Source organism: Haladaptatus caseinilyticus (assembly GCF_026248685.1).
GTDB lineage: Archaea > Halobacteriota > Halobacteria > Halobacteriales > Haladaptataceae > Haladaptatus > Haladaptatus caseinilyticus.
This window is the reverse complement of sequence record NZ_CP111038.1, coordinates 57,672-142,345: the sequence shown is the minus strand read 5'-3', so window position 1 is coordinate 142,345 and position 84,674 is coordinate 57,672. Positions and strand designations below refer to the sequence as shown.

Genomic DNA, 84,674 nt, shown 5'->3' with positions numbered 1-84,674 from the left:
GTAAGAATGGTCTACAGTCGTACCGACGAACTCGATGCACTTCAAACGGAATACGAGCGAGATTAATCCAGTCTTGATACCATCTAGCTGCCCGAATTGACTTGACCTTTGTATTTTGATCGAATCTTGCCACTGTCTCGCCACTGCCAGTAATAGTAGCGATTGTCGTTAATTTGCTTCACTGTGATGGTAGCTTTCAAAGGAACATCGTCGGGGAAATCCGCAGGTTGTTCCTCATTCTGATCGCCCTGTTTCTCCTCTTGTTCAGCTAGTCGTTTTTCGCGTTCACGATATTCGCCTAATCTCTCGGCATACTCGGCGACGTGACGGAGAAGTTCCGGTGAGGAATCATCGAGTGTATCAATAATATTAGCTGGAAGTTCTTCTGGTGGAGTGGGTGACGTATGGGATCACGAGTACGTACTGGTGTCTCGCCTTTCGCCGCATGGCTCGCAAGTGAGATAAGAACGGCGTGCCCTTGCGTAGTGAGTTTCTGCATTCCTTCGATGACCTTTGATTGGTCGAGTTCCTCCTTCGCTCCCCGAACATGATTTTCGGTGACTTCTTTTTCACTATTATCGGCAGTACGTTTGCCGGCGAGGTAGAGAAGACGGAGTGCTTGCCGAGTACTGCCAGTATCCTGAGCAGCAAACGCCGAACAAAGAGGGACGACAGATGCCAGTTTTCCAACGTTGAGTTAGAGAGCTGTATGCCCAAAAAGTGACTGAAGATTTGCAAGTTGTCTCCGCCCGTTCTGGATTCAAACAAATTGCTACATCGCAGTGAATTCCTCACCGGAATCAGGGAGATACTCGATGATACTCCGATGAGCGCCGAACTCGCTGATGACCGTTTGCAATGCGTCTACGACAGTCGCAATGTCACGATTGACCTCGTGTTCGCGATACGTGCCGCCATCTTGGCCACGGTGTTCCATCTGGGAAAGAGTAAGATTGAGAATCTCGAAATCAGAGAGGAAGCTCCGCATTCGACGGGCTGTGCGGGGATCACGCCCTTGAAATTCACAGAGTTCCTTGTAACGCTGGTACACAATACGTGAGCGGGCCGGGGTTGCGTTCTCGGCGGCGAGTGTTATCAGGGCGTATAAGGTGAGTTGCTCATGTTCGGTAAGATCGCGCATGATGTCCATGCTCTGCTGGGCCTCGAGTTTCTCCTGTGCACGTTCGACGTGGTTGGTCGTGACTGCTTCTGCATTCTCCGTTCGAGCGAGATCGCCGGCTTTTCGAAGGAGCATAATTGCCCGTCGAGCATCACCACCGTCCTGTCGACCGAGCGCTGCACAGAGTGGAATCACCCCATCCTCAAGCGCGTTTTGATGGAATGCAATTTCGGCTCGCTGCTCGAGCACTTTTTGAAGTTCTTCCGTTCCGTATGGTGGGAATGATATCTCTGTTTCACAGAGCGATGACTGCACCTTTGCATCGAGATGCTCTCGGAACGTCGAGTCGTTACTGATGCCGATAAGACCGAGCTGAATGTTGTCGATGTAGCCGTTGTTATCGGCACGGGTAATCTGATAAAGAAACGTATCGTCTGAGATATGGTCGATCTCGTCAAGGATAATAAGGACGGTTCCTGAGTGTTTGTTAAGTTCGTTCCAGAGAAGGCGATAGACCTTAGATTGTGGATGGCCTGTTTCGGCGATATGATGTTCGGGTTCTCGGAATTTATTAACAAGGCTGATTGCGGCTTGATAACTCGTGCTGAGACCGTCACAGTTGACAGTGACGACCGAGATATCGACATCAAAGTGATCCGCGGAGTCTTCCAATTCATTGAGCAGAAAGTTCGTCACCGCAGTCTTTCCGACCCCTGTCTTCCCGTAAATGAAGATATTGTCGGGATACTCACCGTTGATGATCGGCTGTAGAGCAGCTTCGTACTCTTCAATTTCATTGTCTCGCCCAACGATCTCATCAGGAACGTACTCTACTTTTAGTGTATTCCGTCGCTTGTAGAGCGTATCATCCGGTTGGAATCGAGGAGCCATTCTGATCTCAAATTAAGTTAGCCATGTATGATAATTGTTTCTACCGACGTTTCCGCTATTTCCAGTATAACCACTAGTGGGTCCGGGTTCCACTAATACATTCACACCCCACCATTTCCAGTAGTGAGATCCTCACTCGCGTTAAGGGGCAAAGCCTTCTACTGACAACCTCACTGTAGATTGCATTCCTCTGAGTGGTAGCTCTCATGTTGATGAACCCGCCACTTTGGTAGTTCATTGACGATTCTGTCACCAAGACACCCCATCATTTCCAGTAAAAGTTGAGGTAACGGGGCAACTACTGACTTCACAATTTCCAGTAAAGCCACGCGAGCAAATCGTCAAGGGATCGATAGCATGAACCACCGTGTTCCAGTATTTCCAGTAAATGGTCATTTATAAGTAGAGTACACCCCACCGTTTCCACTAATTAACCGAGAGAATGAGATCGGCAGCAGGCGGGTAGGTGAAATGGTGTACAAACTCGGGACACCCCCTCCCCACTATTTCCAGTAAACTGTTCCAGAAGTGTCTGCCCTTCTCTGAGAAAACTCTAAATGAGTGGAAAGTTTTATGGTCTTTGTCTTCTAGTTACTCCGTAGGCTCGGAAAAATTCAGTTACTAGAGTAGATATACTAGTGAAATTATCTACAGCAGAAATTGCTTCCGGCCTCTTCCGTGTTTTACTGGAAACAATGGGGGGAGAGTGTTAGCCTCAAATTTCTTATTGATTTATGTAATCGTATTAGCGGAAACGGTGGGGTCTGACGTGTGACCGACGAACCTTCTGATGAGTGTACCCTGGGCGTGGTATGCGGCGATCGAACCCACATTTTTCATCGGCGGTTAAGGCCGATACCCCGACTCTTGAGCTCAGGAAGAAAGTCACTACTCGACTGAGTGCCCAATCTTTACGTGTCCTGTCCCCATCCTCGTTCGGAGTGACTGGCCAGCCCTAAGCGTTGTCAGTCACGGGCTGCCAGTCAACCATCCCCGAAGTCAGGGTCGCTAACCCGTGAACGCCCGACACTCGGGATAGAGTATTCCCGTACATATCGAGTACGACGCGGCAAGTCCACCGACAAGCCTTAGGACGTGTCCTCAAGGCAGTTGATAATCGGTACAACGGTAGTTCAAAACGGTAATGAGAGGAACGGAGACCATTACACTTGTAAGAGACATGATTATTGTCCTGTTTCACGTAGAGGAGTTTTCGTACACCGGAGTGCGGAGCCGATTGTCGCTATGGAGAGGGTTCTGTTGTGCTTCGAGTGGCTCATAGATAAGGATCGTATTGGCACTGTGGACAACGATGAGATACCCTTCGAATTTGAATCGTCGGTTTCTATTACTCTCTGGAGTCTCTCACGTGTTTGGCCGGTCGCTCTTGGTTAGTATAATACACTAACTTTCGGTACGCGGTACGTCGTACACGTATTCTCTCAATAGAATCGACTTGTCTTGTTGTGAGCGAACACTCAACCTGCGAGCCATCGTTTCGTTTCACTTCCGCTCTAGTTGGCTGACCTTTTTATTCATCGCCTTCGAAGAGGAATCTGCAGTCATCGTAACCCAGGACACGGCGTGGCTCCTGTGCCCCTACCCATTCTTCCACGCCGTGTACTCCCCTTGCATCACACCACCAGTGAAGCGAGTGTCCGCATTATTCCAAGGGTTTTCATCAGTAGTACTTGCCCCTGATTATTTGTTCAATCGTCAGCCGATGTCGATTGAGTCCACTGGCGTGTGACTGCTTGTTCGACATATCCTTGGATACGGTCACGATTTTCCTCGGGAACAGTATCCACGACGAAACTGATAGCGAGGAAAAATGCAGTATTTGTTACCAAACCATAGAAACCGGCCATAAATCCAGGAAATACAGCTGGCAACGAGATCACGCCAAACTTGAGAATAGCGGTAACAGCGACTCCAGATGTAAAGCCGACAATAGCACCGATTCGCGATGAGCGTCGCCAGAAAAATGCACCTACAACCAGCGGGAAAATCTGTGCAGCACCCTCAAAGGCGAGGTTTGCGAGCTGAACAATAAAACCAATATCCTGCACCGCCACAACGTAGGCGATACCACCAAGCACGACGACTGATCCCTTCGCAAACAACGTCTCGGAAGCGTCGTCGACATCGGTTGCGAACTCCTCGTACCAATCACGCGCAACCAGAGTTGAGACTGCATGGAGTTGTGAGTCGGCAGTGCTCATTGCTGCTGCGATGGCACCAGCAACGATGATTGATGCCAACCAGACTGGTGTATATTCATAGAGTACGGTCGGTATGACTGCATCTGGTATGGCTAAGTTTGGAACAAGCGCAACTCCACCCAGTGCAAGAATAGCAAGGGGAATATAGAAAATCATCAAGTAGCCAGTACCAGCGACCGAGACCCACTTGAGCGTGCGTGGAGAATCAGCAGCATAGAACCGCAAAAAAATATGTGGAGTCATCATCAGGCCAACACCAAGGACAACCCACCAGCTTGTGATGTACGCAGGTGAGTAGAGTCCTGTTGGTCCGGGCAACGTAACGTGTGAGGAGAAATTCGAAACAAGGGATGACCAGAATGCTGTTGGATCGCCTCCGTAAGCACCGAAGAGAAATGCAATGGTCGCCACCCAGACGGCCACAAACATGAATCCACCCTGGAGAGTATCTGTCCAGGCAACCGATTGCATTCCGCCCATCCAGACATAAACAATACTCACAAGGAGTAAGACCCCAGCGCCAACCTCAAAACTGACAACTCCCTTTGTTGCGGTCTCAAAAATAATACCGACTCCCATCATTTGGATTGCAATGTATGGGAACGTCGAAACGACAAGTACTAAACTCACTGCCCTAGCAAGGAATTTTGAATTATAGAAGTCACCAAGTAAATCGGAAGGGGTAACATAATCGTATTTTTTACCGACAAGCCATATGCGACTTCCAATTATCCATAGAACAAGTCCACCTACGACCATCCAAACATAGCCAGAGATATAGATTCCAATCCCTTTTCCATACATGAATCCCGCCGCACCAAGGAAGGCGAACGCTGAATGATACGTCGATGCGTATGTGAACGTTAGTACGAGGACACCTAGTTTTCGACCACCGGTCATCCAGTCACTGACATTCCCAGAACCAGAATTACGGCTTCGATACCCGATTACCAGCGTAGAAAGCAAGTATACGCCGATAGTGGCGAGTGCGATAGTTATCTGGGCCGAAACCATTAGCTATCACCTGTCGATAGGTCTACGTCTTCAGTCCGACGAAGTTCTGGAGGGACTTGCTCCTCAGTTAATGAAAACGCATCGTGCTTTGCAGCCCATAGGAGAACGATGATCGCAAACATGCCCCACGCTACGGCGTATAGCCAAAGGGTTCCCATTCCAAGGGTTGTGGTCGCGCTATTCGCTATGTAGACAACTGGCGGGTTCATTGCGATTATGAATAGAATCAACAAACCGGCAGCAATTTTGCCTTCACGATTTCGAATAATCTGTGCCATGAATTCACATAGGACTAGACAAGTAAAACAGTCACACTACCACTCGTAATTGCCAGGAACACTAGATTGCAGCAAATATTGTGTCAATCGGTGACATCCAACAAAGACCGGATCCGTCAGTTTTCCACCGCGTCTCTCAGTTCTTCATACGATGGGACACCACGGAGAGTTACCTCTTCATCGACCACTGTTGTTGGGACTGAAAATATACCGTAGTTCAGTGCTGTCGATCGGTCTTCTGTTACATTGTGAATCTGTAGTTTTGCATCCGACTCTTCGACAATCTCTTCTGCCCGTTCTATTACGGTCTCACACTGTCCACAATCATCGCTCGTGAATATCTCAATCGTCGCCATTATTGGGAAGAGTTCCCTGTCCAAGATAATCTTGTTCGGCCATTCCTTTCGAAACTACACCGGTTGCTTCCTGGAACACCGCGGTATAGACGTGAACTGCGATACAATCAATAAGCTCTACAATCTCCGTTTCTGAGAGACCGACATCGCGCAGGCGCTCAATATCTGATTCGGAAATCGAGTGGGGATCATCAGCCGTCTGCTCAGCAAACCGAAGAATTTCAAACTCTCGTTCTGAGAACGCCGACTCTTCGATTTCACGCTGGCGCATTTGTTCTATTTCGTTGTCACCGACTCCTTCTCGCTGGAGTCGATCTGTATGGAAGAACCGACAGCCTTCACACTCCATCACAGTTGCCGTCACTAGCGACACCTTTGATGTTAGCTCGAATGGTAGGCTTGTTCCTCGATAGGAATCACGCATATGCGGCCAGAATAGCTCGAGAATACGTGGAGCCTGTCCAAATACCATCCACATTTTATTGAGGCTCATTTCTTCGTCCATTTCGCCTTCACGAGTGGCGAGAATTTCTTCGTATATTTCTTTCACACGACCCTCGGCCTCGTCTGGATGAACGAGGTCGACATATGCACTGTTCTCAGACATAGTAATCATATCTAGAGATGGGTCGACGCTAAAAAACTCCGAACACGGCCAATATGCATGGGTATCTCTGACATTCTGACTCGTATAAATAACCTACACTCGATAGTGGGGGGTTCGCAATTTGATGCCGAACTATAGTCGCCTCGGAGTGTGGTAGTTGAGGTTGTAAGTCGCGTGCCGTGTGGTCTTCATTCGTACTACCCACTATGGTAAGCTCAAACCTTAAATTCACTGAATGGAGTGGGAAATCCAGCCGTTTGTAGCAACGAGGAATAGACGCACTCTGCCTACCGCTTGACCTCCGCCTGAAGACGGAGGTATGCGCTATCGGTATCTATCATGAATATCCAGTCTCCCGTACTCACGTACGATTCCGGGTATGAGACCAGTATCACCAATATTTAGCAATAGTTGCTCGCGCATCTGGCAAAATGTGACGTGTCCATGTGTTTCATACACATACACACCCTTAGAGATAGTAATGAGTTCAGTGTCACAGCGAGAAAAATCAGTAGAACGTATTCACATTTCAACTCGCATATTAATGACCTCGAGGGTCGAGACCTGTGCTAATTGTGGGGCCAATATCAAGCTCAATGATCCACACAAACATATCTCTACTATCCGCCAGCAAGTAGACTCCGATACCTCATTTGAAGAATCGGTATTATGTGGTGCCGACTGTGTGTCTGATTTCGCATAGCAGTATTTTCGATGTATAATCTTCATCGATTGTTTCGAGGTCTAATCCGAGCGTTTCACGATAGAACGGAACTGACGTACTAAAGTCCGTAACGGTCTGAAAAACGAAGTCAGCGGCTTTGACATTCAGATTCATCGTTTGCTATTGTCCTCAGTGATGTCAATGTGTTTGTCGGTCAAATTGGTAATCCTAGGGGACCGGAAGTGCTTGTAGCCAACGGTTATGTAGCAGGATAAAAGAGACGCCATCGAGATAACACCTAATTTCAGTGTGGCTGTTAGTCTCAACATGCAAAATGCCAATCCGTCTATCAGCGCATTCCATGCATTGAGCACAGCAGTCTCAACTTCTGATTGGATGAATGTTTCTACAGTTTCAGAGGATGGCTGGCTTCTAGCTCTGTCTGACACAATTGAACAGTATCAGACTCCACCTCGTCCTGAGCGTTGATCGTCTTCTAGTGAACTTTCGAAGCTGTAGCGACGTACTGTAGCCAAAATTGTGTGACAGAAAAATACCTGAAAGCAGTAGTTATGGACAAAAGGTTAGCCGTCTTGAAGATCTGACACGATATTCTGCTTCGTTTTGGGTTCTTCAAACACAGTGACAAGAACCATATCAGAGTCGCGTAAGAGTGAGTGTTCTCGATAGCTCCCCTCGTTTTCAGTGAAAGGCGTAGATTAAGCACTGAGGGCATGTTTTTGGGGAGGTCTGTAGTACGAAAGTGGTGAGAGACACCCCACACCTTCAGTGAACTACCCAAGTAAGCATCCACTCGATTTGATTCGAATACACGAACTTAAAAAGACAATGAACTCTTCACTGTCGGACACCACGTTTTCAGTGAAAAATACAAACAGTGCTCGCGGTTTTCGTTATCAAATCAAGGCGCCTGAATTGCCGCAACCCATAACTACTTACTATCTATTCTAGCTAAACTAGTAGAGTAGTTGTGAATCAGTTAGTGGTCCTGTTTTCATTGAAAACGAGGGGTTTCCTAGTGGAATAGATCCAGTTTTCACAAGGGTGAAAACTGAGAGTTGGTTTCACTGAAAACGAGGGGTGTGGGGAATCGTCAAATGCGCCTCTCGTTAATCCTTGAATTCGTCCGTTAGTACCGTCGTCACGCCCTTAACCGGCAAAAAGTTGTTACACTGCTCACCCTACGTTGTTAATGGAACGGTCTTCTCAATGGTGACACCAAAGCGGATAAGATGTATCTCTAACAGAACGGGAGTAATTAGGTGTTTCATACCGCCATCGAGTATGCTCGTTCCTCCGAGCACCTGGTTATCGTCCTAGAAGTCTTGTTATTCAACCGCAAGCGGTTAGAGCACGGCGAGTACATAAACCGCCGTTTGCAAGTATTGGACTTCGCCCGATTGGCAGAGTTGAATCCAACTCAAAGTAACAGAGGTAGGACTACCAGGTCGGTCTGTGAATCCTGCCGACGCCAGCCAGACCTGCCATGCGTGCGGCTATCTTGGGTAACGAAATTCACAAATTGAGATTCGCTGTACAATCGACGACAGTCACACAACAAAGTTCCAAGCAGATATTAACGCGGCGGCGAACATCGCCGGAGCGTTTGATTGTGTTTGGCATTGAGCGTTAGTATGGTATACTAACCTAGGAAGATTCGCCTCACCTCTTGAGTTTGATTCTGTTCTGTTTCACTTCATACGAGATAGAACTGACTTCAGTTCGGATATTCCAGTCGCAAATGCAGCTCGTGTACCCCACAGACGGCATGGGATCTTGCACTCTTTCCAAACCCATGCGTCCATGCCGTCTTTATTTGACTGGGTCACGGGACTTTTCTTAGCGAAACAGAACGTCCCATCCAAGGGTTTACATGACGAGTGCGCGAATTGATGAGTACCAATGGTTGGGCAGGGAGGATCGCCACTCTCGCCTCTTGCGCAAGACGCCCTTGACGCGCTCGTATCAGAACTCCCAGACGAGGGAGAATTCACCCACGAGCAAGCGTATGGAATTCTTGAGGAGAAAGAAGATCTTGGGCGATCGGGCGCTCAGGATATCATCGAACGGTTGCACAATAATGGTCATCTCTATGAAGTTGAGGGTAAGCTTCGACTCACTGATTACGAATCTGCACAGTAACGACCGTGCCACTACTGAGTGCTCACGAATCGGTACACATCTGTCGTAAAGAGGGATGTGGCGGGGCAAGGGCGGACCAGGAGTAATGGCACCAGATCCGGAACTTGTCAGAGCGGCCTCGCCACATGCTAGATAATTTCTGCCACAATTAAATGCTTTGTGGTGCGCGAAAAATCAAGCAGTTTGCCAATGGAAATTCCTCATACCTCACCGACTGTTGAATAATTTCTTACAATTTCATAAATATAAAATTACTGACGCTGAGATATGCATGCTCTATTGGCGGGAGATGAGCTCATATTTGAGGACTCAACTGCTATTTGTGAGAATCGTTATAGTCACTTGTTTGATTGGCGGAGTGGGCCATCCCACTTTTTATACCCTCCAGACATGCTTGCAACAATCACATCATCAGCGTACGCGTCGATAAGACGAGCCGCCTGTTGGGATGTCTGACCAACGTAGCAAGCGACTACTACTTCGTCGTTCCACTCTCGTTCGTCAACCACTTCTTCGAGATTGTCCAATGGAACATTCTCTGCCCCAGGAATGTGTCCCTCCGCAAAGGAATCTTCATCTCTGATATCGATCACGTCGGCAATCTCAGTGTCGACATCAGTGGGATCGATTTGTTCAACCGTCATTGTTTCCAGAGATATATGCGATAGAGACCATTTCCACTCCTCCACACTTTCGCTTCTGCGTCGTCACCAACCGCTCGTGGAACGTTCTCAGTTGAAGGGACGTGGTCAGTCTCCTGTACGAGTAATGCTCCCTCATCTAACTGCTGGACTGCTTTCTTGGCCTCGACTTGAGGATACGGACAGACTTCGCCGGTCATGTCTTGCACCTCTGCGGCTTCTTTGACCAATTGTGTTGCCGTTTCGTCGTCTAGTTCGTCTGGGCTATCCGTTACGTCGTCTAGTGATGGTCCGGTCATGGTTTCGTAGTTTTTGGATTCGTTGCTTGACGTGCGATACATTACACAGCACAGCCGATATCTCGGTATATCCAATGGGTCATAACGTATACACCGGCGACAATGCCGATGGTCGCGATAAACGAGTGGATCGACAGTTCAGCGAGACCAGAATAAATGTTCCCGATATTACATCCCGGGGCGAGGCGAGACCCTGCACCCATCAATAATCCGCCACCAACGGCATTAGGGATACGTCTGCGCTTTGGGACGCGAATCGAGAAATCACCACTCCAGTATGCGGCGATGAACGCGCCGATAATGACAGCCGTGATCATAATCATATCAACGGTGATATTGACACCTTCACCCTTGAACAGCACCGATCCCCAGTAGGTGTATGACCCGCTGTCGAGACCTGCCTGTTTAAGCAAGTATCCAGTCCAGCGAGCTTCAGGTCCGGTAACACCGACGATGGATACCTGTGTAAACCACAAAGCCGCAAGAACGGTGATACCGAGTGCGGCAGTAATCGGGTTCCATGGACGTTTCGATGCAGCAACCCAGTTGTCTATTTCTGTAAAGCCACGAACATACTGCCTTGTCCCATGGACAAGCGATTGGAACCCTGCGACCGTTGCGGACGTCCGTCGCCCACCGTCGGTGGCAACGGTCTGATCGACGGTACCATTCCGTTGCTCGCGTCCGACGACTGTTGAATACACAAGGACAACGCCGACCGTGACCAGCAGCGCGAGCATTGGTGCTGGAACCGGCGAGACGGTAAACAAAGACAGTCCTTCACCGAACGTCAGCGGATCAAAGTACACGGTCTGAAGTGTCGGGAACAACAGGGTGAACACAGTGTATCCAATGCCCATGGAAACAAGCGTGAGCCAAAAGTGAAGGTACCCTTGTCCAGCCCGATAGAGTGTACCACTGGCACATCCACCGGCATACGTCATTCCGACTCCGAAAATGAAGCCGCCGATAAGGCCGGTTAGGCCCCAACCAGGCGTCCAAAATTTCTGGTAATGGCCCAGTTCGTAGGCGATGCTCCAGAACAGCATTGTGATCGTCGTGGCTGCGAGAACGCCCTTTGTCACTCGCGAATCCTTGAATGCGAATAGGTCGCGAAACGCGTGGACGAAACAAAATCGGCCTTTCTGGAGAAAGATTCCAAGGCCGATTCCGACAACCGCTGCGATCAACAATTGTAACACCATACACTTTGAGGGAAGAACTTCATCCTTTAATCGCTCACTCTCACGACTACTCTCTCCGACAGCTATGACAGGCCTTTACTTGAAAGAATGGCGAGCAACATCTTATCTCACGTCATTTAGAGTGCAATGAGTTGACTAACGGTGTTGTCCCAACATAGACTCTAACAATATTTGCCGCAATCACGTGACCCAAACCTGCTGAGACAGCACAGAACCGCGCATAGTGGGAACAGTTTTCCTTCGATATCAAAGCTCCCGAGGATTCGTCGTAGTCACCAATGAAAGTCACGACCAGCCTGCTAAGTACCAATACACGGTCTCCATCAACGGCGTGACCGCAGAACTGGTGGTCTGTATCTGTCCGCATCACATCCACCGGAATGTATTCTGCAAATACATGGCCACTGTCGAGAACGCAACCGACAACCGGACGCTCGAGACATTTCCATCCGAGGACGACAACGTTGCCGAATCAGAAAACTGCGATTGTGACTTCCTTAACGGGTTCTCGTGCTGGCCGCGCGTGCGAACGGGAACGGAAGGAACTACCGAACTAACTTGCTTTACTTTTCATCCATGGTACTATTCTGAGTTTCTTATAGAGTTAATATTAAATCTATCGTATATTTGAGATGTCTCTATTTAAGCCTCAGTAATCGAATTCTGAACCACAACCAAAATGATTATTTAATCTATTCTCTCTGATTACTATTTAAAATATAGATTTGGTATGTTTAGATGTTAGTTTAATGTTATTCACTCTGGGAGCTATGATCTACTCTGTCAAAGGCACTTGCTACAACATAATCAAGTCAATAATCCTCTATCGAGTGGTTGCCGTTATTGACATCCGCTAAGATAGTGTCTGTGAGGAAAGAATTAGATTGGATTAGAGCATTTGGTGAATCGACCTGTTTACAACTCTGCAATAGACAGAAATCAAATAAAACAACTCTGTGTTGTGTCCGAAGATTTACGTCGCTACTTCGTGTTTTTGCATATATCGATGATTTCGAACCGCCGATCGCCACTCACGCCACTTGCGCAAGAATCACTCGATGCGCTTGCAAGTGCACTTCCGAGTGAGGGTGAGATCACGTACGAGCAAGCCTACGCAACTCTCAAAGATCGTGAGGAGCTTGAGCAGCCTGCTGCCGAAGATATCATCGAACGACTCTACATGCGAGGCCACATCTACGAAGTTGAAGGAAAGATCCGGCTGACGGATTATCGACCTGAATAGCAAGCATTGGCTCGGTGATAAAGCCGCATTCGGCGCTCGAATTCAACGGTCCTACACGTACTCACGTCTCGTTTCGACTACCTCGATAATTGTCGCTGCCGTCGTCCGGATTCGTCCGAGTCGATCTTGAATCGCGTCCGAATCATCGTCCTGCCATGCTGCGAGGTAGAATGCTGAGCCACTCGTGTCCAACCCAACGTATCGACCAACGATGTACGCGACGGCTTCTGCTTCGACTTCACGTTTCGATCGCTCACACGCATCGTCAACATCGAAATGTAGCAGTGCGTGCGCGTATTCGTGGATGAGCGTCACCGCGAGATCCGCCTGATTTGCCCGTGCTTTCACTTCGACGATGGGCTGAAGATCGTACAGACTCCGCTGTTTGCAAACACCTTTCGCCTTGCCGTGTTCCCAGTCATCAGCGTCGACGATACGAACCGTCACATCAAGCTCATCAGCTGCGTCTTGAAGAGTAGGAACGAGATTTTCAGCATTTCCGATTGCTTCGGTCTCGAGCTCAGGAAGTGGTTCACCCTCCGTCTGAGATACATCGAACACAGCCGTGGGTTTGAATCCGACGAGTCCTTTCGACCATGCTTCAGGTGGTGTCTCGTCATATTCACACTCACTTTGCTCGTGGTAACTGGGCGAATTCTCGCAGTTGGGGCACTGCTTTGTAATGATCGGTGCCCAGATCCAGATTCCGTTCTCGCCTTCCTTCACATGGCGATCGAACTCAGTTCGCCAGGTGTTGTACCCAGCGACCTTCGTCGCGTTCGGACATTGAACGGTAATCAAGAGCGTGTTCCGATGGGAGTAGTCATGGAATTTCGACTGGACATCTAGCCACTCTTGGAACTGTTGACTCGTTCTCGCCTCGTCAGTCAAGGAAGTGAGGTCGTCAATCCATTGTTCGATCGTACTGTGCATCTCGTCACGCCGGGTGTCGAAGTCGTCGAACGACACCGCAGAGTTAGAACTCGTCGCCATTGATTTTCGAACACGGGCGCTTTTATCGAGCGCCCCGCACCCCTTGGGGGCCAAGAAAACTTCTTAGTGAAGTCGTTCGATTTAGGGTATCTGTGTCTCTTTGGGGGTACTGTCGAATCTATCATACCGTCTGATTTAATGTATGGTTAAGAAAAGGCCGAATTTTTTATTGCGTTGAGTCAGAGAGGACAGATGAGATGGCACTCCCAGGTATAGTGCGACAGTGGCTCTCAATGGATGAGAACGTTATTCGGGAGTGTCGCCACTGCGGGACATCACTCGACTCGACCGAACAGCCGTGCTCTACCTGTGGATCGACTGAAACCGTAGAATTCGACGTTTCGTAATCCATTTCGACGCAGGATGGGCGTTCGCATGACCTCTAACGCTGATTGCTAGTAGATCGGTTACAGTCATCATCGCAAAATCGAACGCCCACTTGATGGTTTGTCACTCCCGATAAACATCAGTTCGCACTTGCCCAATGGCGAAGTTCGATGCGATCGAGCAGCTGGCGAGTTGTTGCAATGGCCGCCAACCCTGGATAATCGGTGTCGAGGTCAGAATAGACATACGTTGTGAATAATTCCTCATTTGATCGCTTGCGCTGGTGCAAATACGATTGCTGATCGCGTGTCAGATCATCGAGCTGCTGCTCAATTGACGTGAGTCGATCGGTGCACTCTTCGAAAGCAAACTCACCTCGTTCGATTGCAGCTAACTCCTCACCAACGTCAATAAGCGAACTGTGGAGTTCCTCGAGTTGCTGTCGCTCTGTTGTCACCATCGAGTATGAGTGCTGGCGGGTTTCGATCGCCTCCTCACTCGCGCTCTTGAGTTGATCCCACAACGGTTGGGACCACATCTCTGACCCGCTTGCCAGTCCGGCTGCCACCTCGGGACTGAATTCATTTGTAATGCTCTCCAAGACGGTGTTCTCACCATACTCGTCTTCCCAATGGTCGACTGCAAGGACTGTTTCACGGTACGCTTTCTGAACCGCACTCGAGAATGTGTGTGAGGTAGACGATCGTGATTGAACTGTACCACGCAGTGAACCACCATCTGCTCGATACGGATGCGGCGGAATTTCGTCGAGCCGGTCGAGAAAGTCCTCGAATGCGTCGATTTCAGCTTGAACTTGGGATTCTTCGTTGCTAATGAGTTGTTGTGCGCTCGAAAGCGACGTACGGTCAATTAACCGGCTTCTATACTGTGACATTGCTATTGATTAACACACAGAAGAACTGGCTATTATCTCTATTGTTTAGGGCAACATTAGATACTAAATAATATCGTCTTCTCCGGTATCGAAACGCCGTGACGGTTGTGATTGCACTTCCACTAATATGGGTACATGTGAGAACGCTACTTCTATAGTTATGATACACCGGTTGAATCATTATCACACAAACTAAGAGTTATTCAATGAAATCACAGCCCTCATCAACACACATCGAGATCGAGAATATTGTTGCGGTTTCTAAAGTTGACCAAGAACTCGATGTTGCTCAAGTGGGTGCAGATCTACCGAGTGGCACGTATGATGCCGAGGAGTTTCCCGGTGTGATTTGTCGAATCCAGACGACTCCGGCGACAATGTTGCTGTATCGCTCGGGGGCAATCATCAGTACTGGTGCAAACAGCATACAAGACGTAAAAAGAGGATATCGTGAACTGTTCACTCAACTTCGTGAGCTTGGAATTCCTGTGACAGAAGAGCCATCGATTTCGATTGAAAATCTGGTTTCGAGTGCTGATCTTGAAACATCGCTCAATCTCAATGCGCTCGCTATCGGCTTAGGACTTGAAGAGAGTGAATATGAACCCGAACAATTTCCAGGACTGGTGTACCGACTTAAGGAATTGTCAATTGTTGTTCTCTTGTTTAACAGCGGGAAACTCATCATCACTGGAGCGAAGTCAGAAACCGAGACACAAAGAGGCGTTGAGCAGGTCAAATCACGCCTTTCTGAACTCGGGTTCTTGAGTGCGTAGTTCATCATCTGTTGAAGTTTACACCTCATTTGAGAGATGATAATCCAGAAAATTGCCGTGTTGACTCGAGATACTTTATTAATACCTTTCCAACTATGTTCAAAGAGTTCCGTCGTTTCGACACGTGTCCCCTTGCGGAGTGACCGACTGCTACAAGACCGGGAAGAGCGAGCAGAGGGGAGATATCACTTAAGCTGTGGGAGGTCGCCACGCTGTTCGCGTCGTGCGAGATCACGGATGAACAACCGAAGTTGATGGACGAGATCATCACGGTCGTCATATGAGTAAATTCGAGCGTCCCACCGATCTTGAACGGCAGCGATCATTGCACTCCGGACACCGGATTCGTGAATGAACAGTATTCGTTCCTGATGTGCGGTCGGCGCTTGCTCATCGTGCTCACGAAAGATTGCCTCTAGAACGGATCCAGTCTCAATGCCGACGCCGAGGTTATCACCGATTTTGGGAACGATGTAAATGATGGCGTTGCTTGCGAGCGCGAATTCGATACTTTGGGTTGCAGCGTCCATCTCCTCTAGCGGGATGTCGATATCGACGGCCAGAAACGCGTTGACACCTGGCTCAGTCCGAAGTCGATCGCGGGCATACAACAGCAAATCGAACACTGCTTCTTGCTGGTCAAGGTCGGCGTCCGATCCGACAAGTGCACCGAAGTCCACTGTTTCTGGGATCGAACGGAGGATCTCCCGCTCGTCGGTTTCAGCCGTGTCCAGAAGTGCATCGACGTCAAATGTCTTGTATGGCCCCATCAGATAGACGAGAAAGTGTGAGTGAGCTAGCTCGCCGAGTTCGTCGAGTAGACGGTCGCGCATTACACTTCCATTTCGCGTCAGTATATAAATAGGCTGTTTTTCTGTAAGTGCTGAGTCAGCGAGTACTTATGCATCTGTGTGAGTAAGTACTTAATATGGCTGAAACCGATCGTTCGTCCCCCGACGCGGATGATCTGGCAGGACTCTTGCCGGAACACAGTCTCCTCTCTCTCGAACAGTATCTAGCCATGCAGCGAGCTATCGGGAATGAAACCCGCTTCCGAATTCTCCATTTTCTCACCGAAACAGGAGCTCACAGTGCAAAAGAACTCGAACGGAGCCTTGACCTTCCCTCAAACACACTCCACTATCATCTCGATGCACTCGTCGATGTAGGACTCGTCGAGAATCGAAAACAGAAGACACCCGGCAGCGACGGGCTCTACTCGTACTACCAGGCTACCTCACTCGGTGAGGGGATACTTGACCACGGCGTTCGAGAACTGATGCGCGAGGAGTGGGATCTCCTCGACGCGTATGGTAAGTAACGTAACAGAGAAGTACGTTTCCGTCTCGAACGAAAATTGAAACAATTTCTCACCAACTAATAGTGGACATCCGCCGGAATGATCCACGGCTGCTCGTCGGCATTGAGTACATGCTCAAGATGTTCCTGATTGCGAATCGCGTCGCCAAATTCGGTGTACTGGTAGAGTGATGGCCCACGATACGCCCCAAGATTGTAACAGGCGTACCGAGCGAGATCTTTGTCGTGCATGAACTCATCATCACTGAACTCGTTGACCGCCGTTCTCACTCGTTCGAGATTCCGTTCGAACTCCTGTCTGGTTGCCTCCCAGCCACGTTCTACAAGCTCCTCGCCGCCGGCTGAATCAACTGGGGCCACGACTGGGAGTTCGCCTCAGAGCCCTCAAGGCGACGACAAACAGTGTTCTCTGACGAGGAGTTGTCCTGCCCAGTAGTACATCGTAAGATACTTTAAATATTGTATTGTCAGAGCAAACGTGTTAGGTATGGCAAAACAGAATGGCTCGGACGACGAGACCACGAGGTCGAATGAGGGGGGAGCTATCCAGCTTCCAGTTCCGGCACCGAATCCGGAGTTGTTTCGATATAAAGCCACGAACGATATCCTTCGACTGCTCATCGATAACCCATACGAGACTTTCACAATTCGGGAATTGAGTCGGCTCACCGAACACTCGACGTACTCCATCAAGAGTGCCGTCGATATTCTTGAGGACAACGGCCTCGTGACCGCAGAGGCCGAGGGCAATCGGCGTCCAGTCGGTATCAATCGGTCCAGAGTAACCAAGCCGGATGATCCAGTCCTTCGGATTCCACAGTCGGAGTTTCACGAGCCTATCCGAACGGCGCTCGACCGACTCCACACGGGACTGGACGACGTCCGAGGTGTCCTCGTTTTCGGGAGTGTCGCCCGAGGACAAGCGGACAGGCAGAGCGATATTGATCTGTGGGTGTTGGTGGAAGATTCACGCGGCGAGCAGCATCGGGCGAACGAGATCGCAACGGAACTCGGACAGGAACGGTTCGACGGGGAGCGATACGAGTTCCAAGTGATGGTTGAGTCAATTGAGTCGGCCCACGGCTATGCCGACCGACTCACAGATATTTTCACGGATGCGATCACGCTCCACGAGAGCGAGGCACTCCGGAATCTCAAGGAGGAGGTGTTGACCAATGCCTGAGGATTCATCGTCGGTTCTCGACGCGCTTGATCGAGCTGAGGATGCATTTGGCGGCTACACGACCGGCGCACCCGAGTACGAAGAAAACCTCGATCCGGAGGCGAATCAGCCGCCGGTCATACAGCTCCGAAAGGCGTGCCGTCTTCTCGACGCATGCCGTACCCTCCGTAAACACGATGGCTACCATACGAGCGTCATCGAGATGTCGTTCGCAGCCATCGAGCGGAGCTTGGAATTCTATGTCCTATCTGCATCGAACGACTCGATCGACAACTTTCAGAACCATACCCGAGCCTACGACCGTGCCGCGGCACTCGGTGTCTTCTCCGAGGAGACGGCTCGCCGTCTCCAGACGCTCTACACTGACAATCGATCGGCAGCGTATTATCGCGATACGGTTGCAACCGCTGAGCAAGCTGAAATGATGTTCAGTCTTTCCGTGACGACCCATGACCACGTGAAGAATTTCAGTCAGCAGTCTTACGAGTGCTGCTGCAACGATTGAACCTTTGTAGAGAGCTGTAGGGAATTCCAGTCAGTCCATGCGGTAGTTCGCATCAGTGTCGATGTCGTTGTACATCCGTCCGAGCATGTCGAGTGCTGATTCAAAGGTCGCGTAGTCCTCGTTTGCGAACGTCACGGTTTCCTGGAGTGAGATGACGGGTCGTCCGTCGACCATCTCGGCCTCGATCTGTGACCGTGGTTCGAGGACGACCTGGATGGCGCCGTTGAGGTCATCGGCGGGCTGGCGTTCCTTCGCAGTTGGGATTCCGAATCGATCGAAAAATTCCGTCCAGGTGTCGACTTCGGACTCGTGGACGGCAATGAACAGCGGATAGTCCTCCGGATCGCGAGCAACTTGGTAGCCACCACAGTTCCAGACATAGATCGCATCGATGGCAGTGAATGCATAATCCATACCCGCGAACTGCGGGAGAACATACGCTTCTGAGATCGACGGTGGCGAGATATCTGCTGTCGCAGTCAAAAACTCGAGACCGACGTCTCGAATCGTCTGATCGACGAGATGGAGGCCATTATCGTACTCAGTATGAGTGAAACGCCGACATCAGTTCGTTCGACGTACTCCGTTTCGGTTGACGACTCGCGATTTGGATCCGATTCGATGTCTGTCTCAGGTACTGTGTTAGGCTCAGTCATGTGTATCCTGCGAAGGTCTCTGTCTGCCCCCGCACCCTTTGAGGGGTGAAAAACCGTTCTTGTCGCTTCACTCGTGAAGGAGGACCGTTGCTCGACTTAACCAACGTCGATCGCAGTAGAGTCGTACTGTTGGTTAATCTCTGAGCGAGGAGGATTCCTTCGCGGTGTTTGCTTAGTAGTGGACATCCGCCGGAATGATCCACACCTGCTCATCAGCACTGAGTACATGATCGAGGTGTTCACGATTGCGAATCGCATCGCCAAATTCAGTGTACAGGTAGAGCGACGGGCCACGATACGCGCCGAGATTGTAACAAGCGTGGCGGGCGAGATCTTTGTCGTGCATGAGTTCCTCATCACTGAACTCAGTGACCGCCGTTCTCACTCGTTCGAGATTCCGTTCGAACTCCTGCCTAGTAGCCTGCCAACCACGCTCGAGGAGTTCCGCTCCGTCTTCGGAGTCGACTGGTACGACGACCGGAAGGTCGCCCCACCGAGCTTTTCCTGCAACGGACGACCGCTCGTCATCGAACATCACATAGTAATCAAAGATGGCAGCATTGTCGGGGCCAGCGCCAACCAATCGGTCGAACGCCGCTTTTGCGCATGCAAGTGCCGTCTCTTCGGTCGATGCTTCTACGAGTGCATAAATTACCTGGTGCATATCAGTCACCTCGCCGACGCATTGGTTCGACACGACTCTATCACACAACACTTCATTTGTGCGCCGGCACCCATCGCCGGCGCCAATAAAATCTTCCTGCAAGAAGTGCAGATTCACACTATTCGTCAGGAAGATCGCGACGCCCGGATCGCACACAGGGCCAACACGGAAATCCACCAGGCCCATCACAGTCACAGTCCGCTGGTTGGTCACAGTCACTGTCTTCCGCATTGGCTTCAGGGTTGTTCTCAATTTGTGTTCCACCGTCTGCAACAAGGGAATGGTCTGTCGCCGCTTGCAGGTGTGGAGTTCGGATTGCAACGCCAATCTGGTGTTTGCACGTTCCTTCGTACCGAGTATCTGCAGGACTCTCACAGGTGATGGGATCTTTTACCTTGTCGAGTTTTTTGACAAACCGTTCTTGTGGTTCGATTTCAAGTTCCTCGAAAAGTTCGAGTGCTTTCGGTGTCCACTCGATTTCAGTCATATGAGATCGAGCGCGTCGAAAATGAATACCATATACTAGAGATGTACCGTCTCGAAAAAACAATGACGAGCGGTGTCGGACATAGTGCTACCGTTTGAGTGCCGTGACGACGTCATCGACCGTGAACAGTCGGAGATTATCGCGCTCTGCGGCAGCTTCTTCCACGGATGGCTTGAACCCGCTCCGTGAAAACAGCGCGTACTCATGCGTTCGCTCTCCTCCGTTGGCTGGTGTCCAGCGCAGTTCTTCGACGTGATTTAGAAGATTTGAGAACGCGTCGTATCCAAGCGGCGATTGCTGGAACTTGCACTCGCCTGTGATGAGTGTTTCTTCGTTTGTGAGCCCCACGACGTCGATTTCGTGTTCACCATACCACCACTGTCCCCTCTCTGTAATTGTGTACTCCGGATAGAGTGTCCGAACGGCTGAACAGCAGAGATCTTCGAAGACCTGACTGACGAAGTCCGGAAGCTCTGGTTCGATTACAGCCTCGTAGGCGTTATCTCCGAGTTCGTCGTATCGGTCACCGGTGCCGTAGACGAAGTGGAACCAGAAGCGGAAAAAGTAGTCGCGGATGCGATAGCGACTTCGCTTGCTCCGTTCTTTCTGTTCGGTCACCGGGACATGCTGGTCGACCAATCGAAGTCGTGACAGTCGCTGGAGGTACTTCGATAGTTGATTGTAGTCGATGCCGGTCGTGCCAGCAATCCCGTTACGGCTCGTGTTCCCGCCGGCGATAGCTTCTAATATCGAAAAGTACCGGGTCGGTTCGGCGAGTTCCATCCGGAGGACATAGTCGGGTTCGTTGTGGAGCGACCCGTGACGTGAGAGGATCGTGTGGTGAATGTTCTCTCCGAGGCTTACGTCGGGAGCGACTTCTTCGAGATAGTACGGGACGCCACCGAAGATACCCCACATGAGAACCTGTTGGTCGGCTGTGTAGTTCTCGGGGAAAAATTCCATGGCAGCGTCGAACGGGAGTTCCCTGATATCCAACTTCAGTGACGAACGGCCATAGAGTGGGCTGTTCCCGAGGAGGGCTGCTTCCTCCATCATGCTGATTGAGGACCCGACGAGAACGATGGTCGCGGTCGAGTCGTCGAGTTCGTGGTCGAACATCGCCTGCAGAACGGAGGGAAGACTCTGATCCTGTTCGACGAGATATGGAAATTCGTCGAGGACGATGGTCGCATCCTGTTCAGTGAGGTAGCCGAGAATTGCATCCCAGTCTTCACGAATCCGTGAGAGCCCGGGATACGTTTCTGATGCGGTTTCGATGAACTGCTGGAGTTGGAGGTTAGATGTTTTCTGCTTCGCTTGGTAGACGACTGCGTCATTGTCGTCTTGGAGCGAGTGCTTGACGAGTTCGGTTTTGCCGAGTCGTCGTCGCCCAAAGATGACTGCAAGCGTTGCCTCATCTGCCTCGTAGAGGCTGTGAAGCCGAGAGAGTTCCTCAGTTCGGTTGACGAAGGCGGCCATACTCGTCACTAGCATCTCGCCCAATATAGTACTTCGTATAACCGTACTCTGAAGTATCGTACTTTGAAGTATCATTACTGCGAGTACAGTCATCTTTCTGGTTCATATTCAAACCATAAGAATCACTGTTTGTCGAGACGCTCACTTTCGAACGCCTCGCACCCTTCAGGGGGCGAAAAAATGCTCGTAATTAACTCGGGAGAATGGTACTTTGCCCAGATTAACCAACACTACTCACAAAGTTCCGCTAGTGTTGGTTAATCGCTGAGCGAAGAGGATGTGACTACTGGTTGCTTAATAGTGGACGTCTGCCGGGATGATCCACAGTTGCTCGTCGGCATCGAGCACGTGATCGAGGTGTTCACGATTACGAATTGCGTCGCCGAACTCGGTGTAGAGGTAGAGCGACGGGCCACGATACGCGCCAAGATTGTAACAGGCGTGTCGAGAGAGATCTTTGTCGTGCATGAGTTCATCGTCACTAAACTCGGTGACCGCCGTTCTTACCCGCTCGAGATTTCGTTTGAACTCCTGTCTGGTTGCCTCCCAGCCACGTTCTAAGAGTTCCGTTCCTTCGTCGGAGTCGACTGGTGCGACGACCGGAAGTTCGCCCCACCGAGCTTTCCCTGCGACGGACGACCGCTCATCGTCAAACGTGACGTAGTAATCAAAGATGGCAGCATTGTCAGGACCAGCGCCGACCAATCGGTCGAACGCTGCTTTTCCGCATGCAAGTGCCGTTTCTTCGGTCGATGCCTCTACGAGTGCGTAAATTACCTGGTGCATTTTGGTTACCCTGCCAACACACTGATTCGACACAACTCCATCACACAACACTTCATTTGTGCGCCGGCACCCATCGCCGGCGCTAATAAAATCCTCCTGCAAGAAGCGCAGATTCACACGTGATTTGTACTACTCTTCCAGGAGATCGCGACGCCCGGATCGTACACAAGGCCAACACGGAAATCCACCAAGCCCATCACAGTCACAGTCCGCTGGCTGATCCGTGTAACTGTCTTCTATATGGGTTTCAGCATCCTTCTCAATCTGTGTCCCGCCGTCTGCGACGAGGGAGTGGTCTGTCGCTGCCTGCAGGAGTGGTGTTCGAATCGCAACGCCAACCCGATGTTTGCATGCCCCATCGTAACGGTCGTCCGCAGGACACTCACAGGCAATCGGTATCCCGTCGCGAACGGTGACGAGATATTCATGGTCGACTGGATTCGCGTGACTCGTATTGCGAACGAGGACACCCCTCGCTGTGAGTGAACATTCGAGGGCTTCGTACTGGGCGCGCTTTGCGACTCGCTTACTGTACCTCAGATGGGACAGGACGTGGTTTTCACTGGACATTGGCTCTCCACGAGGCACATACAGCGTACCCCGCACCCGTCAGGGGGTACAAAAAACAGCTGTACGTCGTCTCCTGTCTGTTTGCTTCTCACTCGAGGATGTCGAACACATCGACTCTTTGTACTCCTTTCCATGTTGTTTTCCAGTGATCTCCTCGATGAGACCATCCGCTTCGAGGTCGTCGGCAATCTTATACGCGGGTCGACGCGAGACATCGAGGTACTTCACAAGGTCGGGTGCTGTGAAATATGGATATTGGTGCAACTGACGAGCGAACGTGTTCGTATTTAATCGGAATTCCCGAGCTTCGGCTCTACTGGGAGCGTTTCTGGAGATTAGTACAGATTCGAATGTTTCGGGATATGTCTTCCGGGTGTCTTGTCCGGAAGCTCTCGCGTGGGCATTTCTGTGGTACCCTTCGAAGTCTATATTCGTATAGTCATTTTTATACTGGGTATACGAGTGGGGTATGAGCGAGCGTCTATGTGAAGCATCGAGTGGAGATGGTACATTGTCAACGCTTATCGAGACTCTACCTCTAGAAAGGAAAACTAGTTATGAGATTGATACAGACTCGGCAATCGATACCCTTTTTCTTTCACGTACCACGATCTGCTTCTCTTCAAGACGGTCGATAGCTGCCTCAACAGTATCGGTATCATCCACAGACTGTTCTTTATCAACGATTTCACGACAGACGTCGTCTATAGGACGTTCGCCATCCGTGAGTGCAACAAGGACTTCCCGCTCGGTGAACGCCTGATCTGCAAGTCGTCCAACCTCATCAGTGAACGTGGATGGGAGACCATCGAACCGTGATATCGTCTGTTCGAGCGTCATCAGTGGGTGTGCGTAGTCCAGTACCTGTCGTGCTTCGACTGTCCCTCTATTGACGGGAAGTTGCTGCTCGAGTTCTGTACGCACTATTTCGAACGAGAGTCCCGTCCGAATCAGCGTCAGCATATCCTCGGGGTCGTACCCACGACCAGCGACACCCTTCAGCAGAAACATATCCTCTTTTGCCAATGTAAATGCCCGGATGGACGTATCCGTGTAGACGTGTTCTGCTCTATCCCGCATTGTTGCTGACAACCGAAGTTTGCCCCACGATTTGCTCTTCGAACAGATCAACTTGTACGCCCATGTCACTCGACAGTTGGAACGTACGACCAACATCGTCGAATGCAGCTGTCGGTTCACTATCGATGTTGAATCCCATTTCGAGCAGTGCATCCCGAAGGTGTTCGAATTCCGTCGAAACACCGAGAACAAGATCGATATCTTTCGTCTGATCTTTCAGACTGTGTGCCGTCATTGCGCTTCCGCCCACGAGATAGACTGCGACATCTTGGTTCAACTCGTCGTTCACGTCCTGTAGGAACGAGACGACTGCCTCACGGCCACGAAAGACGGTCATGCAGTCACCTCGTACTGTTGTTTGAGCATCTCGAAATCACGTTCAGTCGGAATATATCTTGAATCGACCGCCTCGCTCTGTAGAAACGAGAGCATCTCCTCGACGATCGATTCGAGGTCGTAGTCGGCTGCAATGGTTCGGAGTCGGTCTTCATCGTAGCCTGCACTAACAACCAAGAGGAGTGCATAGCTCGTTCGCCGTTGGTCAGTACCTGTCCGGAGTGTATGGCAGACGAGTTGTTCGACGCTCAACTCGGTGTCGAGTTCAGAGTAAAACAGCGGAGGCTGGTTCGCCGAGAAGAACTGGAGTCCATAGCCCGCGAATCGAGCAAGTCCCGTTACAATCCACCGGTTCGTCTCGACTAACCGCTCCCGGTCGTCCTCAGTTTCGACGGCAACGAGGGCTTCAGCAGGCGTACACCAAAGGACAGTTGCACTCGATGCGAGGGTTCGTGCCCGCTGTTGGTGTTCATGCTCGACGACCGCGTGTGCGAAGGCGACGAGTTCGCCGAGATCATCAGCGATCTCGAATCGTGGTCCATCCTTGGTTATGATTGCGCGCTCTCGTAATGGCTTGAGCAGCTGATACACACGTTGGCGTGTTATCGGAAGACGATCGGTGATTTCACGAACCGTTCGTGGCTGATCTAGAAACCAGCAGACGTGTAGTGTACGATGCGAGAGGAGTGCTGGGAAGTCGATATGAGGGTGTTGGACTTGTAGTCGCCGGTACGTTGTGTAGACAGTGGTTTCAACCGGAGAAACGAGTCGGCGATTACGGTCGCCATGCCGGGTGACGACGAGACCATCCGCTTCGAGTCCTTCAACAACCTCGTGGATGCGACTCATGCTGTATCCCGTCTGCTCATGCAGCGCCGTAAGTGATTGTTCATCGGATACTGCGCCAAGAACCCGAAGCTGTGCTTTCCCTACCATGGTAAGTAATAGTGAATCCATATATATGAGGTTTCGGTTTAGCTTTACAAGCACACTGGGAGGCTATCCAAGAGTTGTTAATCAAATCGATAGACTGCGATCCCATCGTGGTCACAGTTCGGACAGTTGGTCGCCTCGACCTCAACCACTGTACCACACTGGCGACACTCCGCAATGACGGTGCTTTGTGACCGGCCAAGAAGCTGCGTCAAGAGATCTCTCATGCAAATTTCGCTCCCTGAACAGGCCACTGGTCGTCGATAACAAGCCTACAGTCCTCACAGCTGGTCACAACCACGTTCGTAGTGACCCGGCCGCCACATCTGGGACACTGGTTGGTTAGTTCGCTCGGTACGTCTTCATCGAAGCCGGTCGCGTAGCTGTTGCTGCGTATCATCGAAATCACTCTTCATCGAGACGCTCAGTCTGGAACGCCCCGCACCCCTTAGGGGGCGAAAAAACGCCTGGGTTAGGTCAAATTGTCAATTAACGAGCGCGTTTAACACGATTCACTGCCGATATCTTGTGTCTGTGGTTAGTATAATATACTAACCTAATCCTGTTCAATGCCTTGCCCGTCGAGAACCGGACTTTCGGAAATCCGAATCGGAAACGGATGGAACAGTATCGGATTCCACCGCCCTTGCCGAACGTTCTGATCCTGATTGACCGCGGTAGAGTCGCGTCAAACTGCGTCAGCTGAGGCGGAATCGAACTATCGATACCCTCGTTCCAGCTGTCAGTCAGACCGATGTGGAATTCAGCACAAATGTATCGGCCAATTCGTTCCACATCAGCTCGTCTTCATCGAGATTTGGTGCACAAAATGTGGGACTCAACGTGGCCGAATGGTCAGAGACAGCGTGAGTGTCCGGTGGGTTTCTATTGATGACATGGACCAGGCTCCACCACCAATGGAGAGCGAGTGATCCACCCTTTGCTGCGCTGCCCAGCACGGTAGTCACTCGGACTGGTCGATGTTGATACGTTCTGTATTGGAATATTCGGAAGCGACCCTGGCTTGCCTAAGGGGATCTTGGTAGTCGTGTTTACCTGCAATGAGCCAAACCAGCCATATTGAAGCAGGATGGGACGAGTATCGACGAGCGCTTCGACCGACTGATCAAGCAGTCTTTGATCGACTCTTCGAGTATGCTCAGTTGCATACCGATCCCAGCACGGTCCACAAGCCATTGTTCGTCGAGACGCCGATCCTCATCTCGATCCTCATCGAACAGCAGCGACAACTCGACGATTTGGAAGACCGGCTTGATCACGTCGAGGACGATTTGAACGGTCAGGGATGAGGCGATGGTGTACAAAATCGACTACCTCGACGGCGACGTCCTCACCTGGTCGGTGACCGAGATGGGGGTGGAGTGTGAAGTCGATGAGTCGTATACGCCGACAATCTACGTCTCTGTTCATGGTGACGGTGATTTTTCCACAGCGCGTGCTGCACTCCGTGACCATCCCGCTGTTGGTCGGGTTGCTACGGTTGATGAACGCGTGAGCTTCCGCCACGTTCCCGAGCAAGTACTTCGAGTGGATGTGGTTGACCTCAAGGCGGTCAACTCGGTGGCCCGAATGGTGAGCAAGTGGGGTTCGCCTGGTGAGTATCGCTGCTACAACGTCGATTTCTCGCGGGAGTTTCGCTACTGTCTCGAAACGGAGATTGACCCACTCCCGACCCGCGAACTCTCGGAGATGCAGATTGCTGTCTCGGAGACGGAGCTTGCGAGTGATCAAGTCACGGAACTCACGATCGAGGATGAGACGGTGACCGGGAGTGGGGAGGACGTGCTAACCACACTGTCGGCTCGTGTTGAGCGTGTTGACCCCGACGTTCTGTTCTTAAATACGAGCGACCTCATTCCAGTCCTGTTCCAGCAGGCCGATCGGCTCGACGTGGAGTTCCAGCTTGGACGACGTCCAGGGTGGCAGCAGTTGGCAGGTGAATCAACCTACGAAAGCTACGGGCAAGTCGGGCACTCTCCAGCACGCTACAATCTTCCTGGGCGGGTGATCATCGACGGCTCGAATACGTTCATGTGGAATCAGACAAACCTCGACGGCTGTCTGTATCTCGTCGAACAGTCGGGTAAGCCACTGCAGGAGTTAGCGTGGTCATCGATCGGGAATATTCTGACCGGGATCCAGATCCAGGAAGCTCGCGAGCGCGATGTGCTCGTGCCCTGGCGGTCGTGGCGGCACGAGAAGTTCAAGACGATGCGCCAACTGCACGATGCCGACCGGGGTGGGTTCACGTTCGCGCCGGATGTTGGGTTACACGAGGATGTCCACGAACTCGACTTCTCCTCGCTGTATCCCAATATCATCGTCACGCGGAACGTGAGTCCCGAGAAGATTCGGTGTGAGTGCCATGCTGGTCGGGAGGACGTGCCGGGCATCGGGTATTCGATTTGTGACGAGCGGGGGTATCTTCCGGACGTGCTTGAGCCGTTGATCGAGGACCGTGATGCGATCAAAGCCGAGATTCGCGAGACTGAGGATGAAGAACGTCGCGATGAACTGGAAGGCCAGTCCAGTGCGATCAAGTGGATTCTAGTGTCGTGTTTCGGTTATCAGGGGTTTTCGAATGCGAAATTCGGGCGGATCGAGTGCCACGAAGCGATCAATGCGTATGCACGGGAGATTCTGTTGGAGACGAAAGCAGTGCTCGAGGAGAACGGGTGGCGCATTGTGCATGGGATCGTCGATAGCGTGTGGGTGACGCCAATCGACGGCGAGGAACAGACCTCGTTGTCTAAGCTTGTCTCTGAGATTTCTGAAGAGGTGGCAATTCGGCTTGAGCATGAAGCCCACTACGACTGGATATCGTTCGTGCCGTTGCGTGATTCGGATGCTGGTGCGTTGACGAAGTATTTCGGAAAGGTCGCTGGCGAAGATGAGTACAAGTATCGAGGTATCGAGTGTCGTCAGCGAAGTACGCCCTCGTATATCGACGAGGCGCAGCAAACGTTGATTCGAGCGGTCGATGCGTATCGTGATCCAGAGGCGGTTTGTGAGGAACTACGGTCGTGGGTTGATCGACTTGAGCGAGGGGCGGTCGGTCCGAGTGAGTTGGTGATTACGAATCGCGTTTCGAAGAAGAAGGAGGACTACACGCAATCGACGCGGAGTGTAGCGGCGTTAGAGCGGGCGGCTGATTTGGGGTTGGCGCGGTCGCCAGGTCAGAGTGTGTCGTATGTTGTGGTTGATGATGCGAAGAAATCGCGAGAACGGGTGCTGTTGGCGAGTGAAGAATTAGACGTGTATGATGTCGGGTTCTATCGGGAGTTGTTGATTCGCGCTGCGGCGAGTGTGTTGTCACCGCTAGGCTGGCGTGAGAAACGCATTAAGCAATTTCTCGCGAGTTATGACGAAGTCAGTCTCAACTCGTTTCTCTAAGCATTCCACGTTTAGCGACGTTCGTAGGGCTTGTGAATTATCTCTCTATTTTTAACTTCTCTTTGAATATTTGTTCCTGTTCTTCATCTAATGCGAGTCGCCATTCGTACTGGTCTCCCATCCACTGAGCCGGCATGATTGAACGTCTGAACTCCTTGGAATGTTTGGCAGTTAATCCCGCGAGAATCCCCGACAATCCGCTACTTCCATCGACAGTTTCCCCATATTCTTCTTCTATTCGTTGGATTAGCTCGTCTGTCCCTATTGGAGCCTCAGCATCGTACAAAATACGAAACATCGCTTCTTGCTTGTTGGTCAACCGTTCGAAGAAACTAGGGGGGAAATATCCAACAAAGTCTTCAGGGACATCCTCTATCGATTGCTCAATCTCTGGTGGCTCTATCGACCAATTTTCAAGGGCAAACTCCACAAGGATATCTTCTCGACCGTCGATTTCTACTCTAAAGAACTTTTTGTAGTCAGCCAACTCCCGTTGCACTCGGAGGGCTGAGGATTCGTAGTCCTTCTCGCGACTGCCACTGGCTCGTTTCTTTTCTGCGAATGGCAAGTTGCCGTAGGAGCTATTCCAGTATCGACTGGCAATAGTCAGGTTGCCCAGTCGATGAACGTGTTCATCAAATTCACCGACTAAATTCTCCGGAATAGCAGCTTCCGGCAGTTGTCGGGCAAGAATATGTTCAACTTGGAACTCAGGTGAGAGGATATGTGAGACGTCCTTGAGTACTTCTTCGCCAGCCTCTGAATCGATTTGTTGGCCATACTTGTAGAGCAGATACTTGGCGTCTCGACTGGTGGTGCTGTTGTAGAAGCCAGGGTCGCGAAGATTTCGTTCAAATCGGTCATCGGAAGTGTACCGATCCGTTATAGTATCGATCTTCATCACAATCTCCGGAGGTTCGAGCGACCGGTCGTTATGTATCTCATGGGCGAGCCGGACTAATCGGCCTCTCCCTGTATCTGAACGGCGGCTATCGATCGCATACATTCTGAAGACCAACGTTTCACACGCTTTGATGATCTTGGCGAATGCTTCTGGTTCATCATCGCCGAATCTGAGATATGATGCCATCAGTACGGGAAGAACATTCGCCAGTCTCCCAAGCTCCAATAATTCCGTCAATAACGGTTGGACCTTCTCCGGGCGGTTTTTTGGCTCGAAAATAGCCGCAAATGCCGAAGCAGCTTCTCGGAGATCTTGGACATAGTGATCAATCTCTTTCTGCACTTGTTCAAGATCTCCAGCTCGATATTGCTCTCGTAACCGGTTTTTCAAGGTTTCAAATCCGTTGAAGTACTCATTAGAATCGTATCCATCGTAGATACCCCAATGGAATCGCAGGAAACTGTCTTCATCGAAATCATTGACCCGCTCGTGGCCAGTAGTGAGCACGAATAGCTCCCGGTAGATGCTCCCAAACCTATCCTTGATTTTTTCCTCTAATGCTCCATTATTGCTGGAGCGATCGTCCATATACATCAGGAAACTCTTCGTCTTATCTAGGGTCGACAGAGACCTCCCACGATCATTCAAACTCTCGAAGATCGAAGCAGCTTCTGATTCGTCGTCTATTTCTACGACATTTATTCGACAATCATACCGAAGCTTCTCGACCAGCTTTTGAATTGTTCTGCCATCGTCCAATTGTTGGAATTCGTGCTCAAAGAATTCGTAGGCCTGTTTGAGTCGGTCTTGAGACGGCGTCTCGGTCTCAATTGTGGCGGACCCTAGTAGGCTATCGCGGAAATATTCCTTGTCCTGGTCTTGCGGGAGCAATCTCGGTCGTTCTGTGACCGGAAAAAGAAGATTATCCTCGTCAAGTGTATTGGCCACCGTATCATCGAATTGTGCGGCCACATGGAGAAAAATGACCGCAGAGGTCAAGCGTTGTTGCCCGTCAACAACATCAAATTTCTCAAACCGTCTGCCACGGTCCGTTCGGAATTGCTCCTCTTGCTTGTCTAAAATGATGTTCCCAAAGAAGTGTGTCTTTCCCTTGGGAAGATAGAGCAAATCCTCCAGTAAGTCTTGAAGTTGCAGTTCTCTCCAGGAGTAACTTCGTTGGTAACTGGGAATATCGAATAATCCGTCTGTTAGAAGAGAATCCAAGTGTACCGTTCTGGTTTCCATGATTAGTAAGAACGATTAATTACTAGGATAATAATTTGTTCGCTCTCATCATTTCTGATTCAGAATCTCGCAGTACTGAATATGCGACCTATGTCCGGCCCTCATCCCGCAATAGATGACCTTAAGTTGGCATTCAACCGTTAGCTCGGGACACTTCTGCATGTTCTCAATCAAGTCGTCTTCGAAAGTCACTGGTGAGGTAGTCGATTATACCACAATGTTCCATCTGGACTAAGTGATTGATCTCGGATAGTGGCGTCGTCAAAATGGAGGTTCGAAAAACTCCCGTGATTATACCATCATAATCCGCGACCATCGTTCGTGGTCTCTGTATTAGCTTCGTGGACGCGCATCCATCCTGCCAAGTCCGGATTGCCGTTAACTCTCATTGCGTCGCCCGCTGACAGCATTCGGAACTCTCTGTAAGTTGCATGGTTAGTATATTATCCTAACAACGGCGATAAGAGAAATCTTGCTCGATTCACCTTTTCTATTCACTGGACTATGCTACTAATAGCGTGCATTTATGAGAACAAAATATGTACTCAGAAGTCGTCGAAGAGATCGCACGCGAATTCGTAGATAACCCTGCAGATTTCGTCACCGAGTACGATCTCCAAGCTCGACATCACGAATGTCTACGAAACAAACTCCGAACGCAGGATTGTCTCTCTGCAGAGGTTGAGCAGACCAGTTTCGAAAACACTACCAGCTACAAGCAAGACCAATGGCAGGCTGTTCAATCGGCATTCTTAGAACAAGGTCTCACTCGGGTTCATGGTGAAGTCTCCAAAGAGAAAAACAATCGATTCGATATTGTTGTCCTGAACGAACGGCTAACGCATCCAGTTCGATGGATTGACGGCGTGAAGAAATTCGATGAGCGTGATTTTAGCGCAGTCATTGAACTCAAATTTGTGAAAAACAAGGATAAATTCCCGACCCATGCACGGTCAACAAGACTCGGATCGCACCACGAAGATGGAGAGATTCAAGACGAACTCGACTTCGGCCCAAACAAAATCAAAGAAGATCTCGAACGTCTAACCGACTTACCGGATTCGGTCGAGACGTATCTCGCACTCTATTCAAATAAGAATTATCTCTACACCGAGCCTGTCTCGGAAAGAGAGCGTAACTACCACGAGTACTCCCGGATAGGTCGTCTCGCACGACAGCAAATCGAAGAGATGGCAAATGAAACGAACGTGTTATATGCCATGCCACGCGGCTACACTTGGATATCCGAACAGTAGTTGATACTCATAGAAATGAAGAAGCCGGGGAAGACGAGTTCAAATATCGGGGAATCGAGTGTCGTCAGCGGTGTTCGCTATCGTATCTCGACGATGCGCAGAAAGCGTTGATTCGAGCGGTCTATGCGTATCGTGATCCAGAGGCGGTTTGTGAGGAACTACGGTCGTGGGTCGATCGACTTGAGCGTGGGGCAGTTGATCCGAATGAGTTGGTGATCACGAATCGGGTTTCGAAGCGACGGGAGGACTATACACAGTCGACACGGAGTGTAGCGGCACTAGAGCGGGCGGCTGATTTGGGATTGGGACGTGCGCCTGGGCAGAGTGTGTCGTATGTGGTGGTGGACGATGCGAAGCAGTCGCGAGAGCGGGTGCTGTTGGCGAGTGAGGAGCTTGGTGAGTATGATGTCGGGATCTATCGAGAATTGTTGGTTCGTGCAGCAGCAAGTGTGTTGTCGCCGCTTGGGTGGCGGGAATCGGATATTGAGGAGGAATTAGGGCAGTATACCGAGTCGAGCTTACAATCATTTGTTTGAAAATTGTGGAATGTAGTTGTTAATACAACTCTTGTTTCAAGCGGTGCCAGATCAGAGTTGACGGTGAGTCAATTTCTATACTCTTAATTAGATACAGAGTAGTCAATACAGTAAATAACTGAATATAAATACTTCTAACTGCTATATTTTTCACATGAAAATAGATTACTGGATATCCGAATTAGGACGGATTTTCGAGCGAAGTACAGAAGCAATTGAAAACGAATATCAGGATGCGACCGAGCCATTGGCCGAGGATTTCAATCGCGTACTATTAAAACTACAAGATGAGTTCAAGGACAATGAAATAATCATCGACACAAAACAAGTAGAAGGACGTACAGAAGGAGGATCTGTTAACACTCCCGAATTTAGTACGTATATACCTTCCAAACGGCGTGACGAAGCTCTACATGAAATTCGATCCGGATGTGAGCGAATTGCAAATGCGTTAGATTACGAACTCCCTGAGCGGAAAAATGGAAACGATACCACGAACCGAATGGTGATGGTATCTGTCGATTCAAATCAAAATGTCCAGCAAGAAGTAAACCAGCAAGTGACTATTGAATCCATCATGGAATTGATACAACTTGATCCACAAGCTGCTGCTTATCAAGATGAACTCCAAGAGATTACTGAACAATTTGACGATGAATTAGAAAGTGATGATCCTGATCCAGGTAGGCTGAGGCAGTTTATTGACGATGCTAAAGGGTATAGTACAAGTGTTGCTGCTAAACTTGCCATGCTTGGACTTCAGGCAGGTGCAATCGATATCCTCGGCCTCTAAATCATAGAAGAATTTAGGCCATTTAAAATTCAACTTATTTAGTCCCAACCTCTGCTAGTCCATTTTGGAGTTTGTCACGAAGTTCTTCGTTAATCTTTCCGCCTTTTTGTCCGTGATGAATCCGTTTATGACATGTTGGACACAACGCAACGACTTTTGACGGATGATCTTCACCGCCTTTTCCAAGTTCGTCGATGTGGTGAACCTCTAAATATGGTTCCCCAGCTCTATTCTCGAAGGGCGCGGCTTCTCCACAGGCCTCACACATGCCATCAGCACGTGTCTTCACGAACTCCTTAATTGGCTGTGCTCGCTGGTATCTTGATCCACCACCAGTTTGAGACGTATCTCGTGTCGGATCAGTTGAGGCAGCCTGTTCGGCTTTTCGTCTCAACGACCGAAGTTCATTAGACACCCTAGAAGTCTTTGGACTCTCCTTTTCGACTACCAATTCATCTATTGGCCCCATTGTCGAATTGGACCCTCTAACGGAAACTGTGCCATCACTCTCCGACGAATTGGCGTCTGTAGTCTCCGATAGCTTGTTGTTTTCGACAGTACCAGTAGTGGTCACTGTACTTGCTTCAGAATCGTGTTCAAGTGAATTCCTATTGTTTGGCTCACTGCTGGAAACTTTTTCCGAGTTTCGTTCCTTGTTGGGTGGTGATGAAGTTTCCTCTTCATTGTCCTGCTGCCCCCGTGACTGGGAATTTTGCTCACTAACTTCAGACAATTCCAAGGGGATCGAAGGTTTGTCAAGCGAACCAGTCGGTTGAGGTTCCGCTTCAGAGGCGGGTGGTACCGACCATTGCATCTCCTCTAACGTAGCCACATTCGTGAGGATGTTTTTCGCGGCATCTGGTATCGAATCGAACTTTTCACAGAGTTGGCTCATACGGTCAACCACAAACGGGTGTGGGAAAACCATGTTCCAGTCAGGATCTTGATCCCACGAAGTAATCGGGATCTTAGCTGCCGCCTGATTAATCTGAGTTCTGGAGCTGATGTTATATGCGATTCGCTGTAATCCAGTAGCTGAATCTGGTGCACGCCTGCGGGTCGCTGTTATTAACTGGGTATAAACATCCAATTCGAGATCGAGATTGTGGTGATACTTTTCCAGAATATTAGTATTAGACAAGTATGATTTGAAATCCTTAATATTCGATTCGGCCGTCTCATATTGACCATCATTTAGTGCCATTTCTGCCTTTCCATACGCTGCTGCCCGTCGGGCCTCCACTTCTCTGAGTTCGTTATTTGTCTCTTTGGCAGCGGCTGTCCAAGCCGACACGGCTTTGCCAAGCAATCGATTTCGAACTGCGATGATTGCTCGCTGGGTTTCCGATAGGTAATTCGGAACTAATTTTGTGTCTGCTCCCCCGCCAGTTAATCGGAGAACCCCAAGTAGATACGGATCATCTTCGGCGACGATTTCGACGCCGACTTCTCCTTTGACGTCAGTAGTAATTGGAAAGATTACTGGAACAGCATATGGATCGGTCTCACCGGATGTTTTCAAAAACGCAGTCGCAGTAGCCAGATCCTCGTCTTCGACTTTCGCAGGAACGATTTCACCTTGACCTGGCAGTGCTCGATCCGGGAGTGTAGCGAGCGAGGCGAAGATACCGTGATTTGTAATTTGAGTAATGGTAACGGATAGTTCAGATGGCACTATTTCCCCATCGAACGGAATCCATACCGGAAATCGTCGATGTTCCCCGAGTAGATACCCTTCTTGCTTTTCGTCGATTGATAACGTGATTAAGTCCTCCTCATCGAGAGATTCAAGTCGCGGATGGGGCTCGATACTTGTTGATATCTCACTTGGAGAGATATCGGTGATCACGACATCGAGAGCCTTTGGAACAGTAGGCGGTTTCTCAGAAACAGAAATAGTAAACTGCACGCCATCGTGTTCCCCTATTAATCGGTTCTCATACCAATTGAAGTCCTTAAGTGTTAGTATTTGACCGATCTCGAATTTGACCCCATTCCATGCTGTAAAGTCGATTTCCGCGATAACCGTGTTCGGTTTAACGTCCGTGACTACGAGTGGTACCTCACCATGTATCGGGAGAGCCGGCGGGGTAATCAGAACTGGTAAATCTTCTATAATCCGTGCTATCTTTTTATTAGCAGGAGATATATCAAGTTTCACTTCTAACGAGTCGCCGAGTGCCAACCGGTTGTCCTCCGATAACGCCGCTACTTCTGCCCGTATAGAGCCTGTTTCTTCCGATACGACTTGGACGTGGACTTGATCTCCCACAGTGGCAGCACACTCCGGTAAAACCACAGGAACGGATTCGTGGATCGCATATGCAGTAGACCCTTTTTTCCCCATAATATCAACAGTAATTTCCGTCCCTGAATCAGGTCCATCTTCTATTATTGACTCGGCTACTACTCCCGTCGGAATCAGCGAAGTTGAGTCTGTAATCTCAATGGTTGTCTCGTAACCTGGTGGGAGGAACGGAACATCGACTTCTATAACGTTTCCTTCGTTGAATATGACATAACTTACAGCAGAATCGCTGACTACAATCTTAACGTCCAAGGTTAATCCCACTACAAGGTCTTCTGGAAACTGATTTGGAAGATCTGTTTGAAAGTACTTATTGATTGGCCCTTCCGTATTTGCGAATGCCTCCATTACCTCGTTCAGGTTTTTCCCTGTCGTTTCCAAGAACTCTGAAAGATACTCGTCTTTCTCAGTATAGGGCGTGAGACAAACAGCCCAGGTTCCAGAAAGTGGTACTGCAACCACGGAATTTCCGACGGCGGTATGGGGAAGAGGGCCAAGATTGAATTCAGTGTTGTCGACTCGAAGTATCCCGTTTCCGCTTCCACTAATTCGGTCGATTACTCCCGATATGATCGGCGAACCCATCTTTTTAGGACTTAATATTCACCAGCCGTGAATATGATACCTTCGCTTTTCTAATAATATAACTGGTTATATGGCTGTGGGCATCTTCTGTAGAACCAGTCTAGCTTTGGCAAAATGACTATAATAAAACGAGTAGATGAGGATAGACATCGACTGCTAGTTTACGTCTCGATTGCGAAGCAAAACATCGAACGACAGAAAAGAACTCTCAATATTGGATCAACAATTGGACTTTTGTGTCGGCAGTAAAAGGAGTCGATTATAATATTGTAATAGAGAGGGATCGCGAGAGCGACCCCCTCCGTTTCGCAGAAAATGACGCAGAGAAAGACGCACCCCACCGTAACCAACCGATTACTACCACCATGTTTCACCGGCATAGCGGTGTGAATCTCGTGTGGTGGTGTGGTTCGAGCGGGGGTTCTGCGACCCCCCGTGATTAAAACGCTATAATTAGCGCCCTCCGTTTCCTCCCGCGTTTGCTTCGTGGGCTCGCATCCATCCCGCCAAGTCGGGGTGGGCGAACGTGAGTTCGATGTGGTGACCACCGACGCCCATTGCATCGTCCACACACAGCGTTCGTGACTCTTTGTAGCTCACGCCTGGAACGCGCTCGGCCATCTCTTCCATGACGCGATAGCCATCGTTTGTGTACGCACATCCATAGTGCGTCGCAACCTCCCGATAGCCTAACCGTGTGACCATCACGTCATTCGTCTTGGCGACGTTCTTGGCATGCTTGAGGACATTGAGATACTTGTCCTCGACTTGCTGACTCTCAGCGCGCTTCTCACGGAAGTGCACGAGTTCGGTGTTCGAAGATAGAGAAGTTGAACAAATAACCTGCTATTTGCTACCTGATTTCTTTATTTGATTGAACGAACGACTGATGGGCCAACCTGGAAATTGCGTGGCTGTATCACTGGTTGGGTCTTCGTCTCGTGGCCAACACTCTATGAGACACTGGTTCTCTGTATGATCGATTTGAACGAGTCCATACCCTTCACGTTTCAAATCTCGGTCTCTGATTGCTTGTCCACGTTCATGTCGGTTGGAACGATACGTATCGAAGTCGATTTTTGGGTTAGCAACGGCTAATACACGTACTTTGTTGCCAAAAATGTCTGTAAAGTCACCGGTATTTGGCTGGCTTCGTCCGTTTTTGAGCGACCATTTCGGGTTGAACCATCGCTGGTAAATTGCTGCACAGGCAGGCCCACTGAATTCAAGCATCCCATCCGAATGGTGATCGACCCCATGGCGAACAAGTGAAGCAAGGTGACGATCACCGGAGAGAACCAACGCACCTGCCTTTTGTAAAATATTCACGGCGTCGTCTCGCTGACGTGGCGGATATCCATTTGAATCTAAATCTATCGCCGGAAGACCGTCGGGCGTGGTTTCAACGCATCCATACAGACTTTGGCTCAGACAGATTGGCACTGAGTCGTTGTCGAGTTTTGCTATCCATTTGTGCAAAAATTGCTTTTGACGCTCACCGAGAAGGACACCATCGAAATCTAACTGTTTGAGCACTTTTTCTTTCGGTGGATTACTCTTGAACTTCCGATCTTCGACGAGAGCAAAATCCACCCCACCATATAGGAATGAGGTGTAGTAGACATCAATTCCTCGTTTGACTGGGGTGGGATCGAATGGATCGGGATTGTGGTTGCACTGTGTACGCTGGACAAGGTTGATGAAATCTCCTTTCCCAACATACCCTCCTTTACGGGCATTATTTTGAGGGGCTTGTTTTCCTTTTTCCCCCCACAGGTTTTGTTGATACACGTCATGATCATCAACTAATACTACTGATGGGATATCCCGAACGAGATCTCGAAATGCCCATATCCAGAGATACCACTTGTATAAGTAATCTAACGTTGGGTTCTCTTTACCGGTTACTTCTGTGGGGTTATCCTGGTAAATTTGATCACCGGAAAACACTAAAAAGTCCGCATCCTGTGATTGAGCGTTTTGAACTAGCTGATTGTATGGAAAATAGATATATTCGTCTGTGTATCGTCCCACTTGGTCGGCAAAGAAATCCCCATTCTTCCGATGAACTTCCAATCCTTGAGCGGTGGGTGCAGCGCAGCTGAACAATCCGATTCTGAAGTCGTCTGCGTTCGGACCTGGATCTTTTTGGATCCGACCAGAGAATATCGATGCTGTATCCTCGTCTGGCTTATAGACTACTCGGTATTCCCATTCATGTGACGAATCCCAGTCGTCTATACGGAACAGCGTCGTGTATCCTGGTTGTAATCCCGTGTTCGCGCTCCGTATCCACTTTTGATTCGTGTTAGTAGGCCGGTATTCCAGAAAAAGATCAAAATCATGGCCACTCCCGATGGGTAAAAATTGCGCTGAAAGTCGTAGTACCTTCTGTTCACTATCGACGGAATACTGAGTTCCAGCGATCGGACCGAACGTTCGATCTGGGTAGGTAGCAACCTTTTCACCACCGGTCTGCAGATCTTGGAACCACCAGCGGGTACCTGATTGATTCGGTTCTGGCGAGGAAACGAGAGAGATCCCCCCGAGAAGACGAGAATCAGGTACATGGTGCATAATCGCCTTTCCGAGGAACGCTTCGGTGAACGCGTCGTGGGCGATGAGTTGGACTGTAAAAAAGCCGGATTTTTCGGGTATTATATCGAGAGACAATCGGATCTCATCGTGGGATCCGACCACTATAGGCGGCGACTCTGAATATTCTTTTGTTGTTTGTAATTCTGCGAATTCAAGCGGTTTCGATTCGTTTGTATGTTCTCGGAAACTGAGTTTACCAGACCGATCTAGCGTACAAAGAATGCCACCACCAACTCCAGATCCATGTTGGGCCAACGCTGCAGCTCGGTAGTCCAATTGCCCATTTCCGATACCCAGTAAGAATCCACAAAACCCCTTTTGATTTTCATTCCCGGTGATACCAATTGTAGCCTGAATATGACCGGGGAGGTGTCCTGCGACGATCTCCCGAGTGAGTACGTTTACAGTTCTAATTTCGTACCCCTTTTTTCCGCATAAACATTCAACACGACCATCATGAAGTCTCCAATCTTGAAGACGATTCGCCCAAAACGAAGGCCCAATCCATTGTCTAGTCGCGTCTCGAGGGAGAGACCCAACAGGATATAATCGTGACTCGCGAAGCGTATCCCACGAAACGGGACTTTCTATTTTTGAAGAACAGCCAGAAAGGCTCGTCATCCCTGTTCCAATGGCCATCGATGATTTCAAAACATTCCGCCGGTTCAGTAGCTTCTCGTCACTGTTTTCCGGTGGTTTTCCATCCTTACTCATGAGCGAACCCCCATAATCCATTACCCATTACTCTGAATATACGATCTCCCAAGGACTATTCGCCAAAGGTGAATCTATGGTGTTTTACAAAAGTGTTGTTGCTCATTTTGTTCTCGATCTTATGTGAATGTAGACAAGGTTGCTTTCCGAGGGTGAAGGCCCTTGAGTGAGGATTTTCTATAAAAGAAACGGCACCCTAAGTGGAGGAAGACAATATTACTGCCGACAGTACCAAGTACATAGAAATCTTGACCAGTAGCACACTTGGGTGGGGAAAGTGAAACTATGGAGTCATACAACCTCGGCTAAATCAGGAGTTCTACTCATAGTAGTCGGAACAGTAATACTTGGAATAACGCTTGGCGTGAGCTGGGCAACCGCTCCGGACACGACTAAAATTTCACGAACTACCAACACAAGTGTTCTTGTCGGTGTCCAAGGACCCGGTTGGGGTGGAAGCGTTACAGCGCTTGAGAATAACGGAAGCAAGCGATGGAGTGTCGGGAACGCTATTAGTTATCAAGGCGTATCATATTTGGAAAACGGATCCGTATTAGCGACCTTTGCCGATGGACCCTACCGGCAATGTGGTCGATTCGATTCTCCGTGTAAACGGACGGGTGTCCGGTTCATCGATCCACAGTCAGGGAAGAAAATCGGTGGCCAGTGGAGCTACCCGGTGCGGACTCGAAAAGACAGTGAAGTACACGACGCTGAAATGCTTCCGTCCGGTGAATTGCTGGTAGCCGATATGGAATACGAGAGTATTTACAGCTATAATCTATCCACAGGAAAACAAACCTGGGTCTGGAATGCGAGTCAGTATTAGACTGCACCACCAGATCCAACGACAACTGACTGGCTTCATATCAACGATGTTGATCGTATTGGATCTGGCCGATACCTCGTCTCGGTGCGAAACACGAATCAGCTGATTATTGTAGAACGAGAGAAGGGCGTTGTCGAAGTAATCAACAAGAATCGAGACCCGACGGTACTCAATAAGCAACACAATCCCCACTGGCTTGGGGACGGAGCTGTTCTCATCGCTGACTCGGAAAACAACCGAGTTGTCGAACTTCATCGTAATGAATCAACAGGCCAATGGGAGGAAGTGTGGACTGTCTACGAAGCAAGTGAAATCAGCCTCGATTGGCCACGAGATGCTGACCGCTTGCCAAACGGAAATACATTGATCACTGACAGTCGAAACAATCGTGTAGTCGAAATTGCTCGAAATGGAAGTGTCGTCAGTAGCTATCAGGTTCCTGCATTACCATACGAAGCTGATCGTGTACCATACGGTGAATCATTCGGTCAGCCGTATCAGTTCGGGGACACGAGTAGCGTGCTCGGCGGGCATAGCACCAATATTCCAATTCTCTCCTCTTTACTTACTGGTGTTCAGCACGTAATTCCAACTCCGTTTTGGATCACGGAAGTGCACGTATTCTCCGCATTCCTAGCGATTATCTGCTGGGTGCTGGGTGGAATACTGATAGTAAAACCATGGTGGTCGTCACTGTGACATCCGATTCCACGTAATTAGTGGATATTTTCACAAGGGACGTCTCATCGTCGAAGATTGCTGGGCTGAAACGCCGCAGTGTCGCCTGTCCTGGTTTGGCAATCGATATCAGCGAACTGCTTAGATACCGATGGTAACGTCTCACCAAAACATGAGTTGCTCGGATTACCTCTCTGTAATGTGGGTGGGTGACCTGAACGATCCTCACGGCTGAATACGGTTGCAGTCGATTAGACATATGGATAGACAATGAATTCTGATCGAAGACAGTTCTTACAAGGAGTTGTCAGTAGTGGAGTAGGTGTTTTGACTTCTTTCCGGCTGATCGGCTCCACTTCTGGTCAGAATGCATACGGTTCTCAGATCTCTCCATCGCCAGATGGTCAAACTACAGAGTCATTTCCCACACCAATTGGCCTTCACACAGTAGTCACCGGTATGCAAACACCACTAGATATAGCATTTGCACCTGCTGCCAATCGCCGCTATATCGTTGATCAGGTCGGTGTTGTCTATACTCACGATGCAGATGGTCTCCGTGAAGAACCGTTTCTGGATTTGCAAGATGCTATCGTCTATGGGACGGAAAGAGGAGTATTGGGTATCGCTCTACATCCGAATTTTGCCACTAATCGTCGAGTATTTATTCGATATAGTGCTCCTCAACGACCGGGGACTCCCGAAGATTATAGCCATACATTCGTTCTTGCGGAATTCAGGGCCTCTAAGGATGGGACACATGTGCTCCGTGATTCTGAACGAACGATCCTAGAAATCCCGGAACCAAATCATCACCACAATGGCGGAGCGATCAAGTTTGGACCTGACGGATATCTTTATGTCTCCGTTGGCGATGGCGGGGGAAACGGTGGTGGTTTGGGCAGCAAGAGCAGCGGACAGGACGTGAACAACGATCTCCTTGGAAGCATCCTTCGCCTTGATATCGATCGCCAGAAAGATGGCCGGAACTATGCCATCCCCGATGACAACCCTCTCGTCGGCAAGAATGGACTTGATGAACACTATGCTTGGGGGTTTCGAAATCCATGGCGAATGTCCTTTGACGGGCCTGATCTCTTCGTCGGAGACGTTGGAGATACACGCTATGAAGAAGTGGACTTGGTCAAGAAGGGTGGAAACTACGGTTGGAAAATCAAGGAGGGAAATCACTGCATCGGTGCTGCCAGTTGTCCGGATGCGGTAACGTCGGGAAACGGCAGGGCCGAACCCCTCATTGACCCCATTATTGAATATCCGCACTCTACTGCCCCTATCAGCGGTGTGTCGGTGATTGGAGGATATGTATATCGTGGTTCAACATTGCAAAAATTGAATGGGGTCTATATTTTTGGTGATTTGGTGCCAAACGGTCGCCTATTTGTCGCGACGCCCTCCGAAAATGGCCGGCAATGGACTCCACAATTACTCGAAATTGCCAACACTGACAGGTCAAAACTGGATCAACTATTTTCATTTAGCATGGATAATCGTGGAGAGATATACGCACTTGGGTTCGGAAGCGATGATGGTGGTCTCTATCGCCTTATTCCTGATAATTAGCTCTACTCCATCTTACTGGTTCATGTAGCAGTGAGTGTATTGTCAACCCTTGGATGGCGTGAGAAACATATTGAGCCATTTCTTTCAAGTCATGACGAACTCAGTCTCATGTAAATTTCCCAACTATTTTTGGTATAGCGGATGGGTCTGTTACAGACTGCGCCTCTATACGACGAAAATCATCACCTCTTGAAGCCCTCCATTAGTGACCGGTTTTAACAAATGTGCTGATCGTAAGGTACGCATCCTGTAAAGCCAGTCATAGTGAATTCGATGGTGGAATGGTTTACACCAGTGGATGGACTCACAGGGGAAACCATGGGTCACTAATTCTCTAGGAGCTGTTGATCAGCGCGCACTGCAAGGACTGGTGCCGAGGACGTCCGTACAACCTGTTCGGCAACACTCCCAAGGAGGGTGTGACGTAACCTCGTCCGTCCATGGATTCCAATTACCACGAGATCGATGCTGTGTTCGTCGACATACTCTATGATGGTTCGATGAGGCACGTCAATTTGGATATCTGTGACGGTTGACATTTCGGGCACATGCTCGGCCATTTCTTACATTACCCAATAGCCATCGTTGTGTACGCACAGCCGTAATGCGTCGCCACCTCTCGATAGCCCAACCGTGCGACCATCGCGTCATTCGTCTTGGCGACGTTCTTCGCATGCTCGAGGACGTCGAGGTACTTGTCTTCGACCTGCTGACTCTCGGCACGTTTCTCGCGGAAGGTGACTAACTCGGTATTCTGTTCCGAGCGCTGGACCGTCTTGAAGAGCTGATGACCCGCATTCGCGGTTTAGTCGGAATTTGACTGTAGCAGTTCGATTCCACGCTCAATGATTGCGTCGGTGATAAAGAGGCTCGTTTCCGCCTGAAGGGCCCGCATAAGCGACGCAGCATCATCGCTGGGTACGATATCTCGATGATACGCAAGTGCGATAATGCCAATCGAACCGTGGACTTCGATATTCTGATCCTGAGCGAACTCTCGTGCTGCCAGATCGTCGGTAAGAAAGACGACGTTGTCTCGCTTGAGGGCTACTGCCAGTGCCGCTCGCTCTCCTGCATCCAGTTCAGCACTGTTCTCGATAGGATCTACAACCTCGATCCCTTCCCACTCAAGATCTGAGAACTCGGGTGGAATCCCGCCTTCTTCCAGTTCTGCATACACTGTTTCAGGGATTAACAACTCATCAATTGCCGTCAGCAAGTCGAGTGCGTCGATTTCTGCAAGGTGGATAAGTGGGCCTGTATCCGCGACCGCAACAATCGTCACGAACTGAGACCCCAGTCGACATCCTCTTCAACGGCTGCTGCTTCGCGATCGGCTCGCTGGACGTTTTCGAGTCCAACCAGTTCAACCGCCTCCTCGCGAGATAGCTCGCCATCCACGTATTTTCCGAGGACGACGCTCTCCCATAGATCCGCGATTCCGAGTTCCAGTGCTTGCTCGAAAACCTCCGACTCGGGGACACCTCGTGCGTCGGCGATTTCACGGACACGATCGGAGATTTCAGCTGCCATAGTAGAGAATATGGGTCGCGTCACTTAAGCATCATCGTCATTCCCGATCCGACGGTGGCTTCTCGGTTGATTCAACCTCGCGGTTCCGACCACAGACACGGTGGCCGGTATCCGCTCTCCCCCTCCCGCTGGTTTGTAGCCGATAGATGCCGATACAACTGCCGTACTCACGAGTAACCGTACGGCGTCTGTCCCGAACTGTGTCAATTCGGGACGTCCATGACCGCGTTTGTTTGGGTGTTTGTGTTAGAGTTGTTACCCTCTCGAGGGTGATTTCGTCCCGACCACGCTACTCTCCGGCAACCCCGTCTGTGGTCGGGTTATCGTCCGTGTCGGTGCTCGTGATCTCACCGGGAAGCTCGACATCGGCTTTCAGGACGAGACGCGTCTCTTGGTAGCTCAATCCATCTTTGGACCGTTGGCGCTTGGTTTTCCCGAGACGACCATTCGAGAGTTCGTGCATCGCGTCCATTGTTCGCCGAGCGAGTTCCTGTGAGTATTTCTTACTCACCCCGGACTCTTTCAGGCGAATCCACTCGGCCAGGTCTGACGCGTCTAAGTAAGACCGTATCTCGCCACTCCCCTTTGACCAGAGTGAGTAGCGACCTGCTTCATCCCGTTTGCGCCACGATTTCCCTGCAAGTTCGTCGGGCTTGCGATTTGTGACGGACGCCAGCATCTCGTCGTCATAGCGGGCCAACCGCTGAACCGGCAACAGGTCGGCTGTTGAATGCGCGACGGCACCCCCGCGACCGAGCGCATCGTCCTCACCGGGGAGTCGGAAGTAGGCCTCCCCGTCGTCTTTGGCGATGCGTTCGAGTTTGTTGCCGTTGACAGTGATCCGATCAGCGTCAACGTTGTCGGCGAGCAGGTGGGCACCTTTCTCGAACTCCCGGGCTTGCAACTCATCGATCCGCTCGTCACGTGTTTGTGTTTGTCGAACGATTGCGTTCCGGTGGGCTTCCGCTTCGTTTGCCTTGTCCTCTAGCTCATCGACTCGCTGCTCGAGTTCGTTGATTCGCTCGTCTTTCTCGGCGACTTCCTGTTCGAGATCGTCAACACGGTCGGTGAGCGACTGAACGTGTTTAGCGAGGTCGGTGACCGAGACGTTTTCGAGCGCACTGGACACTCCGGACGGAGTGGTGTTACTCATTGGCAGCCACCTCCGCTGTGGCCGCAATGTCCTCTGTTGGCGTGGAGAGTCGCGGGAAGTGCGCAATGGTAGTGAGCGACCCGAGACAGCGGGCAGTCGTGTCAGTGGCGGTGTGGATGTACTCGAGAACAGTCATGGGCGAATCGGCGTGGGTGGCCGTGCAGTGGAAGGTGGCTTGCTGGCTGTCGTCCTGTGCCGTCGTCGTCATCGGTGGCGCTGTTAGGACGAGCTGTGGAGCGTGGCTCGTGATGGGGCGTGTCTCTTGGACCGTGCAAATCGTTCGTGGCAACTCAGTCGTGGTAATGCGAACGCGATCTCCTGGTGCAAGCTGCTGGACAAGTCCGTCGGCATCGCGCGGATTCAATGGCTTGGGGATGATCGCGTGTTGGTCGGTACTCACGCCTGCTCACCTCCCTTCGGGTTGGTGATGCACTCGACCTGCGCACCCGTCCGAAGCCAGGTGTACCGACCATTTGGCGAGAGATCGTAGTGTTCGAGTGTGGTTTCGGTATGCTCGATTTTGTCGTAGTAGGCGAACAGCAGGCGATACAGGTCGTGGGTTGGGGTGGCGACGTACAGGACGTGCTCGCCCGGCTCTGGCCCACGACAGGTGAGTTCGGGTTCCGAATGCTCACACTGATAGACCACGCCCGTGAGCGTGCGTTGCTCGGTGTGAATTTGGATCGGATCTGCACACTCTATGGCGAGCACCATCTCTCGGTCGGTCATTGGTCTCCCTCCCGTTTTTCGCGAAGGCGCTGACAGAGCTGGCACGGTGCGTACTGGTCGTCCTGTGCCGCTTCACGAGTGCAATAGGCGAGTGGGTTGTCGGTCTGCAGCGTACAGTGTGGGTCGTCGTCTGCGTCGAGTTCGTGATAGGCGAAGGCGTCGCCTACAAATTGATCGACGATAGCGACCGTCTCATCGGCAGGATAGGGGTCGGCAGCGATGCGCTGATCGCGTTCGGCGTCGGTGAGGTTGCTTGTGAACTGGGTGTCACAGTAATGGGAGTCGGTGATCTGCACCGCATAGGTGCCACAGTGCGGACAGCGTTCGAACGTGTCGTCGATCTCCTCGGCGGTGATCGAGGTGGACGTGCGGGTCATCGGCCATCACCGCCGATGGCTGGCGCTCTTTGGGAAGGGCGTTCGGTGGGGTACATCTACACGGGTACCTCAGTTGTAGTGTGGGTGGTGGCGTCGATGTCGTAGCACCGTGCGAGGATACGCTGGTAGTGTGCGCGGGTATTGGCGTGGGTTTCACCCGGTGGTGTGGAGGGGAGCTTCGGATTGCCCGTTTTGGTGGTGGCGACCGACCGGTAGGTGTCGGTGTCCTCGGGAATCTGGAAGCCCGCCTCGCCGTAGTCGATCGGGCAGCGACGTTCGAAAAATTGCTGGCAGTCCGGCGTGGCGTAGATGCAGTACAGGTAGGGGTCTTGGTTGGTGGTCTTGGTTCGGGTTTGAAAGCCCACGCGAAGTTCGACGAGGTATGCGCGGGTGATTGGCTCGTCGGTAGTGGGTGTGGGTTGGTCGGGGTCCTGGGCGGCAGTTTCGGGTGTGGGTTCGAGGCGCTTGATGGGGTGGAAGACTTTCTCGCCGAATTGGGCCTCAAGGGAGAGGAGTCCGCCGTTGGGTTTCTCGTCGAAGGACGCCATTAGTCGTGTCCTCCGATACAAAGTGGTTGGTAGTCGATGCGTTTTTCTACGGAAAGGGTATTGCTAGTCATGCTTCGGTGTGGTCCGAAGCGCGGTCGGTGTCCTACCACCGGCCTTTCTGGGAAGGCGTCCCGCGCTTCTTGGTAGTATGTCTACTAGCCGTCCACTTAGTATTTACTAAATATGGTATACACCAAATTTAGTATATACGAAATACCAAGAGAGACTTAACATGGGAGAGAGAAATTGGAAATAAGAATGACTAACGAAGGCCGCGCACTAATGACTCAACGAGAGCGAGACATTATTACCGGAGAGGTAGACGTATCTGATAACTACCGCTACAAAGTGGAATCACTTGTAAGGAATCGCGTTCGGAAGAAATTCGAGGATGACATTATCGTTCTACGTGAGTGGCTTCCAGAGGTTTTCGATGAGATTCAAGAAGTTACTTGCAAAGAATAAATTATTATTTTGGAACTATCCAGAATTCTAATTTATTTTATATCTATAAACCATATAAGAAATCACGACAAATAGCACAAATATGTCAAAAATTCTTATAGTGCGATCATTTTCATCTTGAGTATTACTAGTTGCCATTGCTCGATACAGACGCAATTCTCTATAGACAGGATAATACCGTAGTATAAATGTGAGAACTGATGCTACCAGCAGTATGATTCCTATTTTGGGCAGTATAGTCAGGAATACTACATCCAATCCGACGACAAATGAAAGAAATCCATATTCTAAGTGGGACGCTCACGGACGGACGAAGTACCAGCAACTTTCGTTCTCGAAAGAACAGATGACGAGCACTCACGGGGACAAAAACACCATCCTCCAGAAACTCAACGCCATCGAGTTCAACAAACCTGAGACAATTTTTGATTCTCTCTACGATACAAAGCAGGTTGTCAACGATTTCTACGAGGATTTCGAGAAACTCCGAACCGAACTCGTCCAAGAGGTCGCTGGTATCGATGATGACCGTGGCGACGCTAAACAGCGCTACGTGCAGGTTACGCTCGACCGGATGATCTTTCTCTACTTTATCCAAAAGAAGGGTCTGCTCGACTACGAGTCTGACTACCTCCACGAGAAGCACGAAGAGTTCGACGCGAAGGGAGACGTGTACGAGGAGTTCTACGAACCGCTGTTCTTCGAGATCCTCGCAGAAGGGAAGAAGGACGACGACTTCGGCGTCCTCCCCTACCTCAACGGCGGCCTGTTCAGCAAGAACCCCATCGAAGAGGAGTTCGAAGACGCCAGGCTCGGAGACTCCCCCGAACAGACGGCAGAACTCTTCGGAAAGATTCTCGACTTCCTCTCAGACTGGAACTGGAACGTGGACGAACGGCTCGACATCGTGGACCCGAAGAACCTCTCGCCCGCCATCTTGGGGCACATCTTCGAGCAGACAGTCAACCAGAAGGAGATGGGCGCGTACTACACGCCTGAAGAGATTACCGGCTTTATGTCCCGACGAACCGTCCATCCGTGGCTCCTTGACCGGGTGAACGAAGAACACGGGACTGACTACGACGCGATCGACGACATTTTCTCACTCGATGTGGCTTCGGCCAGTCAGAGTGATACGCCCGTTGTGGCGGACGGCGGCGTTGCCCAAACGGTGAACCTCGAGGCCGTGAATCAAGACCACGTCCAGACCCTCTACTTCGATGCGCTGAAGAAACTCCGCGTTCTCGACCCCGCAGTCGGCAGTGGGGCATTTCTCTTGGCCGCACAGGAGGTTCTTCTCGACGTGTATCTCCAGTGCTTGGAGTATTTCCAAGCCCTTCGTGACGACCGTCCGTGGGAACTCCCCGGTCGAATAGAAAATGAGTTAGACACTATCGACGCGACGGATGGGACCGTGACCCTGTACGCGAAGAAGCAGATTATCCTCCACAACCTCTATGGCGTCGACATCGACGACGGCGCAGTTGAGATCTGTAAGCTCCGCCTGTGGTTATCGATGGTCGCTGACATTGAAAACAATCCGAAGGAAGTCGAGCCGCTCCCGAATATTGACTTCAACATTCGGCAGGGGAACTCTCTAATTGGGTTTACAGAAATCATGGAAGTCGCTCGTGAGGAACAGGGCGACGCCGCGTTATCGAACTTTGGAGAAGGCATTGGTGTCAGTGTGAAGGATCTGTATGAGGACATCATTGATGCCGTTGAGCGACATCGTAGTGCAACTACTGGATCAGATGCAGCAAATGCACGAAACCTAGCCGAGTCTCGAATCGATACGCACAGTCAAACGCTCAATGAGAAAGTTCTGAAGCAGTTCAGCGATACGGGGATTAACGATGTTTCTGCTGAAGAATTAAAGGCATACAGTCCATTCCACTGGGTTTTGGAATTTGCAACGGTATACCGAGACGGGGGGTTCGATGTGATTATCGGAAACCCCCCATGGGACGTGCTTACTTCCAATCGTGACGATTACTTCTCCAAATTCGATGAAACCTTCCGAACTCGGATGCCAGAGGACAAGGATTCGAAGATGGAGGAGTTGCTTGAAGACTCATCCATTGCTGAGGGGTGGGACAAACATCAAAAAGAGATGGCACGTCGAGCGAAATATTTCAACGACGGTGGTCAGTACAAGCTCCAAAACCCGGAGGTTGATGGGCGGGCTGTCGGCAACGAAAACGACCTCTCGATGCTCTTCTTTGAACGGGTCTTCGATATTATCTCTGAGGATGGATACGTTGCACAAATCCTTCCCGGGGTGATTTTCAACGGAGCAGCAGGGAAAGACCTCAGACTTCACGCTCTGGAAGAGTCGACAGTCCAGAATGTGATTGGCTTTGAAAACCGCGGCATTTTCCCAGCGATAGATAGCCGATACAATTTCGGTATTGTAACCCTACAGAATAGTGGCTCGACTGACTCTGTTCACGGAGTCTTCCACCAGACCTCGGTGAACGTTCTCCAGAACATCAATCAGAAATCGTTTGAGATTCCATCAAAAGTGCTTAAGAACTACTCTCCTCAAGCACGGATCTTCCCTAACATCGAAACAAAAGCCGAGGTAGACGTACTTTCAAAAATTCTAGAACACCCCCCCGTATCTGAAGACATAGATAGCACATGGTACGCTTCGCTGTATGCTGAATTGCACCGTGCAGGGGATTCTGACCGCTTCGTAGAGAATAAAGAAGACGGAGATTTCCCAGTCTACCAAGGAAAGAATGTCTTCCAGTTCGCTTACGATAGCGAGTTTGTGCGAGGCCTAGAAGACATTTCTCTTTGGAGTGTTGACGAGGACGTCTCCGAAGAAAAGAGTGCAAAGGCTCGCATTCGCGGGAAGAACTTCCGTTCCCGTGACGACGACATCAGCCTCAAAAAAGCCATCTACAACAAGTTCTCTAACGATGCTGAATTTAGTCATTTGAATACTCGGTCACAGAAGGGATTCGTCAACGACCTGCTCACTGAAGAGTTCGACCGACAAGAACTCTCTCCCGAAGACGTTCTCTTGGACTCTACTGAGTACCGAATCGTTCTCCGTGAAATTGCGCGTGCAACCGACGAGAGAACACTCATCGCAGGGGTGGTTCCCAAAGAGTCTGTTGCAGTCCATACACTCCATACTGTTCGACCGTTCAAGGTAGATCCAGATAAGGACGATCTCGGAACTTATCCGATGCACAGTGCCTACAGTCGTGTCTTCTCTGATAACGAACTGTTTGTCGCATTGGGTCTACTCAACAGCATTCCGTTTGATTTCCTGTTGCGAACGAAAGTTGACGCACATATTGTCAAGTACAAATTCGAGGAATCCCAAATGCCCCGTCTCACCGACGGCGACGACTGGTTCCACTACATCTCTGAACGTGCTGCCCGCCTCAACTGCTATGGAGACGCCTTTGCCGAGATGCGCGAACGTCTCGGAGGTATCGAACCGGCAACCGACGAAGACGAACGAATGCGACTGCAAGCCGAAATCGACGCGGCGGCGTTCCATGCCTACGGACTGAATCGACGAGACACTGAGTTCGTCCTTGAAGACTTCCATCGAGTGAGCAACCCCCGCCGAATGACTGAAGAATATTTTGACCTCGTCTTCGAGAAGTTCGATGAACTCGCTGAAACCGGCCCGCATCCGTAAGTTGGCTAAGGACTCTTTTTCCTGAAAACTAGTTAACCTCCGAATCGACTACCGATTCAACACGCCCCAACAGAGAACACGGGCATCTACATCACCTGTCCCTGCCAATTTCGACTGGTACTCGGTCGAATCTTCAATATTCTCATCGAGGAAATCTACCAACGTCTCGAAGAACTCGTCAAGGTCCCACTCTCCAAGTCCCTTGTCCTCTTGACGGAACGTCTCACGAAGGATTCGATCCTCGTCAGTATTCTTCAGTTTGACCTCCTTGACGCGCTCCAAGACGATTGTTGCAACCTCCGAAATCTCGGTGTGCCCATCAACTGGTTTTGCTAATTCACCAGACGAATTTCGCTTGAGGTGCCGCAGGTAGGAGATGATTTTCTCCTGCTCGACTGAATAGTCGTCTCCTTCCTCGAATTTCGTTCCGATGAGTCCCTGCTTTGCTTCCTCGATACGTCTCTCGACAACCCCTTCGATAGCATTGCGTTCTTCGAGGTATCGCTTGTCGTGACTAGTCATCTTTCGACCCTTTGTGTCGGGGTTAATCTTGAGCGACCGAATCGCGCTCACCTCGTCCACATCTTTCCCAGTGCGCTTCGAGTAGAGCGCCCGCCGGGTTCGGCCAAGTGGTGCATCAGACTCGTCATCGAACCAGAGGTGTGCGAGGCCGAAGACCCCCGGTGCGTGCCCACTCTCGGAATCGACGACATTTGTGTACAACAGGTCGCGGTCTTTCGGAGCGGTTTCGAAGTACTCCTCTGCGTACTCGAAGTCTTCTTCTCCAAGTCCGTAGTCGTCGTTCAACTCCTGTTTGAGCATCAGGCGCTCGAACGCTTCGTCCTCATCACTGCCTGCACTCCGCAGGAGGGGATTCTTCGACGTATCATCGAGATCGTTGTAGTCGTCAACCTCACGAGAGCGTTGGAGTGTGTCTTTGATCTCATCGAGTTCGAGTTCGCCAATCGTCTTCTGCGTCTTGACGCCAGCCTTTTCCAGAATCTCGTCTTCGTTCGGGTCGAGGATGTTGTTCTCTTTCCCGACAATGAGGGCGATGTCGTTGATCTTCGCTTGGAGGCGTTTGAGGAGCTTGATAGCCGCCTCGATGTCGCCGTCGGGGTAGAAGTTGTGGACGTGCTTGTCAGCGGTACTCCCGATGCGGTCGATGCGACCGACACGCTGGACGATACGCATTGGGTTCCACGGAAGGTCGTAGTTGATGACAGTGTGAACGTCCTGCAGGTTCACACCCTCACTGAGCGTGTCGGTGGCGACGACATACTGCAATTCTCCATCGCCAGTCCGTTCGAGTGTTTCACGATAGCCGTATGCGTCAGGAGCAAAACGGCGAATCTTCTCTTGTTTGTCGTCGTCTCCGCCTTTGATGACGGTGCTGTTCTGCTCTGTGAGCGGTGAGTCAGGGTCTTCGAGAAGCGTCCGGAAGACGTAGTCAGCAGTCGCGCGGTACTGCGTAAACACGAGAACTTTGTTGTCATATCCTGCGAGGACACCATTCAGTCGGTCTATCTTCGGGTCACGGAAGTCACGGAGCCGGAAGATTGCATCGTAGAAGTCTTTCGTCTCCGTAGTTACCTCAGCGAGGTTCTGACTCGGGAAGAGCAACGGATCGACTTCGTCCTCAGGGACATCGGGAATGAATCCGACGTGGTTTTTCCCGAGCCACTGGCGAACGTGAACAGAGTGGTCGTTGAGGTTGTCTGCATCCTTCGCAACGTCAGCGATGAACAGCTGAAGGAAGTACGAAAGGAGTGCAAGGTCCTCGTAGACACGCGCCTTCACCTCTGCGACAGTCAAGTCCGCAAGTTCGTCGCTGGAGTCTCCATCGCCAGATCGGAGTGAATCTGCATCGAACCCGAACTCTTCGAGCGTTTGTGCTAGATCTTCTGCGGCTTCGCCGTCTTGTACGTAGTCATCGAGTGTGACTGCCCCGCCGCCATCCTGAATGGTCCGAAGGGTGTCAATGCTCTCCTCATCGGGCAGGGAGTTGAGAACTGCAAGGAGGCCCTGTTCACTCTCGTATAGCGTCTCGATACTTTGGACGAACGCGAACGTCGACGATTCGAGGCGTTTGAGCAGGTTCAGTTTGTAGAGTGCCTTCAGCGTACTGCCCGCCTGCGGATTTTTGATGGTGATGTGTGGCAGGTGAAGCGCGTCCATCACTTCCGGGAGTGAATCGTAGACCGGGCGATATGCTGGAGGAAGCGTGTATTCTTCCTTCTGAATTTTTGGAGGTTTGAAACTCATCTCCAAGTCGTCGTCCTTCTTCAGGAGCGTCTCTTTGACGTGCTTCCGAGTTCGAAGGACCATCACCTCGTTCAGAATCTTCGATATCTCTCCGGATTCATTCTGAAGTTGCTCAGTCAGTCCCTCTACTTCATCTTGAGACATCTGTTCCTTCCCGGCGGCAACTCGCTTCCGTTGTTCTGCGATGTCGATGTACCGGTCGAACGCGGTGAAATCGAGGTTTGCCTTGTTTCGAATTTCGTTTTTGTCTGTGAACAGCCCGATGAGGTTCTTCAGATCGGTCGCACTGTTGTTCAGTGGCGTCGCCGTCAAGAGAATCATCGTCTTGTCTCGAAGGAGACGGAGGTTGGCGTGCCGTCTCGTCCCCTTGTAATCATCGTCATCGGAGGGTTTCGGACGCCACTTTCCGAAGTTACGGAACCGGTGTGCCTCGTCGATGAGCAAGACGTCGAACTGCTCGCGGAGTTCCTGCACCTCTTCGTACGAATAGTCCTGGAACTTGCTGATACTCATTACATCGAGGTGTGTCTTATCCACTCGAAGCCCGAAGAACGGGTCACCATTCTCGTCAGTCGCGGCTTGAAGCAATTCGGTCCACTGCTCGACCAGGTTTGCAGGGACGATGAGTAGACAGCGTTTCCCGTCTTGGCGGTAATCGTGCAGCAGCTCACTGCCGATAAAGGACTTCCCGAGACCGACTGAGTCAGAGATGATACACCCGTTGTACCTGGCAAGCTTCTCTCTGGCACTTTCGTATCCGATTGTCTGGAAGTAGTAGAGTGGGCTATCTCGGCTGCTGACGCTCCCACCGAGCGCGTCGTAGGCCATCAGCTTGTAGAGCTCGAACGGTTCGATATACGTCCCGAGTTCTCGTTCATCCTCTTTGGTGTCGTCTTCTTTTTCGGATTCCTTCCAATTCTGGTACTTGCTACTGTTCTCAATGATTCGGATGATCTCCCGAGAGAACTCCTCGGAGTTTGCCCACTGGTTATCGAACCAGTCCTCGAACGCTTCGACCTTCTGCGGATCTGCACTCGTGAGGTTCAGTTCGATGTTGTTCTGATGACCGCTCTGGGTGAAATTGGATGATCCGACGATAACAGCCGGGTCACGTCGATCTATATCTCCCTCTCGCATCGATGGGTCGTCTGTCGCTTCCCTGAAAGATGCACCCTTTGCATGAAAATATCCCTTCTCGGGGTTTCGAACCCGGACATCGACAAGCCCTCGTTCGATGAAGTATCGAAGTCGATCGAGTCGTCCCATCTGTGCGTTATTGAGCGCCTCAATATCCGATTTGAATTCCTCTCGAAAACGCTCCTGAAGACTTTGACCCTCTTCGATCTCTTCAACTGTTCGTGTATTTGTCTGCCTCCCCATGATAATCCGCAGAGGTGCGTGACCGAGTTCCTCTGGCTCAAGGAGCTTCTTGAGGTCGTCTCTGAACAGATCGAAGCCGGAGAGATAGAAATAGCCGGTTGCGATACGTACCTCTTCGCTTTCGGAGATGACGTCTCTATATGTTTCCTCCAGAGTTCGCTCTGTATTATCAATGAGAGGATCAAGATAGGGCATTTGATACTATGTGTCTCATCATATGAGTTAACGTTTTGTACGTGACTCCACCGCAATGAGCTGAAAATAAATTCTCTACTATTATTCTGGAGAGCAGAGTAAGGTTGAGAACTAATAATAATCTAATTCATTCGTCGACTACTTTAATCAGATTTTAAGACGATTTGGTGTATTCATCCAATATGCTCAGAATAGAGGGGAGAGAAGCAACCGAACTCACTGCGACCGAATTAAGCACGGAGCAGCTCAGTGAGGACGACCTTCGTGAATGGGTAATCGACAATACAGCCGAAATACTGGGTGAAGATTTCCTTGTGATCGGTCGTGAAGTTGGCGTCGCAGATCTCAATGATGGAATCGATATTCTTGCGATCGACCGTGCAGGGAATCTTGTCGTCATTGAGCTCAAACGCGGCGCTCTACGCGGGTCGGTCGACTTTCAGGCTCTAAAGTACGTCTCATACGTTTCTCGCTGGTCGTACGACGATATCAAACAACAGTTTGAGATGTTTCTCCAGTCCGAGTGGGGTATGGATCTCCATGGCGAAGGTGCAACCTTTGCTGAAACGCTCGAAGAATTCTGTGACGATGATTACGAGCTCAACGCGACTCAACGTATTTTTCTTGTTGGGAATCGGGTTCACGAACGGATCGGCAGTGTCGTATTATGGTTGCGAGAACAGGGAATCGATGCTAATATTGTTCAGTTTTCGCTGTTCAAGGATGGGACGAATAGCCTGTATCTCGACTCGAAAACTCTCGTGCCGACCTCTGATTTAGCGAAGTTCGAAACAGGAGACACACCCTCGGACACGCCATGGAAAGTAGATGGCAAGCGCTGGCATCTTGAAGAGCGGACAAATGAGGATACGGCTGTACTTGTACAACAGCTGGTCGAAATAATGAGCGAAGTAAGAGGCTTAGACGGTCCAAGTTGGACACAAAAACTCTACATTGCCTTCCGAATGGACGGGACAAATCGAGTGCTCTTACGAACTTGGGCCCAATCGGTGCAGATCGATATCTACGACTTTCTATTCGAAGACGAACAGAACCTGCTTGAGGCGGCTGCCAATCTGATTGGGGATAGTGAGCGAGTCGGATTAGACACAGAAATTCATGGGAACCGAACTCGACTCCAAATCAGATGTGTTCCTGGAGATGAACTGGATCATGACCAGTGGATCAACTTCGTAGAAGAGCTCGTGCTCGAAGGCTGATTTTCGACTACATCGGTTGCTTCGGCTGTCTGCACGGGAGTCGGACGCTATTGGAAATGATCTAATGACTATCAACACTATTCGTCGGTTTAACGCTGCTTCCAGCATTTCCCAATTGCCTTGAACGGTTTTCTCCCACGAAACGCTGCCCACCAGTAAATCAGCATCAATCCCGTCCATACTCCAAGCAACCAAGAAGCAGATCCTCCAGTTTGCAGCTTCTGGATTCCACCGTAGAGTACCATTCCTCCGAATACCCAGAGTGCGACTCTCGGCCACCAGATTTCAACGCTCGTGTGTGTAATGAACGTCGTTGGGTCTCGACCACGGTCGAGCTTCTTCCACTCCTGGCTAAACGGTTGATACGGTAGCTCAGATTCCAGGTCATGCAAAACATCGTACTTCCCGCTGTTCAGCTGTTTATACGAAACAATGTGCATCATCCATAGAAGAGAGATTGCAACACCGATCAGGCCAACAACAACGTATACAAACGGTCCGATTGCATTGAACTTCGCAGCGACACCAACCCCCGCAACGGTCGCTCCGAGAAGACGCTGGTAGAAACGGTTGTTCTTGAGCCTTCGATTACTCACGTCACGCGCTGTTTGCTCATACTGCTTCCAGAGTTCGAGTACAGTGTTCGGGTCTCTGTTTTCGTTGGCTGCCTCTACTTCTGTATCATGACTACGATCTTGCTGTTGCTCACTCGATTCCGCCATTCGTTATGGTGCAAGGTTTCGAATCTCGCTAACGATACTATCTTTGTTCCAGTTTACCTTTGCGTCGGCCTTATCTGCGATATAGGATGTTCGCTCAGCACCCCACGGTCTAACGCTTAGAATTGGCTTATCAAGATCCTCTGCGATTCGTACTTCTTTACCAATCCAATCACTGTATGAAGAGTACATCCCTGCGATCACAATCACGACCGATGCGGGCTTGATCTGTTTGTTCTTAATATGGCGTTCGAGTGCTGCATCGGACTTCCCCTCAACTCGTTCCTCTTCCGTTACCGAGTAGTTTCGAAAAGAGAAGTGATTTTTGTCCTTGAGCAACTCGATGAGCCCTTCGTAGTCTTCATCATATTCCCATGAGTGGGAGATAAATAGGTCGTAGCCGCTTCGATCTGCGCTCAGTCGAAAGTCATTTGAATCGAATGACATTACTAGATACCTCAGTAACTGCTACAAATAAAGTGTTTGCATAGCACAGTGAAAGTGAACTGCCTACTTAGTGTATATTTTCTTTGCTCCTAAATCAGGATTACACAGCGTTAGAAAGGAAATTAGCCAAATCCGGTCTTTTACGTTCGGGTGATTTGATTCTCGACAGGATTATCATCGGTATTGTTTCTAATACTTGTTTTCAGAGTATCGGAACGGTTGCGAATCGACTTTTTGGTGTTCTACACATGTCCGATACCGATAAAAACTCACCACACAGAATACCGAGTATCGATGGAGGACGTGCCCCAACCAGCGAGCGACCCCTACCAACCAGGCGACGACGTACAGGTCTACGTCTCAGAGACTGATCCCGATGGCGAACACCACGGGAAAGAAGGCACCATCACGGACGTCCTGCAGGACACTCTCGGAGACGAGACTGGGCGGGAACTAGACTCCTACAGTTACCGCATCGAAACCGATGGCGAGGAAATCGATGTCTGGTTCCGGCATCGCGACTTGGTGCCTGGATCCCAGTAACTTCCGGCCTGCAGTAAAAATCACAACTCCAGTCCTTCTATCGTTGAATAAGACAAGATTGTACTGTAGATAAAATGATTCATTCAAATTCTCTTAACCATCAATTTTGACCGTTCTACTTATCGATTGCTTCTTCCACAATCCTGATTTCTTCGTCAGTTAGGCCGTACAGATGAGGTCAATCAAATCTCTGTTGGCTACTTTTATATATTCCAAGTGAAATACACAAATAATGTCTCACGACGAAGTTGAGGCGGCAAAGGCAATGATTAGAGATGATGCCACTGATCTTGCAAGGTATTTTGAAGGATTTGATCATATTCGGTACTTATTTTCATACGAGCAGTTATATGAGGCTGCTAGAAGAGACATCTTGACGTGGCACGATGCGCGCGAATCTTTTTTATTTAATAAGCGCGAGGAATTATTCTGGGATAGTCACCGCTCATATAGCCATTTTGTTCTTCTATCTCATGCCGTTGTGGAGTATCTCTCAGTAAGAATTCTTTTCCGACATTTCGATCCAGCAAATGGTCAAGAAGAGATGCGTTCTATCATGGAGGGTATGAGACAATTTGACAGACAAAAAATGATGGCAGAACTCAATATAATCACTGGGTCACTAAATGCGGAGATGAACGACGTGAGAGGAATAAGAAATGATTTTGCCCACGAAGTAAGTCCGCATTTTGAGTTGGGTTACGATGATCATCCTCTCAAAATACTTGATCAAGTAAAACAAGTAACCAGCCGACTTGTGGAGATTTTGTACGAAGAATCGTATCAGAATATTGTTGGATTTCTTGGTAATATTTATTCTGACACCTTCCCTGACGACTACTCAACCGTATCTACTGCTGAGTTAATAGACATTTACCAATTTGAAACACACGACGGATCGTTGTATAGCCAGCGGCTTCCAAGAGAACTCTATAAGCGCGGTGTTGATCCTGAAGATGCCCCTTCTTTCGAAAAATTCGATTCTGTAGATTACCTTGACGAGGTTGGATTCGGCTGGTCCGATTGGCGTGGAGATGGATTTGCCCAATTACGAGCGTCCCCATTTGTTCCAACATCCGTACACATTGAAAAGCCAGTTCCGATTGAGCTGGAGATAGAATTTATCAGTGATTCAACCTTGAAAGATGTATTTGGAACATTGCCAAGTGAACTGAAGTGGTATTCGTACGCGATGGTTGATGAAAAGGTAGTAGAAGTTTATCCCGCAGACGGGGACGGTTGCCCCGCCCCCCGGAAAGACAGTTTGGATACGAAAATCCCCATCAAGTTTGACTACACGTTTAAGAAGGACGGAAATCACGAAATCAAGGTTGGGATACAAATCTTGAATGATTCATTTCGATATCATATCACTGCATTCGAGACACAAACCAAAGCATACGGCCCATTCACTTCTTAGCTTCTAATCCTCTCAAAACTAATCAGAACATAAATGACCATCACGCCACATCCGGTCGGACGCCCGCCCCCCGCATCCCGGAGAGCAGTTGATCGACGTGCCAGAACGCATCGGCGATCTCGTCTACTAACACGTCCATCGCCCGAAAGTACATCTCCCAGTGCGCCTGCCAGTTCTCATCCGGAACCAACGCCCGCAATGCCTCGGTTGTCTCCCGGAGCATGATCGCGGTTAACTGCGCCGGATCGGTGAACCCGATGTCTGAGCGCCCAGCCAGCAACACCTCTTCCTCGCCACCCATCTCGGCCTCGTGCAAACCCATCTGGAACAGGGTCCCCTTCGACCCCGCGTGGATGGAATCGCACGCCAGCGCGTAGAATGGCAGATACTCCTCCAGTTCGGCTTCCTCGATCAAGTCCGTAATCGTCACCCCGCCACCACCCTCCACGAACGCTGTCGCCCATCCGTTGAAATTATCAAAGTCCTCGCCGAACTTGTCAATGAGTTCCTCGGTCTGCGCCTCTAACTCCTCAACGTCTTCCTCGGGAATCTCGTCGAACCCGAGCTTCTCGAAGTAGTCGTCGTAGTTGTTCTTGACCCGGAATAAGTCCTTTGCGGTCTTGAACTTCAGATACCGCTCGCCCGCCACCTCGCCTTCTTCGGCGATGATCGTGGCGACGGCCGCGATCTCGTGCAGGGTTCGCCATCGGGCCATCGCCCCGTCGGCGAATCCTGCCCGGAGTAATGCCGCGACTTCCCGACTCACCCGCAACGCGCGAACGTGAAGTCTCATCAGGGCGTCGAACTGATAGTCTTCGTCCTTCTCGTCCACACCTGAGACCTGCTCGATGAGTCGACGCGACTTCTGGTTGACGAGGATGAAGAAGTCGAGGAAGTCGAGTGCGTGCTCCCACGTGCCCCGGATGCTCTCTTCCATCTGGTCGCGGTTGCTCTTCTCCTCCTTGATTGCCTTGTCGTACTTACGCGCTAGCTCGTCGAGGAGGACGTCAACTCCTATGTCAAGAATCTCCTCCTCGGCTTCGTCATCAATCTCGCCGTCGTAGGATTCGACTTCTTTGACGACGCGTTCCATTACTCCTTTTGTGGCGGTGATGTACCAATCATCGATTTCAGTTTCCTTCTCGCTCATTACCGCTGTGTAGACATCCCTACCCAGTAATATTTACTCGACTTTAACACCATTCTCTTCCCCACCCTGAGAGACTAGGCGGGTGACCCGCCCCAAAGCCAACAGCAGGATACAATGATACCAGATAATCACTCCTACGATGTAAACCATGGTCTGATGACAGTTCTCATGAGAAGCACGTAATATACTTTCTACCCTCCTGGAATCCACCAGATAACCACCCGCGGGCTCAATTTCCCGCGTTCTAACGCACCCTGCTCATGCAACTCCTCGAGCCGCTGATGCACTGGGCGTCGTTTCATCCTAACCGTATCTGCGACCCACCGAGCAGTCACTGCTGGAAACTCGGACTCACGAATCACGCGAACAATATCCTCATCACTCGTTTGCTCCACAAATCGTCCCTGCTCGTCGCGTTCACTTTCGTTTTCAGTCATAGTCCATAGTATTGCAGCCATCTACTTAATACCAACTCCTACGTAGGACACCGAAATCTTTAATACCGACTCCCACATGGGATATGGTAGGAAGAACGGTGCCCTCGGGCGTGTGTAGAAACGCGCCGGGTGTTCCAGCACCCGGCACCGGTCTTCCGAAACGTGCTAGAAGACCATGAGTACAAAGCAATCCGCAGCCCTTGAAGCTGACGAGACGGCACAGAAACGCGCACAATGGGAACAGTTCTCCTTCGACGTCGATGCCCCCGGACTCATCGACGTCACCAATGAGAGCCACGAGAACCCCGCAGACCACCAATACGTGGTCTCCATCGACGACGTGACCGAGGAACTGATGGCCTGTACCTGCCCGCATCACGTCCATCGCAACGCCTACTGCAAGCATATGGCTGCAGTCGAGAACGCAACCGACGATGGGACGCTTGAGGCCTTCCCCTCGGAAGACGAAGACGAACCCGAAGACTGCGACTGTGACGGCCTCGGTGACTTCCCATGCTGGCCGTGCGTTCGTGCGGGTCGCAAAGAACTGCCGAACTAATCCCGTTCACTCTTTTCATTTATGTCACGCCAAGTGACGTTCTCGGATATCACCGACCAGCGAACGCTCACGGAAAGCGCGGATGCACCGACTGACAGGTGCCATCTTCGAGCGCTAGATGATTCTGGTGTTGTTTTCTACTCCGAAAGGCGATGCTGGGCTACAAAACTATCCATAACCCACTCCTCAGCACTGCGAAGACGATAGCGAAGCGTTGATCGAGGAATTTCGAGTTCAGTCGCGATGTCTTCAAGCGTTACAGAGCGCGGAGTTGCATAATATCCCAATTGATGAGCAGTCTCAATCGCCTGTTGTTGGTTCCGGGGGAGATCCGCGAGCGTCTTGGCCCCATTGCCCCACCGTGTGGGCTCTTTCAATTGCTGGAGCGTGATCGACACCCCTGATGGAACGTTCTCTTGGACTTGCGCAAATAACTCACTAATGCGTTGGTGCTCTCGAAGTAAGATGCGCCAATTGTAGATGCCCTGGTGACGATATGTATCGAAGAACGATCCGTTGCCCATGCCTGTCGCCGCAAGAAATGGAATTGAATGACAGTACGAAACTGTATCTAAAAACGAATATAAAAATACACCACCAGTATCTCGACTGATTATTTCGTACTCCCATTGTGCGTCACACTCTTCGTGTTCACCAACGCATTCGGGGCAATACTGATCGTCGACAAGTGCTGATGTGAGTGCTGTAATCCCGTCATCAGTCCCAGTAATGCGGTCAACACGCCACATTCCGTGTGTAGAGACGGAAATTGAGATTGATTTTGCCTGTAAACTTGGATGATTGAGAAATACATCTGCGACAGGATCTGCTCCACTATCAAACTCAACCGTGAATCGAAATTCGCGCATGTGCAATTACCAAGCATAGATTATACTATATTCCTCTGCTCTTTTGAGTCTCATATCTGTCGTTATTGGGTAGTAATCGCAAATATTGATTAACTATAATTGTCCAACTATCGATAGTTATTGCACTATCACGACACAAATTCTAATCCCTTGTCGTGACTCATCGTAGTTGATGATTCGAAACGCACGTGAAGACGATTTTCCTGGTATTCGAACAACTGTACAGGAATCATGGATTGCAACGTACTCTGACTATCTTGGCACTGACACCGTTCGGGACCACGTGACAAGCAGCGAATTTTATCACTCCGAAAAATTGAACGAGCGGCTCACTGATGACGAAGGTGTTGTTCTCGTAGTCGACGACGATGCTGCCGGGATCATCGGGTATCTGTATATCACGTGGAACACGACGGATTCTCCCTATTTGAGTGCAAACGAAGCTGATCTACGACATATTTATCTTCATCCTGACCACCATGGAGAAGGAGTCGGAACAAAATTACTCGAACGGGGGTTGAAGGCTCTTCCCGAATCAATCGATCGCGTGAAAGTCTTGTTTCACCCGAAAAACGACGATGCACGAGCATTTTACGCTGCTAAAAAATTTGAACGAGATGGGCTTCTTGATCTTGACCCTAGTAAAGTCGGGATGCCGTCATCAAATGTTGACCCACCAGAAATGTATGTCCGCGATCTTCAAGAGAATCCACCATAGATTAGTACCTCAGAATTTCGATTACATCGGTTTCTCTCAACACTCAGTATCAATTACCAGTGTCCCACGAGATACCGAGCGGGATCTGCTCAACTGTGCGCAATGCCATGCGGCCGACCTCGCCACTGAGCATTTCCCTGGCCTGCCGGTCGAAACGATCGAGTAGGAGGTCTCACATCAGGCGCAACGACAAGCGGGCGTTACGAAGTACGACCCTGCAACAGAGGCAATTACGATCGTGCTGACCTGGACGGCCTACGAGAAGCACGGCTGGGAGCAATTCAGCTCCACCGTCCGGCACGAACTGATTCACGCATGGCAATATCACGAGTTCGGTGAGGCAGATCACGGGCGAGCGTTCACCCAGTGGACGGACGCTCTCGATACCTCGAAACACTGCGAACGCTTCACTGCACCCAAGTGGTGGCTCGTGTGCGAGGACTGTGGTGGACGGATCGGCCGGTATCGCCGGTCGAAGACGGTACGTAACCCGGAGCAGTACAGCTGTAGTGAGTGCGGCGGTGCAATTCGCGTTGAGGAGAGCGATGGTCAGTAATATTGCGAGAATCGATACCTCGCATCCACTACTCAATATTTTAAGCGCGAACAAGATATATGGTGTAGTAGTGCGAAGAATAGGATATGACCTCAGACGACACCCCACCCACGCCACCAAGTCTCGCTGAGGAATGGACTGAAACGTGGGAAGACGAGTCAACGCGAGATCGGGTGTACACCACTGCCCTGCAGTTGTATGATCCAACACGAGTTGCTGCGATTGCCGAGAGAGCAAATGTCTCGAAGGAAACCGCTCGAGACTATCTGCAGTGGTTCACGGAAATCGGGATGCTAACGCAGACCAACGAGGCACCAGACGAATTCGTCCGTGACGAGGATTACTTCCAATGGCGACGAATTCATCGGTTAGGCGGACTCCCCGTGGAGGAACTTGAACAACGATTGAAAACGGAAATCGAAAAAGAGCGGCGCTACCGTGAAAAATACGATGTCGAGGGACCCGACCACGTGGATGCGCTCGATCATGCTGACTATGCTGATATCGAGGATGTCTGGTCGGAGTTGCAAGAGTGGAAAACCGTTCGACGGAGAATCGAAGAACTCGAACAGGCACGGCAGAACCACGACAACACCACGCAAGCGTCCGCCTAATCGATGAGCGACGATACCGAGAAAATACTCGATGAGACACTGTTACGTCACATTGCTCGTCGATTGGGTACGCTCTCACTCGTTGAATCTGTCTCTGTCTTTCCACACGAGCGTCCGGAATCGGTCGTTGCGTGGTTAGATCTTCAGTACTTTCCTGACACAATCCAACAGGTTGTATTCGAGATCCGTGTCTACACGAATGGTGATTTCAATATCACCTATCGTGAGGAGAGAGATGGCACGGCGTGGATGTGTCGGTGGGATCGGCATGAGAATCCGCATAATTCCCGAGATCACTTCCATCAACCACCGAAGGCACGTACCGAAGATGCTGTTGACCGAGACTTCCCAGCCGATTTTGTTGCTGTCATCGATTCCGTTCTCGAGCATGTGGATGACCGAGTAGGTGAAGTTTGGAACAACCACGAGTGAGGGGTTCTCCAGTAAACCAATCCTTCAATATCCATACCCCGGACCCATTGAAGTCATCAACGAAAACCCCGCAAACCACCAGTACACAGTCTCCATCGACGACGTGACCCACGAACTGATGGCCTGCACGTGCCCGCATCACGTCCACCGTAACGCCTTTTGCAAACACATGGCCGCCGTCGAAAACGCAACTGACGACGGGACGCTTGACGCGTTCCCTTCGGAAGACGAAGACGAACTCGAAGACTGTGACTGTGAGGGCCTCGGTGGCTTCCCGTGCTGGCCGTGCGTGAGGACGGGACGAAAGGAACTACCGAACTAACCACCGCTTCAGCTGTTTTTATCCATGGCACAGCGATTGATGTTCTCGGATATCACCAATCAGCGAACGCTGACGGAAAGCACGAACACAGAGACCGACGATACTCCCGAGACACCAACAGCCCTCCTCGACCAAGCACGACAGCACGCAACGAACGTCGCCACCGAGCACTTCCCAGAACTGCCGGTCAACGCGATCGATTGGGAGGTTTCACGCCGAGCCAAGGGCAAGCAGGGACCGGGAAATATGACCCCGTGACGAACGAGAGAATAATCGCACTAACGTAGATGGATTAGTCCTGTGTTTCGTTTTCTGCCAATAGTGAGGTTGCGGCGTCAACAAGCTCACCGTTTCCCGAAGCAGCATGTCCATCAGGCAGGACTGTCGTGTCCTCCAGACCCGTGCGAATAGCATGTCCTCGCGCCACAGCACGTCGATTCACTGCCCATGATGCAATCCCATCTCCGTGATGGACTTGCTCAAGATCGATTTCAGCTTCATTGAGTGTCCTTTCAATAGCTTCTGCGTGGGCGACTGCGTCATCTGGGTTCGAATCCAGTGGCTCGACCATTGCCCGTACGCACTGTGGGGCGATGCCCGATTCGACGAAGATGCGCGCGTCCTTGAGGGACAATAGACCCGCCTCAATCCCAATATCTCGTTCAGTGAGCAATTCGCAGAGCTCGTGAATTCCCCTCTCACCTTGATTAGCCGTTACGAGGTCTGGAAGCTCAGTCCAGGCTGAAATGAGTTCATATCGCTGCTCCGGATCAGGTTCGATATCCGCGGACGTACTAAGCGAAATCGGGATTCCTGGGCATGTAGAGCGGACTGCGTGGAGCGCCGCAGCACACGGTCCTGGTGTGAGTGTCTCACGGCCGTGTTCATCATACGGGTGCAGATGAAGTGACGTGGCTCCGGCGTCGACTGCCGCGCGAGCCTCGACTGCAAGTTCTTCTGGCGTGTGGGGGACGCTAGGATGTGTACGACCACCGTTGAGTGCAGCCTGCAGTGTGATCTGATCAGTCATTAGGTTGCTCCCTAGTTTGTTAGCGGATAGTATAATTAGATCGTAGCACTTGTCGGAGATTCCTCACAACATACAAGATTGCAATCTCTCCGTGGACGGCCTACGAACAACACGGATGGGAGCAATTCAGTTCCACCGTCCGGCACGAACTCATTCACGCCTGGCAGTATCACAAGTTCGGCGACGCGGATCACGGCGCAACGTTCACCCGCTGGACGGACGCTCTCGATACTTCGCAGCACTGCGAACGCTTCACCACGCCGAAGTGGTGGCTCATCTGCGAGGACTGCGGTGGACGGATTCCGCGCTATCGCCGCTCGAAGACCGTCCGTAACCCGGAGCAGTATAGTTGTAGCAACTGCAGTGGGTCATTCCGTGTCGAGGAGGGCGACGGCCACTAACCAATTCGCGTTTAAGTAGTTCTCGCGATAAGGAATAGATACGAGGAAGATTTTCGCGAGTTGCAGTGTTCTGCGTGAGTCGATTCTATCCCTCTTGCTTCAGATTTTGAGCTAGTAGTGAGTTAGTATACTATACTAACCTCCGTATTTCCATATCTATCTGGCTGGCGACTATCTTTGACGTTTTGCTCGGTAGCGTCTCCCATAACCGTGAGACACCCCAGTTCGACACGCTCCACAGTGAACTTGCGATCGTCGTAGAAGACACGCGGGATGTCGAGATCGACGCTAATCGACTTGCAATACGGATACTCAATTCAGATCCGGTCAATGAATTGATCACTAAAAACGAGCGCATAGCCAATCCCAATCGCACCAGCGCCGATTCCCAAGACATACACCAATTGCCCTGTGGCGATACTCGTTGTTTTTGTACAGTGACGTTCAGGAGGTGTGTCTGGACCCGTGTATGTTTCTGAACAGCCCATAGCCGTCACTTGTGGTGGACTAAATAGATTCATGACCACCAACAGAATACCGACCAACAGGAACGCTGCTGCAATGGTGTATCGGACTGTCATGGAGTTACCCTCCTTTGTTGCTCGACGTTTGATGATTCGGCTTCTGTTTGTGGGTTTCGAGCCACCGTCCAAGCCATGTGGCACTCACAGCAAACAGATAATACGTGACAATCTGTCCTACCTCCCATAAAGCAGTTTGTTCGCCTGGAAATACCCCATCAAGAGCATAGATTATGTATTCGAGTCCAAGCCCCTCGTAAAAGAGACTTGAAACAAGATACGCCGGAATAAAGAGCAGTCGGAAGGCCACATTGCTGTGGATATCAACGACGGCAGGGAGTTGTGATGTAAGTGCAAGAAACCCAAAGAGTATGAGCGTCGATCGGGCTGTCCATGCGGATCGGGTTGCGGGTGATGGGTGGTTATTCATAGTTTCTAAGAGGTGTGTAGATGTCTTTACGTTATGCCTTGGCAGACACGACAGAGCGTGGCGGTGTTCTGAATGCCGCTGCGACGATAATAGGGAGAGTACTGTCAAAGAGTTATTTCACTCATCACGAAGCTTATTCTTGACTACACAGATATCTCGCTATGAAACGCCGTGTATTCCTTTCTGTGACTGCCCTCGCACTCGGTAGTGGCTGTCTCAATATCGGAGGTACTGCTGAGGGATTTGACTCCATTGCGGATTATGAATTCACCATCTATGAATCAAGCTTTGATAGGACCACCGACTTCCCTGGGCCAACCGAACAACCAATTGTCTCTTTCAAACCGGAGTCGAAACAGGTGGTCGTTCGTGGAGCACTCTTTGTTGGGTCAAGTACGTGCAACAAAGCAGATCTCATGGATGTTTCATACTCCGAAACATCCCAGACACTCACTGTGAAAGTTGGGAGTACCGATACATCATCCTGGTTTAGTGGGAGTTGTACTGGTGATGAGAGTGCTGATGCATATCGATTAGTGGTGACAATGAAAGAGCAACTGCCGACAACGGTCAGAGTCAAGCAAACTGGCACATCTGTGAAGTCAGTAACAGTTCGGCGACCATAGTTGTCCTCGACTGGACTGTCCACCTTCCGCATTTCCTTCGTTCTCGTGTGGCGTGACCACCGTGTCTTTCCTCCGGATCTCCGCCTGTGGGGTGCCCCTCTTCACACTACTCTGGCTGAGCAACTGACGGCCCTACTGGGACGACGGCAGACCTCAAACGCCGCCAGATTCGTGCTCTCGGCTGACTGTGGCGTCTCAATCCATACCACGTCCATGACGACCGTCCCGCCATCCTTGTGTTGACCGTGAGTGTCTCTAAACCAGCACCCTCACAACTCGTCGCAGCACGCTGGACAGTCGCTCGGCATTCACCGGATTTGACTATTACCTGCCAGTGCAGAACGCAGCAAACTATTACGTCGGTCGTGGCTGCGCGCACAGCGAAGCGAGCACGGAGCGGAGGGTGGGGCGGCGGGGCCTGGGTCGGTTCGGCACACAATAAAAAAGAAATCAACACTACCGGACTATTCCCACCAGCGACCGCGCTCGGGACTGTGAATACCGCTCCACCCAGTTACTGCCACCGAAACCCGCCCCTCGTACCAATTCTTTGCGACTGATCGAAATTGCACGGTCTCACCTTCCTCAACCACCGTCTTTTGCGATGCTCGCCACACGGTGAATTTGACACGACCACTGTCGTCTTCGATCAGTCCAACTTGCTGGATCTTTGGACTGCCAGGAGTCCACAGCTGGGTAACTTGCCCCTCGATGCTCACCTCTTTGCGATTCACATCTCGCACATCCGCGATCGGAATGACTTGCCCGGGGGCCGTCCGCAATTCCTCGAACACACTCACGACTGCACCCATCACACTTGTCCCATCTACAACCCGTTCAGCTAACCGCCGACTGATCGCTGCTCGCGACCACCCATCGAGCTTCTCTGCTAATCGCATCGCCTGCTTGTTCACTGCCGCCAACTGCTCTTGAGCCAACTCCTCACGAGGATCTCCTCGTTCTGGGTCACACCACGGATCTACACTTGCCGCTCGCTCCTGGAACGCACAGCGCCGTTCTCGACTCACTGCTTTCGATGCTCGCCGACACTGCACTTCCCGCTCCGAATCCTGTGCCCGATCCCACCGCTCACGCGTTCGTGTGATTTCTGTTTCTCGTGCCACCAATCGCTCTTCTGCTGCTAACGTCAGTCCACGGCCGACCCCATCCGGATGATTCGTATCCACCTTCCCTTGGATCGTCTGCTCAACCGACGGCCGCAGCTCAGGTGTCTTCTCAACACTCTCGAATTGCTCTTCACTACATTCAATCGCCTGTTCGTCAACCGAAACTATTTGACCGATCGTCTGTTTACTACTCATTGGAATCACTCACAATGTGATTTCGACCGAAGGCGCGCCTCCTATCGCGTCTTTTCCGACACTCGCTCCTATACGAGTCACAACTCTACACTGCACAACGCATCCATTCTCCTGCGCGCGCTCGCTTGCGCCTTCGCGAGCGTCCCCCTGGGCGCGAAGCGAGCGCGCGTTTTCGAAGAGAATAGTACCAGCACCGCGCGGCGACCCGCCCGAAGCGAGCGCCCAGCACACAAGCCGGTTTCGTGTCCGTCGACCAGCGGGAGACGCAACCGATAGCGCGCTTGGTGCTGGCGTCGAAACCAGATGCCCGGAACGGCCGGAGGCCGCATGCCCGGACTGGTCGGTCGCGAGCGATGCGGAGGTCCCGCGAACACAGTGAGTGGGACGTCGGTGAGCTGTGCTCACCGGAAGGCGGCACGCGGCGAGCGGGGCGTGCCGGAGAGAATCACCAGTCAAAACAGTGGGAGAGCTAACCTGGTCGTCCGAACTGGGTGGGATTGAAAGGGGCCGTGCGCTCGATGAGCGAGGCGACGTAAGCACCGTAACACAGAGAGGAGCGCAGCGAGACGCAGCCGTCGAGCGTGCGGGGGCTTTCGAGGCTATCCACACCACAAGCCGCCCGTTTCGATACTCCTGCACTAGGTGTTTCATGGCAGGTTATCTCGTTTCATCGAGCCGGTCCGGAAGCCGATTCAGACAGATTTCGAGAAAGCTCAACGGGGCTTCCACTTCGATGTGCCCCGGTTCGTGCACTCGATCGTCGGCAGACTCACACTGAAAGTGTGTCGTTCCCAAATCGTCATGGTCATCGTCTTTGTGCCAGCCGAGACTCACCGCATCATCAATCCAGTGAACTCGCTGGACAGCAACGTCCTCGCGTGGTCGCCACGTCACTTCGAGTTATGCTTCCTTCCGTGGGAATTCCTCGCAAAGAAACATCTCAACATCCACGTCACCAATCACGGTTCGAGGCCGCAATCAGGATGGTTCATACCGAACGTTCGAGACACCGGGCGTATTCGCTATGCGTTCGTTGAGACGACGAAGGCCTTCACGTCGAGTATAGCCTCGACCTCCAGCAAGAAAGATCACCATCTAGACTACCCTTCTTGTGACAGTCCTTCAAAGGAACTTCCGTGGACGGATGGGTCCGCTCCAAGCGTCGTGAGCGAACTTTTCAAGCTGATCGCCAGTTGGAGTGCTTCCCGTATCTCGATGTTGTATTCCCATTCCTCGACGATCTCCTGTCGCTCACGCCGCTCCTCGCCTCCCAGTTCGTCATTCCCGAGACTGCGGCGCAAGTCATCAAGCGAGTCGACGTCGTATGTCGCTTGCCATGAATCGATTTCATCGCCGATTGCGTGGAGTTCTGCGGTCAGGTCGTCCATCGAGTTGTTCTCCGCGAGCTGGCGAACCTCGCGAAGGAACTGTGTAACGCCATCTGGTTTGTAGCAGGTGCCCGCATCCGTTTCAACCGCAGTGAGTTCCCCTTGCTCGACCAGCCGAGTGAGGTATTTCACGGCTGTATCCCGTGAGACGTCTGCCTCCTCGGCGATCCAACTTGCGTTTCGTGGGGCCGTCCGTGTGGCTGCGACGTGCTGGACGCGCTCTGCGCCATCCATACCGTCTGGCCACCGTGGGTTCTTGTTACTCATTACCGTCTTCTTCGGTGCATGGATACTAAAAGTTTGGCACTCAAACGAACTATTTGGCACACACTATAAGCTGTGTCTATCCGACGGTCGAGAATACCCCTCGATCATACTATCCCATCCTGACGCCACTGTCCTCCGTACGCACTGTGTTCAAAATGGATTCTCGAGATCAGTATCTGTGAGTCGCGTTGCGCCCTCATGGACAGCCTGCTCGACGGCGACCTGATCAGTCAGCAGAAAGCAGCTGTAGTCGTCGACGCTGCGCTGGATGACTGACGCTTTAAACATATTCTCCGGATGGGCTGTGTACTTCGTGACCACTACGACAAATGCGTCAAGTGCGTCGACCACGACCAGCCCGTACCCACGGCCATCGAGAAATGCACGGATCCCGTCGTAATCCTCGAACGGGACTTCAAAGCGGTACTGCTGGTTGTTGTAGTACGGTTTGAGCCGAGCAAACACCTCCTGACCCTTCAAGTAGTGTTGAACAGGTAGACATTGCTGACCTCGAAGACGTTGACCTGTTCGTTACCTGCTCGACGAAACGCGGCCATATCCTCTGTATTCACATATCTGGTCTTGAATACTCGCTCTCTACACTGACATTCCCGACCGTTGGTGCTGGTGTGTTGATGATCTCGGCCCATCCTTGTTCGAGAGCGATTCGAATCCAGTTTCTGTCTGGGCCACCGATCTCACCGATAGCACGGTGGGGTAGTTTGAGCACGACACCCGCAGTTTGCGCTACTTGTTGGAATCGTTTGTACCGCGGGTTCGTCGGATGCCCAATCGCGATAAAGATGTTCGCATCGACGAGAACATCTATCTCTGTGGATAGCGGCATGCCTCGATTTATTTGCTGTCCTCACTTATTGCTCACCGGCGGTTCGGCCGACGTTGTCTCCAACTCCTTGAGATCAGGGGGGATATTCCGTCTTAAACATCCGGAAACAGATATCCGATCTTACTCCCAAGACAAATCATACTCATTGTTCATCTTATTATATGGTCTCGGAGCTGTCTCCATCCAAAGGGCATTGCCCGAGTTCAACAGAACGATTTGAGGAAGATCGGATTCGTGAGTGCGACCATATCTCCGTTCTGTTTCCGAACCTCAACTCGTACGAAATCGGTGGCTTTCGCGTTCGTGTTGTACGTTGTTTTCTGCTGTTTGCTCTCTATCGGCACTATCTTCATAATGCTTTCTTGTGTGTGGAACGTCGCTTCGGCGCTGGACGCTCCGGTCACTTCAAGCGTTACATTGACCGGTGTTTCCGGATGAACTTCGAGGGTCTCGCCAAGTGAAGCGTTCTGGGATGTAGACGTTGCTGTCAGTGTCACCGTCACATCGGCTGATTCAGCGATATAGGCGTGACCATTGGCAAGGCCAGCGATGAGTCCGTCAGGCCCCAGTCGATCTGCCCGTACGACCGTCTGTGGAAGACCGATCACGTCGCCTGGGTCGTGTGCATCGCTCCCACCAACAGCAGGGAGCACGTGACCGTCACGAAGCATTCGATCCCAGGTTTGGAGCGCAGCTTCGTCCTCCCAGGACCACGGCCCGTTCCACACCTCGATCGCATCCATGTGTTCATAGGTGAACCGCCAGTCACAGCCTTTGTATGGACAGAACGGATGATTAGCGACCGTGATGCCGCCGACATCATGAACCTCCTCAACGAATCGATCAAGGACGTCATTTTCCGGCTGATAGCGCCAGTCGATCCATTGGCCAGGCTCTAAGCCAATAGCGTTGTAATGGCCTGCTCGTGTTGTGATTTCCTCGCCGTCGATGATGAGTGGTCGCTGATCTGGACGGGTATAGTTCCCCCACACCAGACTTGTCGTCGTCGTACTATGCTCGGTGGAAACGATGAAATCGAGGCCGTTGTCTCTCGCACCGTCGAGAATATCTTTGGGGGTATAATCGCCGTCAGAATGGACGGTGTGAAGGTGTAGATCGCCGCGGTACCATCCGGCGGTGTCGGTGAGTGGATCGTTCGACGCGGGAGTCGGCTCAAACGCTGGGTCTGACTCGCCTTCACGAAACGTAACGTCAATCGTATAGTCAATTCCCTTCGCGCCGACGCGATACGGGCCAAGAATTACGTTCCAGGTGCCGGCTTCAATCTCACCGGGATAGTAGCCAGGTGTTGCCTCCGAGCGTGAAAGCATGAATTCAGTGCGCTCGCCGCCTGACCATCCTCGGAATCCGTCTGCATTGTCACGGTCATATCCACTTGGATCGAAGATACCGATGTCAAGTAGGTTCTTTTGTGATTTATTATAGTCGTAGCTGACGTGAAGTTCAGTTACGTTGTCGGACACGTCGAATGGAACGTACACCCAGTTTGGAGTATCTGGTTCGATGTGTCCTTTAATCCGTTTCTTACGCTCATTTGGTTTTGATGCAGTGACCTCTTCGGTCGTTACTGTTGCCAGGCTTAGCGCTCCGAGACCGCCCACTGTTTGTAACATCGTTCGACGTGTATGCGTGCTCTCATTTGACATATCGGCGCTACAATTTTTAGACCCTAATTAAATAAAGTTATATAATTTCTCTCTATTTACAATCATATTCATACTCATTTCCTTATTTGAATTTATCTTTGTATATTTATAATTTTAATATTTTGAGTATTAGATACAAGTGTCCAAGAATGTTTGGTTGCTGCTACACTACGAAAACCAAATAGCGACTTGGTCTGTTCTCTCTCGGGATGGCCAGTTTGCATTCTCATTATGATACTTATTTTGATAGATGACGATAAGAGGTCGCAATTTCATGCTGCTCACGAGACGAGGTTCCACTCGATTCACTCCATCGTAGCATCCGTTGATCGACTAACAGCCGATACGCGTTCTCTTCTTCAATTATCTGGATTCTGAGAATACGTCTCAGAGAAAACAGCGGTCATTATCACATCAGTTCTATCCGCCGTTTGACTGCTCATTGTTCTTCTGCACTATCGCACGCCACTTTGTTTTCAGCGTCCAGGTTGCTCGGCTCATTTCTTCTAGGTTGCTGATAATTTCGCAATTTACTCTGATTTCTTGTTCCGCTTGCTTTCCCCTAGTCGCGCTAGTCCCGTTTGTTCTTCGTACCCCCCTATTACTTTGGACGATTTTGGAGGTACGCAAAGCCTTGATACTAGCGGAGAATTCATACAAACTGGATTAAGCTGTTCTAAGGGCGTAAAATCGCGTTTGCAAATCGAAACCGAACCGCAAAATGATAAATGTGGCGTTTGAGAGACTCTACGTGCCAAAATCAGCACCTTTGGTCTGAAGGCCATTCATGTTCAACATGCTATATGAAACTTATCACCGATGCTATGTGAAAAATACAGGGTCAAAACCGCTGAAACCGTTATCATATCGAGGTAGAGCCGCTAAATCGTGTTTGCAAAAACGAGGTCTCGATGGAGTGAAAAGCGAGAACAATCAATGTACTGTGATCTGATAGAGTAAGAGATTGAATCGGATGGCAGGGACCTAGATGAGTGAAGTTTCAGACCGCTCCTCAAGCAGATCATACATCTCATCAGGAAATGGAAGACTGCCATAGATCGAGTATGGACATTGATCACACCCGATGCAATAGCGCTGCATATCATCATTCGAACAATTCATTGGGAGGGGGATCTCACCACCAATATCGTTCTCAAGCTCGTACCGAATCTGGTACTCGGTCACGTCGTCATCGTACCACGGCCACTGGGCGAACAACTCTTTCATATCATTGATGAATTCGCCCGCACTCGCGTCTCGGTACTGGGGCAGCCACCACGCCATTCGCACGAGATTGTAGAGGTCTTTGCGGACGGGTTTTTTCTCCTGCAGCCGCTCATCCATGGCCGCCAGACAGGGGAGCTCGAAGAGATCCTCGAGATCGTCGACATGGATCGGTTGTGCGCCATCGCTGTACTGAGTAAGCGTATACCGGTTTAAGCGATCGTTTTCGACAGTGACGCTTGGATGATCTCGGTTCGTAGAGAGAATCGTCCCGAGACTGCGTGGCGTCGAGATAGACTCACACACATGTTGCTCCCATTGACGCTCAGGCTTGTACGCCTCGAGGGCGGCATAGAGTTCGCGTGCGGTATGTGTCTGGCCAAGTTGGGCGACATCGTCGTCCACCGCGTGGACAGCGTTAATGATCGTCCGGAGTCGCTGTTTCTGGCGGCTCCAGTTCCGCCAGATTCGGTGCGTTTGTCCAGCGGCGAAAAACCGGTCGATCCGTTCGGTAATCGCCGACTCGTTCGCAGTCAACCAACTGCGCTGCTCAGGCGTGAGTGCTTCTTCTTGTGCCGCAAGCAACCGTGAGAATGCGTCCTCGGCATACGACCGATACTTCTGCATGAAATCCGAGACAGGGACGTACAGATGGTTATCGGCGACGTGTGCTTGGATCTCGCCTTGTTGATCGCCATCACGATCCGTCCGTGCCAAGCATTTCCGCGAGGCAGCAACAAGTGGGATTTCAAGATAGTAGCCTCCGCTGAACTCCGGACGTGTCGTGATGTCTGTACAGACACGCCCAGAATGCGGGCCGTCTTCACCCGGCTCTTTCGCATATAGAATTTCGCCGATTTCCTGGTGCAGGGTAAAATCATCATACTCACGAATGAGCGAGGCGATATTGTTCACATAGAGTTCCCGCAAATCCTCAAGAAGTGCGAGATGACGCGGGGGTGTATCTTCGAGTTTCGGGTGATCCATGATACAGATCGCACCGAGGGTTGCAAGGATGGCAACCATTCCTGGATCGTCAACATACGGTCGCTCTGCAGCCTTCCGGCGTGTGCTTGGCGTGAATGCATCACACGTGAACCGCTCGATATCCGCGAGCAGTTTTTCAGTTTCTTGCGTATCATCGACCGTCCACCGCTGATACCCACGTTCGAACAGTTGTGTGAGTTGGACCTGGCCTTCATCGCGAGGCAGTACTGCTACGCGATACGCCATATGCTCGTCGTTCAGTGGAGTCTTCCGGGTCATGGTTCGAAAAAACTGGGAACGGCCTCGGTTCGAAAGTCGAAATCAGGGCTCTCGATCGGTTGGACGATACGGGAGACGTCGGCGTGGAGCGAATACGGCAGGCGCATCACGCGACGGCGATCAGCCGTGACGACCGGGTCGATGGGGATCTCATACTCCTCAAGCAACAAGTCGTTGATCACCTCGCGGCTTTGCTCGTCATAGCGGTGCTTGTGGTCGGTATTGAGCAGGTAGATATGACAGCCTTGCCCCGAGTAGACCACCAATGTCTCCGTGGCCGCGAAGTCGTCCTCGAAAATTTCCTGAACGATGAATCCGTATTCCAGGGCGTCCTCGATATCCGTGAACGCGTACGGGTAGCCTTCGGGCGCATTATCCAGGATACCCGCTGCTCGAAGCTGCTCGGTTTCAGCATCGTCGTTGGTCTCATTAGCGGTGGTTTCACAGGAAGCGCGCTGTGCTGCGATATCTTTCGCGTCGATATCAACCGCGAGCACCCACGGCCGCTCCCAGTGATCGAGTGCATAGTAGACGGCCTCGGGACGTGGCTCTGGGCGTTCGAGGAGATCCGGATCGGCGAGTGCATAGCCACTCCCTTGAGCGGGGTCGTATCGTGCGGGATACTGGATGAACTCGACGAGATGATCCTGTGAATTGAACTGCTGGTTCGTGCGGTCGCTGGATCCATTGGTCTGCCATGTATCACGGCGGATGAACGTCCGCTCGGGGGCGTGCTGCTTCCGGATCGGGTATGGCTCGCGGAACGCGATGGCGTACTGCTTCGGTCCATCGAGGGTAACGAATGACGGTAGCGCGTCGACGTACTCGGGAAACGTCTCTGTGTAGTAGGTGTGGAGGTCCTCACGTGTCGCGGGTCGCCATGGTGGGGGCATTGTTAGTCGAAGACCTCCGCTTCGAGACTTCGAAACGTGTGGAGTGCCGTCATCCCCGGATCGTCGTATCCGCCGATCGCTGCACGAAGCGAGCTAATCGTCCGTCGTTGGGTCGAACTCAGCGAGAACTCGACTCTCCCGGCATCGGTGAGTGTCTCGATTGCATCTAGGATGAATGCTTTATCTTCACCGGCCCACACGGCAGCGGCGTCGACGCTCGCCAGCTTCTCATAGTCCGCAATCAACGCCTCTGGATTATTGCTCGGAGTTTCCACTTCACCGACCCAGATGAGGTCGTCTGCAGTGTCGAAGCCAGCGACGTCGAAGACTGTGTCCTCCCAGTGTTGATAGTAGACTTCCGTGCGGGCGACGTCTTCTTGTTGGGTGAGCCAGGCGTCGAGAAAGACAACTCCAGCCTTGTGCGGCGTTTTCTCACCGAGATCGCCGACACCTGGACCGGCCTCTAGCGAGCGATCCAGAAACCGCCGTCCAGCTGGCAATACGGTGTAGTACTTCTGGCGGAAGGAGCGGTGTTCCTCGAGAAATCCTTTCTCTATGAGTGCCTCGACATCGAGATCAGCAAATGGTTCTTCGAGCACAGTCATGCTCTCTTGGAGCGAATACTCGTCGAGTTGGTGGTTCATTGCATCCAGTACGAGCTCGAGGAACGCTGCCTCATCACGCATTACTCCTTCTGCCCGGAGCGTTGCGTCTGGAACATGTGTCGTTGCGTCACTGAAGCGCGTCGCTGTGCCGTCATCGGACGACTGGGGGTGTTCCGTTTCGAGGATGTCTTCTGATTCGTCCTCGTTACCATTTGTGGGCGGTGCAGCGGCAGATACATCGAGCGAGACAAACTCCTGGATAGAGATTTCGATGCCGTAGTCTTCGGCATGAGCAGCGATTTTCTTGAGTCGATCGAGAAGATCACTGGTAGAATCAGTCGTTTTGTGCGCTCGACGAGCGGCAACGAAGACCTCGTCTTTGGATGCGAACTGACAGCAGGCGCTTGCTCGTCGCTTCTCAGCATCGGCATATTCGGTGCCACAGAGATCACAGACGTAGCAATCGGTCTCCGTATTGTAGCGAACGTGCTCGGAGAGTGTAGCATCACTCGATCGTTCGGCCTCGTCGTCCGTGTCCCTCGGCTCTTGGCCTGCGTCTGTGGTTCCCGCCTCTCCTTCGCTACTACGTTCATCTCGACTGCCTGTTTCTGTCTGCTCGGACGATGTGGAGTTCGGTGGGTCTTCGGCTGGTGACTGCTCCGACGACGGAGCGCCGAACATGGAAGCGCGTCCGAAATCCGGGTCGTCACTCGGTCGGTCGCTGGCTGGTGTGTCTTCAGTGTCCGATTCGACCTCGCCGTCTGCAGCTGTGTCTGTGGCGTCACTCACATCGCTTCCACCGAAGAAGGGTGTCTCGGCTGGAGTGCCACCGTCGGCAGCTTCAGCGTCGGGTGTGTGCTCTTGAGACCCGTCTGTGCCTGCAGTGTCTTCACCTTCACCACCCATCTCTGCAAGCGTATCCCGTGCATCCCCATGCCCGATTGTGCTCGGACGATTGTGGATACTGCATTCGGTCTGGGTTCGGCGTCTGACCTGCGGGCGGGCCATCTCTTCAAAGAGGTGGTGTGCGTCACCGGCGAGTGGCTCATCACTTTCCGGATGTCCCTCGGGAATTGGCAACGGAGCAAGCGAGAATGTTGTCGGATCGGTTTTGCCAAAACCGGGACTCGGGAGTTGCACGATCCACTCGCCAGACGGCAACCGTTGTATCCGCTTGCTAAGGTCTTGTGTAGACAAATTCTCATGGGCCATTGATTTCGCGAGCTCATCGTCAACCTCGATGTTCCCGATGATTTTCGTCTTCACGTTGTTCAAAATCTCCTTATACGGTCGATTTGACCGACTGTGATCGTTCACTTGGTCGGGGTACTGCATGATCAGGCCAAGGCTCACCCCAAAGCCCCGTCCTTGGGGCAAGAATTCCTCATAGACGAGTTCAGACGTCGCAACCGCTGCTGCCTCTTCAATAATAACGTTCGCAATCTTCTCATCACTCGTCACTGGTTTGTCCTCTCCTGTCCTGTTCTCATCGGACCATCCCTGCGCCGCATCCCAGAGATTGCTCAGCAGAACCATCGTCAGCGCGTTGCGCGAGTCGGTACGCAATTCACCGATGTCGAATAGAATCACTACGTCTTCATCGAGAAAATGTCGAAAGTCGAAGACGTTCTCAGTGTATTCGCCAGCCTCATCATCCCACTCAGGGACGTGATTGAAGATCTGATAGAGATGTTCGAGTTCGACCAGCTTGTTCAGTCGATTCGCAGCCCCACCCATTGACTGTTGGAATTGCGACTCGTCCAACTCACATTGCTGGAGTAACGCCCGCTCGATGTGGGCATTCTCAGCACAAATTTCCGGAATAATGCGCTCATGGCGCATCTGATAGACGGCCTCAATAAGCGTATCGAGACTAAACGCGTCTTGCCCGTACTCCTTATCAAACAGTGCTTTGATCAAGAACGTCAAAATCTCGTTCGCAACAAATGCCCGATCGTGTGTTTCTTTCCCGAGAATCAGCCGCATGACCTCGTGAAAATGCTCGACGGTATCCTGGATTGCATCTTCACGGCGGCGGCCCATCGCAAGCTTGGGACGAATATCGAAAAACGAGAAGGCTGGTAACATCTCCGGCGCATCAAAGTGATAGACGTTATCGAGCGTGCCGAATTTCGCGTAATGAGCTTTGAGGTAGTTTTCAACCATTGCATCGCCTTTCGACTCGAGCAACACTGTTGGACCGCCGACGTGCTCGCTCAGTGTCAGCATGTCATTCTGGACGCTTTTTGACTTGCCCGAGCCAGTCGAGGCAGCGCGAATGTAGTGTGTAACGAGTGTCGATATGTGGGCATACACCGCGTCATCAAGTGGTTGGTTTCGATCTTTGAGCGGCAGACCAATCGCCATGCCGGGTGCTGACAACCGGTCCAACATCTCCGGTGCTGGGAGTGACAACGGCTGGCGGAGCCGCTCTTTGCCACGAGTACCACGAGCACCCTCAGTGGTCAGTGTATGTGCACTCGGGACGGCAACGAAATTAGCGAGTTCGTCCGCATTCAAAATGAGCTGCGAGCGTTTGCGCCCTTGGCGAGAGATGTTGAATGACCGATCGAGCAGCCGTTTGAGCTCTTTCTTTGCTGGATCGCGAATATTGGTCAGTCCCTTCGCGAGACGGCTCCCGTCGAGTTCATAGTACGCCCCACCGAGATGATTGAACGCGTTCGCAAGCGCGTCGACCTCACTATGCACCGTTCCAATAGTCGTCTCGGTAGCGTCTGCGGGTGGCACCCCCGCTGCACGCATGTTTACCAGATACGTTTGGGACGGGTTTTTCTGGTCGATGAGTGCTTGCCGGGAGGCAGCTCCTCCACTTGTGGCGTTTGGTGACTGTCGGATATTCTCCCCGATTTGGGGGGCGTCTCGTCCACGCCGTCGATCGCGAATTTCTTCTTCATCATAGCCACGAAGCATATCATTGAAGCTAGTTTTTGCAGACTGGACGAACCCATCGTGTTTCGTTTGAATATTCTCTTTGCGTGTATTGGCCGCTTTCTCCCAGTCCGCATACCGAGTGAAGAGCACTTGCAACACAGTGGGAGCACTCGCTTGCGAAAGCCGCTCGACGGCCGTTGCGAGCGGGGCCTTTGCCGATGCACTGTCGGTACGTTGGTCTGTCGCGTGGAGCTGTGAATACTGTGTAAGTGGCGTCATCCAATCGTCCGAACGCGTTCCAATGCCCCGCCATCGGGCGGCGATTGGTGTTCGGTTCAACAGTTCCGAACGTGCATCATCAACGGATTGGGGCTCGGGTGAGTCTTCTTCGTCCGTATCGGTGTTCTCTGTGGACGGCCCGAGAAGTTCGTCGGGAAGCGTGAGTTCTTCCTCTGACAGGTGGTAACTCGCCGGATATGCAGTAGTCAACTCCGAGCGGATAGTCGACAAAAGCGTCTCATCATTAACGCCGAGATAGAAGCGCACCGGCGTTTGATTCCCCTGTGTGAGCGCGAGAAACTCGAACGTGGGTGCATTTTTCAAAGGATGGTATTTGACCTTCCAGCCAGATTTTAGTTTGCGTAGGCCAGCGAGGCGAGAAATGATATCGGAGGGTGTGACACGTTCGTGGGCTGGTTCGATTCGAATGTAGCGACGAGTGGCAGTCATGGGTGGTGAATTGATTCCTGTAATTTCGTGCGTTAGCTGGTGGGTGGTGTGGATTCGCGAGCCTGCTCGAGCAGAGACTGAGGAATGTCGTACTCTGCGGCGCGTCCGTCCGCAAGCAAGTAGGAAACATCGCTCGTGTCGAGCGCATTCTGCTCAATCAAGTACTCCCACGGATCGAGATCCTCATCGAGCACATGGACGGCAAACTCATCGACATGCAACTGAATGCGTTTCTTCCAGTCGTTGACAAGCAGCAAGCTCTCGGAGTGAGTTCCGTCTTCGCCAGTCTGTGCAGAAGCGATGAATCGCTGTTCGTTGTGGGTAAGGTCGTGGGCAGCGATCATCTCCTCGCTCACCGATTCGTGCCGGAAAATCTGCTTGATATTACAAAGGTTGTAGATCTCGCGAGCTTTCTCGAGTGCGTCTGCAGACTGTTCGGTGGACTCAACGAGGAACTCATCCACCGTTTGCGAGATCAGCGTCAGGCCGGTGTTGAAGTGCCGACTATGCCGGATGAACAGGTCGATCAAATCCGTCGTGGCGGCCCGACGTAAGAGATAATGGGCCTCATCGATCGTCACCTGTGTCCGGCGATTACTGCTTTGAGCCCGCTGATAGATCCAGTCGAACATCACGTGCATGAACAGCGGCGCTTGCCCCGTATCGGAGAACATCGACATATCGATGGTCACAAGCCGATTATCGAGTTCGACGTTCGTCCGCCCGTTCAGATTCGCGTTCTCACCGCCTTCCTGAAAGGCTTCCAATCCGAGCAACAGCTGATAGGCGAGCCGCTCGTCCGTCTCTCGGAACCGATCGGCGATGTCCTGTACTTTCGGAGCAACTCGCCGTTTGTCGGCATCAGGATGATAGTCGAGGAACTCAGTGGGATCATCGCCATCGGTGATGTGTTCGAGAATATCGATGATATCTCCGATAATCGGGCTCGTGTTTTCGTGCGTGGCTGGGTCTTCGGTAATGCCGTACTGGTAATAGGAAAGCAAGACGGCACGTCGAAGAATCCCCTCTTGTTCATTTGAGAGGGCTTGGCCGTCACCCGAAGCAAAATGCAGTCGGAATAACTCCATCACTGATCGGTACTTCTTGAGGAAGGGATCTTCGACGACGTCGTCGATCCCACGTCGAATTTCGAGTGGGTTGATCGTGTTCTGGCCACCAAAGCGGATCACTTGCCCACCAAGATCTTCGGCGAAATCCACGAAATCCGCGAGTGGATCCAGGACAAGAAGTTCGATTTCGGGATCCATCATCATGCGATGGAACATCTCGTACTTCTCGGCGAACGTCTTCCCTGAGCCCATCTCACCAGCAATCACCTTCGAATACGAGGAGAATCGGTAGCGATCGAGGAGAACGGGGGTATGCGTCCCGTCGAACCCGTAATAGACACCCTCGTCATCGGCCAGTGCAGGCTCAATGAATGGGAACATCGTCCCAACAGCCGTCTCCTGCATGAGTTGGGTCGCCTTGATCGGATCATTTCCGAGCGGTGCGAGGGCATCTTGTGACTCGACCTGCCGCTTCTCAAGGGGGACTGCCTCGGTATTCGCTTTGGCGATGATCTCCAAGGCACGCTCAGTCGCCTCGTTCAATTCCTGCTTCGAATCGGCGATGATCTCGAAGTAGATCGCGAAGGTGAACAGCTTCGTCTCGCCGCGAATGATATCCCAAATGAGATCGGAGACGGCCTCATGATCGGATTCGAGTTCGTGAGTATCACTCTGATTTTTCTCGTCTTTTCGATAGAGCCGAGCACGGAGCTGTGTGAGTCGATTGCGGAGTTTTCGTAAAATCTCGTGTGAATCACGCGGCCGGATGTGCTGTGTGACTCGAATATTGTCGTGTGTCGTGTAGAGGTCGTCAAGCCACCCGAGCGGAACACGCTCGGGATACCCATGGATCGTCATCGTGCGGACGTACTGGCCACCACGAACCATGTATCCCGACTCTAGGAGCCCTGATTCCTCGGAGATCTCGTGTGGGGCGATGATATCCCGGTCGGCGAGCGAGCGTTCTGTCTCGTCTTGAAGTACACCGAGACGAATCTCACCGTCCTCGGAATTTTCGAGTTCAAGGAGATATCTCGCTTGGGCTTGGATATTTTCCTTGGACAACTCGTCGCCATTCGCTTCGAGGATGGCGGTCGCTCGGTCGAAGGTCTCGTCATCGATCTCATCCAGTCCCGGCTCACTTTCGAAGCCAGGAATGAGTGATCGGAGGCGAGAGCCCATCGTTAGATCTCCCCCTCGGAGAATGTCGCGTGATCAAATTTGTCAAACTCGGGTTTCACGTGATTGTAGTAGTGGTACAGAATCTCCATCGTCTCCTGGCGAGTGCTGACTAATTCAGTCGCGACGTCCGTTCGCCCAAGCTTGTCGATCACACGCCGCTGGCGATTGTGCACTTCCCGGATGCACAGTTCGGTTTCTGCCTTCTCGTGGTTCTTGACCCATGGAAGGTGTTTGAGAATGTTTGCGCCAGCAGAGCCGATAAGTGGGAGTGTACTCAGCTGGTTGAGGACGCTCCCGGTATCCAGATTTGTTGTGACCTGTGTGGCGTTGACGCGGATGACAATGTAGTAGTCTCGAGTCTTGATTCCAGAGCCGTCGATGTTGTCCTGTGCCCATTGGATGTAGTAGCGGCGTCCATACTGCAAAATCGGAGACTGGCCGCGTGCAGCGACGCTTGTGCCACCGCGAATGAACTTGTTGTAGTGTTCACCGAGGTCGAACTCCCGGGGATAGCACGGAATGGCGATCGACCAATCAAGTGCCATCAGAAACGAAATGTAGTCGCTCATCACCTGCCGGCGTTGCTCATAGTTGAGCGTCAGCCAGTTTCGCGGCTTGACTTTCACGAGTCCAATATAATCGTCACCATCGACCGCGATACCGTCATCACGAACATAGTCAAAGCCGAGTTGCGCTTGTGTCGTCGTTTTCTTGTTGATTTTGTCCTCAAGGTGGAACTGGTCTCGAGCCCGTGCTTCGTCACGCGCCGTTGGAAGGTCCGTGTCGATGTCTGCAAGGGCGGCATCCATCGCTCGGAGAACGTCCAAATCTGATTCAGGCCGTTCCGCATCGGTTTTGGATGCGT

The 84,674-nt window shown here is 51.2% G+C and carries 79 protein-coding genes and 3 pseudogenes (1 of these 82 only partly in view); 27 read left to right on the top strand and 55 right to left on the bottom strand.

The genetic code is table 11. The features are described from left to right. Positions 1-83 precede the first annotated feature (83 nt). The 7 genes from OOF89_RS16945 to OOF89_RS16920 form a co-directional block, all read right to left on the bottom strand. On the bottom strand, positions 84-368 hold the full coding sequence (locus tag OOF89_RS16945; RefSeq protein WP_266080745.1) for a hypothetical protein: 285 nt from the start codon (positions 366-368) through the stop codon (positions 84-86). Then, entirely contained in the window at positions 299-682 is a 384-nt protein-coding gene (locus tag OOF89_RS24635; RefSeq protein ID WP_407661638.1) for a hypothetical protein, read from the bottom strand. The genes OOF89_RS16945 and OOF89_RS24635 overlap by 70 nt, the downstream gene beginning before the upstream one ends. Before the next feature lie 90 nt (positions 683-772). Further along, complete coding sequence (locus OOF89_RS16940; RefSeq protein ID WP_266080657.1) at positions 773-2,011, bottom strand: orc1/cdc6 family replication initiation protein; 1,239 nt, start codon at positions 2,009-2,011, stop codon at positions 773-775. 1,709 nt (positions 2,012-3,720) lie between these two features. Continuing rightward, positions 3,721-5,247 (bottom strand): sodium:solute symporter family protein, encoded by a 1,527-nt coding sequence (locus OOF89_RS16935; protein ID WP_266080656.1) that lies wholly within the window; start codon positions 5,245-5,247, stop codon positions 3,721-3,723. Beyond that, the gene (locus OOF89_RS16930; protein ID WP_266080655.1) at positions 5,247-5,525 is read right to left on the bottom strand and encodes a hypothetical protein; all 279 of its coding nucleotides are present in this window, start codon (positions 5,523-5,525) and stop codon (positions 5,247-5,249) included. The genes OOF89_RS16935 and OOF89_RS16930 overlap by 1 nt, the downstream gene beginning before the upstream one ends. Before the next feature lie 116 nt (positions 5,526-5,641). After that, positions 5,642-5,881: a thioredoxin family protein gene (locus tag OOF89_RS16925; RefSeq protein WP_266080654.1), complete on the bottom strand. Its 240-nt coding sequence runs from the start codon at positions 5,879-5,881 to the stop codon at positions 5,642-5,644. After that, a complete protein-coding gene (locus OOF89_RS16920) occupies positions 5,868-6,431 on the bottom strand; it encodes a carboxymuconolactone decarboxylase family protein (RefSeq protein WP_266080653.1) in 564 nt (187 codons plus the stop codon). The genes OOF89_RS16925 and OOF89_RS16920 overlap by 14 nt, the downstream gene beginning before the upstream one ends. Positions 6,432-9,075: 2,644 nt before the next feature. Between OOF89_RS16920 and OOF89_RS16915 the strand changes: the two genes are divergently transcribed. Then, complete coding sequence (locus OOF89_RS16915) at positions 9,076-9,315, top strand: hypothetical protein (RefSeq protein ID WP_266080652.1); 240 nt, start codon at positions 9,076-9,078, stop codon at positions 9,313-9,315. A 338-nt stretch (positions 9,316-9,653) separates the two neighbouring features. On the opposite strand, the gene OOF89_RS16910 is transcribed toward OOF89_RS16915, so the two are convergent. From OOF89_RS16910 to OOF89_RS16900, 3 genes are read right to left on the bottom strand one after another with little or no spacing between them, the layout of a single operon-like run. Then, positions 9,654-9,959, bottom strand: a complete 306-nt coding sequence (locus tag OOF89_RS16910) for a rhodanese-like domain-containing protein (RefSeq protein ID WP_266080651.1) — start codon at positions 9,957-9,959, stop codon at positions 9,654-9,656. After that, on the bottom strand, positions 9,956-10,255 hold the full coding sequence (locus OOF89_RS16905) for a sulfurtransferase TusA family protein (RefSeq protein ID WP_266080743.1): 300 nt from the start codon (positions 10,253-10,255) through the stop codon (positions 9,956-9,958). The genes OOF89_RS16910 and OOF89_RS16905 overlap by 4 nt, the downstream gene beginning before the upstream one ends. 41 nt (positions 10,256-10,296) lie before the next feature. Next, positions 10,297-11,460 (bottom strand): YeeE/YedE family protein, encoded by a 1,164-nt coding sequence (locus OOF89_RS16900; RefSeq protein WP_266080650.1) that lies wholly within the window; start codon positions 11,458-11,460, stop codon positions 10,297-10,299. A 1,006-nt stretch (positions 11,461-12,466) separates the two neighbouring features. Between OOF89_RS16900 and OOF89_RS16895 the strand changes: the two genes are divergently transcribed. Further along, the gene (locus OOF89_RS16895) at positions 12,467-12,703 is read left to right on the top strand and encodes a hypothetical protein (RefSeq protein WP_266080649.1); all 237 of its coding nucleotides are present in this window, start codon (positions 12,467-12,469) and stop codon (positions 12,701-12,703) included. Positions 12,704-12,754: 51 nt separating this feature from the next. On the opposite strand, the gene OOF89_RS16890 is transcribed toward OOF89_RS16895, so the two are convergent. Both OOF89_RS16890 and OOF89_RS16885 read right to left on the bottom strand, forming a co-directional pair. Continuing rightward, positions 12,755-13,696 (bottom strand): M78 family metallopeptidase domain-containing protein, encoded by a 942-nt coding sequence (locus tag OOF89_RS16890; protein WP_266080648.1) that lies wholly within the window; start codon positions 13,694-13,696, stop codon positions 12,755-12,757. 466 nt (positions 13,697-14,162) lie between these two features. Next, positions 14,163-14,918 (bottom strand): DUF7260 family protein, encoded by a 756-nt coding sequence (locus OOF89_RS16885; RefSeq protein ID WP_266080647.1) that lies wholly within the window; start codon positions 14,916-14,918, stop codon positions 14,163-14,165. A gap of 206 nt (positions 14,919-15,124) precedes the next feature. Between OOF89_RS16885 and OOF89_RS16880 the strand changes: the two genes are divergently transcribed. Continuing rightward, the gene (locus OOF89_RS16880; RefSeq protein ID WP_266080646.1) at positions 15,125-15,694 is read left to right on the top strand and encodes a TATA-box-binding protein; all 570 of its coding nucleotides are present in this window, start codon (positions 15,125-15,127) and stop codon (positions 15,692-15,694) included. A 185-nt stretch (positions 15,695-15,879) separates the two neighbouring features. Here OOF89_RS16880 and OOF89_RS16875 read toward each other — a convergent pair whose 3' ends face one another. Continuing rightward, positions 15,880-16,527: a DUF7509 family protein gene (locus tag OOF89_RS16875; protein ID WP_266080645.1), complete on the bottom strand. Its 648-nt coding sequence runs from the start codon at positions 16,525-16,527 to the stop codon at positions 15,880-15,882. Between the two features lie 95 nt (positions 16,528-16,622). Between OOF89_RS16875 and OOF89_RS16870 the strand changes: the two genes are divergently transcribed. Continuing rightward, positions 16,623-17,015: an ArsR/SmtB family transcription factor gene (locus OOF89_RS16870; protein ID WP_266080644.1), complete on the top strand. Its 393-nt coding sequence runs from the start codon at positions 16,623-16,625 to the stop codon at positions 17,013-17,015. Positions 17,016-17,071: 56 nt separating this feature from the next. Here OOF89_RS16870 and OOF89_RS16865 read toward each other — a convergent pair whose 3' ends face one another. Beyond that, positions 17,072-17,374 carry a hypothetical protein gene (locus OOF89_RS16865; protein WP_266080643.1) on the bottom strand — a complete coding sequence of 101 codons (303 nt, stop codon included), beginning with the start codon at positions 17,372-17,374 and terminating at the stop codon, positions 17,072-17,074. A gap of 127 nt (positions 17,375-17,501) precedes the next feature. On the opposite strand from OOF89_RS16865, the gene OOF89_RS16860 reads away from it, so the two are divergent. Then, complete coding sequence (locus OOF89_RS16860) at positions 17,502-18,197, top strand: nucleotidyltransferase domain-containing protein (protein WP_266080642.1); 696 nt, start codon at positions 17,502-17,504, stop codon at positions 18,195-18,197. Next, positions 18,190-18,702, top strand: coding sequence for a DNA-binding protein (locus tag OOF89_RS16855; protein WP_266080641.1), 513 nt, complete (start codon positions 18,190-18,192; stop codon positions 18,700-18,702). Before OOF89_RS16860 ends, OOF89_RS16855 begins: the two co-directional genes overlap by 8 nt. A gap of 30 nt (positions 18,703-18,732) precedes the next feature. Here OOF89_RS16855 and OOF89_RS16850 read toward each other — a convergent pair. The 10 genes and pseudogenes from OOF89_RS16850 to OOF89_RS16805 form a co-directional block, all read right to left on the bottom strand. Beyond that, positions 18,733-19,251 (bottom strand): annotated as a pseudogene (locus OOF89_RS16850) (RNA polymerase subunit sigma-70); the annotation flags it as partial. Further along, on the bottom strand, positions 19,182-19,358 hold the full coding sequence (locus OOF89_RS16845) for a hypothetical protein (protein ID WP_266080640.1): 177 nt from the start codon (positions 19,356-19,358) through the stop codon (positions 19,182-19,184). The pseudogene OOF89_RS16850 and the gene OOF89_RS16845, both read right to left, overlap by 70 nt. Positions 19,359-19,530: 172 nt before the next feature. Continuing rightward, positions 19,531-20,022 (bottom strand): hypothetical protein, encoded by a 492-nt coding sequence (locus OOF89_RS16840; protein WP_266080639.1) that lies wholly within the window; start codon positions 20,020-20,022, stop codon positions 19,531-19,533. 118 nt (positions 20,023-20,140) lie between these two features. Next, entirely contained in the window at positions 20,141-20,509 is a 369-nt protein-coding gene (locus tag OOF89_RS16835; protein ID WP_266080638.1) for a hypothetical protein, read from the bottom strand. A gap of 87 nt (positions 20,510-20,596) precedes the next feature. Then, positions 20,597-21,988 (bottom strand): ATP-binding protein, encoded by a 1,392-nt coding sequence (locus tag OOF89_RS16830; RefSeq protein WP_266080637.1) that lies wholly within the window; start codon positions 21,986-21,988, stop codon positions 20,597-20,599. Positions 21,989-22,282: 294 nt separating this feature from the next. Next, complete coding sequence (locus OOF89_RS16825) at positions 22,283-22,774, bottom strand: hypothetical protein (RefSeq protein WP_266080636.1); 492 nt, start codon at positions 22,772-22,774, stop codon at positions 22,283-22,285. Positions 22,775-22,903: 129 nt separating this feature from the next. Continuing rightward, entirely contained in the window at positions 22,904-23,344 is a 441-nt protein-coding gene (locus OOF89_RS16820; protein WP_266080635.1) for an SWIM zinc finger family protein, read from the bottom strand. 555 nt (positions 23,345-23,899) lie between these two features. Next, positions 23,900-24,424, bottom strand: coding sequence for a hypothetical protein (locus OOF89_RS16815; RefSeq protein ID WP_266080634.1), 525 nt, complete (start codon positions 24,422-24,424; stop codon positions 23,900-23,902). Next, positions 24,414-24,761: a hypothetical protein gene (locus OOF89_RS16810; RefSeq protein WP_266080633.1), complete on the bottom strand. Its 348-nt coding sequence runs from the start codon at positions 24,759-24,761 to the stop codon at positions 24,414-24,416. Before OOF89_RS16810 ends, OOF89_RS16815 begins: the two co-directional genes overlap by 11 nt. After that, positions 24,758-25,696 (bottom strand): MarR family transcriptional regulator, encoded by a 939-nt coding sequence (locus OOF89_RS16805; RefSeq protein WP_266080632.1) that lies wholly within the window; start codon positions 25,694-25,696, stop codon positions 24,758-24,760. Before OOF89_RS16805 ends, OOF89_RS16810 begins: the two co-directional genes overlap by 4 nt. A gap of 1,058 nt (positions 25,697-26,754) precedes the next feature. Between OOF89_RS16805 and OOF89_RS16795 the strand changes: the two genes are divergently transcribed. Together OOF89_RS16795 and OOF89_RS16790 are read left to right on the top strand one after the other, a co-directional pair. Next, on the top strand, positions 26,755-27,003 hold the full coding sequence (locus OOF89_RS16795; protein ID WP_266080631.1) for a hypothetical protein: 249 nt from the start codon (positions 26,755-26,757) through the stop codon (positions 27,001-27,003). A 4-nt stretch (positions 27,004-27,007) separates the two neighbouring features. Next, entirely contained in the window at positions 27,008-29,107 is a 2,100-nt protein-coding gene (locus tag OOF89_RS16790; protein ID WP_266080630.1) for a type B DNA-directed DNA polymerase, read from the top strand. Positions 29,108-29,144: 37 nt separating this feature from the next. Here OOF89_RS16790 and OOF89_RS16785 read toward each other — a convergent pair whose 3' ends face one another. After that, positions 29,145-31,256, bottom strand: coding sequence for a DUF262 domain-containing protein (locus OOF89_RS16785; protein ID WP_266080629.1), 2,112 nt, complete (start codon positions 31,254-31,256; stop codon positions 29,145-29,147). A gap of 539 nt (positions 31,257-31,795) precedes the next feature. Here OOF89_RS16785 and OOF89_RS16780 point away from each other — a divergent pair. The 3 genes from OOF89_RS16780 to OOF89_RS16770 all read left to right on the top strand — a co-directional run bounded on the left by OOF89_RS16780 (position 31,796) and on the right by OOF89_RS16770 (position 33,841). Next, positions 31,796-32,512, top strand: coding sequence for a hypothetical protein (locus tag OOF89_RS16780; RefSeq protein WP_266080628.1), 717 nt, complete (start codon positions 31,796-31,798; stop codon positions 32,510-32,512). After that, positions 32,494-33,048 (top strand): DNA polymerase domain-containing protein, encoded by a 555-nt coding sequence (locus tag OOF89_RS16775; RefSeq protein ID WP_266080627.1) that lies wholly within the window; start codon positions 32,494-32,496, stop codon positions 33,046-33,048. The genes OOF89_RS16780 and OOF89_RS16775 overlap by 19 nt, the downstream gene beginning before the upstream one ends. 154 nt (positions 33,049-33,202) lie before the next feature. Next, positions 33,203-33,841 (top strand): hypothetical protein, encoded by a 639-nt coding sequence (locus OOF89_RS16770; protein ID WP_266080626.1) that lies wholly within the window; start codon positions 33,203-33,205, stop codon positions 33,839-33,841. Between the two features lie 34 nt (positions 33,842-33,875). Here the strand turns inward: OOF89_RS16770 and OOF89_RS16765 are convergent, their stop codons facing one another. The 3 genes from OOF89_RS16765 to OOF89_RS16755 form a co-directional block, all read right to left on the bottom strand. Beyond that, positions 33,876-36,734, bottom strand: coding sequence for an HNH endonuclease (locus OOF89_RS16765; protein WP_266080625.1), 2,859 nt, complete (start codon positions 36,732-36,734; stop codon positions 33,876-33,878). A 453-nt stretch (positions 36,735-37,187) separates the two neighbouring features. Continuing rightward, entirely contained in the window at positions 37,188-37,538 is a 351-nt protein-coding gene (locus tag OOF89_RS16760) for a hypothetical protein (protein WP_266080624.1), read from the bottom strand. Positions 37,539-37,580: 42 nt separating this feature from the next. After that, complete coding sequence (locus OOF89_RS16755) at positions 37,581-40,046, bottom strand: alkaline phosphatase D family protein (protein ID WP_266080623.1); 2,466 nt, start codon at positions 40,044-40,046, stop codon at positions 37,581-37,583. 865 nt (positions 40,047-40,911) lie between these two features. On the opposite strand from OOF89_RS16755, the pseudogene OOF89_RS16750 reads away from it, so the two are divergent. Then, positions 40,912-41,574 (top strand): annotated as a pseudogene (locus tag OOF89_RS16750) (hypothetical protein); the annotation flags it as partial. Positions 41,575-41,823: 249 nt separating this feature from the next. After that, on the top strand, positions 41,824-43,134 hold the full coding sequence (locus OOF89_RS16745; RefSeq protein ID WP_266080621.1) for a PQQ-dependent sugar dehydrogenase: 1,311 nt from the start codon (positions 41,824-41,826) through the stop codon (positions 43,132-43,134). Between the two features lie 326 nt (positions 43,135-43,460). Here the strand turns inward: OOF89_RS16745 and OOF89_RS16740 are convergent, their stop codons facing one another. Then, on the bottom strand, positions 43,461-43,673 hold the full coding sequence (locus OOF89_RS16740; protein ID WP_266080620.1) for a universal stress protein: 213 nt from the start codon (positions 43,671-43,673) through the stop codon (positions 43,461-43,463). A gap of 65 nt (positions 43,674-43,738) precedes the next feature. On the opposite strand from OOF89_RS16740, the gene OOF89_RS16735 reads away from it, so the two are divergent. Further along, complete coding sequence (locus tag OOF89_RS16735; protein ID WP_266080619.1) at positions 43,739-43,879, top strand: hypothetical protein; 141 nt, start codon at positions 43,739-43,741, stop codon at positions 43,877-43,879. A 60-nt stretch (positions 43,880-43,939) separates the two neighbouring features. On the opposite strand, the gene OOF89_RS16730 is transcribed toward OOF89_RS16735, so the two are convergent. From OOF89_RS16730 to OOF89_RS16700, 7 genes are all read right to left on the bottom strand, one after another. Continuing rightward, complete coding sequence (locus OOF89_RS16730; RefSeq protein ID WP_266080618.1) at positions 43,940-44,419, bottom strand: nucleic acid-binding protein; 480 nt, start codon at positions 44,417-44,419, stop codon at positions 43,940-43,942. Next, positions 44,416-44,667, bottom strand: a complete 252-nt coding sequence (locus tag OOF89_RS16725; protein ID WP_266080617.1) for a hypothetical protein — start codon at positions 44,665-44,667, stop codon at positions 44,416-44,418. The genes OOF89_RS16730 and OOF89_RS16725 overlap by 4 nt, the downstream gene beginning before the upstream one ends. A 289-nt stretch (positions 44,668-44,956) precedes the next feature. Beyond that, the gene (locus tag OOF89_RS16720; protein ID WP_266080616.1) at positions 44,957-45,820 is read right to left on the bottom strand and encodes a hypothetical protein; all 864 of its coding nucleotides are present in this window, start codon (positions 45,818-45,820) and stop codon (positions 44,957-44,959) included. Continuing rightward, complete coding sequence (locus OOF89_RS16715) at positions 45,813-46,220, bottom strand: hypothetical protein (RefSeq protein WP_266080615.1); 408 nt, start codon at positions 46,218-46,220, stop codon at positions 45,813-45,815. The genes OOF89_RS16720 and OOF89_RS16715 overlap by 8 nt, the downstream gene beginning before the upstream one ends. Further along, a complete protein-coding gene (locus OOF89_RS16710; RefSeq protein WP_266080614.1) occupies positions 46,217-46,549 on the bottom strand; it encodes a hypothetical protein in 333 nt (110 codons plus the stop codon). Before OOF89_RS16710 ends, OOF89_RS16715 begins: the two co-directional genes overlap by 4 nt. Further along, positions 46,546-46,926, bottom strand: coding sequence for a hypothetical protein (locus OOF89_RS16705; protein ID WP_266080613.1), 381 nt, complete (start codon positions 46,924-46,926; stop codon positions 46,546-46,548). Before OOF89_RS16705 ends, OOF89_RS16710 begins: the two co-directional genes overlap by 4 nt. Before the next feature lie 56 nt (positions 46,927-46,982). Next, positions 46,983-47,474, bottom strand: coding sequence for a hypothetical protein (locus OOF89_RS16700; RefSeq protein WP_266080612.1), 492 nt, complete (start codon positions 47,472-47,474; stop codon positions 46,983-46,985). Positions 47,475-48,285: 811 nt separating this feature from the next. Between OOF89_RS16700 and OOF89_RS16695 the strand changes: the two genes are divergently transcribed. Then, entirely contained in the window at positions 48,286-51,603 is a 3,318-nt protein-coding gene (locus OOF89_RS16695; protein WP_266080611.1) for an Eco57I restriction-modification methylase domain-containing protein, read from the top strand. A 48-nt stretch (positions 51,604-51,651) separates the two neighbouring features. On the opposite strand, the gene OOF89_RS16690 is transcribed toward OOF89_RS16695, so the two are convergent. Next, on the bottom strand, positions 51,652-55,443 hold the full coding sequence (locus OOF89_RS16690) for a helicase-related protein (protein ID WP_266080610.1): 3,792 nt from the start codon (positions 55,441-55,443) through the stop codon (positions 51,652-51,654). A 182-nt stretch (positions 55,444-55,625) separates the two neighbouring features. Between OOF89_RS16690 and OOF89_RS16685 the strand changes: the two genes are divergently transcribed. Further along, on the top strand, positions 55,626-56,663 hold the full coding sequence (locus OOF89_RS16685) for a PDDEXK family nuclease (RefSeq protein WP_266080609.1): 1,038 nt from the start codon (positions 55,626-55,628) through the stop codon (positions 56,661-56,663). Between the two features lie 89 nt (positions 56,664-56,752). Here the strand turns inward: OOF89_RS16685 and OOF89_RS16680 are convergent, their stop codons facing one another. Both OOF89_RS16680 and OOF89_RS16675 read right to left on the bottom strand, forming a co-directional pair. Further along, complete coding sequence (locus tag OOF89_RS16680) at positions 56,753-57,385, bottom strand: RipA family octameric membrane protein (protein ID WP_266080608.1); 633 nt, start codon at positions 57,383-57,385, stop codon at positions 56,753-56,755. Between the two features lie 3 nt (positions 57,386-57,388). Next, on the bottom strand, positions 57,389-57,829 hold the full coding sequence (locus OOF89_RS16675) for a TIR domain-containing protein (protein WP_266080607.1): 441 nt from the start codon (positions 57,827-57,829) through the stop codon (positions 57,389-57,391). 294 nt (positions 57,830-58,123) lie between these two features. Here OOF89_RS16675 and OOF89_RS16670 point away from each other — a divergent pair, with 294 nt between their 5' ends. Together OOF89_RS16670 and OOF89_RS16665 are read left to right on the top strand one after the other, a co-directional pair. Next, positions 58,124-58,372 carry a hypothetical protein gene (locus tag OOF89_RS16670; protein ID WP_266080606.1) on the top strand — a complete coding sequence of 83 codons (249 nt, stop codon included), beginning with the start codon at positions 58,124-58,126 and terminating at the stop codon, positions 58,370-58,372. A gap of 232 nt (positions 58,373-58,604) precedes the next feature. After that, on the top strand, positions 58,605-59,792 hold the full coding sequence (locus OOF89_RS16665) for a hypothetical protein (protein WP_266080605.1): 1,188 nt from the start codon (positions 58,605-58,607) through the stop codon (positions 59,790-59,792). A 40-nt stretch (positions 59,793-59,832) separates the two neighbouring features. On the opposite strand, the gene OOF89_RS16660 is transcribed toward OOF89_RS16665, so the two are convergent. Continuing rightward, positions 59,833-60,942, bottom strand: coding sequence for a DUF5677 domain-containing protein (locus tag OOF89_RS16660; protein WP_266080604.1), 1,110 nt, complete (start codon positions 60,940-60,942; stop codon positions 59,833-59,835). A 191-nt stretch (positions 60,943-61,133) separates the two neighbouring features. Further along, positions 61,134-61,379 (bottom strand): hypothetical protein, encoded by a 246-nt coding sequence (locus tag OOF89_RS16655; RefSeq protein ID WP_266080603.1) that lies wholly within the window; start codon positions 61,377-61,379, stop codon positions 61,134-61,136. Between the two features lie 175 nt (positions 61,380-61,554). Between OOF89_RS16655 and OOF89_RS16650 the strand changes: the two genes are divergently transcribed. Then, positions 61,555-61,938, top strand: a complete 384-nt coding sequence (locus tag OOF89_RS16650; protein ID WP_266080602.1) for an SWIM zinc finger family protein — start codon at positions 61,555-61,557, stop codon at positions 61,936-61,938. A gap of 137 nt (positions 61,939-62,075) precedes the next feature. On the opposite strand, the gene OOF89_RS16645 is transcribed toward OOF89_RS16650, so the two are convergent. Further along, complete coding sequence (locus tag OOF89_RS16645; protein ID WP_266080601.1) at positions 62,076-62,807, bottom strand: helix-turn-helix domain-containing protein; 732 nt, start codon at positions 62,805-62,807, stop codon at positions 62,076-62,078. A 172-nt stretch (positions 62,808-62,979) separates the two neighbouring features. On the opposite strand from OOF89_RS16645, the gene OOF89_RS16640 reads away from it, so the two are divergent. The 6 genes and pseudogenes from OOF89_RS16640 to OOF89_RS16615 all read left to right on the top strand — a co-directional run bounded on the left by OOF89_RS16640 (position 62,980) and on the right by OOF89_RS16615 (position 65,707). Further along, a complete protein-coding gene (locus OOF89_RS16640; RefSeq protein ID WP_266080600.1) occupies positions 62,980-63,525 on the top strand; it encodes a GNAT family N-acetyltransferase in 546 nt (181 codons plus the stop codon). Between the two features lie 184 nt (positions 63,526-63,709). Next, positions 63,710-64,081: pseudogene (locus tag OOF89_RS16635) on the top strand (SprT-like domain-containing protein); the annotation flags it as partial. An 86-nt stretch (positions 64,082-64,167) separates the two neighbouring features. After that, complete coding sequence (locus OOF89_RS16630) at positions 64,168-64,695, top strand: DUF7342 family protein (RefSeq protein ID WP_266080599.1); 528 nt, start codon at positions 64,168-64,170, stop codon at positions 64,693-64,695. A 3-nt stretch (positions 64,696-64,698) separates the two neighbouring features. Beyond that, the gene (locus OOF89_RS16625) at positions 64,699-65,127 is read left to right on the top strand and encodes a hypothetical protein (protein ID WP_266080598.1); all 429 of its coding nucleotides are present in this window, start codon (positions 64,699-64,701) and stop codon (positions 65,125-65,127) included. Next, positions 65,102-65,449, top strand: coding sequence for an SWIM zinc finger family protein (locus OOF89_RS16620; protein ID WP_266080597.1), 348 nt, complete (start codon positions 65,102-65,104; stop codon positions 65,447-65,449). The genes OOF89_RS16625 and OOF89_RS16620 overlap by 26 nt, the downstream gene beginning before the upstream one ends. 24 nt (positions 65,450-65,473) lie before the next feature. Beyond that, entirely contained in the window at positions 65,474-65,707 is a 234-nt protein-coding gene (locus OOF89_RS16615; protein WP_266080596.1) for a hypothetical protein, read from the top strand. Positions 65,708-65,741: 34 nt separating this feature from the next. Here the strand turns inward: OOF89_RS16615 and OOF89_RS16610 are convergent, their stop codons facing one another. Continuing rightward, a complete protein-coding gene (locus tag OOF89_RS16610) occupies positions 65,742-66,479 on the bottom strand; it encodes a 3-keto-5-aminohexanoate cleavage protein (protein ID WP_266080595.1) in 738 nt (245 codons plus the stop codon). Between the two features lie 77 nt (positions 66,480-66,556). On the opposite strand from OOF89_RS16610, the gene OOF89_RS16605 reads away from it, so the two are divergent. Beyond that, positions 66,557-66,880, top strand: coding sequence for a SprT-like domain-containing protein (locus tag OOF89_RS16605; RefSeq protein ID WP_328517196.1), 324 nt, complete (start codon positions 66,557-66,559; stop codon positions 66,878-66,880). Positions 66,881-67,197: 317 nt separating this feature from the next. Here the strand turns inward: OOF89_RS16605 and OOF89_RS16600 are convergent, their stop codons facing one another. Next, entirely contained in the window at positions 67,198-67,461 is a 264-nt protein-coding gene (locus tag OOF89_RS16600) for a hypothetical protein (protein ID WP_266080594.1), read from the bottom strand. A gap of 531 nt (positions 67,462-67,992) precedes the next feature. Between OOF89_RS16600 and OOF89_RS16595 the strand changes: the two genes are divergently transcribed. Further along, positions 67,993-68,457: a hypothetical protein gene (locus tag OOF89_RS16595; protein ID WP_266080593.1), complete on the top strand. Its 465-nt coding sequence runs from the start codon at positions 67,993-67,995 to the stop codon at positions 68,455-68,457. Between the two features lie 464 nt (positions 68,458-68,921). On the opposite strand, the gene OOF89_RS16590 is transcribed toward OOF89_RS16595, so the two are convergent. The 11 genes from OOF89_RS16590 to OOF89_RS16540 form a co-directional block, all read right to left on the bottom strand. Further along, on the bottom strand, positions 68,922-69,779 hold the full coding sequence (locus tag OOF89_RS16590) for a DNA-binding protein (RefSeq protein ID WP_266080592.1): 858 nt from the start codon (positions 69,777-69,779) through the stop codon (positions 68,922-68,924). 657 nt (positions 69,780-70,436) lie between these two features. Further along, on the bottom strand, positions 70,437-70,673 hold the full coding sequence (locus tag OOF89_RS16585) for a hypothetical protein (protein ID WP_266080591.1): 237 nt from the start codon (positions 70,671-70,673) through the stop codon (positions 70,437-70,439). 206 nt (positions 70,674-70,879) lie between these two features. Continuing rightward, a complete protein-coding gene (locus tag OOF89_RS16580) occupies positions 70,880-71,434 on the bottom strand; it encodes a DUF7342 family protein (protein WP_266080735.1) in 555 nt (184 codons plus the stop codon). A 150-nt stretch (positions 71,435-71,584) separates the two neighbouring features. Beyond that, positions 71,585-71,914, bottom strand: coding sequence for a hypothetical protein (locus OOF89_RS16575; RefSeq protein ID WP_266080733.1), 330 nt, complete (start codon positions 71,912-71,914; stop codon positions 71,585-71,587). 88 nt (positions 71,915-72,002) lie between these two features. Continuing rightward, complete coding sequence (locus OOF89_RS16570; protein WP_266080731.1) at positions 72,003-72,281, bottom strand: hypothetical protein; 279 nt, start codon at positions 72,279-72,281, stop codon at positions 72,003-72,005. 203 nt (positions 72,282-72,484) lie between these two features. Next, positions 72,485-73,915, bottom strand: coding sequence for a CehA/McbA family metallohydrolase (locus OOF89_RS16565; protein ID WP_266080729.1), 1,431 nt, complete (start codon positions 73,913-73,915; stop codon positions 72,485-72,487). Positions 73,916-74,932: 1,017 nt separating this feature from the next. Continuing rightward, on the bottom strand, positions 74,933-76,438 hold the full coding sequence (locus OOF89_RS16560; RefSeq protein WP_266080727.1) for a primase-associated protein: 1,506 nt from the start codon (positions 76,436-76,438) through the stop codon (positions 74,933-74,935). After that, the gene (locus OOF89_RS16555; protein WP_266080725.1) at positions 76,435-77,331 is read right to left on the bottom strand and encodes a bifunctional DNA primase/polymerase; all 897 of its coding nucleotides are present in this window, start codon (positions 77,329-77,331) and stop codon (positions 76,435-76,437) included. Before OOF89_RS16555 ends, OOF89_RS16560 begins: the two co-directional genes overlap by 4 nt. Positions 77,332-77,333: 2 nt before the next feature. Beyond that, a complete protein-coding gene (locus OOF89_RS16550; RefSeq protein ID WP_266080723.1) occupies positions 77,334-81,557 on the bottom strand; it encodes an ATP-binding protein in 4,224 nt (1,407 codons plus the stop codon). A 32-nt stretch (positions 81,558-81,589) separates the two neighbouring features. Next, positions 81,590-83,809 (bottom strand): VirB4 family type IV secretion system protein, encoded by a 2,220-nt coding sequence (locus OOF89_RS16545; protein WP_266080721.1) that lies wholly within the window; start codon positions 83,807-83,809, stop codon positions 81,590-81,592. A gap of 2 nt (positions 83,810-83,811) precedes the next feature. After that, a protein-coding gene (locus OOF89_RS16540) for a hypothetical protein (RefSeq protein WP_266080719.1) crosses the window boundary here: on the bottom strand, positions 83,812-84,674 show its 3' portion. The gene runs 178 nt beyond the window's last position; 863 of the gene's 1,041 nt are visible here — the last part of the coding sequence; its start codon lies off the right edge, out of view — the gene reads right to left on this strand; the stop codon is at positions 83,812-83,814.

Bases quoted from the DNA above. Each gene is read 5' to 3' on its own strand.
- OOF89_RS16815 (WP_266080634.1), bottom strand. From the start codon at position 24,424: ATGCGGGATAGAGCAGAACACGTCTACACGGATACGTCCATCCGGGCA.
- OOF89_RS16700 (WP_266080612.1), bottom strand. From the start codon at position 47,474: ATGGCGTCCTTCGACGAGAAACCCAACGGCGGACTCCTCTCCCTTGAG.
- OOF89_RS16705 (WP_266080613.1), bottom strand. From the start codon at position 46,926: ATGACCCGCACGTCCACCTCGATCACCGCCGAGGAGATCGACGACACG.
- OOF89_RS16565 (WP_266080729.1), bottom strand. From the start codon at position 73,915: ATGTTACAAACAGTGGGCGGTCTCGGAGCGCTAAGCCTGGCAACAGTA.
- OOF89_RS16860 (WP_266080642.1), top strand. From the start codon at position 17,502: ATGGCAAAACAGAATGGCTCGGACGACGAGACCACGAGGTCGAATGAG.
- OOF89_RS16880 (WP_266080646.1), top strand. From the start codon at position 15,125: ATGAAATCACAGCCCTCATCAACACACATCGAGATCGAGAATATTGTT.
- OOF89_RS16830 (WP_266080637.1), bottom strand. From the start codon at position 21,988: ATGGCCGCCTTCGTCAACCGAACTGAGGAACTCTCTCGGCTTCACAGC.
- OOF89_RS16765 (WP_266080625.1), bottom strand. From the start codon at position 36,734: ATGGGTTCGCCGATCATATCGGGAGTAATCGACCGAATTAGTGGAAGC.
- OOF89_RS16790 (WP_266080630.1), top strand. From the start codon at position 27,008: ATGGTGTACAAAATCGACTACCTCGACGGCGACGTCCTCACCTGGTCG.
- OOF89_RS16550 (WP_266080723.1), bottom strand. From the start codon at position 81,557: ATGACTGCCACTCGTCGCTACATTCGAATCGAACCAGCCCACGAACGT.
- OOF89_RS16560 (WP_266080727.1), bottom strand. From the start codon at position 76,438: ATGACCCGGAAGACTCCACTGAACGACGAGCATATGGCGTATCGCGTA.
- OOF89_RS16655 (WP_266080603.1), bottom strand. From the start codon at position 61,379: ATGACTGAAAACGAAAGTGAACGCGACGAGCAGGGACGATTTGTGGAG.
- OOF89_RS16745 (WP_266080621.1), top strand. From the start codon at position 41,824: ATGAATTCTGATCGAAGACAGTTCTTACAAGGAGTTGTCAGTAGTGGA.
- OOF89_RS16670 (WP_266080606.1), top strand. From the start codon at position 58,124: ATGGAGGACGTGCCCCAACCAGCGAGCGACCCCTACCAACCAGGCGAC.
- OOF89_RS16720 (WP_266080616.1), bottom strand. From the start codon at position 45,820: ATGAGTAACACCACTCCGTCCGGAGTGTCCAGTGCGCTCGAAAACGTC.
- OOF89_RS16590 (WP_266080592.1), bottom strand. From the start codon at position 69,779: ATGAGTAGTAAACAGACGATCGGTCAAATAGTTTCGGTTGACGAACAG.
- OOF89_RS16810 (WP_266080633.1), bottom strand. From the start codon at position 24,761: ATGACCGTCTTTCGTGGCCGTGAGGCAGTCGTCTCGTTCCTACAGGAC.
- OOF89_RS16600 (WP_266080594.1), bottom strand. From the start codon at position 67,461: ATGACAGTCCGATACACCATTGCAGCAGCGTTCCTGTTGGTCGGTATT.
- OOF89_RS16910 (WP_266080651.1), bottom strand. From the start codon at position 9,959: ATGACGGTTGAACAAATCGATCCCACTGATGTCGACACTGAGATTGCC.
- OOF89_RS16940 (WP_266080657.1), bottom strand. From the start codon at position 2,011: ATGGCTCCTCGATTCCAACCGGATGATACGCTCTACAAGCGACGGAAT.
- OOF89_RS16900 (WP_266080650.1), bottom strand. From the start codon at position 11,460: ATGGTGTTACAATTGTTGATCGCAGCGGTTGTCGGAATCGGCCTTGGA.
- OOF89_RS16840 (WP_266080639.1), bottom strand. From the start codon at position 20,022: ATGCACCAGGTAATTTATGCACTCGTAGAAGCATCGACCGAAGAGACG.
- OOF89_RS16660 (WP_266080604.1), bottom strand. From the start codon at position 60,942: ATGAGCGAGAAGGAAACTGAAATCGATGATTGGTACATCACCGCCACA.
- OOF89_RS16680 (WP_266080608.1), bottom strand. From the start codon at position 57,385: ATGGCGGAATCGAGTGAGCAACAGCAAGATCGTAGTCATGATACAGAA.
- OOF89_RS16735 (WP_266080619.1), top strand. From the start codon at position 43,739: ATGCGTCGCCACCTCTCGATAGCCCAACCGTGCGACCATCGCGTCATT.
- OOF89_RS16650 (WP_266080602.1), top strand. From the start codon at position 61,555: ATGAGTACAAAGCAATCCGCAGCCCTTGAAGCTGACGAGACGGCACAG.
- OOF89_RS16795 (WP_266080631.1), top strand. From the start codon at position 26,755: ATGAGCCAAACCAGCCATATTGAAGCAGGATGGGACGAGTATCGACGA.
- OOF89_RS16845 (WP_266080640.1), bottom strand. From the start codon at position 19,358: ATGACTGAGCCTAACACAGTACCTGAGACAGACATCGAATCGGATCCA.
- OOF89_RS16885 (WP_266080647.1), bottom strand. From the start codon at position 14,918: ATGTCACAGTATAGAAGCCGGTTAATTGACCGTACGTCGCTTTCGAGC.
- OOF89_RS16905 (WP_266080743.1), bottom strand. From the start codon at position 10,255: ATGACCGGACCATCACTAGACGACGTAACGGATAGCCCAGACGAACTA.
- OOF89_RS16820 (WP_266080635.1), bottom strand. From the start codon at position 23,344: ATGTCCAGTGAAAACCACGTCCTGTCCCATCTGAGGTACAGTAAGCGA.
- OOF89_RS16555 (WP_266080725.1), bottom strand. From the start codon at position 77,331: ATGCCCCCACCATGGCGACCCGCGACACGTGAGGACCTCCACACCTAC.
- OOF89_RS16570 (WP_266080731.1), bottom strand. From the start codon at position 72,281: ATGCCGCTATCCACAGAGATAGATGTTCTCGTCGATGCGAACATCTTT.
- OOF89_RS16890 (WP_266080648.1), bottom strand. From the start codon at position 13,696: ATGGCGACGAGTTCTAACTCTGCGGTGTCGTTCGACGACTTCGACACC.
- OOF89_RS16925 (WP_266080654.1), bottom strand. From the start codon at position 5,881: ATGGCGACGATTGAGATATTCACGAGCGATGATTGTGGACAGTGTGAG.
- OOF89_RS16930 (WP_266080655.1), bottom strand. From the start codon at position 5,525: ATGGCACAGATTATTCGAAATCGTGAAGGCAAAATTGCTGCCGGTTTG.
- OOF89_RS16625 (WP_266080598.1), top strand. From the start codon at position 64,699: ATGAGCGACGATACCGAGAAAATACTCGATGAGACACTGTTACGTCAC.
- OOF89_RS16695 (WP_266080611.1), top strand. From the start codon at position 48,286: ATGACGAGCACTCACGGGGACAAAAACACCATCCTCCAGAAACTCAAC.
- OOF89_RS16895 (WP_266080649.1), top strand. From the start codon at position 12,467: ATGATTTCGAACCGCCGATCGCCACTCACGCCACTTGCGCAAGAATCA.
- OOF89_RS16675 (WP_266080607.1), bottom strand. From the start codon at position 57,829: ATGTCATTCGATTCAAATGACTTTCGACTGAGCGCAGATCGAAGCGGC.
- OOF89_RS16610 (WP_266080595.1), bottom strand. From the start codon at position 66,479: ATGACTGATCAGATCACACTGCAGGCTGCACTCAACGGTGGTCGTACA.
- OOF89_RS16805 (WP_266080632.1), bottom strand. From the start codon at position 25,696: ATGGTAGGGAAAGCACAGCTTCGGGTTCTTGGCGCAGTATCCGATGAA.
- OOF89_RS16915 (WP_266080652.1), top strand. From the start codon at position 9,076: ATGGTTGGGCAGGGAGGATCGCCACTCTCGCCTCTTGCGCAAGACGCC.
- OOF89_RS16685 (WP_266080609.1), top strand. From the start codon at position 55,626: ATGCTCAGAATAGAGGGGAGAGAAGCAACCGAACTCACTGCGACCGAA.
- OOF89_RS16615 (WP_266080596.1), top strand. From the start codon at position 65,474: ATGGCACAGCGATTGATGTTCTCGGATATCACCAATCAGCGAACGCTG.
- OOF89_RS16740 (WP_266080620.1), bottom strand. From the start codon at position 43,673: ATGTCAACCGTCACAGATATCCAAATTGACGTGCCTCATCGAACCATC.
- OOF89_RS16690 (WP_266080610.1), bottom strand. From the start codon at position 55,443: ATGCCCTATCTTGATCCTCTCATTGATAATACAGAGCGAACTCTGGAG.
- OOF89_RS16825 (WP_266080636.1), bottom strand. From the start codon at position 22,774: ATGCACCAGGTAATTTACGCACTCGTAGAGGCATCGACCGAAGAAACG.
- OOF89_RS16580 (WP_266080735.1), bottom strand. From the start codon at position 71,434: ATGAGTAACAAGAACCCACGGTGGCCAGACGGTATGGATGGCGCAGAG.
- OOF89_RS16780 (WP_266080628.1), top strand. From the start codon at position 31,796: ATGTACTCAGAAGTCGTCGAAGAGATCGCACGCGAATTCGTAGATAAC.
- OOF89_RS16630 (WP_266080599.1), top strand. From the start codon at position 64,168: ATGACCTCAGACGACACCCCACCCACGCCACCAAGTCTCGCTGAGGAA.
- OOF89_RS16725 (WP_266080617.1), bottom strand. From the start codon at position 44,667: ATGGCAGCTGAAATCTCCGATCGTGTCCGTGAAATCGCCGACGCACGA.
- OOF89_RS16770 (WP_266080626.1), top strand. From the start codon at position 33,203: ATGAAAATAGATTACTGGATATCCGAATTAGGACGGATTTTCGAGCGA.
- OOF89_RS16710 (WP_266080614.1), bottom strand. From the start codon at position 46,549: ATGACCGACCGAGAGATGGTGCTCGCCATAGAGTGTGCAGATCCGATC.
- OOF89_RS16855 (WP_266080641.1), top strand. From the start codon at position 18,190: ATGCCTGAGGATTCATCGTCGGTTCTCGACGCGCTTGATCGAGCTGAG.
- OOF89_RS16870 (WP_266080644.1), top strand. From the start codon at position 16,623: ATGGCTGAAACCGATCGTTCGTCCCCCGACGCGGATGATCTGGCAGGA.
- OOF89_RS16645 (WP_266080601.1), bottom strand. From the start codon at position 62,807: ATGCGCGAATTTCGATTCACGGTTGAGTTTGATAGTGGAGCAGATCCT.
- OOF89_RS16835 (WP_266080638.1), bottom strand. From the start codon at position 20,509: ATGACTGAAATCGAGTGGACACCGAAAGCACTCGAACTTTTCGAGGAA.
- OOF89_RS16595 (WP_266080593.1), top strand. From the start codon at position 67,993: ATGAAACGCCGTGTATTCCTTTCTGTGACTGCCCTCGCACTCGGTAGT.
- OOF89_RS16545 (WP_266080721.1), bottom strand. From the start codon at position 83,809: ATGGGCTCTCGCCTCCGATCACTCATTCCTGGCTTCGAAAGTGAGCCG.
- OOF89_RS16755 (WP_266080623.1), bottom strand. From the start codon at position 40,046: ATGAGTAAGGATGGAAAACCACCGGAAAACAGTGACGAGAAGCTACTG.
- OOF89_RS16640 (WP_266080600.1), top strand. From the start codon at position 62,980: ATGATTCGAAACGCACGTGAAGACGATTTTCCTGGTATTCGAACAACT.
- OOF89_RS16875 (WP_266080645.1), bottom strand. From the start codon at position 16,527: ATGCGCGACCGTCTACTCGACGAACTCGGCGAGCTAGCTCACTCACAC.
- OOF89_RS16935 (WP_266080656.1), bottom strand. From the start codon at position 5,247: ATGGTTTCGGCCCAGATAACTATCGCACTCGCCACTATCGGCGTATAC.
- OOF89_RS16665 (WP_266080605.1), top strand. From the start codon at position 58,605: ATGTCTCACGACGAAGTTGAGGCGGCAAAGGCAATGATTAGAGATGAT.
- OOF89_RS16785 (WP_266080629.1), bottom strand. From the start codon at position 31,256: ATGGAAACCAGAACGGTACACTTGGATTCTCTTCTAACAGACGGATTA.